Source organism: Zhongshania antarctica (assembly GCF_014202945.1).
Classification (GTDB): Bacteria; Pseudomonadota; Gammaproteobacteria; order Pseudomonadales; family Spongiibacteraceae; genus Spongiibacter; species Spongiibacter antarcticus.
In genome coordinates this window covers 1-115343 of sequence record NZ_JACHHW010000008.1, presented here as the reverse complement: position 1 = coordinate 115343, position 115343 = coordinate 1, and the positions used below count along the sequence as shown (strand labels likewise).

At 51.4% G+C, this 115343-nt stretch carries 103 protein-coding genes, 1 tRNA gene and 1 pseudogene (1 of these 105 running past the window's edge); 43 read left to right on the top strand and 62 right to left on the bottom strand.

All coding sequences use genetic code 11. The annotated features are described in order from the left end of the window. Positions 1-569, bottom strand: the 5' portion of a protein-coding gene (locus HNQ57_RS14440) for a PAS domain-containing sensor histidine kinase (protein ID WP_184464152.1). It extends 958 nt beyond the left edge of the window; only the first 569 of its 1527 coding nucleotides appear in the window; its start codon is at positions 567-569; its stop codon lies beyond the left edge, outside the window. Positions 570-885: 316 nt separating this feature from the next. On the opposite strand from HNQ57_RS14440, the gene HNQ57_RS14435 reads away from it, so the two are divergent. Then, positions 886-2130 (top strand): cytochrome P450, encoded by a 1245-nt coding sequence (locus tag HNQ57_RS14435; RefSeq protein ID WP_184464150.1) that lies wholly within the window; start codon positions 886-888, stop codon positions 2128-2130. Positions 2131-2194: 64 nt separating this feature from the next. On the opposite strand, the gene HNQ57_RS14430 is transcribed toward HNQ57_RS14435, so the two are convergent. Further along, on the bottom strand, positions 2195-2746 hold the full coding sequence (locus HNQ57_RS14430) for an outer membrane beta-barrel protein (RefSeq protein ID WP_184464148.1): 552 nt from the start codon (positions 2744-2746) through the stop codon (positions 2195-2197). A gap of 276 nt (positions 2747-3022) precedes the next feature. Here HNQ57_RS14430 and HNQ57_RS14425 point away from each other — a divergent pair, with 276 nt between their 5' ends. Next, a complete protein-coding gene (locus tag HNQ57_RS14425) occupies positions 3023-3706 on the top strand; it encodes a pseudouridine synthase (protein WP_184464146.1) in 684 nt (227 codons plus the stop codon). A gap of 383 nt (positions 3707-4089) precedes the next feature. Here HNQ57_RS14425 and HNQ57_RS14420 read toward each other — a convergent pair whose 3' ends face one another. From HNQ57_RS14420 to HNQ57_RS14410, 3 genes are all read right to left on the bottom strand, one after another. Further along, positions 4090-5049, bottom strand: coding sequence for a diguanylate cyclase (locus tag HNQ57_RS14420; RefSeq protein WP_184464144.1), 960 nt, complete (start codon positions 5047-5049; stop codon positions 4090-4092). Between the two features lie 54 nt (positions 5050-5103). Further along, a complete protein-coding gene (locus tag HNQ57_RS14415; RefSeq protein WP_184464142.1) occupies positions 5104-9264 on the bottom strand; it encodes a response regulator in 4161 nt (1386 codons plus the stop codon). Positions 9265-10033: 769 nt separating this feature from the next. Beyond that, a complete protein-coding gene (locus HNQ57_RS14410; RefSeq protein WP_184464139.1) occupies positions 10034-10324 on the bottom strand; it encodes a DUF6482 family protein in 291 nt (96 codons plus the stop codon). Between the two features lie 286 nt (positions 10325-10610). Between HNQ57_RS14410 and HNQ57_RS14405 the strand changes: the two genes are divergently transcribed. Continuing rightward, complete coding sequence (locus tag HNQ57_RS14405; RefSeq protein WP_184464136.1) at positions 10611-11426, top strand: enoyl-CoA hydratase-related protein; 816 nt, start codon at positions 10611-10613, stop codon at positions 11424-11426. A gap of 32 nt (positions 11427-11458) precedes the next feature. Here HNQ57_RS14405 and HNQ57_RS14400 read toward each other — a convergent pair whose 3' ends face one another. The 11 genes from HNQ57_RS14400 to HNQ57_RS14350 form a co-directional block, all read right to left on the bottom strand. After that, positions 11459-12970, bottom strand: coding sequence for a SpoVR family protein (locus tag HNQ57_RS14400; RefSeq protein ID WP_184464134.1), 1512 nt, complete (start codon positions 12968-12970; stop codon positions 11459-11461). Further along, on the bottom strand, positions 12967-14187 hold the full coding sequence (locus HNQ57_RS14395) for a YeaH/YhbH family protein (RefSeq protein ID WP_184464133.1): 1221 nt from the start codon (positions 14185-14187) through the stop codon (positions 12967-12969). Before HNQ57_RS14395 ends, HNQ57_RS14400 begins: the two co-directional genes overlap by 4 nt. 26 nt (positions 14188-14213) lie before the next feature. Next, positions 14214-16136 (bottom strand): PrkA family serine protein kinase, encoded by a 1923-nt coding sequence (locus tag HNQ57_RS14390; RefSeq protein ID WP_184464131.1) that lies wholly within the window; start codon positions 16134-16136, stop codon positions 14214-14216. A gap of 589 nt (positions 16137-16725) precedes the next feature. Then, positions 16726-17430 carry an SDR family NAD(P)-dependent oxidoreductase gene (locus HNQ57_RS14385; protein WP_184464129.1) on the bottom strand — a complete coding sequence of 235 codons (705 nt, stop codon included), beginning with the start codon at positions 17428-17430 and terminating at the stop codon, positions 16726-16728. A gap of 91 nt (positions 17431-17521) precedes the next feature. Continuing rightward, positions 17522-18019: a 6-pyruvoyl trahydropterin synthase family protein gene (locus HNQ57_RS14380; protein ID WP_008246296.1), complete on the bottom strand. Its 498-nt coding sequence runs from the start codon at positions 18017-18019 to the stop codon at positions 17522-17524. Positions 18020-18127: 108 nt separating this feature from the next. Beyond that, the gene (locus tag HNQ57_RS14375; RefSeq protein WP_184464127.1) at positions 18128-18643 is read right to left on the bottom strand and encodes a shikimate kinase; all 516 of its coding nucleotides are present in this window, start codon (positions 18641-18643) and stop codon (positions 18128-18130) included. A gap of 139 nt (positions 18644-18782) precedes the next feature. Beyond that, a complete protein-coding gene (gene mmsB, locus HNQ57_RS14370) occupies positions 18783-19670 on the bottom strand; it encodes a 3-hydroxyisobutyrate dehydrogenase (protein ID WP_184464125.1) in 888 nt (295 codons plus the stop codon). A gap of 126 nt (positions 19671-19796) precedes the next feature. Continuing rightward, on the bottom strand, positions 19797-20933 hold the full coding sequence (locus HNQ57_RS14365) for an enoyl-CoA hydratase/isomerase family protein (protein WP_226968245.1): 1137 nt from the start codon (positions 20931-20933) through the stop codon (positions 19797-19799). Continuing rightward, positions 20918-21709 carry an enoyl-CoA hydratase gene (locus HNQ57_RS14360; RefSeq protein WP_184464123.1) on the bottom strand — a complete coding sequence of 264 codons (792 nt, stop codon included), beginning with the start codon at positions 21707-21709 and terminating at the stop codon, positions 20918-20920. The genes HNQ57_RS14365 and HNQ57_RS14360 overlap by 16 nt, the downstream gene beginning before the upstream one ends. Continuing rightward, positions 21706-22866, bottom strand: a complete 1161-nt coding sequence (locus tag HNQ57_RS14355) for an acyl-CoA dehydrogenase family protein (protein WP_184464121.1) — start codon at positions 22864-22866, stop codon at positions 21706-21708. The genes HNQ57_RS14360 and HNQ57_RS14355 overlap by 4 nt, the downstream gene beginning before the upstream one ends. A 67-nt stretch (positions 22867-22933) precedes the next feature. Next, entirely contained in the window at positions 22934-24352 is a 1419-nt protein-coding gene (locus tag HNQ57_RS14350; RefSeq protein ID WP_184464119.1) for an aldehyde dehydrogenase family protein, read from the bottom strand. Between the two features lie 205 nt (positions 24353-24557). On the opposite strand from HNQ57_RS14350, the gene HNQ57_RS14345 reads away from it, so the two are divergent. Next, a complete protein-coding gene (locus HNQ57_RS14345; RefSeq protein ID WP_184464117.1) occupies positions 24558-25433 on the top strand; it encodes an AraC family transcriptional regulator in 876 nt (291 codons plus the stop codon). A gap of 4 nt (positions 25434-25437) precedes the next feature. Here HNQ57_RS14345 and HNQ57_RS14340 read toward each other — a convergent pair whose 3' ends face one another. Further along, positions 25438-26220 carry a PhzF family phenazine biosynthesis protein gene (locus HNQ57_RS14340; RefSeq protein ID WP_184464115.1) on the bottom strand — a complete coding sequence of 261 codons (783 nt, stop codon included), beginning with the start codon at positions 26218-26220 and terminating at the stop codon, positions 25438-25440. 10 nt (positions 26221-26230) lie between these two features. Further along, complete coding sequence (locus HNQ57_RS14335) at positions 26231-26398, bottom strand: hypothetical protein (protein ID WP_184464113.1); 168 nt, start codon at positions 26396-26398, stop codon at positions 26231-26233. A gap of 158 nt (positions 26399-26556) precedes the next feature. Here HNQ57_RS14335 and HNQ57_RS14330 point away from each other — a divergent pair, with 158 nt between their 5' ends. Beyond that, positions 26557-27975 (top strand): aminotransferase-like domain-containing protein, encoded by a 1419-nt coding sequence (locus HNQ57_RS14330; protein WP_184464112.1) that lies wholly within the window; start codon positions 26557-26559, stop codon positions 27973-27975. Here HNQ57_RS14330 and cobB read toward each other — a convergent pair. From cobB to HNQ57_RS14305, 5 genes are all read right to left on the bottom strand, one after another. Continuing rightward, the gene (gene cobB, locus HNQ57_RS14325) at positions 27972-28688 is read right to left on the bottom strand and encodes a Sir2 family NAD+-dependent deacetylase (protein ID WP_184464110.1); all 717 of its coding nucleotides are present in this window, start codon (positions 28686-28688) and stop codon (positions 27972-27974) included. The genes HNQ57_RS14330 and cobB overlap by 4 nt on opposite strands. A gap of 8 nt (positions 28689-28696) precedes the next feature. Next, positions 28697-29140 carry an NINE protein gene (locus HNQ57_RS14320; protein WP_184464108.1) on the bottom strand — a complete coding sequence of 148 codons (444 nt, stop codon included), beginning with the start codon at positions 29138-29140 and terminating at the stop codon, positions 28697-28699. 63 nt (positions 29141-29203) lie between these two features. Further along, positions 29204-29698, bottom strand: coding sequence for a GNAT family N-acetyltransferase (locus HNQ57_RS14315; RefSeq protein ID WP_184464106.1), 495 nt, complete (start codon positions 29696-29698; stop codon positions 29204-29206). Continuing rightward, a complete protein-coding gene (locus tag HNQ57_RS14310) occupies positions 29691-30104 on the bottom strand; it encodes a VOC family protein (protein ID WP_184464103.1) in 414 nt (137 codons plus the stop codon). Before HNQ57_RS14310 ends, HNQ57_RS14315 begins: the two co-directional genes overlap by 8 nt. A 92-nt stretch (positions 30105-30196) precedes the next feature. Then, positions 30197-31111, bottom strand: a complete 915-nt coding sequence (locus HNQ57_RS14305) for a LysR substrate-binding domain-containing protein (protein WP_184464102.1) — start codon at positions 31109-31111, stop codon at positions 30197-30199. A gap of 114 nt (positions 31112-31225) precedes the next feature. On the opposite strand from HNQ57_RS14305, the gene HNQ57_RS14300 reads away from it, so the two are divergent. Continuing rightward, on the top strand, positions 31226-32086 hold the full coding sequence (locus HNQ57_RS14300; RefSeq protein ID WP_184464100.1) for a sterol desaturase family protein: 861 nt from the start codon (positions 31226-31228) through the stop codon (positions 32084-32086). A 12-nt stretch (positions 32087-32098) separates the two neighbouring features. On the opposite strand, the gene HNQ57_RS14295 is transcribed toward HNQ57_RS14300, so the two are convergent. The 9 genes from HNQ57_RS14295 to bioB form a co-directional block, all read right to left on the bottom strand. Then, positions 32099-32287 carry a DUF3094 family protein gene (locus tag HNQ57_RS14295; RefSeq protein ID WP_184464098.1) on the bottom strand — a complete coding sequence of 63 codons (189 nt, stop codon included), beginning with the start codon at positions 32285-32287 and terminating at the stop codon, positions 32099-32101. Positions 32288-32410: 123 nt separating this feature from the next. Beyond that, positions 32411-34201, bottom strand: coding sequence for an acyl-CoA dehydrogenase C-terminal domain-containing protein (locus tag HNQ57_RS14290; RefSeq protein WP_184464096.1), 1791 nt, complete (start codon positions 34199-34201; stop codon positions 32411-32413). A gap of 64 nt (positions 34202-34265) precedes the next feature. Beyond that, positions 34266-36053, bottom strand: coding sequence for an acyl-CoA dehydrogenase C-terminal domain-containing protein (locus HNQ57_RS14285; protein ID WP_184464094.1), 1788 nt, complete (start codon positions 36051-36053; stop codon positions 34266-34268). 304 nt (positions 36054-36357) lie between these two features. After that, complete coding sequence (gene bioD / locus HNQ57_RS14280; RefSeq protein WP_184464092.1) at positions 36358-37041, bottom strand: dethiobiotin synthase; 684 nt, start codon at positions 37039-37041, stop codon at positions 36358-36360. Positions 37042-37068: 27 nt separating this feature from the next. Continuing rightward, positions 37069-39117: a YjbH domain-containing protein gene (locus HNQ57_RS14275; protein WP_184464090.1), complete on the bottom strand. Its 2049-nt coding sequence runs from the start codon at positions 39115-39117 to the stop codon at positions 37069-37071. 165 nt (positions 39118-39282) lie between these two features. Continuing rightward, positions 39283-40215: a hypothetical protein gene (locus HNQ57_RS14270; RefSeq protein ID WP_184464088.1), complete on the bottom strand. Its 933-nt coding sequence runs from the start codon at positions 40213-40215 to the stop codon at positions 39283-39285. A 575-nt stretch (positions 40216-40790) separates the two neighbouring features. Continuing rightward, positions 40791-42371 (bottom strand): malonyl-ACP O-methyltransferase BioC, encoded by a 1581-nt coding sequence (gene bioC / locus HNQ57_RS14265; RefSeq protein ID WP_184464086.1) that lies wholly within the window; start codon positions 42369-42371, stop codon positions 40791-40793. Next, the gene (bioF, locus tag HNQ57_RS14260; RefSeq protein WP_184464085.1) at positions 42371-43531 is read right to left on the bottom strand and encodes an 8-amino-7-oxononanoate synthase; all 1161 of its coding nucleotides are present in this window, start codon (positions 43529-43531) and stop codon (positions 42371-42373) included. The genes bioC and bioF overlap by 1 nt, the downstream gene beginning before the upstream one ends. 24 nt (positions 43532-43555) lie before the next feature. Continuing rightward, the gene (bioB, locus tag HNQ57_RS14255) at positions 43556-44614 is read right to left on the bottom strand and encodes a biotin synthase BioB (RefSeq protein WP_184464083.1); all 1059 of its coding nucleotides are present in this window, start codon (positions 44612-44614) and stop codon (positions 43556-43558) included. Between the two features lie 80 nt (positions 44615-44694). Here bioB and HNQ57_RS14250 point away from each other — a divergent pair, with 80 nt between their 5' ends. The 7 genes from HNQ57_RS14250 (at position 44695) to HNQ57_RS14220 (ending at position 51771) form a co-directional block, all read left to right on the top strand. Continuing rightward, on the top strand, positions 44695-45402 hold the full coding sequence (locus HNQ57_RS14250; protein WP_184464081.1) for a ComF family protein: 708 nt from the start codon (positions 44695-44697) through the stop codon (positions 45400-45402). Between the two features lie 88 nt (positions 45403-45490). Beyond that, the gene (gene modB / locus HNQ57_RS14245; RefSeq protein ID WP_184464079.1) at positions 45491-46195 is read left to right on the top strand and encodes a molybdate ABC transporter permease subunit; all 705 of its coding nucleotides are present in this window, start codon (positions 45491-45493) and stop codon (positions 46193-46195) included. Then, positions 46192-47295: a molybdenum ABC transporter ATP-binding protein gene (modC, locus tag HNQ57_RS14240; protein ID WP_184464077.1), complete on the top strand. Its 1104-nt coding sequence runs from the start codon at positions 46192-46194 to the stop codon at positions 47293-47295. Before modB ends, modC begins: the two co-directional genes overlap by 4 nt. Continuing rightward, positions 47292-48281, top strand: coding sequence for a serine/threonine protein kinase (locus HNQ57_RS14235; RefSeq protein ID WP_184464075.1), 990 nt, complete (start codon positions 47292-47294; stop codon positions 48279-48281). Before modC ends, HNQ57_RS14235 begins: the two co-directional genes overlap by 4 nt. A gap of 242 nt (positions 48282-48523) precedes the next feature. After that, positions 48524-48982 carry a (2Fe-2S)-binding protein gene (locus tag HNQ57_RS14230; protein WP_008246233.1) on the top strand — a complete coding sequence of 153 codons (459 nt, stop codon included), beginning with the start codon at positions 48524-48526 and terminating at the stop codon, positions 48980-48982. 9 nt (positions 48983-48991) lie between these two features. Further along, entirely contained in the window at positions 48992-51205 is a 2214-nt protein-coding gene (locus HNQ57_RS14225) for a xanthine dehydrogenase family protein molybdopterin-binding subunit (RefSeq protein ID WP_184464068.1), read from the top strand. A 14-nt stretch (positions 51206-51219) separates the two neighbouring features. Then, positions 51220-51771: a hypothetical protein gene (locus HNQ57_RS14220; RefSeq protein WP_184464067.1), complete on the top strand. Its 552-nt coding sequence runs from the start codon at positions 51220-51222 to the stop codon at positions 51769-51771. 29 nt (positions 51772-51800) lie between these two features. On the opposite strand, the gene HNQ57_RS14215 is transcribed toward HNQ57_RS14220, so the two are convergent. From HNQ57_RS14215 to HNQ57_RS14200, 4 genes are all read right to left on the bottom strand, one after another. After that, positions 51801-52214, bottom strand: a complete 414-nt coding sequence (locus HNQ57_RS14215) for a GreA/GreB family elongation factor (protein ID WP_184464065.1) — start codon at positions 52212-52214, stop codon at positions 51801-51803. Between the two features lie 337 nt (positions 52215-52551). Continuing rightward, positions 52552-53313 carry an ABC transporter permease gene (locus tag HNQ57_RS14210; RefSeq protein ID WP_184464063.1) on the bottom strand — a complete coding sequence of 254 codons (762 nt, stop codon included), beginning with the start codon at positions 53311-53313 and terminating at the stop codon, positions 52552-52554. After that, positions 53310-54272, bottom strand: a complete 963-nt coding sequence (locus tag HNQ57_RS14205; RefSeq protein WP_184464061.1) for an ABC transporter ATP-binding protein — start codon at positions 54270-54272, stop codon at positions 53310-53312. Before HNQ57_RS14205 ends, HNQ57_RS14210 begins: the two co-directional genes overlap by 4 nt. An 89-nt stretch (positions 54273-54361) precedes the next feature. Then, positions 54362-55006: a TetR/AcrR family transcriptional regulator gene (locus HNQ57_RS14200; RefSeq protein ID WP_184464059.1), complete on the bottom strand. Its 645-nt coding sequence runs from the start codon at positions 55004-55006 to the stop codon at positions 54362-54364. A 197-nt stretch (positions 55007-55203) separates the two neighbouring features. On the opposite strand from HNQ57_RS14200, the gene HNQ57_RS14195 reads away from it, so the two are divergent. Further along, positions 55204-56130, top strand: a complete 927-nt coding sequence (locus HNQ57_RS14195; RefSeq protein WP_184464057.1) for an SdiA-regulated/phytase-like domain-containing protein — start codon at positions 55204-55206, stop codon at positions 56128-56130. Positions 56131-56164: 34 nt separating this feature from the next. Here HNQ57_RS14195 and HNQ57_RS14190 read toward each other — a convergent pair whose 3' ends face one another. Next, entirely contained in the window at positions 56165-56887 is a 723-nt protein-coding gene (locus tag HNQ57_RS14190; protein ID WP_184464302.1) for an acyltransferase, read from the bottom strand. A 165-nt stretch (positions 56888-57052) separates the two neighbouring features. On the opposite strand from HNQ57_RS14190, the gene cysE reads away from it, so the two are divergent. Then, the gene (cysE, locus tag HNQ57_RS14185; RefSeq protein ID WP_040802499.1) at positions 57053-57865 is read left to right on the top strand and encodes a serine O-acetyltransferase; all 813 of its coding nucleotides are present in this window, start codon (positions 57053-57055) and stop codon (positions 57863-57865) included. A gap of 54 nt (positions 57866-57919) precedes the next feature. On the opposite strand, the gene HNQ57_RS14180 is transcribed toward cysE, so the two are convergent. Beyond that, positions 57920-58708, bottom strand: coding sequence for a M48 family metallopeptidase (locus tag HNQ57_RS14180; RefSeq protein ID WP_184464056.1), 789 nt, complete (start codon positions 58706-58708; stop codon positions 57920-57922). Positions 58709-58824: 116 nt separating this feature from the next. Here HNQ57_RS14180 and HNQ57_RS14175 point away from each other — a divergent pair, with 116 nt between their 5' ends. Together HNQ57_RS14175 and HNQ57_RS14170 are read left to right on the top strand one after the other, a co-directional pair. After that, positions 58825-59421: a DNA-3-methyladenine glycosylase I gene (locus tag HNQ57_RS14175; protein WP_184464054.1), complete on the top strand. Its 597-nt coding sequence runs from the start codon at positions 58825-58827 to the stop codon at positions 59419-59421. An 11-nt stretch (positions 59422-59432) separates the two neighbouring features. After that, the gene (locus HNQ57_RS14170; RefSeq protein WP_184464052.1) at positions 59433-59987 is read left to right on the top strand and encodes a DUF4136 domain-containing protein; all 555 of its coding nucleotides are present in this window, start codon (positions 59433-59435) and stop codon (positions 59985-59987) included. A gap of 6 nt (positions 59988-59993) precedes the next feature. Here HNQ57_RS14170 and HNQ57_RS14165 read toward each other — a convergent pair whose 3' ends face one another. Further along, positions 59994-60557, bottom strand: coding sequence for a DUF1415 domain-containing protein (locus HNQ57_RS14165; RefSeq protein ID WP_226968244.1), 564 nt, complete (start codon positions 60555-60557; stop codon positions 59994-59996). Positions 60558-60770: 213 nt separating this feature from the next. Between HNQ57_RS14165 and HNQ57_RS14160 the strand changes: the two genes are divergently transcribed. Further along, complete coding sequence (locus tag HNQ57_RS14160; RefSeq protein ID WP_184464048.1) at positions 60771-61328, top strand: NAD/FAD-utilizing enzyme; 558 nt, start codon at positions 60771-60773, stop codon at positions 61326-61328. Positions 61329-61403: 75 nt separating this feature from the next. Here HNQ57_RS14160 and hemE read toward each other — a convergent pair whose 3' ends face one another. The 10 genes from hemE to HNQ57_RS14110 form a co-directional block, all read right to left on the bottom strand. Continuing rightward, positions 61404-62468, bottom strand: a complete 1065-nt coding sequence (gene hemE, locus HNQ57_RS14155) for a uroporphyrinogen decarboxylase (protein WP_184464046.1) — start codon at positions 62466-62468, stop codon at positions 61404-61406. A gap of 93 nt (positions 62469-62561) precedes the next feature. Continuing rightward, a complete protein-coding gene (locus tag HNQ57_RS14150; RefSeq protein WP_184464044.1) occupies positions 62562-63980 on the bottom strand; it encodes an FAD-dependent oxidoreductase in 1419 nt (472 codons plus the stop codon). Between the two features lie 31 nt (positions 63981-64011). Continuing rightward, positions 64012-68460: a glutamate synthase large subunit gene (gene gltB, locus HNQ57_RS14145; RefSeq protein WP_184464042.1), complete on the bottom strand. Its 4449-nt coding sequence runs from the start codon at positions 68458-68460 to the stop codon at positions 64012-64014. A gap of 174 nt (positions 68461-68634) precedes the next feature. After that, positions 68635-69720 (bottom strand): 3-dehydroquinate synthase, encoded by a 1086-nt coding sequence (gene aroB, locus HNQ57_RS14140; RefSeq protein WP_184464040.1) that lies wholly within the window; start codon positions 69718-69720, stop codon positions 68635-68637. Positions 69721-69775: 55 nt separating this feature from the next. Continuing rightward, on the bottom strand, positions 69776-70312 hold the full coding sequence (gene aroK, locus HNQ57_RS14135) for a shikimate kinase AroK (RefSeq protein ID WP_184464038.1): 537 nt from the start codon (positions 70310-70312) through the stop codon (positions 69776-69778). A gap of 6 nt (positions 70313-70318) precedes the next feature. Further along, positions 70319-72520 carry a type IV pilus secretin PilQ gene (locus HNQ57_RS14130; RefSeq protein ID WP_276509434.1) on the bottom strand — a complete coding sequence of 734 codons (2202 nt, stop codon included), beginning with the start codon at positions 72518-72520 and terminating at the stop codon, positions 70319-70321. 23 nt (positions 72521-72543) lie between these two features. Continuing rightward, positions 72544-73071: a pilus assembly protein PilP gene (locus HNQ57_RS14125; RefSeq protein WP_184464036.1), complete on the bottom strand. Its 528-nt coding sequence runs from the start codon at positions 73069-73071 to the stop codon at positions 72544-72546. Further along, the gene (locus HNQ57_RS14120) at positions 73068-73688 is read right to left on the bottom strand and encodes a type IV pilus inner membrane component PilO (RefSeq protein ID WP_226968243.1); all 621 of its coding nucleotides are present in this window, start codon (positions 73686-73688) and stop codon (positions 73068-73070) included. The genes HNQ57_RS14125 and HNQ57_RS14120 overlap by 4 nt, the downstream gene beginning before the upstream one ends. Before the next feature lie 12 nt (positions 73689-73700). Beyond that, positions 73701-74261: a PilN domain-containing protein gene (locus tag HNQ57_RS14115; protein ID WP_184464034.1), complete on the bottom strand. Its 561-nt coding sequence runs from the start codon at positions 74259-74261 to the stop codon at positions 73701-73703. Next, on the bottom strand, positions 74261-75328 hold the full coding sequence (locus HNQ57_RS14110; protein WP_226968242.1) for a pilus assembly protein PilM: 1068 nt from the start codon (positions 75326-75328) through the stop codon (positions 74261-74263). The genes HNQ57_RS14115 and HNQ57_RS14110 overlap by 1 nt, the downstream gene beginning before the upstream one ends. Before the next feature lie 170 nt (positions 75329-75498). On the opposite strand from HNQ57_RS14110, the gene HNQ57_RS14105 reads away from it, so the two are divergent. Next, the gene (locus HNQ57_RS14105; RefSeq protein ID WP_184464032.1) at positions 75499-77967 is read left to right on the top strand and encodes a penicillin-binding protein 1A; all 2469 of its coding nucleotides are present in this window, start codon (positions 75499-75501) and stop codon (positions 77965-77967) included. Between the two features lie 29 nt (positions 77968-77996). Here the strand turns inward: HNQ57_RS14105 and radA are convergent, their stop codons facing one another. Continuing rightward, positions 77997-79364, bottom strand: coding sequence for a DNA repair protein RadA (gene radA, locus HNQ57_RS14100; RefSeq protein WP_184464031.1), 1368 nt, complete (start codon positions 79362-79364; stop codon positions 77997-77999). 132 nt (positions 79365-79496) lie between these two features. On the opposite strand from radA, the gene HNQ57_RS14095 reads away from it, so the two are divergent. The 10 genes from HNQ57_RS14095 (at position 79497) to tatC (ending at position 86658) form a co-directional block, all read left to right on the top strand. Further along, on the top strand, positions 79497-80711 hold the full coding sequence (locus HNQ57_RS14095; protein WP_184464029.1) for a DnaT-like ssDNA-binding domain-containing protein: 1215 nt from the start codon (positions 79497-79499) through the stop codon (positions 80709-80711). Beyond that, positions 80620-81288, top strand: coding sequence for a replication protein P (locus HNQ57_RS14090; RefSeq protein ID WP_226968241.1), 669 nt, complete (start codon positions 80620-80622; stop codon positions 81286-81288). Before HNQ57_RS14095 ends, HNQ57_RS14090 begins: the two co-directional genes overlap by 92 nt. Before the next feature lie 104 nt (positions 81289-81392). Continuing rightward, on the top strand, positions 81393-82142 hold the full coding sequence (gene ubiE, locus HNQ57_RS14085) for a bifunctional demethylmenaquinone methyltransferase/2-methoxy-6-polyprenyl-1,4-benzoquinol methylase UbiE (protein WP_184464027.1): 750 nt from the start codon (positions 81393-81395) through the stop codon (positions 82140-82142). Continuing rightward, positions 82139-82777 (top strand): ubiquinone biosynthesis accessory factor UbiJ, encoded by a 639-nt coding sequence (locus tag HNQ57_RS14080; protein WP_184464026.1) that lies wholly within the window; start codon positions 82139-82141, stop codon positions 82775-82777. Before ubiE ends, HNQ57_RS14080 begins: the two co-directional genes overlap by 4 nt. 9 nt (positions 82778-82786) lie before the next feature. After that, positions 82787-84427, top strand: coding sequence for a ubiquinone biosynthesis regulatory protein kinase UbiB (ubiB, locus tag HNQ57_RS14075; protein WP_184464024.1), 1641 nt, complete (start codon positions 82787-82789; stop codon positions 84425-84427). A 57-nt stretch (positions 84428-84484) separates the two neighbouring features. Next, a complete protein-coding gene (hisI, locus tag HNQ57_RS14070; RefSeq protein ID WP_008246184.1) occupies positions 84485-84898 on the top strand; it encodes a phosphoribosyl-AMP cyclohydrolase in 414 nt (137 codons plus the stop codon). Position 84899: 1 nt separating this feature from the next. After that, positions 84900-85232: a phosphoribosyl-ATP diphosphatase gene (locus tag HNQ57_RS14065; protein ID WP_184464022.1), complete on the top strand. Its 333-nt coding sequence runs from the start codon at positions 84900-84902 to the stop codon at positions 85230-85232. 32 nt (positions 85233-85264) lie between these two features. Next, positions 85265-85498 (top strand): Sec-independent protein translocase subunit TatA, encoded by a 234-nt coding sequence (gene tatA, locus HNQ57_RS14060; protein ID WP_184464020.1) that lies wholly within the window; start codon positions 85265-85267, stop codon positions 85496-85498. Next, a complete protein-coding gene (gene tatB, locus HNQ57_RS14055; protein WP_184464018.1) occupies positions 85499-85915 on the top strand; it encodes a Sec-independent protein translocase protein TatB in 417 nt (138 codons plus the stop codon). Then, positions 85912-86658, top strand: a complete 747-nt coding sequence (gene tatC, locus HNQ57_RS14050) for a twin-arginine translocase subunit TatC (protein ID WP_184464016.1) — start codon at positions 85912-85914, stop codon at positions 86656-86658. The genes tatB and tatC overlap by 4 nt, the downstream gene beginning before the upstream one ends. A gap of 186 nt (positions 86659-86844) precedes the next feature. On the opposite strand, the gene dnaB is transcribed toward tatC, so the two are convergent. From dnaB to rnr, 7 genes are all read right to left on the bottom strand, one after another. Then, entirely contained in the window at positions 86845-88287 is a 1443-nt protein-coding gene (gene dnaB, locus HNQ57_RS14045) for a replicative DNA helicase (protein ID WP_008246171.1), read from the bottom strand. Positions 88288-88435: 148 nt separating this feature from the next. After that, positions 88436-88882 (bottom strand): 50S ribosomal protein L9, encoded by a 447-nt coding sequence (rplI, locus tag HNQ57_RS14040; RefSeq protein WP_008246170.1) that lies wholly within the window; start codon positions 88880-88882, stop codon positions 88436-88438. A 39-nt stretch (positions 88883-88921) separates the two neighbouring features. Further along, positions 88922-89770: a YybS family protein gene (locus HNQ57_RS14035; protein WP_184464014.1), complete on the bottom strand. Its 849-nt coding sequence runs from the start codon at positions 89768-89770 to the stop codon at positions 88922-88924. Between the two features lie 17 nt (positions 89771-89787). Further along, complete coding sequence (gene rpsR / locus HNQ57_RS14030; protein ID WP_008246166.1) at positions 89788-90015, bottom strand: 30S ribosomal protein S18; 228 nt, start codon at positions 90013-90015, stop codon at positions 89788-89790. 22 nt (positions 90016-90037) lie between these two features. Continuing rightward, positions 90038-90481, bottom strand: coding sequence for a 30S ribosomal protein S6 (rpsF, locus tag HNQ57_RS14025; RefSeq protein ID WP_008246165.1), 444 nt, complete (start codon positions 90479-90481; stop codon positions 90038-90040). A gap of 151 nt (positions 90482-90632) precedes the next feature. Beyond that, positions 90633-91370 (bottom strand): 23S rRNA (guanosine(2251)-2'-O)-methyltransferase RlmB, encoded by a 738-nt coding sequence (gene rlmB, locus HNQ57_RS14020; RefSeq protein ID WP_184464012.1) that lies wholly within the window; start codon positions 91368-91370, stop codon positions 90633-90635. Between the two features lie 12 nt (positions 91371-91382). After that, positions 91383-94118 carry a ribonuclease R gene (gene rnr / locus HNQ57_RS14015; protein ID WP_184464010.1) on the bottom strand — a complete coding sequence of 912 codons (2736 nt, stop codon included), beginning with the start codon at positions 94116-94118 and terminating at the stop codon, positions 91383-91385. A gap of 122 nt (positions 94119-94240) precedes the next feature. Between rnr and HNQ57_RS14010 the strand changes: the two genes are divergently transcribed. From HNQ57_RS14010 to HNQ57_RS13960, 11 genes are all read left to right on the top strand, one after another. Continuing rightward, a tRNA-Leu gene (locus tag HNQ57_RS14010) sits at positions 94241-94327 on the top strand. Positions 94328-94503: 176 nt separating this feature from the next. Continuing rightward, positions 94504-95724: a tyrosine-type recombinase/integrase gene (locus HNQ57_RS14005; protein ID WP_184464009.1), complete on the top strand. Its 1221-nt coding sequence runs from the start codon at positions 94504-94506 to the stop codon at positions 95722-95724. Between the two features lie 263 nt (positions 95725-95987). Beyond that, entirely contained in the window at positions 95988-97001 is a 1014-nt protein-coding gene (locus HNQ57_RS14000; protein WP_184464007.1) for a hypothetical protein, read from the top strand. A 113-nt stretch (positions 97002-97114) separates the two neighbouring features. Next, a complete protein-coding gene (locus tag HNQ57_RS13995; protein ID WP_184464005.1) occupies positions 97115-97390 on the top strand; it encodes a helix-turn-helix transcriptional regulator in 276 nt (91 codons plus the stop codon). A gap of 6 nt (positions 97391-97396) precedes the next feature. Further along, a complete protein-coding gene (locus tag HNQ57_RS13990; RefSeq protein WP_184464003.1) occupies positions 97397-97594 on the top strand; it encodes a hypothetical protein in 198 nt (65 codons plus the stop codon). Beyond that, the gene (locus HNQ57_RS13985) at positions 97591-97926 is read left to right on the top strand and encodes a hypothetical protein (protein ID WP_184464001.1); all 336 of its coding nucleotides are present in this window, start codon (positions 97591-97593) and stop codon (positions 97924-97926) included. The genes HNQ57_RS13990 and HNQ57_RS13985 overlap by 4 nt, the downstream gene beginning before the upstream one ends. Further along, on the top strand, positions 97919-98308 hold the full coding sequence (locus HNQ57_RS13980; RefSeq protein ID WP_184463999.1) for a hypothetical protein: 390 nt from the start codon (positions 97919-97921) through the stop codon (positions 98306-98308). Before HNQ57_RS13985 ends, HNQ57_RS13980 begins: the two co-directional genes overlap by 8 nt. Then, entirely contained in the window at positions 98305-101250 is a 2946-nt protein-coding gene (locus HNQ57_RS13975) for a DUF927 domain-containing protein (RefSeq protein ID WP_184463997.1), read from the top strand. The genes HNQ57_RS13980 and HNQ57_RS13975 overlap by 4 nt, the downstream gene beginning before the upstream one ends. Positions 101251-101627: 377 nt before the next feature. Next, the gene (locus HNQ57_RS13970) at positions 101628-101975 is read left to right on the top strand and encodes a hypothetical protein (protein WP_184463995.1); all 348 of its coding nucleotides are present in this window, start codon (positions 101628-101630) and stop codon (positions 101973-101975) included. Then, complete coding sequence (locus HNQ57_RS13965; RefSeq protein ID WP_184463993.1) at positions 101968-102234, top strand: hypothetical protein; 267 nt, start codon at positions 101968-101970, stop codon at positions 102232-102234. The genes HNQ57_RS13970 and HNQ57_RS13965 overlap by 8 nt, the downstream gene beginning before the upstream one ends. Positions 102235-102252: 18 nt before the next feature. Next, a complete protein-coding gene (locus HNQ57_RS13960) occupies positions 102253-102498 on the top strand; it encodes a hypothetical protein (protein WP_184463991.1) in 246 nt (81 codons plus the stop codon). A 2429-nt stretch (positions 102499-104927) separates the two neighbouring features. Here HNQ57_RS13960 and dsbG read toward each other — a convergent pair. From dsbG to dsbD, 3 genes are all read right to left on the bottom strand, one after another. Further along, complete coding sequence (gene dsbG / locus HNQ57_RS13955; RefSeq protein ID WP_184463989.1) at positions 104928-105716, bottom strand: thiol:disulfide interchange protein DsbG; 789 nt, start codon at positions 105714-105716, stop codon at positions 104928-104930. A gap of 75 nt (positions 105717-105791) precedes the next feature. Further along, complete coding sequence (locus tag HNQ57_RS13950) at positions 105792-106610, bottom strand: TlpA disulfide reductase family protein (RefSeq protein ID WP_184463987.1); 819 nt, start codon at positions 106608-106610, stop codon at positions 105792-105794. Continuing rightward, on the bottom strand, positions 106607-108517 hold the full coding sequence (dsbD, locus tag HNQ57_RS13945; RefSeq protein ID WP_184463985.1) for a protein-disulfide reductase DsbD: 1911 nt from the start codon (positions 108515-108517) through the stop codon (positions 106607-106609). The genes HNQ57_RS13950 and dsbD overlap by 4 nt, the downstream gene beginning before the upstream one ends. 163 nt (positions 108518-108680) lie before the next feature. On the opposite strand from dsbD, the gene HNQ57_RS13940 reads away from it, so the two are divergent. Together HNQ57_RS13940 and HNQ57_RS13935 are read left to right on the top strand one after the other, a co-directional pair. Then, entirely contained in the window at positions 108681-109349 is a 669-nt protein-coding gene (locus HNQ57_RS13940; protein WP_184463983.1) for a response regulator, read from the top strand. Continuing rightward, positions 109346-110674, top strand: coding sequence for an ATP-binding protein (locus HNQ57_RS13935; protein WP_184463981.1), 1329 nt, complete (start codon positions 109346-109348; stop codon positions 110672-110674). Before HNQ57_RS13940 ends, HNQ57_RS13935 begins: the two co-directional genes overlap by 4 nt. Before the next feature lie 4 nt (positions 110675-110678). Here the strand turns inward: HNQ57_RS13935 and HNQ57_RS13930 are convergent, their stop codons facing one another. Continuing rightward, positions 110679-113813 (bottom strand): efflux RND transporter permease subunit, encoded by a 3135-nt coding sequence (locus tag HNQ57_RS13930; RefSeq protein ID WP_184463979.1) that lies wholly within the window; start codon positions 113811-113813, stop codon positions 110679-110681. After that, complete coding sequence (locus tag HNQ57_RS13925; RefSeq protein ID WP_221301731.1) at positions 113813-114814, bottom strand: efflux RND transporter periplasmic adaptor subunit; 1002 nt, start codon at positions 114812-114814, stop codon at positions 113813-113815. Before HNQ57_RS13925 ends, HNQ57_RS13930 begins: the two co-directional genes overlap by 1 nt. Positions 114815-115238: 424 nt before the next feature. Between HNQ57_RS13925 and HNQ57_RS13920 the strand changes: the two are divergent. Next, positions 115239-115343: pseudogene (locus HNQ57_RS13920) on the top strand (transposase); the annotation flags it as partial.

The window sequence follows — 115343 nt, the reverse complement described above, 5'->3', positions numbered from 1 at the left end:
GGCATGAGCATCGAAACATTATTGCCGCTAAGTTCGTCTAAGCGATAACCAAATATTTTTTCAGCAGCAGGGTTAACCGTTTCAATGCAACCACGGTCACTAATTGTAATAACGCCATCAACAATAGTGTCGAGAATTGCCTTGGTGCGGGCTAGAAATTCACGGAGCTTCTCTTCGGTAGCCTTGCGCCGCGATATATCCCGAACGATGCCAGTAAACATACGCTGGCCATTCACTTCCATCTCGCTAATAGCCAGCTCGAGCGGGAATGTACTGCCGTCTTTACGCCGGCCAGTGACCTCGCGACCAATACCAATAATTTTCTTTTCGCCGGTACTAAGATAATTACTAAGGTAGCTGTCGTGCTCTCGTTGATAGGGGTTAGGCATCAACATAGAGACATTTTGGCCACTGAGTTCGTCTAGCCGATAGCCAAAGATTTTTTCAACCGCAGGATTAACGGTTTCAATTAGACCACGATCACTAATCGTAATCACGCCATCTACGATCGTCTCTACAATCGCCTTTGTACGTGACAGTAAATCATTGACTGCGTCCTGCCCCTTCATGCATTCCCCTGAATTTTCAACAAACAGCCTACTACTGCGAAGAGTGTAGCTGTGTGAACCATCTCAGTAACTCGGGAATATACTTACGAGGCCTAGCGCACGCTAAAAACCCTCCGCAAAAATAATACAAGCTATTGATATATAAGATTAAAAATTAATTTTTACATACCACCACAGGTAAGCTATGCCCCACGACGACAAATTAACTTGTGTGTATAAATACACTGTAGTATATTTTTTAGAACAAAAAACATCGCGAATTCCGTTCGCGCACAAGCTCGCTAGGACCAACAAATATAATACGAGGATAGCCAGTATGCCCCAATCGCTGCCAGAATTAGCCCCGATCGAAACCCTATTCGACCCTACATCCAAGGCGTACAGCGAGAATCCCGGCCCTCAATGCCTTGCAATAGCCGAACGCGGGCCACTGGTATGGTATGCGCCGTGGCAGGCGTGGATCATGACCCAAATGCCTGACATCATGGATTGCTGGAAGCGAGAATACCTCTCCTCAGACTTCTATGACTGGGAGTTTGCACCACCGCGTCCCACTGAAGAAAACTGGAATAATTTCGAAAAAGCCCTGGTCGGCCACAGCCTGCTAGCCGATCAAGGCCATCATCGTTTGGTTCGTCGCATCACCGCACCAGCATTTTCGCGTAATGTCGTTGAGAATATTCAGCGCCGCCTTGAACCTCATGTTAAAAAGCTATTTGATGAGATTGGCCAGCCTGAGAGTTTTGACTATATCGAGGAAGTCGCAAGGCATATTCCTTTTATCTCGATTACCGCCATGATCGGCGTACCAGAAAAATATTGGCCTGCCATGAAGCGGGTAACCATGACGTTTACCGAAACCTGGAACCCAACCATTTCTGAAGAGCGCAGGCTACGCGCGCAAGACGACAGCAATAAAGCCATCGATATTCTGCAAGAGGTCATTGCCGAGCGCCGCAAGGACCCAGTCGACGGTGACTTTCTCAGCACCCTTCTTAAAATTGAAGCTGAGAATGAGAAATTTAATGAGTGGGATATTATCACGTTAATTTTGGCGTTAATTGGCGCCGGCGCAGACACCACACTCGTGGCCCAGCAGTGGTCGGTTTATACCCTGCTAAAAAACCCCGATCAAATCCCCTTAGCACTAGAGTCGGCAGATGCCTTTTCGAATGCCTTTAGCGAAATAATGCGTTGGTCAGGCAACTCTAAAATGGGCTTTGCTCGCTATGCCCCAGCAGATATGGCGCTTCTTGGCCAAGAAGTGAAAAAGGGGCAGATGGTTTTAATGATGCCCCACCTCAAAGATCACAACCCCGAGTACTATGACAACCCAGAAAAACTGGATGTTCGCCGCGTATTCGAACCCGATGTGCTCTTTGGCTACGGGCCACGGTTTTGCATTGGCGCAGCACTTGCTAAACGCCAATTGTACTTAACACTAAGTGAGCTATTTAAGCGTTTTCCTAAGCTCAGCCTTGCTGAGGAGCCAGAAAAAAGTTTAGAAGATCATAATTCCGTGGTGTTTAAGACATTAAAACTCAACACCAACTGCAATTAAGTATTCACTATCTGAGCACCTACTACCGGCACCAAAGTGCCTGTAGTAGGTTTAAGTTCAAGTCTTACATTGCGAAGTAAAACTTTGCCCCCAATGACAGCATGTCGACATCTGTGTCGTCGATATCATAACGATCAAAGCCAACGGTAAGGTGGAGTTCGCGACTCACCTGAAATGCAGCGCCAATACCAAAATAGATATCCGTGCCATCGTCACTTTCAGTAGATCTCAAGCCGCCCAAAGTAATAGCAGCATCGGTATCCCATGCAATTAGGCCCGCCCGTCCGGTTAGTTCAAATCCAGGCTGCAGGGGGATGAATAAACCTAAGCCAGCGAACGCGCCAGTAGTTTCTGCCGTAAAAGAATCTGTACCGCTACTCCCAGACACCTCTCCTAGATCAACATAGCCACCCTCAATCGCGACATTCGGACCCATACGCACACCAATGCCCATGGTATAGCCGTTGTCTTCGTCATCAACGTTAGAACCGCTGTCCAAATCGTAGCTGGTTTTACCAAACTGACCAGTAACATACATTGTCGCCGTCTGAGCCAGTGTAGTCGCCGGTAAGACTGCTGCCATCAATACCGCTGCCAAACCCAAGTTCTTATTCATAACGCTTTCCCCGCATAAATAATAGTAAAGACCAGCAAAAATACTGGTACTTCAACGCGCGAATCACCCTGAGTGATTTATAACAACCCCCAATACATGCCCGAGCGCCGCGTCGATCATAGCAAGAGCGCCTCTACTTCCGCTAGATGCATTCATGTAAAAGCCCTAAGTAACAAGCAGCTTCAGCCTGCAAAGTATTAGCCGAGTGAATCCCGTATACTGGCCAATCAATTTGGCTAGCGATGGCCAACCATTCAGCCAAGTCGCGACGGGTTTATGCCTATCTCAACGCCCACTTTAGCAGATAACTTCGTTGCCCCGCCCTGCGCGGAGAAGATCAGCATTCTGATCCAAGATGAACACATCTTAGTCATTAATAAGCCCAGCGGTCTGCTGAGCCTTTCAGGCAAAAATCCGCTCAACAAAGACTCGGTTCACTACCGATTAGTTCAACAATTTCCCACTGCCACACTGGCCCACCGCCTCGATTTAGGCACCTCAGGCCTTATGATTATTGCCTTGAATAAACCCGCAAACGCGCAGCTCACCGCGCAATTTCAGCAGCGTAGTATTGGAAAAACCTATATCAGTGTAGTAGCCGGTCACGTACAACGTGACACTGGCTATATAGAGGAGCCGATTGCCAAAGATCTGGCAAACTTCCCTCAGCAAAAGATTTGCCATACCACAGGCAAGCAGGCACAAAGTCATTATCAGGTGTTAGAGCGTCTGGATAACCCACCTCGCAGCCGTATTAGGTTTACCCCGCAAACCGGTCGAACCCACCAACTTCGCATCCACAGCCAAGCGCTAGGTCACCCCATTTTAGGCTGCGACCTTTATGGTACACCTCAGACGCGGGGCATGGCCGCGCGCTTACTGCTCCACGCAGACAGTATTGCGTTTTGCCACCCCATAAGCGCCGAGCCGATTACCGTGCACTGCCCCTGCCCATTTTAACGGCTCCGATAGCCGTGCTGGACACGACCTGGACTGCCGCGTCGATTATATTTATGGCGATTTGGGGGCGTCCGCCGACAAACTACTTGCGGGCAAAAATAGACTACTGGGCCAAAACACTGATTTAAATTTAATTTTTGAAGTTCAATACGCCGCAATAACCGAACTAGACATTATGCGGCGTATTCGCGCTGGCTGAATGGGCTTGGCGATCCGCGTGGCCTACGATAATTTTGGCGCTGGCGATCAGCACTTAATATATTACAGGCTACTGTCACCCCTTAATGCGACGGTGCAGCATATCGGCATCCATTATTTTCAAGGCGACTTCTTTGGCCGCCCAACAGAAATGGCGCCATACGCTACCGCTGCACATCTAATTTTTAGTTAAGCGCGACGCCTACCACTCGGTTCCGTCCGGTTTGCTTTGCCTTGTACAACTGCTCATCCGCCGCACCCAGCAAGACTTCCTCTGACTTCCCCTCGCTCGGCACAGTAGTCGCCACACCCACACTAATGGTGACGTAATCTGCATTGGCAGATTGTGCATGCGGCATCGCTAAGTTTTCTATCTGCAAACGCAGGCTTTCTGCCTTGCTCATCGCACCGGCCAGATCGGTTTCTGGCATCAAGCAAACAAATTCTTCACCGCCATACCGAGCAGCCAAATCTCGGCCTCGCCAATTGCTTTCCGCGAGCGAGCTCGCGACTCGCTTCAGGCAATTGTCTCCGTCCAAGTGGCCATAATGGTCGTTGTATTTTTTAAAGTGATCGACATCAACCATAATAAGTGACAGGGAACTCCCCGCTCGACGACACGCGCGCCACTCCGCATCTAAGCGTTCATCAAAAAAACGACGATTAGGAATGCGAGTCAGGCCGTCAATCGACGCCAATGCCCGCAAAGCATCTGATTGCATTTTTAAGGTCAAATGGGTTTTTACTCGGGCTCGCACTACTGCAGGGTTCACTGGCTTGGTAATAAAATCAACCGCACCCACTTCCAAACCACGGGTCTCTTCTTCAGGACTATCTTGCGAAGTAACGAAGATTATCGGTATATTCTGAGTCTCAACATCGGCCTTGAGTATTTTACACACCTCTATACCGTCCATATCCGGCATCAGCACGTCGAGCAGAATTAAATCTGGCCGCTTTTGACGACACACTTCAATAGCTTGCTGACCGCTCGTCGCCATAAACACTTCGCTATCCTTAGCAAAAACCTGATATAGCGCCTGAATATTAACGGGCTGATCATCAACCACTAATAGCCGAGGTCGCTCTAATACTACCGCGGCGGGGATCAACCCCGATGTTAGTGTGGACTTCAGTTCACTCATAACCGTAACCCAATATTGCACATAGCATAGCGATCACATAAATTTTTGTACAAATCAGTTTTCCCTCATCACATTTAATGCCTCGAGCGCTGCCGCAAAATCAAGCGCCGCCATCGCTTCTCGCACCTTGATTGCCGGTTCACTATCGACCATAAATATAGCACGTAAATTTTCAAAGCTATCCAGTGCGCTCATATTGCTATCTTTAAGAAATAGCGCGAACTCGTCTAGCTTAGCGTTGGTACCCTCATCGATAAACGGTGGAGGCGTCATTTCCCGCTCGGGCGACGCCAGCGCGTCCGCAAGTTTAAGCATAACGTCGCAAGCTTCTTCGAGATAAACCTCGGTAGCGTTTAGCAAAGTCTCGATAACTGGCACTTCAACTAGGCCTTTCGCCGCCATCTCAAGTTCGGAGAGTCGGCTGGCTAGGGCTTGCGCACCCAAGGTTCCCGCCACACCACGCAAAGTATGCAGCTCCCTAACCGCATTCGGTCTACTCCCCTTTTGAATGAGTACAAGTACTTTGCGAAGGTCATCACGGTGACGGCTAGCAAACATCCTTGCCTGACTAGCATATAGCTCTCGATTATTTCCCAGCCGCAGCAAAGCCTCTTTAAAGGCAAAACCGTTGGGGGCCTCCGGTAGAACCGCGCGCTCTTCATTCTTGTTTTCCGCATCAAGCGGCGAATTTGACTTCGTGCGCCCGCAAACGGTTTGTAAAACCGCGACCAGTTCGGCTAAATCAAAGGGCTTACCGATATGATCGTTCATTCCCGCCGCTAAGCAGGCAGCGCGATCCGCAGGCATCGCATTTGCAGTCATGGCGACAATGGGTAAATAATTTAATTTTAAGGTTTCACGAATTTCTCTGGTCGCGGTATAACCATCCATCACTGGCATTTGAATATCCATTAATACCGCATCAAAAGGCAAATCCGCATGACGAATACTGTCTAAGGCTATTTGACCATTATCAGCCACGACGATTTCAGCGCCCTCAATAGCGAGCAGCTCCCGCGCAACCTGTTGGTTAGTGATATTATCTTCCACCAAGAGTATGCGCATGCCAACAAGTCCGTCATTAGCAGTTTTCGACTGCTGTATACCTGTATTAAGCTCAGCAGATTTTCCGGCTAAGGCCTCTATAATTGTATTGTAAATATCTGAGGCGGTAACCGGCTTCATCAAAAAGCCATCAAGCGATGTATTGATGGTCTCTTCTTGTTGCTCAAACACTTCTTTAGCGTGACCAGTTACCATCACTAACCGAGGGGTTTGGGTATCTGCGCAAAGCGCTTGAATCGCATTTGCGGTCTGCCAACCATCTAAGCCCGGCATCATCCAATCGATAAATACAATATCATAGGGCTTAGCTTCACTAAGGCTCTGCTTAATTAGCGCTAGGCCAGTATCGCCACTTTCGGCCTCTTCTACATCCCAGCCGAGGTTTTTACAAATTCCTGAAATAATCTCACGCGCATGAGCGTTATCATCTAATACGAGTAGCCGGAGATTCTCATACTCCACGGGTAGTACACGCTGCGCAGGCTCGCACTGCGCTTTGTTTGCAACCGCCTCAACAATAAGAGAAAAGGAAAAGGTACTGCCTTTGCCCTCTTCGCTCTCGACTTCCAACTCACCACCCATCATCCGAATTAGTCGCTGGCATATCACCAAGCCAAGACCTGTTCCACCAAATCGTCGGGTAGTCGCTGCTTCTGCCTGGGTAAAAGATTCAAAAACACGTTTTTGCTGATCTGCCGACATGCCTATGCCGGTGTCACTGACCTTAAACCCCAGCACCATGCGATTTTTGCGTTCATGTTGTACAAAAACCGACAGCATCACCTCGCCGTACTCGGTAAATTTAATCGCATTCCCTGCCAGGTTAATGAGAATTTGTTTTATCCTCAAGGAATCACCCAGCACTGTTTTTGGCACAGCAGGGTCAATATTGAAAAGTATTTCAACATTCTTATCGCTAATATTCATACTCAAAATAACAGCGATATCTTTCAATATCTCGTCTATGGAAAATGGTCTATTTTCTAAAAGTAGCTTGCCAGCTTCAATTTTAGAAAAGTCGAGAATATCATTAATAATTCCCAATAACGCTTCGGCAGCACCGCTGGCTTTTACAACGTAATCTAACTGCCGACTTGTCATATCGGTGTACTTCAATAAATTCAGCATACCCAACACGGCGTTCATTGGCGTGCGAATTTCATGACTCATATTCGCTAAAAACTCGCCTTTCGTCTTACTCGCCTCTTCGGCCAATGCTTTAGCCTTCAACAACTCAGCTTGCTGCTGCTTCTGCAAGGTCAGGTCTCGCGCAATACCAATATAGCCGCTTACCTTACCTTTCTTATCGTACAATGTATTACTTTTGAGCAAAACGGGAATTTGCGTCCCGTCCTTGCGAACAAACGTCCACTCTTTTTCAAAATTCACATCTTGAGTAATAATCTTGCCATTACTGTCTATCAGCGTTTTATGATCTAATTGCGCCAAGCGTTTTAATTCAGCCTCTATTTCTTCTTTTATAAACATCACCTGCATGGTCTTTTTATTCACCATCTCACTGGCGCTATAACCGAGCATAGCTTCTGCTGCTGGATTAAAGAGCGTTATGGTGCCGTCAGGTTTGTTTGCAAAAATAGCGTAGCCAGCATTGGCTAAAATAGCGTCTTGCAAAACGCCAGACGCTTCTAGCTCACTGGTGCGCGCGGCAACTTGCTCTTCTAAGCGGTGATTCAACTCCACTAGCTGCGCCTGAGCCGCCTTCATATCGCTAATATCCCGAATAATATTAGCAGCGGCAAATATTCTTCCGTTAGCACCCTTAACGGGAGAGACTGTTATTGACACAAAAATGACCTGACCATTCTGATCACGACGATGCGTCTCAAAATTTGGGATCGTTTCACCATTAAAAACCCGCTTCCGAAGCATAATCGCTTCGTCTTCCAAGTCTCTAGGTACAACTAAGTTGTTCATGGTCTGGCCGACAACTTGCTCTGCAGGATAACCAAACATTCGCTGTGCGGCATCGTTCCAGCTATGAATAACGCCATCAATGGTTTCACTGATAATGGCGTCATTAGACCCCTCCACAATCGCAGCCATTGACGAATTCTGTCGTGCAGACTGCTCTCGGCGTCGAATATTTATTGCCACGAGGTACAAAAAAACCAAGGTAATAAAGAACAAGCTAAGCAGTATGATAAGATTATATGTTCGCGCCGCGCTCACCGCTTGATCAACTACATTATCGGACGCTAAAACCGCTACGCCCAAATAGTGATCGTCATCATAATAGTTTTCGCGAGCCGCAATATAAAATAGACCGCCATCACTTATTCGATTTATTTTATTTTCGTTGCCACTAAATTTTTTATTAAACTCATCTTGCCAACGAAACGATTCGCCCAATTCAAAGCCAAAAGCTCGACCAGACTCTGGGTGCATAAGAAAATCGCCTTCGGAATTCACCAGATAGACATACTCATCGGCCGAAAAGTCAGCGCCTATCGTAGAAAAAATTTCAAGCAAATTTACATTTATAACGATTACACCAAACGCATTTCCAGCCTTATCGAAAACCACAGTAGCGAGTCTTAAGGTTGGGATATGAGGAACTTCTATTTCGCCAAATTCACGATTAAGGTCAATTTTCGACACATATACTTCGCCAACATCTCTATTCAATGTTTCGAGAAAATAATCTCGGTCAGCTTTTTGTTGTAATTTCTCAGCGCCAACCACCGTGATTTTATTTTCTTTTCTATCAACACGAACCAACTCACGACCTTGATCGGCAACGCCGATATAGCGAACTTGCTGAACGCCTGACTGGATTTCTAAGTACGCGGAGAAAATTTCCTGTAGCCGTTGCTCCCATACCTCAGTAGCGTTATTAACCTGAGGATCGACTCCGCCATTATTTCTAGCCCTGATAATACCTTGTATCGGCGGAGTGCCGGCAAGGAATAGAGTATCCCTTTTTAAACGCTCGATGCTCGCCATAAACGCTTTGCTTCGTTCATCGACTGCATTGCGCAAATGATTTTCTAATTGGCGCTCTTCTTTTAGACGAACATTATGATCAGATACCGGAATCATTAACACGGTAACAACAACAATGAGCAACAAGGCAAGAGACAGAAATCTCATCTTGAATGTGGTGATAATTACTTTTAACGCTTTAATCACTCAATTGCCTCTTTACACTTTAGAAAACCAACGCAGAGTATATTGCACGAAACCTATACACCGCTTGCGGTCGGAGAGAAACCAGCCTTACCAATAGGCATAAAGACTGGTCATAGCAATTTTAGTTGCCTAAAAACACCATTACGGAAAGTCGCACGTGCAAATAGCACCAAAAAAGATTCGACAAAATAAAACAAAAACAGTGACTTATCATAGCATATACGATTTATAGCACGTAGCATTCGCAATGCCGGTAATTGCTATTATTGTGAATTAATCAACATTCTTAACGGCCAGCAAGGGATGACCACTATGAATAGCAAGATGATTCATACACCTACAACACTAGCGACTGCCGTTTATGCAATAGCCTTTTTTCGGTCAGATTTTCGAGAGCATGCCAGTAGATGGACCTGGAGGGATTGAGCTAGCAAGGCCAGCAACTCATTCTTATTATGCAAAGCAATCGGTCAGAACAGCTAATATTAGGGGGTATGGTAACGCCCTTCAACTTACCGCTGACACCCCGTAAGTACTGGACATACAAATGAAAAAAGTTGGTCATTGTAATGTGGCATTGCAACCTCGAAGAACACAGTTAGGCACGCTTGAGGCCAGATCAGTGTATGGCTGCGCACCTTTTCCACAGTTATAATTTAGTCTTCAAATAGGCTCGCCCCAAGGGCTGCGATAAACGCTTGCGCCAGTACAGCGCAGGGCAGTCCAAATTAGAACGAATTCAATAGCCGCGCGAATATGTCACCAATGTTCACATCGCAGCAGTCAAAAGTCGCGGCTCAGTCACCGCCGCTCTAGTCAGGGATTCGATTTCGCCACCTACATCGCCGACAAAGGATTTGCGAGGACAGCCGCAAGCCACTAAATATTGTAAAATTTCATTTAAAGAGCGCCTTTTCAGCGGCATATCTTCATTTTCATAGATATTTAACACCCTTCCCTCTAGCGCAATTGCTGCGACATAAGCCCCGCTCGGTAATAGATGAATAAATACCTCGGACAATGGCAAGGCTGCAAGCTGATCAGTAAATACTTTGGTCATAAATCACCTTTTATTCTTAACAACACACAAGATACTTTTGGTAACACCCGATGTTATCCTACGTAAAAACCTAAGAAATCGATGCACGAAAAATAGCCACTAAGCACTCACCATCGAGCTTTACAGCTTAGCTATACGGGTTGTAGCAAAAACAAGGCCAAGAACAATTCCCAGGTACTCAAGATGCCGATACAGACACTAACAACGACCTAAGCTTTGATATACTGGGTAGCAAACGAACTTAAACACTATAATTCCCCAAAAACTGCCAAATTTGGAAGCCAATATGAATCCAGTACCGACACTCGTCGACGCGTCACTCACAGTCAACGCCGGCTATGCCACACTCCGCTTTGAGCGCGACGACCTCCGTAACGCCCTTACTGGCACAAACCTGATCAATGATTTGTGTGACACTATCGCCTGGGCGAATGCCAACAAAGCGATCTCCACCCTAATTATTACGGGCGCAGGCAAGGCTTTCAGCTCCGGCGGCAATGTGAAAGAAATGCGCGACAAACAGGGTATGTTCGGCGGCAGCCAAGCGGAAATCAGCGCCAGCTACCGCAATGGCATTCAGCGCATATCTCGAGCTATGCACAACGCGGACATAGTGACCATTGCCGCAGTCAATGGCGCGGCGGTTGGCGCGGGCTTTGACTTATGCAGCATGGCCGATTTGCGCATAGGCTGTGAACACACTCGGTTTGGCGAGACTTTTATTAATCTAGGGATAATTCCCGGCGACGGTGGCGCATGGTTTTTGCAACGTTTAGTAGGCTACCAACGCGCCGCAGAATTGAGCTTTAGCGGCCGAATTATCGATAGCAAAGAAGCCTTAGAAATGGGGATATTACTCGAATGTGTCGCTACCGAGGATTTAATGGCCACGGCAGAGCGTTATGCTCAAGATTACGCCGCTAAGCCACCTCTGGCACTGCGGCAGACCAAACGACTAATGAAACTGGCCCAACGCCAAGAGTTAGGTGACTTTTTGGACGTCTGCGCCGATGTTCAAGCACAATGCCACCACACCAAGGACCATCACCGCGCCGTTGACGCATTTGTGAATAAAACGACCGCCCGATTTGAAGGAAACTAATACCAAACTAAGGCTAGCCATATAGCTAGCCTTTAAGCTGGGGAGACCTCGGTTTTATCAACGACGCCTTTGCCTTCTTCGAATACTTCCATGGTGACCTTAAAACCCCACAAGCGACTAAGATGCTTAAGAACTTCAGTGGCATCGTCGGTAAGCGGCCGCTCCCGCAAGCGGTTATAACGCAGCACCAAGGACCGGTCGCCCATGTGCTCGTAACGAACAATCTGAATATCAGGCACTAATACATCGCGATTGTATTGTTTGGAGAGTAAACGGCGCACCTCACGGTAGCCTTCTTCATTGTGAATAGCCTCAACCCGCAAGTGATCTGCCTTGTGTGCATCGGCGATGGCGAACAAATGAAATTCGCGGATCAACTTCGGGGATAAATACTGGGCAATAAAAGACTCATCTTTGTAATTGCGCATGGCAAAGTCCAGCACATCGCGCCAGTCTTTATCGACGATATCGGGGAACCATTCTCGGTCCTCGTCATCCGGCTCTTCACAGATCCGTCGAATATCGCGCATCATCGCAAAGCCCAAAGCATAGGGATTTATGCCTGAATAGCCGGGGTGGTCAAAACCAGGCTGCATCACCACATTGGTGTGGGACTGCAAAATTTCAAACATAAAACCGTCATCAACCAAGCCGCGGTCGTACATGCTATTTAACAAGGTATAGTGCCAAAAGGTGGCCCAGCCTTCGTTCATCACCTTGGTTAAACCCTGAGGATAAAAATACTGGGCCAGTTTGCGCACAATCCGCACAATCTCACGCTGCCAGGGTTCAAGGGTGGGCGAGTACTTTTCAATAAAGTACAGCAGATTTTCTTGAGGCTCAGGGGGAAATATTCGCTTTTTCTTTTTAACATTGGCGCCATCATCACGCTTGTGGGGCAATGTTCGCCATATATCGTCGTATTGCTTCCAGGCATGTTCTTCACGTTCATGCTGACGCTGAAGTTCGTCCTCTGCCGACAGTGGTGAGGGACGATGAAAGCGATCTACGCCGTGATCCATCAAGGCGTGACAGGCATCCAAGGTCTCCTCTACGCGATCTTCGCCATAACGTTGCTCACACTCAAAAATATACTTTCGAGCAAACACCATGTAATCGACGATGGCGTCAGCACTGGTCCACTGCCTAAATAAATAATTGCCTTTAAAAAAGGAGTTGTGTCCATAACAGGCATGGGCAATAACCAATGCCTGCATGGGCATGCTATTGTCTTCCATTAAATAGGCAATACAGGGGTCGGAGTTAATCACCAGCTCATAGGCCAGCCCCCGCTGACCGCGCCGGTAGGCCTCCTCGTTTTGGATAAATTCCTTACCGTAACTCCAGTGCGCATAGCTTATTGGCAAGCCGACAGACGCGTAGGCGTCGAGCATTTGCTCGGAGGCAATGACCTCGATCTGATTGGGATAGGTATCAAGACCAAACTCTTTGGCGATAATGCCTATTTCTTTGTCGTAGCGCTGCAACAGCTCAAAGTCCCAATCGCCACCCCGCGATAACACGCTGTCTTTCAAAGACCTCATGCCGTCTCCTTCTGAAATAGCTCACGTAAAACGGGGTAAACATCACCGCGATCCATCACGGTGCTCATGGCAAACGCCGTATCCCGGATTTGACTATACGCGGCGGCCAAGGGAGTAATACTACTGGTGCTATCGGGAATTTCGACGTAAGCAAAATACCTACACTGGGGCAATATGTCTTTACTGAGACGCATCGCGCTGCGCTGGGGGTCACTGCCAAAGGCATCGCCGTCAGACACCTGAGCGCCGTATATATTCCACTGGCTAGGCGAGTAACGATCTTCAAGAATTTCGATCATTAAATTAAGCGCCGACATCACCACCGTACCGCCGGTTTGGGGGTCGTGGAAAAACGCGTGCTCATCCACTTCCTCAGCGTTTGAAGTATGGCGAATAAAGACCAACTCTACGTGTTCGTATTTGCGGCTAAGAAAAAGGTAAAGCAAGGTAAAAAAGCGCTTGGCCAGATCCTTTTTCTGCTCCGACATCGACGCCGACACATCCATTAAGCAAAACATCACAGCGCGACTAATGGGCTTGGGTTCTTTTACGCGATGACGGAAACGCAGATCGTATTCGTCTAAAAATGGAATACGTTCAATCCGTTTTTCCAGTGCGGCAATATCCTCGGCCGAGCCAGCACCCGCTTTCAATTCGGCTAATTCACGATTCAACGGTGCGCGCAGGGCGATGCGTCGCGCCATGGCATTTTGCAGCGAGCGCGGCACCGACAAATTTGCCGGCACCCCACTTGGCGTGTAACCCGCGCGGCGATAGGTAAACTGCTTTGAATCACCCAGCACATTCCGCGCCAAACGGGGCAGTTCAAGATCGTCAAAAAATAGGTTCATAAACTCTTCTTTGGAGAGTGTGAACATAAAGTTATCTTGACCTTCCTCCCCCTGACCTTCGCCACTGCCAGAGCCGCCGCCCCCACCAGAAGGAGGCTTAGCAATACGGTCACCGGTGGTGAACTCCTTATTGCCAGGATGCACCATTTCGCGGTCGCCACCGCGACCAACGCGAAACTTTGGTTCGGAAATATCTTTTACCGGAATACCGACCTCGCCACCCCGCGACATGTCGGTAATCGAGCGGTCGGCGACAATATCGGCGACCGATCTGCGCAGCTGCGCCTTGTAACGCCTGATAAAACGCTGGCGATTGCTGGCGTTTTTATTGCGATCATTCAGGCGGCGGTCAATGATCATTGACATATTACGCCCCTTTCATTGACTGAGTATTAACCCGATTTTCTAACCCGCAAATACCACTCGGACAACAGTCTGACCTGTTTCGGGGTATAACCCTTCTCAACCATACGCGTCACAAAGTTCTCGTGCTTCTGCTTATCTTCCACAGAGGCTTTGGCGTTGAAGGAAATAACGGGCAACAGCTCCTCGGTACTTGAGAACATTTTCTTCTCAATGACCTCGCGCAATTTTTCGTAGCTCGTCCAGCTGGGGTTGCGGCCCTCGTTCTGCGCCCTCGCCCGCAACACAAAATTAACAATTTCGTTGCGGAAGTCTTTGGGGTTGGCAATGCCCGCAGGTTTCTCAATTTTTTCCAGTTCACTGTTTAAAGTGCCGCGATCAAAAATTGCGCCGGTTTCTGGATCCCGATAATCTTCATCTTGAATCCAGTAATCGGCAAAGGTCACGTAGCGATCAAAAATATTCTGACCGTACTCAGAGTAAGACTCCAAATACGCGGTTTGAATTTCTTTGCCCACATACTCGGCGTAGCGCACCGCCAACCAGCCCTTAATAAATTCAAGGTAGACGCGCTGAGTGTCCTCCGGCAATTGCTCCCGAAGAATCCGCTGTTCCAGCACATACATTAAATGCACAGGGTTGGCTGCAATCTCGGCGTTGTCGTAATTAAATACCGCCGACAATACCTTAAAAGCGAATCGGGTCGACATGCCGGTCATGCCCTCGTCGATACCGGCGTAATCGCGGTACTCCTGAAAGGACTTGGCAGCCGGATCAGTGTCTTTTAAGGACTCGCCGTCGTAGACCCGCATTTTTGAGTAAATACTGGAATTCTCTGGCTCTTTGAGGCGCGACAAAACCGTAAACTGGGCCAGCATTTCAAGCGTTCCGGGTGCGCAGGGCGCCTTAGACAAGGAACTGTGGCGCATTAATTTCTCGTAGATTTTTACTTCTTCCGACACTTGTAAACAGTAGGGAACCTTGACGATATACACCCGATCAAGGAATGCCTCATTGTGTTTGTCGTTTCTAAAGGTCAACCATTCCGACTCATTGGAGTGAGCCAAGATGACCCCTTGAAATGGGATCGCAGAGAACCCTTCGGTGCCTTTGTAATTGCCCTCTTGGGTGGCCGTTAACAGCGGGTGCAGCATTTTAATTGGGGCTTTGAACATCTCCACAAATTCAAGCAGGCCTTGGTTGGCCAAACACAGGCCACCGGAGTAGGAGTATGCATCGGGATCGTCTTGGGCGTAGGCTTCAAGTTTGCGAATATCCACCTTACCAACCAAGGTCGATATATCTTGGTTGTTCTCGTCACCAGGCTCGGTTTTTGTGACGGCAATCTGCTTCAAGACCGAGGGTTGAATTCGTACCACGCTGAATTTTGTTAAATCACCTTCGTACTCATCAAGGCGTTTAATCGCCCAAGGTGACGACAAGCCAGTGAGATAGCGAGCAGGAATACCGTATTCTTTTTCAAGTTGCTCACCGTCGCGCAGGGGGTCAAACAAACCCAGTGGCGACTCGTTAATCGGCGAACCTTTCAGCGCATAAATTGGCGCCGCTTCCATTAATTTTTTTAATCTTTCTGCAATAGAGGATTTACCACCACCAACCGGGCCCAGTAAATACAAGACCTGTTTGCGCTCTTCCAAGCCTTGGGCGGCGTGTTTAAAAAACGCCACAATTTGCGCAATAACATCTTCAAGCCCGTAAAATTCTTCAAAGGCGGGATAACGTGGAATAAGACGATTTGAAAAAATACGGGACAAGCGCGGGTCTTTGCGGGTATCGATTAGCTCTGGCTCACCAATGGCGGCCAGCATACGCTCCGCAGGGGTTGCGTAAGCAAGGGGATCCTGACGACAGAGGTCTAAGTAGGCCTCAAGAGACATTTCTTCTTCACGCCCCTTCAGGTATTGCTCACGAACATTGTCTAATATGCCCATCTTTGCAATCTCCTTCTGTGCTGTGCTGCGGCGTTTAAAACCCCCACGATAAAGAAATTTTAAACGCCCTTTATGTGTGCAAGCATCTTTACTGTACTCCGTTACGAGATGACCATCCAGTTGGATTATCAATAATTTACGGAATAAAACTAAAAAATATTTGCGCGTACACGAAACTTTTAACCATTTAAGTAACAGCAAAATCATGGTGCGATTTAGCGCACACCACCATCTTGGATACTACCTATCTATAGCGGGTTTATGCCTAATGCGCCTCGACAATATTTACGCAGGCACGCACCTGAGCTCAACGTAAACTGGTCGTAAAAGCTTAAGCAAGATTGCGGCCATCACAAAAATAGGTGAGTAATTAGCGTGAAGTTGGCGCATTTTAACCGGCGTGGCGATACGTCAACAATCGCGGCGAGGCTAAGCGACAGATGCTATTCAAGCCGAATGAGCGCGCTTAGCTGGGGGCTTGGTAACGGAACAGCAATGAGAACACACCAAGCGGGCGCGACACTGAAAACAGCAATGTCGGCCATTATAAGACAGAAAATAAAAAGCGAAAAATTGGCACAAAAGCCGATTAGCGCTCAATTTGCCCGAGATTAGCGTGAATAACGCTACCATTAATAACCGGACTGTTTGCACAGAACCAAATTGTTGCGGCAATTTCGGCAGGGTCAATCAAACGCCCAAAACTGACCATGCCAGTGATACCCGCTAACACCGCCGGATCATCACCTAGCATCCCTCTTAACATGCCGGTATCAGTGAAACCTGGACAAATACACGCGCTATGAATTCCGGACCCGATCAAATCCTGAGTCGTTGCCCGCATTAAACCAATAACCCCGTGCTTACTGGCAATATAGGAGGCACAGCCCGCCACGGCTTTCTCACTTAGCGTTGAGCCCATATAAAGAATTGCGGAGCCCGGCTTCATTAGTGGTATCAGTAGCGCGTTTAACTGCTGCGGCGCCACCAGATTGACCTGCAATACCTGCCTAAAGTTTTCTGCTGCCAAATTACCCACGCTATCGCCGTCATGGCGGGCGGCATTGTGCAGCAACACCAACTGGTCAGCACTCTCGGCAACGGCTGCCAGCTCTGCGCCACAACTCTGCAACCAATCTGCCTGCTGCATATCGACACAGATCTGTTCCGCACCCTCTAAGGCGATACCTCTGCGCGATAGATTAACAATTCGGTAGCCCTCAGCCTGGAATCGCTGCGCCGTAGCGAAGCCAATGCCCTGACTGCCGCCACTGACAATCAATACTTTCTTCATTTTTTATTCCCAGTTGCCAAACTTAGTGTTCTGCACTGCCCTTAGCCTTGGCTTGCGCTAAAACGGCTATGCCGCTACGGCATCGTCGCCGCTAATCTCGACTCCAGCTCGCCGAGCCCCATTGACCGGGGCCTGAAGAGACCTTCATGATTAATTCACGAATTTCATTGCCTTCAATAAACGGCGCGTCACGCAGTAAAAGCTCTAATAAATAGCGGGCGAATTCCTCAACGGTGGTATTGCGCACGGGCAGCACCAAGGTATCTGAGATTAGGAAGGGAATTTCCTCGCCATTGAACTCAGCAATGTATTGCGCACCCTCGGTGCGAATCTGCATAAACGGTGACGCTGCGGGCAGCAAGGTGTACTCATCAAGCTGGGCACAGAGCTTACGCAAACGCGTTTTAATCTCCACATAGCTAAAACACATGCCATTGTCACCCACATCGGCGGTTAACAATAAGCTGACTTTGAAATTATGGCCGTGCAGACGCTCCCGCTCGGTGGCAGAAAAAATGGTGAAATGCGCACCGGAAAACTTCAAGTCTTCTTTGCTGATCTCAATACAGGTATAGGCTTTTACAGGCATTAGGGAGGGGGGTCCTTCTCGTTATTTTGGCAGTTCTGTGCCTTAAATCTATTTCTCTAGCTTAACGCACTCGCAACGCTCTTTGCACTCTCAGTGACCTGCATATTCTTATAAGGTCTTTAACGCCGACTCAACCTCAGCCAGCAGGGCCAATTCATCTAAGTTGGCGCCATCGATGATAATATCGGCATATTGCCTATAAAGCGGCAGACGCTCGGCGTAGACCTCAGCCAAACCTAAGCCTGGCGGCCCGGCAATACCTCGGCTATCAAGGTTTCGCACCCGGTTAAGAATCTCGTCTAGGGGAATATCCAAAAACACACAGGGGCCAAAGCGCTTTAAATGCGCCATGGCCTCGGCGCTGTATACAGCGCTACCACCGGTGGCGACAATCTGGCCGGTGAAGCGATGATTAATCAAAACCTGTGCTTCGATCTGACGCAGCGCTAAATAGCCGCGTTCATCAAGTATAGTCTGCAATGTTAAGCCTTCACGCTGCTCAATAAGACGATCGGTATCAATCAGAGGCATGCTGCGCTGCGTTGCTAAACGAACACCAATAGTCGATTTACCCGCCCCCGGCATGCCGATGAGAATAATTGCCGTTCCAGCATCAAAAGCCATAATTCACTCTACCCAAAATAAGCGCTAGCCCCTACCTTGCCACAAAGTCGGGGGCAATGGCGCAGCGCGCTAACAAAAAAGGCAGCTAACGCCTACGCGCTAGCTGCCTAAACTTATTTAGCCAAGCGCGCTTAGCGCACTATTCAGACTGAAACATTTCCAGAATGGCGGAGAAGTCGCGCTGGGCGTTACCCTTTTGGGAGAACGAGGAGTACAGGCTGCGCGCCAGCGAACCCATTGGCACCGCGCTTTGCGTAACCAGGCTATTTTCCATAGCCAGGCCCAAATCCTTAAGCATGAGCTGCACCATAAAGCCTGGTTTATAGTCATTTGACGCCGGCGCTGTAGGCATAACCTCTGGATAGGGATTGTAATTTTCTAGAGACCAGTTCTTACCAGAGCTATTGAGCATGATCTCTGACAATACCTTGGGATCTAAGCCATTGTTTGCACCCAATTGCAGCGCTTCTGCGGTGCCAATCATGTGTACTGCAAGGAGCATATTGTTGCAGATTTTAGCGATCTGACCAGCGCCGTGATCACCAGCAAGAAAAATGTTTTTCCCCATGCCTTCGAGTACTTTTTTACCCCGTTCAAAGGCCACGGTATCGCCACCACACATAAAGGCCAGCGTGCCCGCTTGGGCCGCCTTCACGCCGCCAGATACCGGCGCATCCAGCATTTGCAAACCCTGAGCAGTTGCTGCCTCACCAACCTTGCGCGCGGTTTCAGCATCGATGGTGCTGCAATCCATAAACAAAGTACCGGTGCTCGCCTTGGCGATCAAACCCTCGTCACCGAGATAGAGGCCAGCAACATGTTTGCCCGCAGGTAACATGGTAATCACCGTATCGGCGCCAGCGAGGGCATCCAACGCCGTGGCCGCCTTACTTGCACCTTGGGCAACAACTGCATCCATCGCGGCGTCTACCAAATCAAAAACCGTGACCTGATGACCAGCTTTAACAAGGTTCACAGCCATTGGCCCGCCCATATTCCCTAAACCAATAAACGCTACATTCGCCATGACACTTACCTATTTATTAGATTACTGACGGCCCAGCGGCCACCCCAATATTAAAAAATGGAACGGCCTACGCCGCCCCAAAACCTTTCCCTAGCGATTCAATTTGCTACTTACAACCGATGTCACTTATAAATCGCGCAGCGGGTTCTCTGCCCATGGCGCGGTAAAATGATGATCAATTAAAGACTGCGGTACCTCGGTCGGCGACGCGTGCTGCCACGCGGGGTTCTTGTCTTTGTCGATTAACAAAGCGCGAACACCTTCGGCGAACTCGGGCTGACGAATAATCGTGGTCGACAGCAAGGCCTCAGCCTGAAACGCCGCTTTCAAATTCAAACCCTTGCAGCGGCGAATTTGCTCGGCAATCAAGCGCGCACTCAGCGGTGAGCCTGACGCCAAGGTCGCCGCGGCTTTCTGCACCCAGGGGTTTTCAGACTGCGCAGCGATAATGCTTTTTATCACCGCAAGATCGTCGTCACCAGCGCACAGCTGCTCAATTTCTAGCGCTGCAGCCTCTACATTTCCTGCCGGTAGCGCTGCTTTCGAGCGAGTAGCAAAGCCAGCCATCAAGTCAAAAACACGCTCTTGGTTGTCCGCGACACCGGTAGACCACGCCACGTCAGTTAAGGCGTTCAACACCTCACCAGCGTACTCGTGTTCAATAAAGCCTTCGGCCAAACCAAGGTACAGGGCATCTGCCGCGTTAAACGAGGCGCCGGTTAAGGCTAGGAACAAGCCGGTTTTACCGGGCATGCGATTTAGGAAATAGCTACCACCAACATCGGGGTATAAGCCGATGGTGATTTCAGGCATGGCAAGACGGGTTTTTTCGGTGACAACCCGATAGCTGCCCGCCGCAAACACGCCCATACCGCCGCCCATAACAATACCGTGGCCCCAAACAATGACCGGCTTGTCGAATTGGTGCAGCAAATAGTCAACGCGGTATTCCTGCTCAAAAAACGCTTCTGCGTATTCACAGGGGCCACCGGGCTGCTCGACGGATGACTTATATAAAGCTTGAACATCGCCACCGGCACACAGGGCTTTTTGCCCAGCGCCATGAATAAACACACAGGCAATATCACTGCGCTCGCGCCATTCCCTGAGCTTGACCAACATCAGCTCAACCATGTTCAGGGTGAGTGAATTCAAGGTCTTTTCGACATTCAGTGTAATAACACCAACTGCAGGGCCACTCGCCGATTTACGCTCTTCAAATAAAACTTCTTCTACATGCGCCTCCATTACGCGTTCTTCCATTCTGGGCTACGCTTCTCAAGAAAGGCATTCACACCTTCTTTTTGATCTAAAGTGTCAAACAACTGAATGAAACGCTCGCGTTCCAACAGCAAGCCCTGGGGCATAACCGCTTCGCGGGGTTTGTGGATCAATTCCTTACAGAAGGTCACAGAAACGGGACTCTGCTGGGCAACCTGTGCCGCCAAGGCCAGTGCCGCTGTTTTAGCCGTACCGGATTCAACAACTTCCTCAACCAAACCAAGGCTCAGTGCTTTATCTGCCTTAATACGCTCGCCGCATAAAATAATGCGTTTCGCCCAGCCCGGACCAACCAAGGCGGTCAAACGCTGCGTACCACCAGCGCAGGGCAGCAAGCCCACTTTCGCTTCTGGCAAGGCCATTTGGGCGTGGCTTTCAGCAATGCGGATGTCACAGGCCAAGGCGCATTCCAAACCACCACCCATGGCAAAGCCATTGATCGCCGCAATTGAAACACCGCGAAAATCGGCTAAGGCTTCAAAAGCTTGGCCAAATTTCAAACCAATGTCTTGAGCAACCGCTTTGTCGCCGCTGGCAAACATTTTTAAATCTGCACCGGCTGAAAAGAATTTCTCGCCAGCGCCAGTAATCACTAGGCTGTAAATATTTTTGTCGGCATTTAAATTGGCGATCAGCTCGCGCATACCACTTAAAGATTCAGCATCCCACGTATTTGCACCGGGGTTGTCGATGGTAATCAAAGCTGTATGGTCAATGATCTCTACTTTTAGTTTTTCTGTGGGACTGTAGTTGCTCACTTAATCACCTCCAAGGCGCCATCTATTAATAAACGTCGGCCAATAATGACCCGCATAATTTCATTGGTCCCTTCCAGAATTTGATGCACGCGGCTGTCGCGAACATGGCGTTCTAGTGGGTACTCCTTAATGTAACCGTAACCGCCGTGCAATTGCAGGGCGTCATTGCAGATGGTGAAACAGGCATCGGTGGCAAAGCGTTTTGCCATGGCGCAATAGGTGCTCGCTTCTGGATCGCCGCTGTCGAGTTTAAACGCCGCCAAGCGCACCATCTGCCGCGCTGCCACCAGATCAGTGGTCATGTCCGCCAATTTAAACTGGGTGTTTTGGAAGTCGGCAATCGCCTGCCCAAACTGTTTACGCTCTTTCACGTATTCAATCGTCGCTTCCAGCGCAGCCTGAGCAGTGCCAATCGAACAGGTGGCGATATTGATACGACCGCCATCTAAACCTTTCATGGCAATTTTAAAGCCTTGGCCTTCACTGCCCAGCATATTCGCTGCCGGAACCACCACGTCTTCAAAGCTCACCGTGCGCGTTGGCTGGCTATTCCAACCCATTTTCTCTTCTTTCTTGCCGTAGCTTACACCTGGGGCGTCAGCCGGAATCGCAAAGGCACTAATGCCTTTTGGACCGTCACCACCGGTGCGCAGCATCACCACCAGCAAGTCGGTTGAGCCGGCGCCGGAGATAAACATTTTGCTGCCGTTAACAATATACTTGTCGCCATCGGCGCGGGCCGTGCTGCGCAGACTGCCCGCATCGGAACCGGCGCTGGGCTCGGTTAAGCAATAAGACGCAAGCTTTTCTCCCATCACCAACTCGCCACACCACTCCTCGATTAAGGCCGGCTTGCCGTAGGTGCCGACCATGCTGGTCGCCATATTGTGAATGGTCAAAAACGCCGCTGTAGAGGTACACCCCCGCGCCAATTCTTCAACAATCACACTGGTATCCAAGCGACTCATACCCAAACCGCCCGCGTCTTCAGGGGTATACATACCCATAAAACCGAGTTCACCGGCCTGCTTTAGCGCATCTTTCGGAAAAATATGTTCTGCGTCCCACTGGGCCGCATTTGGCTTAAATATGCCGTCGGCAAATGACCGCGCACTTTCGGCGAACGCTTTTTGATCGTCGGAAAGGTTAAAGTCCATAGGGTTCTCTTTGTTATTTAATCATCAATAAAAACGCCGCGGAGACCGCGGCGTTTAAAAGCAAAACTTACTGAAACTTATCCATTACTTTACCGAACAGTTCTTCGTCAGATGGAATCACTTTGGTCACCGCCAGCGGTTTAGACACCCAAGTTTCGTTAATCAGGTCGCGCCAAGTGATGTTGTTATTGGTGCTGTTATTGCCCCACGAGCCACAACCTAGTGAGAAGGTTTGACGCATGCCGTTCCATAAGTTACCGCTGTTAGAAGGCGCTTGTGGCTGATTTACCATCACCCGTGAGGTTTTAGTGGCATAGGCAAACTTCATGATGTTCTCATCGCTGTAGGAATAAATACCGCATGAGTGGCCTTGGCCCTGATAGGCCTGAATTTCGTTAGTCATGGCAATGGCGCCATCAATGTCTTTCACCGTGTAGAACGCCATCACCACCGACATTTTCTCACCAGAGAATGGGTAGTCTGGGCCAGCGCCGGTTTCGGGCACGATTAAAAAGGTCTTGCCTTCGGGTAGGTCAATGCCCGACATTTCAGCCAGTACGCTCGCAGGCTGGGCAACAATACGCGCCGCAATGTGACCGTCTTCCCAGATAATACTCTGCAACTTAGCTTTCTCTTCAGCGTTGCAGATATAACCGCCCTGGGCTTGCAGTTTTTCAAGCAGCGCGTCTACGTTTGATTCAAAGGCGATAACCGCATTGTCTGAAGAGCACGATGCCGCTAGATCTAAAGTTTTAGAAATACGGATTTTTTCAGCAGCTTCGTCCAAGTCTGCGGTGTCATCAACAGTAATAACCGCATTACCGGCGCCCACACCGAGTGCTGGCGTACCGCTTGAGTATGCCGATTTCACCATTGGCGCGCCACCGGTTGCCAGAATACGGTCGCATTGCTTCATCAGTTCAGCGGTACCTTCCATCGACGGGCTGTCCATAGAAATAACCAAATCCTCAGGCGCACCACAGGCCTTGAGGGCGCCGCGCATCAAGTCGCAGATCATTTTATTGGTTAGCTTAGAGCGCGGGTGCGGCGCAACAATAATAGAGTTACGACCTTTGATAGCAGAGATCGCTTTAATAACGGGCGTCGCCTCTGGGTTGGTGCAAGGCGTTAATGCACCAATAACACCTACTGGCTTGGCGATTTTGACGATATTGCGTTCTTTGTCGTCTTCTAAAATACCTACCGACTTGTCATTGATAATATCGAACAATGCGGCGCGGGTTTTCTTAAATATTTTCAGGAACTTGCCGTCATAATTACCAAGCTGGGTCTCTTCTACGGTGAATTTGGCAATTTTCTCGGCAACATCTTGACGGGCCACTGACCACACCATGGCGGTAATTAATTCGTCGACTTGCTCTTGGCTATAATTGGCAATCTGCGCCTGCGCGGCCCGTGAGCGGGCAATTAAAGATTGCACTAATAGTGCCTCTTCGGTGGTTGCAACGGCGGTTTCAGCAGCCATGGTATCTCTCCGGGTTATTTTTGTGGTTTACATTAGCACAGCTGGATCAGGCCCAGTTGCGCATAAATAGGGCAACCATATAAACACACATAAGAATCCGGTAGGATTGATTATATTGCCGACTTGATGGACTATATTGCGCATAGACCTTGGTCTACACATTCGACATTAATTAGAAAAAACCTTATAAATACAAAGGCTTAACATGGCAATTACCTCAGACTGGCCGCTTCCACCCCAAGGTATTCGCTTTTTAACGCCGCAATTTGTACAAACCCAGCTGGCCGCCCACCCACTCACTGAAGGCTTGTACCCCCTCGCCATGGGTTACTACCCCGTCGCCTTTGACCATCGCATGCAGCGCCAGCAACACGATAGCCATTTGCTTATTTACTGTATTGCCGGCAAAGGCACCTTGTTGTGCGACGACAAACACTATCAAGTGACCAGCGGCGACATGTTTTTGTTGGCCCCTGATCGCGCCCACGCCTACCACGCCGATCGAGATGACCCCTGGACTATTTACTGGTTGCACTTTAAGGGCCGGCTCGCCAATGACTTTTACCAGCACATTGATCTCAGCAGTCCCTGCTTTAATATTGGCGTGCAACCGCGGGTAGTTCGGATTTTTGACGGTCTGTCGGAGTTGCGCCGCAGTGCCTATCAATTTTCGGAATTCGTGCAGGGCGGCCATCAATTGCAGGCGCTGCTCAGCTATATCGCACTCTTGGTTCGTCAGCAGCGCCCCCAAAGTGGTAAGGCATTAAATTGGGAACGGCTGCGTGCCACCATGCAGGAACATATTCACGGCCAACTCAACCTCGACGAATTAGCGGCAGGGGTAAAATTATCGAAATATCATTTCACTAAGAAATTTAAAGCCCATACCGGCCAATCGCCTATTCAGTATTTCATAAATATGAAAATTCAGCGGGCCTGCTATTTGCTCGACAGCACCAGCCAGTCAGTAAAACAGGTCGCCGCCGCCGTGGGCTACGACGACGCCTATTATTTCTCTCGACTATTTAAAAAGACCATTGGCTTGGCACCAAGTGAATACCGCCAGCACCGCCGCAGCTAAAACATTAAAACACTTCACCGCCCATCACCGTCACGGCCCGCCCAGAGAGCACGACCTTATCGCCTTGTATGGCAATACCTACCTCACCACCCCTCGCTGACAGCTGCCTACCCAGCAAAAACTCACGCCCTAATTTTTGCGACCAATAATGGGCCAACGCACAATGCGCGGAACCGGTCACGGGGTCTTCATCAATCCCCGCAGCAGGGGCAAAGAAGCGCGACACAAAATCAACGTCACTCGCTTCGTTAGCGGGCGCAGTAATAATTAAGCCCCGTGCTGATAAGGCCGCAATAGCAGCGAGATTGGGCACAAAACACTGGATCGCAGCCGCACTAGCCAACTCAATGAGCAAATCTTCGCCCGCTGTGCTCGCCGCCACAAGGTTATCTGCAACGCTAGCAAATTGACTAGTATCGGCCAGCACCTTGGTTTCAACCAGAGGAAAGGTAAGCGCAATGCCGTCGCCAAGCAAACTGGCCGACAACTCACCGCTGCGGGTTTCGAAGCGCAGCTGCGTCGCACTAATAGCGCACTGATTCCATAACACATGGGCTGCCGCCAAGGTCGCATGGCCGCAGAGATTCACCTCAGTCAGCGGCGTGAACCAGCGCAAGCGATAGCGACCGTCGGCGAGTAATTGCACGTACGCGGTTTCAGACAAATTAAACTCTGCCGCTAATAACTGCATATCTGCGTCAGACATGTCCTCATCTTGCAAGCACACTGCCGCCGGATTACCGCGATACTTCTGCCGACTAAAGGCATCCACTACAAAATATTTCATACACCTATTCCTAATGAATATTCCACCACCACTCCCGCTCCTGGCTGCTTTCGCCACCCTCGCCAGCAAGCAGTATCAGTATCACCGCAAGCACTGCTGCGATGAAAAGTGTGTTTGCAAAATACGAGAATAGCGGTATTTTTTTTAAACGATAAAAAAGTGGTTTCAACGCATCCATTACAGACTCCTTTCCGCCCTTCTGAGCAATGACCAACACACGCTCAGATTAACGCGACAAGAAAAACCACAACAGATACACTATTTATATCTTGATACAGTACAGTTTAATATTTTTCGCATCTGTACTGCATAACAGTTCTAACCTAGGACGCCACAATGCCGCCCCGCTACCGCCAAATTGCCAGCCAGATTGCCGAGCATATCGAGCAAGGTCAGCTCAATATTGGCGACAAACTCCCCGGCGTGCGCCAAGCCAGTGAAGCCCACCGTGTCAGCCTATCTACCGCACTGGCTGCCTACCGCTATTTAGAGCAAGAGCAATATATCGAGGCGCGACCGCGCTCCGGCTTTTATATTAAAGCCCGTTTTGAAAACGCCGTGCGTCGCCCTAGCGAATCCCGACCCGATACCAAGCCCACACTCATCAATAGCCAGCAACGGGTCATGCAGGTCATCTCTGCTGCCAACCGGCCCGGCATACTGCGATTGGGGGCGACTGTTCCCGATGCCAGCTTTTTACCCGTAGCGGCGCTAGAGCGGGCCCTAGCGAGTGCCGCCCGGCACCCTCACGCTCGCAGCAATGGCTATGAATTCCCACCGGGCTATCTGGGTCTGCGCCAGCAGCTCGCCAAACGCATGAACAACCTAGGCTGCCAACTTCATGCCGACGACATTACGATTACGCAGGGCTGCCAAGAAGCCCTGTACTTGGCCCTTAAAGTAAGCTGCCAAGCAGGCGATATTGTCGCTTTAGAGTCGCCACTTTTTTATGGCTTGCTGCAAATAATTGATTCACTAGGCCTGCAAGCCCTAGAAATACCCACGGATCCTCAGCACGGTATTTCTTTGGAAGCCTTGCAATTAGCGATTGAGAAATGGCCGGTCAAAGCGTGTATTGTGGTCAGCAATTTCAGCAATCCCATTGGCGCTACATTAAGCGATACCCGCAAACGAGATTTGGTCGCCATGCTCAGCGCAGCGCACATCCCACTGATTGAAGATGATATTTACGGCGAATTAAGTTTTGAGCAACTGCGGCCAAGCATCGCCAAGCGCTACGACACGGGCAGCGATGTGCTGTATTGCTCTTCGCTGTCTAAGTCGCTGTCACCAGCGCTGCGCATCGGCTGGATTGCCGGTGGCAAATACAGCGAAGAGCTGAACTACCAGAAATTTACCTTAAATGGGGCCAGCGCCACGATTCCCCAGTTGGCCGCCGACCGCCTGCTGCACAGCGGCGAATACGACCGTCATCTGCACCGCATGCGGGCAGCACTTACCACCTCAACGGCACGCATCCGGGAAGCCTTAGCGCGGCATATGCCCAGCGGTACCCAAATCACCCAACCTCGTGGTGGCTATGCCCTGTGGTTAGAACTACCTAAGCAGGTCGACGCTCTGTTATTGGCGGAACAAGCCTTGGCGAAGAACATCAGTATCGCCGCCGGACCGCTGTTTACCGCCAGCGAAAAATACCGGCACTGCCTGCGCATTTCCTGCGCCTGCCCTTGGAGTACTCAACTAGAAGAGGGCTTAGCCACGCTAGGTATCTTGGCGAATGCCCAGTGCGTTTAACAAGTGGTAACAGTCAACAATTCATTGAGCAAACGCGGCAATTCAACGCTGGCCAGCCCGTAGCGGGTTTCCGAAAACGCGGACTGCACTGCCGATGGCTCTAAATTCACTTCGATAGTATGGGCGCCGACACTTCCTGCCGCTTGCACAAAACCCGCCGCCGGATAGACATTGCCTGAGGTGCCCACTGCAATAAACAAGTCACATTGCTCCAGCCCAGTGTAAATCTCATCCATTCCCAAGGGCATCTCGCCAAACCATACGATGTTCGGGCGCAGACCGCCGCGCAGCCCGCAACAGGCGCAGCGAGCGTCGGTACTAATATCGGTGGCGATTGGATAGACCACCCCACTATAGCTGCACTGCATTTTGAGTAGTTCGCCGTGCATATGAATAAGTTTTTGCGAGCCCGCGCGCTCATGAAGATCGTCAATATTTTGGGTGACGAGTAAAAACTCACCGGTAAATTTTTTCTCAAATTTAGCAAGCGCTATATGCGCGGGATTTACCGTTACCTCTGTGCTTAATAATTGACGGCGGCGCTCATTGTAAAAGCGCTGCACTAGCGTGGGATTCGCCGCAAAACCCTCAGGGGTCGCCACGTCTTCAACCCGGTGTTCCTCCCAAAGGCCGTCTGCCGCACGAAACGTCTTAATGCCAGACTCTGCGGAGATCCCCGCGCCAGTCAATACCACTACCCGCTGATACGCCATACTCACTCTTAAAACCACGGCCGCTGATTGCGCACATAGCTCTGCTCAAATTCCGCGTCGGATTTAGTGATGTAAATAATAAACTCAATAAAGGCAATAATCGCAACGACAAGGGAAGGCAGGCCCAGAAGAATAAAACCAAACACAAAGGCCAGCACCATGATCACGCCCTGCTTGGTATAGCCCAAGTAAAATTTATGTACGCCAAACACCCCAAAGAAAAATGCGAACAGTGCCGCAGCCACTTTTTTAGACGAGCCAGAAACCAACGCGGTATCTACATAAATGGCTTCGGCCTGCGCACCCGCTGCCACAAAATCCACGGCAACACCGGCCCGGATATCAGTGTCGGCTTGCCACTGCGCGGCGGTGAACGAATAACGCTGACCGTCTTCGGCGCTAATCACACCGGCGCCAGTGTCGGCTTTAAAATCGAGTATTTTGCCTTTCATTGATCAACGCCCTTTCTCGGTAGTTTCATATCATTAGTGCAATTAGCTCGTTCTACGCACAGACTAAATTAGCTGCTTTTGCCAAAAGGTAGCTGCGCCTTGTTCGGGGTCGAGTTCGTAGGGCGCGAAGCCGCAACGCTGATACACCCGCTGTGCGCTGAGGTTATTCGCCAGCACCTCTAAGGTTAGTTTGCAGTAGTCATGACAGCGAGCAAACTCTTCAAGCACCGCAATCATACGATCACTCAGGCCCTGACCCCGGTATTGCGACAAAACCATCACATCATGGATATTCAGCAGCGGCTTACATTTAAAGGTAGAAAATCCGCGCAGGGCGGTGAGCAGCGCCACGGCATTTTCACCATCAAAGGCCAATAAGGTAATAGCCCCAACTTCACCGGCTAAGGCATCACACAGATTCATTAACACCTCGTGCGGCAATACCTCGCCGCCACCCATAGGGTCTAAGGCATAAGCTGACATTAAGGTGATAATTCCGGCGCGATGAGCGGCGTTGTGATAATCAGCGATTTCGATTTTCAAGCTTGCATTATCCATTGGCGCCTGGCCCCAGCGGCTGGCCATAACTAAATTCAACAAAATTGCCATCGGGGTCACGTAACCCGCAGTAATAACCGACGGGATAGGGTTCTTCGCGCGTCGCCCAAGCGAGTATGCCATCTTGTTTACCGCGCGCCGCAATAACATCTACCGCCGCGCGGCTGGGTAGCGCAAAACCCAGGTGCGAAAAATCGCTATCAAGCTGATTACGCCCGGGACCGCCCGGCAGTAACACTAGAATAAACTCCTGTTCGCGACCCGCTTCCGCAAGCCAAACCACCTCGCCACCGGCCTTATTATCGCGCTGATGGATTAATTTCAGGCCCGCATACTCTTGGTAAAAAGCTATACAAGATTCAATATCACGAACGTGAAGTGCCAGATGAGTCAAAACCGCAGACATTGTGAATCCCCTGCTAAGCGAAGCGTGTGTATAAAACAGACTAGCAAATGACCCAGCCTAAAGTCTAAGCACTTAGCCACCAACCCAAGCCCTTACAGCGTACCCACCAAATGACGCAATTGCGCTCGAAACCACTGCTGAGCGGTATCGCCTTCTAACGCCGTGGGCCACATCATCCAAATCGGGATTGGATCAGTTGGCAAGGGAAAGTCAAAACTCTGTATATCAAAGGCGCCAGCGAAAACCTGCTGCATTCGCGAGGGCATCACCGCGAGATAATCTGTTGCCGCGACCACCGGCAACATGCTCGAGAAATTCTGTACTTGCGCCGCTTTTTTACGCGACAGTGATTTGCCACCCAAGGCCTGTTCTAGCTGGCTGCGCTCGCGGCTGCGCTGCGGTAAAAAGACATGCTCTTCGGCGAGGTATTGCTCAAGGGATAGCGCGCCGTTAATCCGTGGGTGAGCGCCTCTGGCGATGACAACCAAGCGCTCTTGGGCGAGCTGCTCGGTACAAATATAGTCCTGTGTCAGCGGCACATAGTCTATTAATACATCAACATCTAGCCGCCGTAAACTAAGGGCTAAATCTTGTTCTTGGCCAGCAAATGCCAGAGTTTCTACCGTAAGTGCTGAGCCGCCCCGCTGCAACAGCGCCATGAGTGGACCAAGCGCCACCGCCTCAAAATAGTTGTCACCAAGCAGACGAAAGCAACGCTGATCGCGACTCGGGTCAAAATACTGCTCTTTAGCTAGCGCACCGCGCACCAAGGCCAGCGCCTCGCGGATTTGCGGGTATATCAACTGAGCCCGCGGTGTGGGCGTCATCCCCAAGCGGCTGCGGACAAACAGTTCGTCTTTAAATGTCAGCCGCAGGCGCTGCAAGGCTGCGCTCATGGCCGGCTGACTCATCCCTAGCCGATCTGCGGCACGAGTCATATTCTCTTCAAGCATCAATGCATCAAAGATCGACAGCAAATTGAGATCCACGCCGCGCAGATTAAGCATAGGATGCGCCTAAATTATAAGAAATATGGATAATATTTATATATAACATCAAATTTACAAATAATAATAGAGCCGTATGCTGTTATGACAATAAAGCATATTAGGAAAACAGCCATGGACAACATCGTCAGCCTCTCCGTTATTTTGTTTATTATTTTGGCCTCCATATGGGAATGGCAGGCTGGGCGTAACAGCAATGGTAAAAAGTCCCGTGAAGATTGGGGCATGGCAGTCATCGCTGCATTTGGTCTGGGCGCGGTGCAGCGACCAGCCCTAATATTTAGCATTGCATGGCTCGGCACCCAGCTGGCACCGCATTATCAAGGTAGCCTCGGCTGGCTGCAGGAGGCCTATTTTTGGCCGGTGCTCATTGCCTATATTTTTATCGAGGAGTTATTACACAGCGGTGCCCATTTCTTTTCCCATGCGCGACGGCCCCGCTGGAAGCCCCTGCTTGTAGTTCAGCAACTGTTCAAAATGGGCCACCGGCCTCACCATTTTTCGGGGGGCAACGACGGCCGAGGCGAGTTAAGTGTGACCCAAACCTTTGTTGAACACTGGTTGTTCTGGTTTATCATGCCCAACTTCTGGTTTCAGTTTTTGTGCCTTTATTTAGGACTGACTGAGGTATTTTTAATTGGCACGGTGTTCAAAGGCCTGTGGGCAGCCCATAACCACGTTAATTGGAATTACGATTTATATTTCTTGAATCACCCTTGGCCGTGGGTCCGCAAAACCATGCGCGGCCTCTGCCATATTATTACTTTCCCTACACAGCACCACCACCATCATGCGCGGGGCAAAAACTCTGCAAAGAATATGTGCAATTTATTAGCACTGTATGACTGGCTGCTGTTCGGCACGCTCGAAATAGAAACGGAGAAGCCAAGCCAGTATGGGTGGAAGCAGTCACCGAAAGAAGAGCACAGTATTTGGTACCGCTACTTTGCAATCGATCTAAAGAAATTGGGTTAGCTGGGCGAGGGCTTAATGAACCCCGCTCATGCGGGCAAGCATTAGGCTGCCAACGGTAATAAAGGACACAATCACAAGTAAGATGCCCAATAATTTAAGCGGTCGATAAGGCTTGCGGTCAGTCTCGTTGTAACCTTGTTTTAAGAAGGCGTCGACCTTGGCTTGATCTTCAGGGTTAAGCTTATTGTGTTCGTTTTCCATTGAGTCACCAGGGGTTAGGCATCACCAACCTTCTGTTATTAACAAAAGCACAGGCAATAAAAAAGGCGGCATCATTATCGCAAGATGCCGCCCTCTTCTCCAGCTTTACCGTTTACCCATACTTTAGATAAACGCCTCTTCTGGAATATCCATAAGACTGGCGCTGCCGTTGCGAACCGACTCGCTCAAACCTTTAGCCTGGGGCAATAGGCGCTGAACGAAGAAGCGCGCGGTGTGCAGTTTGGCTTGCGCGAAGGCATCCCCCTGCGCACAGTCACCGCTTAATACCGCTTTACACATCATCGCCCACATATAGGTGTACAGCGTGAAGCCCATAACGTGGAGGAATTCAACCGAAGCCGCGCCAATCGCGTTAGCATCGCCATTTTTAGTCTGCTCAAGCACGTAAGCCGCGAGTGATTCGAGGTTATCAACCGCCTCATTCAATGGGTTTACAAACTCGTCCATGCCCTTCACCGCCGCAGCTGAAGCGCCGAACTCGCGCATTTCGGCAACTAACAACGCCAAGGTTTGACCGCCGTTAGCAGCAATCTTGCGACCCATTAAATCCAGCGCCTGAATGCCATTGGTGCCTTCATAAATTTGGCTAATACGCACATCACGCACCAGCTGCTCCATGCCCCATTCGCGCACATAGCCATGGCCACCAAAAATCTGTTGGCCGTGCACAGTGCCTTCAAGGCCTTTATCGGTAAGGAAAGCTTTTGCTACTGGGGTCAGCAATTCAACCATGGCCGCACCACGCTCTTGGGCGTCGCCACTGGCAAATTTAGACAAGTCCAATTGCTTACCAACGTATACCGCAAAAGCGCGCCCTGCTTCGACATAGGCTTTTTGGGTAAGCAGCATGCGGCGTACATCGGGGTGCACAATGATCGGATCGGCGGCGCCATCTTTATTCACCGGACCTGATGGTGCGCGGCTTTGAGTGCGCTCGCGGGCGTAAAGAGAAGACCACTGATACGCCGCCTCGGCCGCGCTCAAGCCTTGTATACCCACAGACAAACGCTCGTAGTTCATCATGGTGAACATGCCTTGCAGGCCGCGATTGATTTCACCAACCAAATAGCCTTCAGCGCCGTCGAAGTTCATTACGCAGGTCGCTGACGCATTAATCCCCATTTTGTGTTCAATGCTGCCGCAGCTCACGCCATTGGCTTCGCCCAGGCTGCCATCATCGTTAACTTTAAACTTTGGCACCAAGAAAAGAGAAATACCTTTGGATCCCGCTGGAGCGTCTGGCAGTTTCGCCAACACCAAATGGATAACGTTCTCAGTCAGGTCGTGATCGCCGCCGGTAATAAATATCTTGGTACCGCTAACACTGTAGCTACCGTCAGTCTGCGGCACAGCCTTGGTCCGAATCATGCCGAGGTCGGTACCGGCGTGGCTTTCGGTCAAGCACATCGCGCCAGCCCATTTGGCCGAATACATATTGGGTAGGAATTTGGTTTTAAGCTCTTCGGATGCGTGACTGGCAATCGCCAATGCTGCGCCCGAGGTTAGCGTTAAATAGAGACCCATGGCGATGTTGGAGGAGTAAAGCATCTCTTCAAACAATAGCACCAACATTTTGGGCATCGTTTGGCCGCCGTATTCTGGCGCACCAGACAGACCGCCCCAACCACCGTCAGCCAATTGTTTAAAGGCCTCAGGGTAACCTTTGGGCGTAGTCACTACGCCATCTGCCCAGGTCACGCCTTCTTCATGACCAGGCTGGCTCAAAGGCGCAATCAGACTCTCGTTAATTTTGGCACTTTCTTCCAGAATTGCGTCGGCCAATTCACGGTTGACGTCTTCCATAGCAGGCATGGTTTCCCACAGCTGCTCCGCGTGAAAAACATCGTGTAATACAAACTGCATATCGCGCAGGGGGGCTTTATATTCAGGCATTTAGAGATCCTCTAGACAAGCGGCGACACAAGGTCGCCGCAATCAAAATGGGTTTTAGTGCCAATTAAAATGCAAAGGCATCTTCAGGCATTGCCATCAGGCTATCTGCACCATTCAACATCGCGATCTTATGAGCTTCGGTACGCGGCAATAAGCGCTGATAATAAAAATTAGCCGTTTGCACCTTAGCTTTAAGGAACGCATCGTCAGCATCACCGTCGAGGGCAACCGACGCCATACGCGCCCACATATAAGCCAGCGACACATAGCCAGCATACATCAAGTAATCGACTGAGGCGGCACCAACTTCGTCGGCATTAGCCATGGCTTTTTCACCCAGCTTACCGGTGATTTCACCCCACTCTTTATTCAATTCAGCAAGCTTGGAGACAAAGGGCGCCATGCCCGGCTTGTCTTGCTGCTCTTTGCAGAAGCTGTGAATGATTTTGGTGAACACCATTAACTGCTTGCCGCCGCTGCCCATCACTTTACGACCCAACAAATCGAGGGCTTGGATACCAGTAGTGCCTTCATACAAAGTAGAGATGCGCAAATCGCGAACAATCTGCTCCATGCCCCACTCAGAAATAAAGCCGTGACCACCAAAAACCTGCATACCGTAGTTAGCAGATTCTAGGCCGGTTTCGGTTACAAAGGCCTTAGCGATTGGCGTCAGCAATTCAGACAGTTCTTCTGCATCTTTGCGCGCCTGTTCATCGCCAGAGAAGTAGAAGGTATCAACCAATTGCGCAACCCAATAGATAAAGGCGCGACTGCCTTCAGCAAAGGCCTTTTGCGTTAACAGCATACGGCGCACATCGGCGTGCACGATCAATGGATCAGCTGGGCCATTGGGATTTTTCGGGCCGCTCAATGAGCGCATTTGCAGGCGGTCTTTAGCGTACGCCAGTGCACCTTGGAATGATGCTTCACCCGCTGACAAACCTTGCAAAGCTGTACCCAAACGCGCTGAGTTCATCATATGGAACATGGCATTCAAGCCGCGATTTTCTTCGCCGACCAAAAAGCCTTTAGCGCTGTCGAAATTCATTACACAGGTAGCAGACGCTTTAATACCCATTTTGTGTTCGATGCTGCCACAGTGCACGCCATTGCGCTCACCAACTTCACCATTTTCATCAGGCAGGAACTTAGGCACAACAAACAGTGAAATACCCTTAGTGCCTTCTGGCGCGCCTTCAACCCGGGCCAGCACCAAATGGATAATATTTTCCATCATGTCGTGCTCGCCACCCGAGATGAAAATCTTGGTGCCGGTAACATTGTAACTACCGTCGGCATTGGCCTCGGCTTTAGTGCGCAACAGACCAAGGTCTGAACCGCAGTGGGACTCGGTTAAACACATAGTGCCGCCCCAAGTACCTTCAGTCATTTTACCTAAATACGTCTGCTGCAACTCGTCGCTGGCATAGACTTCAAGCAAACGCGCGGCAGACTGCGACAAACCAGTGTACATACCCCAAGACCAGCAGGCAGAGCTGACCATTTCGGTGACAACTAAGCCCAAAGAATTCGGCAAGCCTTGACCGCCAAACTCAGGGTTCGCAGTCATTGACGGCCAACCACCTTCAGCATATTGCTGATAGGCCTCTTTAAAACCCTTAGGGGTTTTGACACCGTCTTCAGACCAAGTACAACCTTCTTGGTCACCAGGCTGGTTCAGCGGAGAAAGAACATTTTCAGAAAACTTGGCGCCTTCACTAATAATGGCGTCCATTAAGTCTTCACTGACCTCTTCACGAGTAGCGAGACTGGCGAAATGTTTATCGCTCTTAAGTACATCTTTTAACACGAAATTAATATCGCGGAGCGGAGCTGTGTATTGCGGCATGGTAATGACCTCATGTGCATGGTGGCCGCGGCAGTGCCTGCCGGGCAATGTTGACAGTGACAACTATAGCGCTTTTATTACGTCTTGCAAGTGTTTTTGGATGTACAGAAAAGTCATTTAGGTCAATGACATTGAATATTAGGTCGATTAATGCAGAATTTTCACGGTACGTTTAATGAACACCCCAGAAGTATTTCCAGCGCAAATCGTTAAGCATAGGCATCAGCATAGCTGACATTTCATCATGACACAGGGAGAAGACGAAAATTGTGTAGCGCTTATAACAGGCCGTCAGGGCCGGTCGCTAGGCGAGAAGAGAGAGATCGAGACATTCGGCTACCAGCGCGGGGGCTGGCCGAGCTAAATTAGGCACCACACCCAGACAGGGGGCGGGTAACAGCTGGCGAAGTGTCGCCAAGTTTTCATCAAAACACGCCATTTCAGCGTCAAGTTTATTTGCAACCCAGCCAGCAATAACCAGACCGTCGGCTTGGATTGCTTCAGCGGTAAGTACAGCATGACTAATACAGCCCAGCTTCATACCAACCACCAAGATCACCGGTGTTTGCAATTCGATCGCTAGGCCAGACAGCATTTCCCGCTGATTTAAAGGGACGCGCCAACCGCCTGCACCCTCGATCAATACCATATCTGCCTTGCGCATCATCACGCCACGACAAAACCCTGCCAACTGCGACACACTAAGACGCCGACCAGCTTGCTCAGCGGCAATATGCGGTGCAATCGGCGGTTTCAGGAGAACCGGATTAACCTGCTCATAAGGCAATGACTCGGTCATTGCCGCCATCAACATTAGCGCATCGCTATTACGCAAGCCGTCAGCGGTTTGCTCAGCACCTGCGGCAACCGGCTTTACGGCCAGCGTTTTTAAACCCAGCTTAGCTGCGGCACCTAAAATGCCGCAGGCTATTAGCGTTTTGCCCACATCCGTGTCAGTGCCAGCAATAAAGTAGTGCTTAGATTTCAAACTCAGCACCCTTAATAAGGAAAGCCATTACTTGCTCTCACCATAGCGCTGCCATGCGTCAACCAAGCGTTCCTGGTTAGCGCGGATATAGGCAGCATTTAGGCGATCGCCACTGAAATAGGTGTTACGCAAATCATTATAAACGGTAGGAATAATATTCGGCCCAAACACTAAGCGATTGCCCTGCTCGCCAAGAATGGTGGTAATACCATAGGCCCAGTTAGCCTGACCTTCAACATGCACACCAGCAACCCGGGTCATACCCTTGCGCGGCGTTAAGGGAATCGTAAAACCCAAGGTTGCAAAGGCGTTATCTTCAGACTTTTTGTACAAAAGATGCAACCTGACATCACCAACATGCTGAGTAAACTCCAGTCGGTAGCCCGAATCCTCGTTATAAAAATCGCCACCCGTAATATCAACTGAAGTATTAATACTTTGCGCAAAATAACGATAAGACCACAAGCGCGCGTTATGGGTATTTTCTGGGCGCTGCTTCTCTTCAAAATCAGTGGCTATAATCTTAAAACGGTGACGACCATCGCCGGGTTCCCAGCGACTTTCAAGCGATGCGCCGTCGACTGAACCATAGAAACGACCATAAGAAATCATGCTGGTAAAGCCTTGCCCGTGACGGAAAGTCTGACTAAAGATACGGTCTTTAACACCTTCCGTTACCCGCTGATTGTAAAAAACACCGCCGTAAATACCTTCGCGAGTGAAGTCTTTCGTATCGTTAACATTCCAGTCACGACTGACATTAAAGGCAGCACCTCGCCACAGCGGCAAAACCACATCCGCTCGTGCGGCTAAGGAGTAATCAAAAACTCCGTACTCCGTTCCCACGGTTGACGACAAAATCGGGCGAATACGCACATCAGGTCTGAAAGCTAAATAATCGATGCTGTTTTTTATACTTGCAGCAAAAATCCCGCCGTCTGTGCTGCGGCGCCGAAGTCTATTTGCTGGGGCGGTCACCATCTCTGAATCGGGAATAGCGCCATTACCCCTTAAAAAGGCCTTCCATGCGACAACTTCGCCACCTAAACCAAAGGTAGCAACGCCGTATTTTTCTAGCTGCAAATAAAAGCGGTCACCATCGGGAAGCGACATGGCCGCAACACCCGCGGCAACACCTAGAGCGTCAATGTCATTAGCATTGTATTGCACATTTTCAAAAGCGATGACCCATTCACGACCATATTTTTGTACCCGCACTTGCTCAAAATTAGCCGCAACAAAACGATCAAGCAGTGCTTTCTCTCCATTCACCGCGTCTAAACGTGACATCGCTTCCGCTGGCGAGGCCGTGGGTGGCGCAAGCAAGGGGTTATTGGCTAATAATTCATCATTACCATAGCTCTCAGTAATAACGTAAGAGGAATTAAGTACTGCCTCAGAGCGCGGCCGATCTTTCGGTAAAACCCGCGCATATTCTGCCGCTAAAGGTATTTTGACATTAAAGCCATACCAATCTTGGCGATCATCTACGCCTTCTTCTGCGGAATACATCCACAGCATCGACGCTTGCCAGCCACCTGGCAACCAATGTTCTGGCGTTGACACACGAATACCGGTATTCATTGAGTAGGCGTCATCTTCCAGTATTACGCTCAACCAATCTGTAGCAGCAAACTCGACGCCGCCATAGATTCCGTCTAATCGACCGGTGCCTTCGACTCGACCGTCGTAAGTACCCGCACCCAAGGTCGTGCGGATGGGCCCGTATTGCCAAGTTGCTACCGCATACTTGGTATCGTATTCGTTAACCGAACCACCAAAATCCATTTCACCAATGGCGAAATTCAACCCCGGCAGCAACTCCCAAGGTAGCTGTAACTTAATGTTAAATGATAAATCTGAACCTGCCGAGGTAGTCTCCGGCGCCACATTGCGCCCAACCATCTCAAAATGGGGAAAGGCACCAGCGGCAAAATTGATATCATTGCCCGCGTCATTCAATGTTCGCGGCCGGGCAAAACGCCCATCAACTTGATTATCCCACGCAATTGTCGCCGTGCCGTATTCCAATACCGAGGCGTCTGGCACATTTAATAGGCCACTCACACCCTGCATATTCATATTCCCTTGCGCAAATGCAAGCGATGGCACAACTAATAACAGCCCAGCCCCAATATTCCTTTTCAAGGGAAACCTCTCTTCTAATTTTAATCGGTTATTATTTTAACGTAAAAAAAAGGGCAGCTGAAAGCCGCCCTTTTCTGTAACTAACCTTAAATATTAAGGCTGGCCACCGCTGCCACCTGTACCGCCGGTACCGCCGGTACCGCCGGTACCGCCGGTAGTCCCACCGCTAGAAGGTTTATCAACAGTACCACCGCCTGACGAATCATTCGCGGTATCATCCTTAACACCCTGATCACCATTTGTCTGAGCATATGCTTTTGTCTGAGCGACAATGTTATTAGTGACCGCGGCGTCTAATGATCCACCAACAGCCTGAGTACCCAACAATGAAGCAAGCTCAGCCGCCGTTTTAGACGGGGTATAATTGTCTTTAGCAACTTTTGCCAATCCAGCTAAGACTGCAGCGTATTGACCCGCTTTACCTGAAAGTACAGCGGAACTATCCACAACAGTCGTTGGTGCCTGTAACAAATTCGCGTAACCACCATTATCAAGCAGACTGGGGTAAAGCGCCTTGGCAACATTTTCAAGTGAGCCAATTGCAGAAGTTGAATTCCTCTCATTCGCCGGCAAAGACTCATATAATGCTGCAGCCATAGATGTCAGGGTCGTAACAGCAACATCATTACCAACTTGCGGCAGGCTCGCAGCATTAGGAATAATTGATTTCAAAACCGTGGTGCCAAGATTTAAATCTGCGTCTGCGCCTTCATCATAGTATGTCGCACTATTCGCCGAATTGTTCGCACAGCTTATAATTAATGGGTATGTGGCATTTGCAGCAACATTAAGCGCAACGTCTGATTTACCAGTTTGAGTCGTATTGTATGTTTGCAGAGTAGCACCGACATTATCTTTAACAGTACATACAGCACCGAAAAGCGCACCCAACGAAGCTGTAGAACTAAAACTTGTTGCCGCCGGTGATGGGTCTGAACTTTTATCGTTAAAGCACCCAGTTAACGCTCCAGCTGCAACCATGCTGGCAGCAAACATCGTTAGCCGCATTTTTTTCGAGTTGATCATAGTAAAACTCCGTTTCTTCATTTTAGAACTAAATATTGCCAGCATCGACGCAAATCGCGCCAGACCCCCACCAAGATAACAGCCGGCAAACCGGCGTTACATATTTATTTTTACTGCGCCACAAGCATTAAGACACTTAAGTTAGGAGTGCACAGTATAGTAAACCATCCGCACTAAAGAAGCCCTTAGCGCCGCAAAAGTTAATATTGCCAACTCCAACTGTAAGTACTTATAGCAACATCACTTTATCCTAGCAATTAATTCATCAGAATTTAAATGCATTTTTGTTAAAGAATTACTATTTACGACCTAAAAACGGTCACAAATCAGCTATCTAAGACATGCAAGCCCTAGGCCACGGACAATATGGACTAGTTTTATTTAGGGCTAAATCACCGAAAAAAGCGTTAAACTCGGAAAAGCATCCGCCCTTTGTCTGTATATGAGCGTTTTATAAACTCGAACTAAACACTTCTCCTTTACAATGCTTAACATAGCTCAAGGCTGCGTTTTTTGCACTGTAGTGAGGCTTTCGCCCCAAAATATGCCAAAAAACTCACCATAATACGGCAGTTTTACCGGCTTTTACTAAGTTTTAAATACCAAATCTGGTAGCTCGCTGGCAACTTTAGCTCGGCACCGCGATAAACTTCGTACTGCTGCGTGAGCGCTTGCAAGCGCTGCCGCCCCGTCAAGCCACTCGGCCGCCCGCCGTTGACATTATGGGCACCAATACTCTTTAGTTCCCGGGTCAGTTCAGACAAGCGGTCGTAGTACATGACCTCAACGACCTCTTCCCAAGCTTCAATGGCTAGGCTTGAGCCCGATATCGCCGCCGCTAAATCGTCCCGCTCAGCGAATTGATTGACATGTACAAAGCCATCAACTCGGCGCCAAGCACTACGCAGCTCATGAAGCGTATTGGGCCCCAGTGTCGCAATTACCGCAGATCCACCCGGCTGTAAAACCCGCTCTATCTCAAACATCAGTCCTGCTAAATTCTCGCACCACTGTAGGGCAAGACTTGAAAAAATGGTCGCCACGCTGTTATCTGCTAAGGGCAAGTCTTCAGCATCGCCACACACAAAATAATTTGCAATATTTGGGTATTGCTCGGCAGCATGACTGACCATGCCCGCCGCCAAATCTAAGGCTAACAGCGGTTCTGCACCTATACGAGCCTGCAATGCGGGCAGGCTGTATCCGGTACCGCAGCCAAGATCGAGCGCTGGCCCGACGATCTCTTGCGGCAAATACGCGATCAAACGATCTGCAACTCGACGCTGCAGTAGCGCGGCGCCATCATAGCTATGGGCGGCGCGACTAAACGAGCGACCAATATCCGATTTATTCAGCTGCGCAGGCTTATCCGTCGCGACAAAGCCCCAATTACGGCAATAAGACAGCAACAAAGAACTAAGTTCCCCTGCGTCAGCTAAAAATAAAATATGCCCGCGACCCGCAAACAGTTGGCTGCTGTGCTGAGGATAGCGGTTCGCAAAAAAGGCGGCTGCAGCGCCAGGCACTAGCGCGTCTTCTTCCCCGAAGAGGTAAAGACAAGGGCAGGCCAAATCAGTCAGTGTTTGCCGATTATCCAGTGATTGCAAGCAAGCCAATCCCCGAAACAAATTTTCTTGTGAAGGCGCTATCGCAAGACCCTGAAGCTCCGCACGAACTTCTTTTGCATGACAATCGCCACGTAACTGCAATAGCTCAAAGCGACGTAAGCTGGCACGAGGATTAGCGGCAACCAGGGCAGAAAAGGCGTCAAAGTCTTGCCTCGCCATGGCCGCTGGCCAATCCGCATCAGCGACAAACACCACATTACTTGCCACACAGATCAGCGCTTGCACCCGGTCGGGGAAACGCGCCGCCAATCGCGTTGCCAGCATGCCACCCAAAGACCAACCACAATAAATAGCCTTTGCTGGGACTAACGGCAAAATCGCGTCAACATAATGATCTGGATCGCCGCTCCCCATCACCCTAGCGCTACGTCCGCAGCCGGGCAAATCAATGAGGGTAATGTGGAAATCGCGGCGCAGCGCAGCCAATAAGGGCCGCCAAATAGATGAATCGCTAGCCCAGCCATGCAGTAAAACCAGTTCCGCCGCATCCTTTCGGTAGGCCGCCAAATGCTCGCGATAAATAGCCATTAAGCGGCAAGCGCCTCGACAAGCGCCGCTAACAAGCAATCAATATCCGCCTTGCTATGCCCTGCCGACAGGGTAATTCGCAACCGCGAACTGCCTACCGGCACCGTAGGTGGGCGTATCGCGGAAACCAGTATACCGCGCTGTTCTAATGCACTGCTGAGCGCCATCGCGGCGAGTTCGTCGCCTATCAGCAGGGGCTGAATTGCGGTATTTGATGCCATCACCGGCAGCGCCAGCGCGATGGCCTTATCACGAAAATAGCGAATCAACTCTTGTAAATGACTGCGCCGCCACGGCTCATCAACCAGCAAGTCCAAAGCTGCAATAGTGGCCGCAGCGACCGCCGGTGGCATCGCAGTAGTGTAAATATAGGGCCGCGCAAATTGGATAAGCGCTTCTATTAGCTCATCACTTCCCGCCACAAAGGCGCCAAAACTACCAAGCCCCTTGCCCAAGGTGCCCATAAGTACCGGCAATTGCTGCTGACCAAGATCAAAAAATTCAGCGCTGCCTGCGCCATTTTCACCCAGCACACCAAAACCATGGGCATCGTCGGCCATTAACCAAGCATTGTATTTTTGCGCCAGTGCGGCCAGCGCTGGCAGCGGCGCCATGTCGCCGTCCATGCTGAATACCGCATCGACCACAATCAAGCGGTTGCCATCCGCAGGCAATTTTTGCAGTCGGCGCTCAAGGTCAGCCATATCGTTGTGCTGAAAGCGCTGAAAACGCGCGCCGCTCAGCAAACCAGCATCTAGGAGCGAGGCGTGATTGAGGCGATCTTCAAGGATATGATCGCCCTTTCCCATTAAGGCCGTAACCGTGCCGAGATTCGCCATGTAACCCGTGGAGAATAATAACGCGCGCTCACGCCCCGTGATTTTAGCCAAGCGCTCTTCAAGCTGATGGTGCAGCTCGGAATGGCCACATACCAAATGCGAGGCGCCACCACCCACGCCAAACTGAGCGGCGGTTCCCTGCATTGCGGCAATTAACTTAGGATGGTTTGCTAGGCCCAGGTAGTCGTTACTGCAAAATTGCAGCAAATCACGACCATCAACTTGCAGTCGTGGCCCTTGGGCAGACTCCAGCACTCGACGGCGTCGGTAGCGGGATTGGAGTCGGCGCTCGGCGAGACGGCGCTGCAAGACCTCATTCATCACAATGAATTACAGCGCCGACAATTAAGCGGTAGCGTCGTAGAAAAATCGATCATTCTCGACTTGTTGCACGGCACCCAGCAAGGCCTCGCTTTGCGCATCATCGTCGTGTTCAACATGGCGCTCTTCAGGCTTAATGCCAAGACGGTCGAATAACTCTAGGTCTTTATTTGCTTTGGGATTGGGCGTGGTGAGTAGTTTTTCGCCATAGAATATCGAGTTAGCACCGGCAAAATACGCCAGGGCATGCATTTCCTCATTCATGGATTCGCGACCAGCAGACAGACGGACATGAGATTTTGGCATCATAATCCGCGCCACCGCGATAGTGCGGATAAAATCGAAGGGATCGAGATCGGCCACCTCAGCCATTGGCGTGCCTTCTACTTTCACTAGCATGTTAATGGGCACACTTTCTGGCTGCACCGGCAAATTAGCTAATTGCAGCAGTAAGCCCGCGCGGTCTTTTATCGACTCGCCCATACCAACAATGCCGCCACTACATACTTTAATGCCGGCATCACGGACATTAGACAAGGTGCCGAGGCGATCTTGGTAGGTGCGCGTAGTAATAATCTCACCGTAGAATTCGGGCGAGGTATCCAAATTGTGGTTGTAATAATCTAAGCCCGCATCAGCCAACTCTGCGGCCTGATCGCCGGTCAGCATGCCCAAGGTCATGCAGGTTTCTAAGCCCATTTCCTTTACGCCCTTCACCATCGCGGTGACGTAAGGCATGTCTTTCTTCTTGGGCGAACGCCACGCGGCACCCATGCAAAAACGGGTTGTGCCCGAAGCCTTGGCAGCCCGAGCCTCAGCCAAAACTTTTTCAACCTCCATCAGCTTTTCAGCTTCAAGACCGGTGTCGTAGCGATTACTTTGCGGGCAATATTTACAATCTTCTGGACAGGCGCCCGTTTTAATCGACAATAAAGTACTGACCTGCACTGCATTGGGATCAAAGTTAGCGCGGTGCACGGTTTGCGCCTGAAACAGCAGGTCATTAAAAGGCTGGGCAAATAAGGCCTGGACTTCTTGGCTAGTCCAGTCTGTGCGAATTACCGTGGGCGCGAATGCTGTCATCTTAATGTCCAGTTTAGGCAAGATCATAAAGCCTGCTATGATAAAGGCTTAGCGCAAGCTGTCAACCTGCAAGGATGCACATGGTTAACAGATTTTATAACAAACTGATTTATAAGGTCTTTAATGGCCGCTGCTGGCTTTGTGGCAGCGCTAGCTTTATGCCAATCGACCTCTGTCAAGACTGTGAAGCCGACCTCCCCTGGCTAGAAAGCCACTGCGCCCGCTGTGCCCTACCGCTCGCAAGCCATGAGAAGTACAGCGAATGTGGTCGCTGCATCAGCAAACCACCGGTCTTTTCCCAGTGCCTAACCGCGCTGCGTTATGATTTCCCGGTAGATCGCCTGATTGCAGGATTCAAGCACCGCGGCAAGCTTGGCTATGGCTTAGTGCTAGCCCAGCTATGGCTCAACACAGTCGGCGGTGACATCGACACAGCGCCCGATCTTCTCGTCCCCGTTCCCATCCATTGGCGGCGACGCTGGCAGCGCGGTTTCAATCAAGCTACGGTGCTCGCCAACCATTGGAGTAAAGCTTTAGAAATTCCAGTTTGTCACGCGCTCACCCACCCCCGTGCCACCGCGCCCCAACAAGAACTCAGCGCAGCTATGCGCCAAAAAAATATCAAACACGCCTTCGCATTTATTCCAGGAAGCCCGATCCGAGGCAAGCATGTCGCGGTGGTCGACGACGTAGTGACGACAACCGCGACAGCTAATACCGTGGCCGCTATACTGGCGCGCAATGGCGCACGGCAGATTGATATCTGGTGTCTAGCCAGAACACCCTGACCCATTAATTTAAAAACAGGAGGCGACAAATGCACCACGAACAGCACCGCCGCCTTTTAGCTCGGTATTACCCCACAGGCTGGCCAGCATGAGCGACCACGATTGGCTGGCTATTTTCCTGACGCTAAGGCTGGCGGGGCTCACCACCCTAATCCTGCTGGTCATCGCCACGCCTCTGGCCTGGTGGATGGCGAATACGCCATGGCGCGGCAAGCCCGTTATTGAAGCCCTTGTTGCACTGCCGCTGGTATTACCGCCAACGGTTTTAGGCTTTTATTTACTCATCGCTTTTGCGCCCAGCTCGCCGCTTGCCCAGTTTTGGCTGAGCCTAACCGGCGAAAATCTCGCGTTTAGCTTCAGCGCCCTGGTCATTGCTTCAGTACTGTATTCGCTACCCTTTGTGGTGCAACCGCTGCAAAGTGGTTTTCAGCAAGTCCCCAAAGCCCTGCTAGAAACTGCCGCGAGCTTGGGCGCCGGCCGCTTAGACCGTTTTATCAGCATTGTCGTGCCACTGTGCCGCAGCAACTTCTTGGTCGCTATTACCTTGGGCTTTGCCCATACGGTGGGCGAATTTGGCGTGGTGCTAATGATTGGTGGCAATATCCCCGGTCGCACCCAAGTGCTGTCTATCGCACTCTACGACCGCGTTGAATCCCTGCAATACAGCGCCGCCCACTGGCTAGCCGGTGGCCTCATCGCCTTCTCCTTTATTGTCCTTTGCTGGGTATACCGTTTAAACCGCTATCGCGGCCTTGAGCTGGGCAACAGCCATTTGCCCAAGGCACAGGCATGAGCTTACTGCTATCACTACATTTGCAGCGCGGCGACTTTCGGCTGGATATTGACACTGCCTTGCCAAGCACCGGCATTACCGCTATTTGCGGCCCCAGCGGCAGCGGCAAAACGAGCTTGCTACGCTGCATCGCCGGCTTGGATCGCGCGCCCGACGGCATGGTGCAATTTTTAGGCAGTGATTGGCAAAGCCAGGCGCTATTCCTGCAATGTGAAAAGCGCGGAGTGGGGCTGGTTTTCCAAGATGCCCAATTATTCCCACATCTCAGCGTTGCGGCGAATCTAGGTTACGCCGAAAAGCGACAGTTTCGCTCAATCGGACCAAATGTTGAGGAAGTCTGCAACTGGCTGCAAATTACTGCGCTGCTAAATCGCGATGTCAACAAGCTCTCGGGCGGCGAGCGCAAGCGAGTCGCTATTGCCCGCGCCCTTTTGCGTCACCCGCAATTACTGCTAATGGATGAACCCTTGTCTGGACTGCACGACGCGGCCAGAGACGAGATGATGGATGTATTACAGAGCCTACCCCAGCACTTAAGCTTGCCGATTATCTATGTTAGCCATAGTTTCCATGAAGTCAGCCGCCTCGCCGACCACGTGGTATTACTGGACAACGGGCAGCTCATTGCCGAAGGTGACCTGGTCGAGCTCAGCAGCCGCCTCGACCTACCGCTTAGCCGTCAGCAAGATGCGGGCGCCGTACTTAACGCCACGCTTCTTGGCCATGACCATGAATACCAGTTAAGCACCTTGCAACTCAACACCGACCAGCAGCTCAGCATTAATCAAATATCCGCTGCGCTTGGCCAGCAGCTCAGGCTTTTTGTCGCAGCCAGAGATATCAGTATCAGCCTTGAAGCGCCGACCCAAAGCAGCATTTTAAATAGCTTGAAATGCACCATAGACACCATTGACGGCGATATCGCCCGGAATAAAGCCATGAACCCCCAAGTCACTGTACGCCTAAGTGTCGGCGATCAGTATTTACTGGCTCGCATCACCCGCAAATCTCGCGACCGCCTAAATTTACACGCAGGCCAGCAGGTATTTGCGCAAATCAAAACTGTCGCCCTCGTCAATGAAACTGGAGTCGCATCATGAGCGAGACCGAACAGCAAGATTTTGCAGAACTTAACCCCGACCGCGTTATCGACGCCGTTGAAAGCCTTGGGTTTATCAGCGACCTGCGGGTATTTGCTTTAAACAGCTACGAAAATCGCGTATATCAATTTGGGCTGGAGGACAAAGAGCCCCTCGTCGTGAAGTTTTACCGCCCAGAGCGCTGGAGCGACGAACAAATTCTAGAGGAACACCAATTTACACAACAACTTTTTGATACTGACATTCCGGTCATTGCCCCTTGGCGCGACGAAATGGGCACCAGCTTATTCAGTTTTGAGGGTTACCGCTTCGCGCTCTACCCCCGTCGCGGCGGCCACGCCCCAGCCCTCGACGATATGGACAACCTCTTCCAGCTTGGCCGCTTGATAGGCCGTCTTCATCTCGTTGGTGCCAGCACGCCTTTTCAGTACCGACCAACCTTGGACACCGCAAGCTTCGGTGACGATAGCCGCAGTTTTATTCTCGATGGAGTGATTCCATCCAGCCTAGGCGACGCCTATGCCAGCCTCAGCGCCGACCTCCTCAAACTCGTTCACCAGCGCTTTGCCGAGATTAAACCCAACTATATCCGCACCCACGGCGACGGTCATGTCGGCAACATCTTGTCCCGCAACGGCGAAACCTGGCTGGTCGATTTTGACGACAGCCGCATGGCTCCGGCAATACAGGATTTGTGGATGTTCCTCTCCGGCGAGCCCGACGCCCAGCAGCGCGCTATTATGGAGTTGGTAGAAGGCTACAACGAATTTTACGATTTCAACCCCAAAGAGCTTGGTCTCATCGAGGCCCTGCGCAGTCTGCGCATTATGCATCACGCGGCGTGGCTCGCGCGGCGGTGGCAAGATCCAGCCTTTCCAAAAGCCTTTCCCTGGTTTAATACTGAACGGTACTGGGGCGAGCATATCCTGCAATTACGGGAGCAATTAGCTTTGATGCAAGAAGCACCTCTACGTTTGCCCTACTAGGCGATCATCGCCAATAAAAATAAACAGCCATCACAATGATCCACCCCCAGTGTTTACACGTACTAGTTTCACTGCTACTTTCGGCACCACTACTAGGTGCTGCCGTTAGACCAAAGCAAAATAAAATTAAGTGCCGCCCAAACAGCTTTTCGATGCTACTCGACAAGGCAGTCCGTTATTTCGGCGGTTTGAGCTCGTGGTGAGCTCAAACCGGCTTAGCAGACAAGTGCAGGAGTTAACGCATGCTAACAATTCAAGTGAACGGTGTTTCCCACACCGTCGACGCCCCCGAAGACAAACCCTTACTATGGGTATTGCGCGAAAATCTTAAGTTGACTGGCAGCAAGTACGGCTGTGGCCAAGCCCTATGCGGCGCCTGCACTGTGCATATCGACGGCCAGCCCACCCGCGCCTGCGTCATGCCCGTTGGCGCGGTCGGCAATAAAGCGGTACGCACCGTTGAAGACATTCGCAACGAACATATCGGCAGTCTCGTGCAAGACGCCTGGCGGGAATTGAACGTACCCCAATGCGGCTACTGCCAATCGGGCCAAATTATGGCCGCAACGGCGCTACTGAAAAGTAATTCAGCGCCGAGCGACCAAGATATAGACCGCGCCATGTCAGGCAACATCTGCCGCTGCGGCACCTATCCACGCATTCGCAAGGCGATTCACAAAATCGCCAGCGAACAACTGTAGGAGCAGCCCATGACGCACTCTGGCTTTAGTCGACGAGACTTTATTCGTGTCAGTGTTATGGCCGGCGGCGGCTTGCTGGTTGCCTGCGGAGGCGGCTCGTCTAGCAGTCGCCCAGCTACACCGCCCAGCAACAATAGCGGCGGGCCACCAACCACCCCCGCTGAAGAGTTTACTCTGGGCGAATTTATGCGCATCGGCACCGATAACCGCATAACGGTGCTAGTCGGCGCAACCGAAATCGGTCAGGGTGCCCTCACCGCGATCCCGATGATTGTCGCCGAAGAATTGGATGCCGACTGGAGCCTGGTCAGCGCCGAGCAATCACCCGTCGCGGCCAATTTTAACAATCCCTACTTTCAAAACTTACTGCAATTTACTGTGGCCAGCTCAGCAATCCGCGGTTATTTCGATGCTCAGCGCAGTGTTGGCGCCGCAATTCGGCAAATGCTGATTAACGCTGCCGCTAAACAGTGGGGCGTGAATGCCAGCAGCCTGCGCACCGAGGCCAGCTACGTCATCGACGATATTGGCGGCCGCAGCGCGAGCTACGGCGAGCTGTCCAGCGCCGCAGCCAACGAGAGTGTGCCAAGCAATCCACCGCTTAAAGACCCCGCCAGCTATCGAATTATTGGCACCTCACCGCAACGCACCGACGCCAGTGCCAAAACTGACGGCAGTTTTAAATACGGCATGGATGTCGACATTCCGGGCATGCTTACGGCCCTAATTGCCCGGCCGCCCCGTTTTAACGGCCAAGCCCTGAGTGTCGATGACAACGCCGCGCTCGCGGTGCCTGGCGTGCGCAGCGTGCAGACCATACCTGGCGGTGTCGCGGTAGTCGCCGACGATTTTTGGGCCGCGCAACAAGGACGTAAAGCCTTGCAAGTCAGCTGGAATGAGTTACTCGCGGGTCGTACCGACTCCGCCAGTCAGCGCAACGATTACAATCTACGCCTTAATTTGCCGGGCCTACCCATTCGCAGCGACGGCTCAACACTGCTGGCGCAACTCCAAGCCAGCGAGACCCTAAGTGCCGACTACTACTTTCCTTTTATGGCCCACGCGGCCATGGAGCCACTAAATGTGGTGGTAGACTACGACGGCAGTAGCGCAGAAATATGGACCGGAACCCAGTCCGCCACCCTTGACAAAATTTTTGCAGGCGTCGTCCTAGGCCTCCTGCCCGATCAAATAAATTTCCATATGATGCCCGCTGGCGGCGGCTTTGGTCGACGCGGCAACCCGCTAGCCGATTTTGTCCGCGACGCTTGCTTTGTCGCCAAAGCACTACAACAACCGGTGAAAGTCATCTGGACTCGAGAAGACGACATGAAAGGCGGCTATTACCGCCCAGCGGCATCAGTTAGGGTGTCAGCGTCATTAAACAGTGGCGATGAAATAACCGCATGGACCCACCGCGTGGTAACCCAAGATGTCACAGCATCCCTGTATGTCGAAAATGCGCTCGATGCACTGCATGACATGGAGCTACCGCCGCTGGCCGAGCTGACCGATTTCGAAACCGGTATGCCGTATAAAATCGACAATGTGCTGATGGATGCACACCTGACGATACTCCCCACAATGCCCTCGCTGTGGATGCGTTCAGTAAATAAGTTCTCCGACGTTTTTGCCCAAGAGACGTTTATTGACGAACTCGCCCTGCGGGTCAGGCAGAACCCGTATGCATTCCGGCGTCAATTACTCAGCGAAAAGCCCCGCCACCGCGCCGTGCTCGACGCGGTAAGCCAAGCTGCAAACTGGGGGCAAAGCGCCTCCGGCGTGAGCCAAGGCATTGCGGTGATGGGCCATTGGAATAGCTTTATTGCCCAAGTTGTCGAGGTGTCGGTGTCGGCTAACCGCGAACTGACCGTACACAGAGTGGTCAGCGCCGTCGATTGCGGCACGGCAATCAACCCCAACCTTGTTATCGCCCAGGTAGAGTCTGCGGTCATTTTCGCCCTATCTAGCGTGCTTTTTGGTGAGATTTTACTTGAAGACGGCGTGGTGCAGCAGAGCAACTTCGATGACTACCCAGTATTGCGCATGCACCAAACGCCGATCATTGAAACGGTGATTGTAAATAGCGGTAATTCCGTTGGCGGTGTGGGTGAAATTGGTGTGCCCTGTGTTGGTCCGGCCCTTGCCAATGCCATTTTCGCCGCCACCGGTGAACGCATTCGCGAATTACCGCTAAGCCGCCTCAATTTTATTATCGCGTGATATCGGAGCCGACAATGACATCGTATTTTGCAAAAATCCGCAGCCGCCTGCCAATGATATGGCTAACGATCGTTGCCAGCCTACTCAGCACAGCAGCTATTGCGCAATCGCCCCTGTTCCAGCCGCTATTTGAGGTACTCACCCACCCGCGCTGCTTAAACTGTCACACCAAAACCGAATTTCCTCGCCAAGGTGACGAAAGACGCCGCCACGACCAACTCGTCGTTCGCGGCGAAGACAACCACGGCGCGCCAACACTGCAATGCTCAGCCTGCCACCAAGATAGCAATGTTGCCGACGACGAGGTGCCGGGCGCACCGCACTGGGGTCTGGCACCACTAAGCATGGCATGGGAAGACTTAAGTCCTAGCCAGCTCTGTGCCGCACTGAAAGACACGGGTAAAAACGGCAATCGCAGCCTAGAGGATTTATTCCGACACATGACCGAAGATGAATTGGTGTTATGGGGTTGGAATCCCGGCGCGAATCGCAGCACCCCGCCACTGAGTCAAAGTGAATTTGCCGACGCTTTGCGGCTGTGGGTAAATGCGGGAGGACCTTGCTAGCCCCCGTCCACGGGGGTTTTGTACAGTACTTACGCGCGAGACCGTATTTTGCGCTTTTGCATCTGACTCACACCGACAATATCTAAGGTGCGAGTTTTACCGTTTAACAACGGCCAATTAATTCGTCTGCCCGTTCGCAAACCAATTAAGGCACAACCGACTGGCGAGAGAATAGACACTTTTCTCTTGGTCAAGTCGGCTTGCCACGGCAGCACCAAAGTGACTTTACTTTCCTTGCTAAGCTCGGGGTCAAAAAAATCGACTGTGGCATTTAATGACACCACATTGTCAGGAAAACCCTCGTCAGCCAGCACCTTCGCCTTGCGCATTTCCTCTGCAAGGGCCACTGTCGCCTCAGACCGATTACACTTTATAAACTCGGTTAAGGACAGGTAATCCGACTCTTTTATCAATAAGTACTCATCATCCAAATTAGTCAACACTCGTCTCTCCAAGCATAGTACCGACAATATGCAGCACGTTATTGCACCGCATACTTTCAGTTCTAAATTTATTAGCGTGGTTAATCAAGCGACCGAGCTAGCTCCATCGCCTTGAAAGAGAAAGGCCGGCACCGAAAACTCGGGCAGCCCGTCCACTTTTAAAATAATTGAAATTAAATTTAAGATTTCGTTTTTATTATTCATGGCGGCCACATTAGCATGTCTTCATACAAAAACAAGTTTTGAAACTTGCGCTTGTTCAAACATTTACTAAAAGTAGCCTGTAGTGCAAGGCCTCGATCTGAAGTCGCTGTCAGCCCCGCAACAAATGAGGGGGTCAACTTTTTAGTCGATAGCCGGTGCGAAAAATCCACGCAATCAAGGCCAAGCAAATCACCATAAACAGCAAAATCATTGCCACGCTGACACCAACATTGACGTCAGCAACATCGTAAAAACTCCAACGAAAAGCACTGATCAAATACACAACGGGATTTGCGAGGGTAATGGTCTGCCACAGGGGCGGTAACATAGTGATGGAATAGAAACTGCCACCGAGAAAAGTCAGTGGTGTCACAATGAGCATGGGTATAATTTGCAGCTTTTCAAAACCATCGGCCCAAATACCAATAATAAAACCAAACAAGCTAAAGGTGACCGCCGTTAACACCAGAAATGTGACCATCCACACCGGATGGGCAATATGATAGTCAACGAATAAGCGCGCAGTAATAAGGATAATCCCACCCAGTATCACTGATTTACTGGCCGCCGCGCCCACATAGCCAAGCAGAATCTCCGGCATGGAAATTGGCGCCGATAAAATTTCGTAGATGGTGCCGTTGTATTTGGGAAAATATATCCCGAACGAAGCATTGGAAATGCTCTCGGTTAATAAGGCCAGCATGATTAAACCTGGAATAATAAACGCGCCGTAGCTCACCCCGTCAATTTCTACCATGCGCGAACCAATCGCCGAACCAAACACCACAAAATACAGTGAGGTCGATATGACTGGCGAGGCAATACTCTGCATCAATGTGCGCCAGGTGCGACCTAACTCAAACAGATAAATAGCCCGAATAGCGTGAATATTCATGACCTCACCTCCGTGGCCTGCTGCGCACCGGCAGGTGGTTGAGCTGAAACCAAGCTAACAAAAATATCCTCCAGGGAACGTTGCCGCGATTGTAAGTCTTTATAGTCAATGCCGTGCTCATCGAGGCGGCGAAAAAGATCTGCAATGCCGGTGTGTTCACTCTGGGTATCAAAATGGTAAATCAATTCCATTCCCTCATTGCCCAGGCTTAAAGGGTAAGCTTGCAGCTCCTGCGGCAGCACGGCCAAAGGCTTTTGCAACTGCAGGCGCAGTTGTTTTTGCCCAAGTTTATCCATTAACACACGTTTGTCTTCTACCAGAACTATTTCACCCTTGTTAATCACACCAATTCGGTCAGCCATTTCTTCGGCCTCTTCGATGTAGTGGGTGGTCAGAATAATTGTCACGCCCCGCTGCCGCAGCCCCCGCACCATATCCCACATATCCCGACGCAGCTCCACATCCACCCCCGCGGTCGGCTCATCTAAAAACAGGATTTCCGGCTCATGCGATAGCGCCTTCGCAATCATCACCCGGCGCTTCATGCCACCCGACAAAGACATGATCCGCGAATCCTTTTTATCCCATAGCGACAGTTGACGCAGAATTTGTTCGATATACGCAGGATTTGGGGGCTTACCGAACAAGCCCCGGCTAAACTTCACGGTTGCCATGACGCTTTCAAAACCATCTGTGCAGAGCTCTTGGGGCACCAAGCCTATCTTGCTGCGGGCCGCGCGATAATCCCGCACAATATCGTGGCCATCAGCGCTAATTGTCCCGCTACTGGGATTGACAATGCCGCAAATAATACTAATTAAGGTGGTTTTGCCAGCGCCGTTGGGGCCAAGCAGCGCAAAAATTTCACCTCGGCGAATATCGAGGCTAATATTATTCAGGGCCCGAAAGCCCCCAGCATAGATTTTATTCAGATTGGATACGCTGATAATGGCCGACACACAGACTCCTAGCTCATAACACCAAAACAAAGGCTAAGAAGTGTCAACCATGTCCGTGCTTGAGGCAAGACCTGCTAAGTAATAGTGGCTTAAGCAGCCTGTAGTTGCTGCCAGAACATATTGGCGGCGGCGTCGCTCATGGCAGCTACGGCTTCTGAGTCTAAGTAAATACCGTCAATCAGCAATCGACTCATGCCGTGTAAGGTCGACCAACTTACCTGGGCATAGCGCAGCGGATCAACCGTGGATGACACCAATCTTGCTTTTTGCCAACAGCGAATCTGGTCAACATAGACCTTAAATGAGGTGTAGGCTTCCCCCTTCAAAGACGCCGTCAATTGCTCAGACTTCCACAAATGACCGCCAAACATTAAGTCGTAATACTCGGCGTTATTCACCGCAAAATCGATATAGCGACGTATAAATAAACGGATCGCCGCCTCGTCAATCACGACAGCGGGTTCAGCAGTGTCAAGGCGCGTCGTAACAATACGTCGAAAGCGCCGAAAGCCCTCTTCAGCAACGGCACACAGAAGAGCCTGCTTATCGCTAAAATGATGGTATGGTGCAGTGCGCGACACGCCAACCGCGAGGGCAAGCTTTCGCATTGATAAAGCGGCCTCACCCTCTTCGCGGATCAAATTAGCGGCAGCATCTAGCAGCTGCCGTCGCAGATCACCATGATGGTAAGGCTTAACTTCTGTAGTACAGGCGCTAATTTCAGATTTTGACATCCGGCCAATCTACCAAGGCATCTTGACGCTGTCTATATTTGCATTTTCTTGAAGCCGGCAGCATTGAGAGCTTGGCAAAACACCAGTGTCTTAAATCCATTACATTACGAGTGTAAAATAGCTCAGCGGTGAGGGAACAAGCACCTAACCTACGCACTCCATAGTAAACAGCTACTTGCCACCCCGACAGGATCCACATGAGCATACTCAGAATTCGCACGTTCATCGGCATGCTGTGCGCTTGTATTGCCGTGGCCGCCCAGCTTACTTTTGCCACAACTGCAGGCGCTGCTCCAGCCCGCCATATCGAAATAAACAGCACCTTACTCACCGAGATGAGCGGCATCACCGCCAGCGCTCACCACAATAATCGTTACTGGGCACACAACGACAGTGGTGACAGCCCCCGCCTATTTGCCTTTAATGAACAGGGACAACTCCTCACTGAGCTACGCGTCAAAGGCGCTAGCGCCTTTGACTGGGAAGATATGGACAGCTTTAGCGACGCCAGTGGCAGTTATTTGCTCCTTGCTGATATTGGCGACAATATGGCGTTTCGGCCCTACACAGACGTGTACTTAATAGCCGAGCCTGAACTGCTGAAATCGCCGGTGATGGAAGCCAGCGTGCAACGCCATTTCATGTTAATTAACGAAGACGGTCCCCGAGACGCCGAAGCCCTCGCGGTAGATAGCCGTGAGCGCTTTATCTATTTGCTGAGTAAGCGTGACACCCACCCTCGCCTCTACCGATTTTCCCTAGACGCGCTGGCTGGACAGCCGGTGCCATTGAATTATTTAGGGGAGATCCGCAGTATCCCAAGTATCGACAAACACCAAGCTCAAGGCGCTGGGCGCATAACCCGTTTTTCCCCAACAGCGATGGCATTTAGCCCTACCGGTGATGCCGCCATTATTGTCACCCTCGGCAAAGCCTACTATTTCCCGCGCAAACAAAATCAAAGCTGGCTGCACGCCTTAAACGCGACGCCCGTCGTGGTGAATGTAAAACCGCTGCCTCAGATTGAGGCCGGAACCTTTAGCCTAGACGGTAAACGCCTCCTGATTGGCTCAGAAGGCGTTCCCGCGAAAATGGAAATATTAGACAGGCCCGCAGCAAAATAAACTGAACACTTTTTTGAAAATTAGCGGCGCGACCCTAATCCTTAGTACTCGGCTTTAACAATATTCGCAACCAGCGCAAGAAGCCGTTTTTTTGTAGCACCATCTTATCAACACCGTCAAAAAATTTAGCTTGTCCCTCGGGGTCAGCAAAATAGTCTGCGCGGGTTTTCATTGGCCGAGTCACATCCAACTCTTTCACTACGACGGCCGGATTACCGGCTACCACAACATTCGCAGGCACATCCCGACTCACTACCGCGCAGGCCGCAACCACGCTGTTCTCGCCAATTGTGACGCCCTTAAGCACGGTACTGCGGTCACCCAGCCACACATTATTACCAATATGAACCGGGGCAAAATCGGTGCTGCGACTAGCTCGGTCGTACATCTGATGCCAATCGCTGTCAGTGATATATACGCCATTGGCGATCATGACGCTGTCACCAATAATGATTTCATTGGCTGCTGAAATCCGAGTACCCGGACTAATCAGCACATAGTCACCGATTTTAATTCGACCACTGTGCTCATCATTGCCCCAAACGCCAATTTTGACTCGATTTTCTGGTTCACCGATTACCGTGGCACAGCGGCCAATCTCAATATTCGGGCCGGAAATTGAGATATACCAAGGCTTCATAAAGGTCGGGTAATCGCCCAGAAAATCACAGGCGGGCTTTAGAAAATGCTGGGTATACCAACTTCGAAAACGCAAATAGTTCTTTTTAACCCAGTAGGGTCGCTGATCTTGCCGCATAATGAGTCCATCGGAAAACGTCATTCTAGTGTCGCAAGCCCATTGCTCGGGGGCAATGGCTGTAAGATTACCAAAGCATGAAGATCGTGTTTCAATGGGAATCTCAGGTTACACGAGCAGAACGCAGCGCTATACTTTGTCGACATTTTCGATACACTATTCATCATGACTATTCACGCCGCAAAGAAAACCGACAAGCTCGATCCTGTATGGCAAACCATCCGCAAGGAAACCGCCTGCGAGGTTGAGCGCGAGCCAGTGCTAGCCAGTTTTCTACATGCAACCATTCTCAATCACGACACCCTGGAAACAGCGCTCAGCTTTCACTTGGCACACAGTCTCGACAGTCCAGCAGCATCGGCTCTGCTGGTAAGAGAAGTCATTGAAGAAGCGTTTATTAGCGATCCCAGTATTGGCGGCGCCATACGCGCCGATATCTGCGCGGTATTTGAGCGCGATTCGGCATGTGGCAGTCTGTCGATACCCTTTTTGTATTTCAAAGGCTTTCATGCCCTGCAGTCCTACCGCATCGCCCACGCGCTGTGGTTACAGGGCAGGACATCGCTAGCCCTATATTTCCAGAACCGAATTTCCTGCGAGTTTGGCGTCGACATTCACCCCGCCGCAAGAATCGGTCAAGGTATTCTAATGGACCACGCGACGGGTATTGTGATCGGCGAAACCGCCGTCGTGGGCAATAATGTCTCTATTATGCAATCGGTCACCCTTGGCGGCACCGGCAAAGAAGAAGGTGATCGCCACCCCAAGGTCGCTGATGGCGTATTACTCAGCGCTGGCGCAAAAATACTGGGCAATATACATATTGGTGAGGGTGCGCAGGTAATGGCCGGTAGCGTGGTATTACGCGATGTACCGCCCCATACCGTGGTAGCAGGCGTGCCCGCCAAGGTTATTGGCAAGCCCGACTGCCAGGCGCCTGCGCTGTCAATGAATCACCGCGCCTGTTGTGATGAATAAGCGCGACGAGAATGCTATTGCCGTCGCGTTTACCTTTTCCTCTTACCTCTCTGTTTAGCGCTTGCACACCGGCTTAATACCTCTCGCCTGCGCCTGCTGGTAGAGCGGGGTTGCTGTCGCTAACTGCCTTTGCAAATCTTTAATCCGCGACGCGTGGGAGGGGTGGGTCGACATAAACTCCGGCGGCTGACCACCACTGGCTGCACTCATGTTTTGCCATAGACTAACACTCGCCTCGGGGTTAAAGCCGGACTTCGCCATTAAATCCAAACCGACTAAATCGGCTTCTGACTCTTGGGCCCGACCGTAAGGTAGCACAACCCCATATTGCGTACCCAAGCCGAGCAAGCCCATCACGGTCTCTTTACCTGCACCCTCACCCAACAATACTCCCACTAACTGGGTGCCCGTACCGGCAACACTTTGCACCGACATCCGCTCCGCACTGTGATGGGCCAAGACATGGCCCACTTCATGACCAATTACCGTCGCGAGCTGATCGGCATTTTTCGCCACAGAGAATATACCGGTATGAACACCAATTTTTTTACCCGGTAGTGCAAAGGCGTTAGCGGAGGCTTCCTGAAATACCACAACCTCCCAACTGCCCCGCCACTGCGGGGGTAAGCTAGCCGTGATCGCATCAGCAACACAACTAACATAACGATTCGTCGCACCGTCCTTATTGATGGTCATTTTCTTTTTCATTTCTTCAAACGCCGTGCCACCCATCTGCGACATTTCGCCATCTGAAAACAAAAGCATTTGACGGCGTCCAGTAGGTGACTCCGCACAAGCCACGACAGTTGCCGCCAATAACAAGGCCAAAACTGGCTTAATCATCTTCATAAAACTCCCTGTTGAATAAGCGTATTAGGTAAGAATGCCCGTCATTATGGCATAGCCGCCAGCGCTGTGAATGGTGTAATCTGCAAGAATAAAGAAAAGGAGTATGCCTCGTGTCTGAGCTTTGCGGCTGGTGCCTTAGTGACCCGCAATATATTCGCTACCATAATACGGAGTGGGGCGTACCCAGTGACGACGACGCCAAACATTTTGAGTTTCTTATTTTGGAATCTGCACAAGCGGGTCTCAGTTGGCTCACCATACTGCGCAAGCGCGAAGGCTATCGAAAAGCATTTGCCAATTTCAATCCCCGTAAAGTCGCCAAATTTGACGCCGACATGGTCGAGGTTTTAAAGACCAACTCGGCAATTGTGCGCAATCGTTTAAAAATAGAAAGCGCCATTAGCAACGCCCGCCTGTTTTTAGACATTCAAAAGGAATACGGCAGCTTTGCTCGCTATATGTGGTCCTACTTCGATGACACACCACTGCAAAATCACTGGCACAGCTTGTCCGAAGTACCCGCTACCAGTGTCCAATCAGATCACATTAGTAAAGATCTAAAAAAGCGTGGATTTCGTTTTTTTGGCAGCACCATTTGTTATGCCAATTTACAGGCCTTGGGTTTTGTTAATGATCACCTGCTAAGCTGCCCAAGGCACGCCGCGTGTGCTGAAGTAGGCAACAGTTTCCGACCACACTGGTTATAAGGAAGGCTTATATGAAAACCAGCAAACTATTTATTCTCTTCGTTGCAACGCTCCTGAGCGCGTGTAGCACGACCAACGTCGTAAGCGATTACAATCCCAACATCGATTTCAGTCGCTATCAACACTACCTCTGGTCAGAGAGCAGCGGCGCAGATAAAAACATCTCTCCCTTTATTATCGACAATGTTAAAGCAGCACTGCAAACCCAGCTAAACCATCGCGCATATCTCAACGCTCCGGCGCCGCAGGCGGCCGACTTTATTGTTAAGTACTATTTGGCAGAAGCCGCCGACACCATCGACCGCAGCCCGCGCCTAGGCTTAGGGATCGGCAGCTTTGGCGGCAATTTCGGTATGAGCAGCTCGGTGGGTGTGCCCCTGGGCAAGGACACCGTCAACCGCAATGTACAAATCATAATTGACTTTATAAACCGTGCTGACATGAAGTTAAGCTGGCGAGGATCGCTGGTTGTGGAGCTTCATAATAGCGATCCCAAAGCCAATACTACAATGATAGAAGAAGCCGTTGCCGAGATCCTAAATCAATTCCCGCCGGGCAAGCTATAATAAGCATTAGCGAAAGCAGTAAGGAAACAATGTTTTTATAGCGGCTTTATCCATACCCTGAAATAGCTCAATATTTCGCTCAGGAATAGCATCTGGATCGGGGTGCGCTGCCAACACTGCTTCTAAACTGGCCTCGCGCAGTAAATGAAATATGGGGTACGGGGCCCGATTGGTGAAGTTTTCAGCGTCGTTTTTATTCGTTCCAGCAAACTGGTACTGGGGATGGAAACTCGCTATTTGAATTTCACCCTCCCAATCGCCTTCCAATAAGATGGCATCGGCAATATCCAGGAAGTCGTTGTAGTCGTAGAAATCGCCCAACATATTGGGCACCACCAAAAGACTCGTTTCCAAGGTCGCCACTGGAGTCTCTTCTAACCGACACAGCGCGAGGTGCAGGTCAGAGGCTAAATCTTCAGGGTTTTGTGCCAAACTAACGTCGATGCTAACCCGCTCCTCCTGAAGAGGCTTAGCGGCAAAGGGACAAAGCCCCAAATCAACAACCACTTGCTCAAGCCAACGGCGAATTTCAGCTTCCACCACTTTTTTATCGTCATTTACCAAACTCATCACGCCCATCTCACTCCCAAAACCGCCCCAGCAATAGATTTATAGGAAATCACAGCGCCTCGGCTTAGACAAAAATACAATAATAAAGCGCTATTTAGCGCGGGGCAGGCCGCCCTGACACTGCTAGACTAAAGCAGACGATTGTAGCAGCAATGGCCGCATTCTCTTAAGACCAGCGCTACTGCATACGCTAGCTACGGTTAGGAGCATAATATGAAACGCTATTTTTTTCTGGCTGATAATCTCGACAAACTCGAAACGGTTGAACACGACCTCGAGGCAAACGGAATCTCCACCCCGCAAATTCATATTTTAAGTAATGACGATCGCGGCGTGACGCTAAGAAAACTCAATGATGTTGAAGCAGTATTGCGCAAAGATGTCGTTCACTCAATGGAACGTAGCGCCTTGATGGGTGCAGCGGCCGCGGCAGTTGTACTTGCGGTCGGCTATTACTCCGGTGCAACCGAAACGGCTGCCGGCTGGACGCCCTTTGTGTTTCTCGCCATTGTTGTCTTGGGCTTTTTCACCTGGGAAGGCGGTCTGTTCGGCATTCAAGAACCCCACCACGAATTTAAGCGCTTCCAAAAAGATTTAGACAGTGGCCGCCACTTATTAATTATCGATATTAATGAGAAGGATCACGGAATCCTCAATCGGGTAACCGCCCACTACCCAAAGCTTGAGTTCTCTGGCACGTGCAATGGTGCGCCGCAGTGGTATATCACTATGCAAAACAAATGGAGAAATTTTGTTGAGGTTATGCCCTAGCGCGTAAGCGAATAGCTTTACGATGAAAAAAGGCGGGATATCCCGCCTTTTTTCATCTCTAGAGTGCACAAATAATTATTTGTGATACGGCGCCGACAATTCCCGCACGCATTCGATGAACGCGCCAGCATGGGCGGGATCAACCTCTGGGGTAATACCGTGACCCAAATTAAATATATGACCTGGACCTGTGCCGTAGCGGGCTAAAATTATTGCAACTTCTTCACGAATCCGCGCTGGTGACGCCCGCAACATCGACGGGTCCATATTGCCCTGTAGCGCAACTTTATCGCCAACTCTAGCTCTTGCCGCGCCAATATCTGTAGTCCAGTCCAAGCCCAGTGCCGAGGCACCCGTGGCCGCCATTAGCTCTAACCACTGGCCACCATTTTTGGTAAACAAAATAACCGGTACTTTGCGACCGTCATTTTCTTTAATCAGGCCGTCGACGATACGCTGCATATAACGCAGGCTAAATTCCTGATACGCGTTATGGCTCAGTGCCCCGCCCCAAGTATCAAAAATTTGTACCGCTTGGGCGCCCGCGCGAATTTGATCATTCAAATACGCAGTGACACTTTTGGCCAATTTATCGAGTAGCGCGTGCATAAGCTCAGGCTGGTCAAAAGCCAAGGCCTTGCAGCGGGCATGGTCTTTTGAGCCACCGCCCTCAACCATATAAGTAGCCAAGGTCCACGGGCTGCCAGAAAAACCAATCAGGGGTACTCTGCCATTGAGTTCGCGACGGATAGTGCGCACAGCATCGCAAACGTAAGTAAGGTCATTCTCGCCATCGACAACCGGGAGAGCGTCAACATCTGCCATCGTCCGCACGGTTTTCTTAAAGCGCGGGCCTTCGCCGGTTTCAAAATACAGACCCAGTCCCATGGCGTCGGGAATAGTCAAAATATCTGAAAACAGAATCGCAGCATCTAAGGGATAGCGTTCCAGTGGCTGCAAAGTCACTTCGCAGGCCAACTCGGGGTTCATGCACAGCGACATAAAATCGCCGGCCTTACCACGAGTAGCGCGGTATTCAGGGAGGTAGCGGCCAGCTTGGCGCATCATCCACACTGGCGTGTAGTCTACTGGCTCGCGCTGGAGGGCGCGGAGGAAGGTATCGTTTTTCAGTTCAGTCATAAGTCGCTCAATGCTCGACGGTAAACGGGAGACGCTAGGATGAAACGCCACACAGCTTTCGCGTTTTCCGTCTCCCGTCTAGCGTCCTGCGATTTAAACTTTTAAGTAATCCAATATGCCTTCAGCGGCTTGGCGGCCTTCCCACACAGCGGTGACCACCAAGTCTGAACCGCGCACCATATCACCACCAGCAAATATTTTAGGATTGCTGGTTTGGAATTTATAGGTTTGCTGCTCGGCGGCGTCGATACCGCCCCAGCTATTTACGGTAACACCAGCGTCGGGTATCCACGATGGTGGATCTGGCTGGAAACCAAAGGCAACCAAGACCACGTCTGCGGGAATCACTTCTTCGCTGCCTGGAATCACTTCGGGACGACGACGGCCATTCTCGTCAGCTTCACCAAGCTGAGTACTGACAACCTTGATACCTTCGACATGGGCATCGCCAACAATGGCGATAGGCTGGCGATTAAAGAAGAACTGCACGCCTTCTTCACCGGCGTTTTGTACTTCTTTACGCGAGCCTGGCATATTTTCTTCATCGCGGCGGTAAGCGCAAACCACGCTTTCAGCGCCCTGACGAATCGAGGTGCGGTTGCAGTCCATCGCAGTGTCACCACCGCCTAAAACCACTACTCGCTTGCCTTTCACGTCGATAAAGTCGGCTGGATTTTTTTCCCAGCCCATATTGCGATTTACATTCGACACCAAGAACGGCAGCGCATCATAAACACCCGGTAGATCTTCACCGGGGAAGCCACCCTTCATGTACTTGTAAGTACCCATACCAAGGAACACGGCATCGTATTCTTCGAGCAAGGACTCTAGTGTGATATCAACGCCAACATCGACGTTAACTCGGAACTCGACACCCATGTCTTCCAGCACTTTGCGGCGACGCTGAATAACAGACTTTTCAAGCTTGAACTCGGGAATACCAAAGGTCAGCAGGCCACCAATTTCTGGGTAGCGATCAAAGACGACGGGCTTGACACCCGCGCGTACCAAGACATCGGCGCAGCCGATACCCGCAGGGCCAGAGCCAATGACCGCAACTTTTTTATCAGTCCACACCCGCTTCGACATGTCTGGGCGCCAGCCCATGGCCAGTGCAGTATCAGTTATGTACTTTTCAGTAGACCCGATTGTCACCGCGCCGAAACCGTCATTCAGGGTGCATGCACCCTCGCACAGGCGATCCTGCGGGCAAACTCGACCACAGACTTCCGGCAAACTATTGGTCTGGTGGCTTAGCTCCGCCGCCTCAAACAAATTGCCTTCTGTAACCAGCTTCAACCAGTTAGGGATGTAGTTGTGAACTGGGCATTTCCACTCACAATAGGGATTGCCACAACTCAGGCAACGGTGCGACTGCTGCTTTACGTCCTCTTCTTTATAAGGCTCGTAAATTTCAACAAACGCAGTTTTACGCTGCACCATGTCTTTTTTACCGGGATCCTGACGACCAACATCAAGAAACTGGAATGTATTTTGTAAACGTTCTGCCATTTTCGATTTACCTCATCGCTACTCGGCTAGCTTATTCCGGACGTCTTCTGGTGGAGTCAAGCAAACGGCTGAGGCTCGCCGCCTTGGGCTTAATCATCCAGAACTTACCGATGTAGTCGTCAAAATTATCAAGTATATGCTGTCCCCACGCCGATCCGGTTTCAGTCACAAACTCTTGAATATTGCCGCGCAGGTGCGCCCGATAGGCCTCCATAGACTCAGAGGTAATCCGACACATTTCAACCAACTCACTGTTATAGCGGTCAACGAAGCGGTTGGCTTCATCGAGCACATAGGCGAAACCGCCCGTCATGCCTGCACCAAAATTGACGCCGGTTGGCCCCAATACGGTCACATTACCGCCAGTCATATACTCACAGCAGTGATCGCCGGCGCCCTCAACCACCGCATGGGCGCCAGAGTTACGTACGCCAAAGCGCTCACCAGCGGTCCCCGCTGCAAACAATTTACCGCCAGTAGCACCGTACAAACAGGTATTACCAACAATAGACGTATCTTGACTCGCAAACACACTGCCCTTGGGCGGGTAAATAACCAATTTACCGCCAGCCATGCCTTTACCGACATAGTCGTTGGCATCGCCTTCCAAATACATATTCAAACCACCGGCATTCCACACGCCGAAGCTCTGGCCCGCAGTACCTTTCAAATTCAAGGTCACCGGCGCGGCATCCATGCCGAGATTGCCGTAACGCTTGGCAATTTCACCAGACAGGCGTGCACCAATAGAGCGGTCACAGTTGGTAACGGTAAAATCCAAGGTGATGCCGGTCTTGGCTTCAATCGCAGGCAGGGCCGCAGCAACCATAACCTCAGCCTTTTCGCCCTTATCGAAGGGGGCGTTCAAGTCCACTTCGCAAAACTCAGGCTGACCTGCCATCGCAGGATCTTTGTACAAGATCGGTGCCAAATCGAGCAAACCGTGATTCTCGGTCTGTCCCTGCTTTTGCTCCATTAAATCGGTACGACCAATCAATTCAGCCATGGTGCGAATGCCCATGCTGGCCATCCACTCTCGGGTTTCCATGGCAATAAAGGTGAAGAAATTCATCACCATTTCCACAGTACCAATAAAGTGCTCGTCGCGCAGACGCTCATCCTGGGTTGCTACACCGGTCGCGCAGTTATTTAAGTGACAAATACGCAGGTACTTGCAGCCCAGTGCCACCATCGGAGTGGTACCAAAACCGAAACTCTCGGCGCCAAGCATGGCCGCTTTCACTACGTCGAGGCCGGTTTTTAAGCCGCCGTCAGTCTGTACCCGCACCTTGCCACGCAAGCCATTGCCACGCAGAGTTTGTTGAGCCTCAGATAAACCGAGCTCCCAAGGCGAACCTGCATAGCGAATCGAGGTGATCGGGCTCGCCGCCGTACCACCATCGTAGCCGGAGATGGTAATCAAATCGGCATAGGCTTTCGCCACACCCGCGGCAATAGTGCCAACACCGGGCTCAGATACCAATTTAACCGACACTAGCGCACTTGGATTGACCTGTTTGAGGTCAAAAATAAGCTGCGCCAAATCTTCAATGGAGTAAATATCGTGATGAGGTGGCGGCGAAATCAAGGTAACACCCGGCACCGCATAACGCAGACGCGCGATTAAAGCATTGACCTTACCACCGGGGAGCTGACCGCCCTCACCAGGCTTAGCACCCTGAGCCACCTTTATCTGAAGAACTTCGGCGTTCACCAAGTAGTGCGGGGTAACACCAAAGCGGCCAGACGCCACCTGCTTAATTTTAGATACCCGCTCGGTACCGTAGCGCGCGGGATCTTCACCGCCCTCACCAGAGTTAGAGCGGCCGCCCAAGCGGTTCATTGCAGTTGCTAATGCTTCATGTGCTTCAGGGCTTAATGCACCTAAAGACATACCCGCCGAGTCGAAACGACGCAGCACGCTTTCAATAGGCTCCACTTCATCTAGCGGAATAGCTTTAACATCCGCCTTAATGCCGAGCAAATCGCGCAATGTCGCAATTGGCCGATTATTGACGAGATTGGAATACTTCTTCCACACCGCGTAATCGCCGCTTTTTACTGCGTCTTGCAAGGTCATTACCACGTCGGGATTAAACGCGTGATATTCCTTGCCGTGCACATACTTCAGCAAACCACCTTGATCCAGCGGCTTGCGTGGCAACCACGCAATGGTCGCCAAGGCTTCTTGATCGCGTTGCAACTGCTCAAATCCGGCGCCAGCGATACGGCTGGCAACGCCTTTAAAGCAGGTATCGACAATTTCATCTGCCAAACCAATAGCTTCAAACAGCTGGGCACCGCGGTAAGACGCGATAGTTGAAATGCCCATTTTGGACATAATCTTGAGCAGGCCCTTATTAATGCCCTTGCAGTAATTGGTGTGAGCAGTCTGCTCGTCGCCAAGAATTTCGCCACTGTCCAGCATATCGCTGATCACAGCGAAGGCCATATAGGGGTAAACAGCTGTTGCACCAAAACCAAACAAGCAGGCCATTTGATGAGAATCACGGCCGCTGCCGGTCTCAACCACAATATTGGCATCGCAGCGCAAACCTTGCTTAATCAGGTGGTGATGTACCGCCCCCGTTGCCAACAAGCTGTGAACTACCAGCATACCTGGCTCTACCGCACGATCACTGAGCAGCAAAATAACTTTACCGCTGCGCACGGCCGCCTCTGCAGCCTCGGCAACGGCAGTTACCGCGCTTTGCAAAGAGGTCAACGCTGGGTCATAAGCCAATTCAATCCGCGCCAAGGGATAGCGCGGTGAATCGACATGCATCAAGCGGTCGAATTTATCTGGCGACAACACGGGACTAGTCAGAATCAAACGATCGGCGTGATCGGCCGTTTGCTCAAACACATTCTGCTCGGCGCCGAGCAGCGTCTCCAAGCTCATAACAATCGATTCCCGCAAGGGGTCGATTGGCGGATTGGTAACCTGCGCAAACTTTTGACGGAAGTAGTCATATAGCGAGCGCTGCTGAGAACTCAACACCGCCATAGGAGTATCGTCGCCCATCGAGCCTACGGCTTCATTACCGCTGTCGGCTAAGGCAGACAATACCTGCTCACGCTCTTCAAAGCTGACTTGGAAATACTTTTGCAAGGCGACAAGCGTATCGCCCTCGGGCAGTGCCGGACGATTGCCTTGGCCCAGCTGATCCTGGAGGCGATTGCCGTTTTCCCGCAACCACTGTTTATAGGGGTGCGCCGATTTTAGGCGGTTGTCGACTTCTTCGGTATGAAGAAGTTCGCCAGTTTCGGTGTCAACAACCAAAATTTGGCCGGGGCCAACGCGACCCTTGGCAACAACGTCGTCAGGCTGATAACCGTAAGTACCTATTTCCGAGGCGACGGTAATAAAACCATCTTTGGTAATGACCCAACGTGACGGACGCAAGCCGTTGCGGTCCAGCATACACACGGCGTAGCGGCCGTCAGTAAGTACCAAACCGGCAGGACCGTCCCACGGCTCCATGTGCATGGAGTTGTATTCGTAGAATGCCTTTAAATCAGCATCCATATGTTCGATATTTTGCCAAGCTGGTGGTACTAGCATACGTACCGCACGGAACAAATCCATGCCGCCAGCAACCAGCAGTTCAAGCATATTATCAAGACTTGAAGAGTCGGAGCCGGTGCGATTAACCAAGGGCATTAGCTCAGACACATCAGGCAGCAATGGGCTACTGAAATTACCTGTGCGCGCTTCAGCCCAATTGCGGTTGCCTTCAATGGTGTTGATCTCACCGTTGTGAGCCAGCATGCGGAACGGCTGCGCCAAGGGCCAGCGCGGGCTGGTATTGGTTGAAAAGCGCTGATGGAATACGCAAATTGCCGTTTCTAGCTCAGGGTTGGCCAGGTCGAGATAAAACCTCGGCAAATCCACTGGCATTACCAGACCTTTATAGGAGATAACATCGCTGGATAAACTACTGATATAAAAATCAGGGTCATCAGCAGTAGCTATCTCGGCTTGACGACGCACCACAAACAAACACGTGCGCAGCTGCTGAGTGTCCATACCCTCAACATTAATAAACACTTGTTCAATACGGGGCAGGCTCGCGAGTGCGATTTCACCGCAAACCGATGAATCAACCGGCACTTCACGCCAACCAGCCGGCGTCAAACCATTATTGACTAGCACCGTTTCAAACGCAGCGCGGGCGGCTTGCGCCAGCAAAGGATCACGGCTCAAGAAAATTTGGCCAACCCCGTAAGTAGTGGTTAGCTCGGTACCGCAATCTTTACGAGCTACGGAGCGCAAAAAACCATCAGGTTTTTTAAGCAGCAGGCCGCAGCCATCACCGGTTTTGCCATCCGCAGCAATACCGCCGCGATGGGTCATACACGTCAGTGATTCGATGGCTGTCTGCAATAATTTGTGACTAGCGGTGCCCTGCATATGGGCAATCAGGCCAAAGCCACAGTTATCGCGCACATCATCAGGTCTGTACAGGCCTGTACTCATAAAACGACTCTCGCAAAATTACTAAGAAAAACAAAAAGATAGTCGGAAAGAATGTTTCGGAATTTTACACATACCCGAAAAAAGGAGTGACATTCTACACGGACGAGGCACCAGCGACAAACTTCGCCCGCTCCAGTGATCAATTTTTAATCAACCACCTGCAAATTATACCCACTAAGCACCTACGCCAGCGGCGAGTAAAACCTGACTTATGATTTCAACGCTAGCCTCTGAACTCACCACCGCCTCTCCCAAACCCGTCAGCAAGATCAGGCGTAACTGACCATCCAACACCTTCTTGTCACGCCCCATGAGCTGCAAAAATTGATCCACATTCATATTTGGCGGCGGCGCAATGGGTAAATCTGCCTGCACAAGAAGCGCTAACCCTCGCTTTTCGACCTCAGGCGGCAACCATCCCATTTTAACCGATAGCGCCAACGCCAGCGCAGTACCCGCGGCGACAGCCTCACCGTGCAACCAATTGCCGTACCCTTCCGCAGTTTCAATAGCATGACCGAAGGTATGCCCGAGATTTAATATGGCGCGCCGCCCTCCCTCACGCTCGTCATCGGCAACGACATTCGCTTTATTCACACAGCAGCGGTACACCGCCTCACTCAATAATTCGGTATCACGCCCCATTAAAGCGCTCATATTTTGCTCTAACCAAACAAAAAAGTCGGCATCACAGATCAAACCGTACTTAATCACCTCAGCCATACCCGCCGAAAACTCGCGATCTGGCAGGGTATTCAATAAATTTAAGTCCGCCAATACACAATTGGGCTGATGAAAAGCCCCAATCATATTTTTGCCCAGAGGGTGGTTTACGCCAGTTTTTCCACCGACCGAAGAATCCACCATCGCCAACAGCGTCGTCGGGATCTGAATAAACTGAACACCACGCTGATAACAGGCCGCGGCAAAACCACACATATCACCGACGACGCCGCCACCTAGGGCAATCAGCGTAGTGCTGCGATTGTGATTCGCCTGCAATAGAGTGTCGAAAATATTTTCCAGCACCGCCAAGGTCTTATGGGACTCACCGTCCGGCAAAATCACTTCACAGACCGACTTGTCCGCCAGCTGCTGCTTCAAACTCGCCAGATAAAGCGGCGCAATCGTGTCATTGCTAACAATACAAACCTGCTGGCCGCGAATATATTTCAGCCACAGCGCACCATCACCAAGGATACCGGGCGCGATAAAAATGGGATAGCTACGCGCTCCCAAATCGAGTTCGAGGTGTTTCATTAATAATATATCCGGGAAAAGATTAAAGTGCCCCTAGACCGGGACACCTAGTATATCAATATTGCGCGCTGAGGTCGCTGGCGCCAAGCTGCTCGCACAATTCCTGAACAACTGACTTCGGAGTGCGATTATCCGTTAATACAGTGTAATCGGCAATTTCTTCGTAGAGAGGTTCACGCAGGGCCATTAAGTTGCGCAACGTGGTACCGGGATCACCATTTTGCAGCAGTGGACGCTTGCGATCCCGAGCGGTACGTCGCACCTGCTCTTCCACCGAGGTTTTAAGATAAATCACCGTGCCTCTAGCGACCATCAACTTACGACTAACACTGCGTAATACTGCGCCGCCGCCAGTAGATATAACCACCTGAGAGCCATCACTCAATTCAGACAGCATACTCTCTTCGCGATCACGAAAACCCTCTTCACCTTCCATATCGAAGATCCAAGGAATATCAACGCCACTACGCTCCTCTATCTCACGATCGACATCGCAGAATTCAAAACGCAAGGCCTCTGCCAGCAAGCGGCCAATAGTGCTCTTTCCCGCCCCCATTGGCCCAACTAAAAATACCGCACCCGACTTCATCATCTGCAATCAATCTACCAAACTGTCGGCAAGAATGCGCGGCGTAATAAAAATTAACGTCTCCTGCTTCTCACGAGTCACTGTGGTGGTCTTAAACAAATGACCAAAAAAGGGAATATCGCCTAACAATGGCACCTTGGTTTCTGATTGCACGTCAATCTGGTCATAAACCCCACCAAGCACAACAGTCTCGCCATTACTCACCAATACCCTGGTTTTCAGCTCCGTGGTGTCGATGGTCGGCACCTGACCACCCAGTCCGGTAGAAATGACCAGCGAGCCAATGGTGTCCTGATTGATCGTCAGATCCATAATAATTCGGTCATCTGGCGTGATAATCGGCGTTACATCCAGCTTCAATACGGCTTCTTTAAAAGCGATGGTAGTTTCACCGCTGGCTGACGATTCTGGGTAGGGTATCTCTGTACCCGATTTAATGATTGCCGGCTCTTTATCACCCGTCACCACACGAGGTTGCGATACGATCTCGCCGCGGCCCTTAGACTCAAGCGCAGACAACTCCAAGTTCAACAAAACATCGGGGCTAATAAAGCCCAGTGCAAACGAGCCCGCCGCGCCAGAAACGCCAAGGTCAGTAACCAAACCCGGTACTGCAGTATACGTTGGCGAGCCGGCAGCCAAGGCACTCAGGTAATTATTCTGAGTTGCCTGGTCACTCGCCATATCACCATTGGCCGAATACACCTTATCGCCGTCTTGCTTAATATAAGCCCCGCCCCACTTAACCCCTAATGAGCGGTCAAAGTCTGAGCTGGCGCGAACAATACGCGCTTCAATTTGCACTTGGCGTACCGGGACATCTATAAGGGCTATCAGGCGACGGAACTCGTCCAAACGCTCGGCCGTTTCAGTAATCAGCAGTGAATTCGTGCGTTCGTCGACAATGACTGAACCGCGAGGCGATAGAATGCTGCCTGTCGATGGTCCATCGCTGCCGCCACTATTGTTATTACCGTTGTCATTGCCATTGCGCGCAAACAACTTAAATAATTCTGCTGCATCGGCATAGCGCACGCGAATAAATTCACTTTGCAGCGGCGCGAGCTCCTCAACTTGCTTCTGAGCCTCAATTTCTTGCCGCTCACGCTCAGATATTTCTGCGGCGGGCGCAACCATCAGAACATTACCCACCTGACGCTTATCTAAGCCCTTAGTCTTTAGCACTAATTCAAGCGCTTGATCCCAAGGTACATTTTGCAGACGCAGCGTGATGTTGCCCTTAACCGTATCACTGGCAACCAAGTTCAGCTCAGTAAAGTCAGCAATCAACTGCAGTACGGAGCGGACTTCAATATCTTGAAAGTTCAGCGACAGCTTCTCGCCAACATACGCGAACTCACGACGGCGATCAGCCACTTCTTTCTTTGTTAATGGCTTAACGCTTACGACGTATTCAGTATCAGTTTGATAAGCAAGGTAGTCGTATTCACCCTGAGCTTCAATGGCCAATTTCGCACCCTTCTCGCCCATGCGCGCTTCAATCGATTTCACCGGGGTTGCAAAATCAACGACATCAAAGCGGCGCTGTAAGCTGGCGGGCAAGTTAACACCACCAAAATCCACTTTGATTTTAGATCCTTCAACATAGACATTGATATCAGCCTTGGCATCAGCCAACTGAATCACCAAGCGGCCCTCACCCTTATCGCCACGACGGAAATCAAGATCGGTTATATTATTTGCCGCCGGCGCCACCACTTTGGCCGACGAGACTAACGGGCTATTGTACTTCTCTTTCAGGTAGGCCTGACCGCCACCGCTACCAACCTCAACGATGAGCACATTGCCTTCCGCTCGCGTCTGATACGACGCCAGCTTCACCAAATTCAACACGACCCGAGTTCTGCCCCGGCCCTCTAACACCACGGCACTGCTGGCATTGTCGTAGGCCAAGGGGAACTTCTTCTGAGACAATTTATTACCCGTCGCAACTAAATCCAGCGCAATTCGGGCGGGCTTCTCAATGGTATAGCCCTTTACTTCTGGCGCGGGGCCATCAAAGGTAAAGCGCGCCTCAAAGCTACCGCCCTGAAGCGAATTAAACTGCACATCCGTCAAGTTGGCTGCTGAAGCGGCTATCGACGCCAACAACAAACACACCCCACCTAGGATCTGTCGCCCCATATTTGTGGTCGCGCCACCAGCGCGCTTGCTCTGCACTGCGCATTGCATTTGCTTTCGGGTATTCATCTACTTCTCCGCCAATCGAATTCTTAGTTACGGACTTTCAGTTCAAGGGAGCGCGGCCGTTCAACCCAGCCATCCCCGCCGGTGGAGACAATCTCAATAACCGTCAGGTAGTTCTCTGCAACCTCAATAATTTTGCCGTAATTCCGGCCTAGGTAATTGCTTTCTTTAACACGATGCACACCGCCATCGGCGTCTTTTACTAACGCCCACAACTTCCCGCTCAAGCGCACCGTCCCCACCACTGTCAAGGAGTCTAGTGAGTACTGTTCTAAATATTCTTTCTCGCGCTTGGTGTCGGGTTTAACACTGCTAGCCGCTTCAAGTCGTGCAATTTCTTTAACATCGACCGGGCGATTAAAAGGGCCCCGCAGACCAGACGCCGAATAGCTAAACGCGCGGTAAGCTTTGAGAGCAGGAATCGGTGGAATTTGTCCGGATGGCGCCGCCCGCTTCGCGGCGACAAAGGCGTCAAGATCGGCAAACTCAGCGCCACCACCGCAAGCGGTCAACACCAGCGCAAAACTGGCGATAAGGGAAACGCGTTTCATCATGAACCCGCCTCCGTGTCTTTATAACGATAAGTCTTAGCCGTAATCGACATCGCTTGCTGACTTTGCTCTTTATTAGAGCTAATCGTATAGTCGTGCAAGGTGACTATTCGCGGCAGACCGGCGATACCGCTCACAAAAGCCGCCAAATCGTGGTAACTGCCACTAACCTTGATTGCAATTGGCAGCTCCACATAGAATTCCTGAACCCGCTCAGCCTGAAGCTGAATACTGCTGATTTCCAAACCATTAGAAACCGCTTTCTCGGTCATGTCTTCTAAGAGGCCTGGCACTTCGGTGTCGACTGGCAACTGGCTAAGTAAAATACCAAAAGACTCCTCCATCTCCTCCATCTGCTTTTTCAGCGGGATCAGTTTCGCTGCTTTGAATGCCTTTTTCTCAAAGTCTTGCTTTAACTGAATTTCCTTGGCTTCAACGCCCGACAGCTTGACGCGCAAATCTGCAATCACATAAAAATAGCCACCCGCCAAGCACAACACAAAAACCCCAAGCCATACCGCTGCCCTCACCAATAATGGCCAGGCACCAATATTCTCAACATTTAGATCACCGAGGTCGAAGCTTTTTACTTCTTCGACTAACTCTTGCCACTCCGCCACAGCTATCGCTCCCTACTTCTCATCATCAGGCGCAGGCGCACTGATCTGGAAAGACAATTTGAAACTACTGGATTGATCGCCGTAGGCTGAAGCCGCACTCACCGCGGTCAAATTCGGATCGGCAAACCAAGGTGAGCCGTCTAATTTACGCATTAAGCTGGATACTCTATTATTCGACTCGGCGATGCCTTCCACATTTACCTGCTTGTCACGCCGAACCACCGAGGTGTAAAACAAGCCATCGGGCAGGGTTCTCACCATTTCATCAAAGACCCGCACGATTAACGGCCTAGTGCCCTGTAAATCTTGGATAATCGTCATTCGGTCGAGTAATTGCTGGCGGCGCTTTTCAAGTTCGCTAATCTCGGCCACTTCCTTATTAATTTTAGTTATCTGGGCCTGCATATAATTATTGCGCGCTTCCTGACCACTGATTGCACCATTCACAATCGACATGGCAAGCAAAATCAACAGCGCCCCCAACACGGCCACACCCCCGAGTACCACGAGGAACTGCTGTTTAATCAGCTCGCGACGCTCCTCGCGCCAAGGCAATAAGTTAATCGTTGCCATTAATCAAAACTCCTCAGTGCCAAACCGCAAGCGATGAGCATGGCAGGGGCATCGCTGGTCAATTTAGTGGCGTCTACACCCGGTGCAACCGACATCGCCGCAAACGGATTCGCAATAACAGTATCTATGCCCAAGCGCTCTTGGACCAACTCGACCAAGCCCTGCATGGCGGCAACACCACCAGCTAATACAATAATATCAACACCGCTGTACTGACTCGCCGAATAAAAGAATTGCAGTGACCGCGACACTTGCTGAATAACCGCTTCTCGGAACGGAGCCAAGACCTCACTGTCATAGTCATCGGATAGTCCGCCTTGCTTTTTGGCCAACCCAGCCTCTTCCACCGTCAAGCCATAGCGACGTTGGATCTCTTCGGTTAGCTGCCGACCGCCAAACAACTGATCGCGGGTATAAACCGTTTCACCGTTCACGATCACACTGAGGGAGGTCATGCTGGCGCCAACATCGACAATGGCCACCACCGTATTCTCATCACAACCCAGCTGCTGGGCTATAAGATCAAAACTCCGCTCAATAGCGTAGGCCTCGACATCCACCACTTTGGGGGTGATCCCCGCAATTTCTAATGATTCAACCCGCGTATCGACATTGTCGCGACGGCAGGCGACCAGCATCACATCCACCAACTCCGGGTTGGCTTCCGATTCGCCCAAGACTTCAAAATCCAGGGAAACCTCATCTAATGGATAGGGGATATACTGATCAGCTTCCAAGGAAATCTGTGTTTCCATGGCATTTTCATGCAGCCCTGCAGGCATATGCAGAACCTTGGTAATAATTGCCGAGCCCGGCACAGCCACCGCCGCGCGCTTAAGCTTGGTGCGAGATCGGGAGTGAACTGCACGCACAACGTCGCCCACCTGCTCGACATCAGCAATATTTTTTTCGACCACCGCCTGCGATGGCAGAGACATAACCGCGTAGCTTTCTACGCGATATTTCTCGCCACTCCGGCTCAACTCCAGTAACTTAACCGCACTGGAACTGATGTCGATACCGAGCAGACTCCGGGAACCCTGACCGCCAAACAAGCCATCTAGCACTGTAGTTTTCCTATTTACATCGTGGACTTAGAGCGCACTTTTATATACAAGATTAAATACCAGTGTATACCAATGCGCAAATAGTTATGAAAAAAAGACGCCGATAATGTCACAGTTTTAGTTATCCTAGTCTTCGATTTTCTACCGACATCTCAATTTACAGGACAAATATGCCAAGCAAGACCCGAGTTCTCCGCCTTTTCATCGGCCTAGGCATTCTCGCCAGCTGCGGCGCCGTGATGATTTTCGCCGCTGCATTCCTTTATATTAGTCCTAAATTGCCATCCGTCGAGGCGTTAAAAGACATACAACTGCAAACGCCACTACGGATATACAGCTCTGACGGCAAGTTGCTGGGAGAATTTGGTGAGAAACGCCGCTCCCCCATCAGCTTCCAAGAAGTTCCAGAGCTCTTTATCAAAGCCTTTCTCGCCGCCGAAGACGACCGTTTCTATCTCCACCACGGTGTCGACATCACTAGCTTGCTGCGTGCGGCATCGCAATTAATCACCAGTGGCAGCATTCAATCGGGCGGCTCGACCATCACCATGCAGGTGGCCAAAAACTACTTCCTCAGCCAAGAGCGCACTTTTACACGGAAATTCACCGAAATTTTCCTGGCCATCGAAATAGAGCGTGCACTCAGCAAGGGCGACATTCTCGAGCTTTACCTAAACAAGATTTTCCTCGGTAACCACGCCTATGGTATCGAAGCTGCTGGCCAAGTCTATTACGGAAAACCCATAAAAGAGCTCAATCTCGCGCAAATGGCCATGATCGCTGGGCTCCCCAAAGCACCGTCAGCCTACAACCCCGTCGCCAACCCCAATCGCGCCAAAATACGCCGCAACTGGATATTGGGCCGCATGCTTAGCCTTGGCTATATTACCCAAGCGGATTACGAAACAGCCATTACCGAACCCATCAGCGCCAAGGCCTACGGCACCCAGCTCGATGTCGATGCCCCTTACGTTTCAGAGATGGTGCGCCTGCACATGCTCGAGCGCTACGGCCGAACCGCCTATGAAGATGGCTTCACGGTCATTACCACCGTCGATAGCCGACTACAAAACTCGGCAAATAACGCCCTCCTCGACGGCGTGATCGAATATGACACCCGCCATGGCTACCGTGGCGCAGAGCGACACTGGAATCTCAGCAAAGGCATCGATGATGAGCAGCGCCAGCGTCTAATCCAAAAATTAGAGGAAATTGGCAGTATTGGGCCCTGGCATCCGGCACTGGTTTTAAGCGTGGCCGAGAAAAGCGCCACCTTACTGCTCTCCACTGGCGACCAAACGACCCTGGATTGGGCCCATGGCCTAGAGGGTACAATTCGCTATATTAGTGAAGACAGGGTCAGCTACGCCCCAGAAACGGCGAGTGACTTGCTCGCGGCCGGCGATGTTATTCGCGTGCGCATGAGCCAGGACGAACCGCGCCATTGGGAGCTATCCCAGCTACCGAAAATCCAGGGCGCACTGGTGTCTCTAAATGCCGATAGCGGCGCCATACTTAGCTTAGTGGGCGGCTACAACTATCAAAAAAGCGCGTTTAACCGCGTCACCCAAGCAGAGCGCCAACCGGGCTCCAATTTCAAACCGTTTATCTACACCGCCGCCCTCGATAACGGCTTCACCCCAGCCACCATTATTAATGACGCACCCATCGTCTTTGAGGACAGCGGGCTCGGCGACACTTGGCGCCCCAGCAATGACAACGGCACGTTCAATGGCCCTATGCGCCTGCGTAAAGCACTGTATATGTCCCGTAACTTGGTATCTATCAGGGTACTCAGAGACCTCGGCATCGGCAAAGCCATCGACTATATAGCCCGCTTCGGCTTTGACCCCAGCAAGCTACCAAGAGACCTTTCACTCGCTCTGGGCAGCCATTCGCTAACGCCACTGGATATTGTTAGCGGCTACGCGGTGTTTGCCAACGGCGGTTACAAAGTAAAACCCTATATTATCGATCGCATTATTGACCGCGACGGCAACACCCTCTATCGCGCCGAACCCGATATCGTCTGCCGCAACTGCAGCACCGACGAAGATGGCGACCTGCTAAATCCTCACCACCCAATGGAAGCCGATACCCTCGACGACATCATCAATGACAGTAGCGAGGCACCTAAAGTCAACTACGCCAAGCGCGTACTCAGCGAAGACGTCGCCTATCTGATCGACAGTATTTTACAAGACGTCATCACGCGAGGAACCGGCCGCAAAGCACTAGTGCTAAAGCGCAGCGACGCAGCGGGTAAAACCGGCACCACCAACGGCCCTACCGATGCGTGGTTCTCGGGCTACAGCGGCGGGATTGTGACATCAACTTGGGTAGGCTTTGACCAAAACAACAATCTTGGCCGCCGCGAGTACGGTGGCTCAGTCGCCCTGCCAATCTGGATTGATTACATGAAAGAAGCGCTCAAGAACAAACCCGAGCGCCACTTAAAGCAACCGGACAACGTCATCTCGGTAAGAATTGACCCAGATACCGGCAACCTCGCCCAGCCCGGCCAGAGCAATGCCATATTTGAATACTTCCGCAGCGACAATGCGCCCAGTGAGGGATTCAACCAACCCCAAAGCCCCTACGGCAGCAATGCTGGCGACGATCCCATAGAAATATTCTAAGCATAATACATTGACCAAAGCCTGGCGGCCTAAATGGCCTCCAGCGCTTCAGCGAGAGTTTTCACCCCCACTACTTCCATGCCGACCGAGTCACCCCGCGGCGCATTACCGTGAGGCACAATAGCCCGGCGAAAGCCGTGCTTGCGGGCCTCTTGGAGTCGTTCCTGGCCGCTGGGCACCGGACGAATCTCCCCCGACAGACCAACTTCACCAAAGACCACCAGGTCTTCAGGCAAAGGGCGATCCCGAAAGCTCGACACAATGGCAAACAACAAGGCCAAGTCCGAACCGGTTTCCAGCACTTTAACGCCACCCACCACATTCACAAACACGTCCTGATCGCCTACCTGTAAGCCGCCGTGACGATGCAACACCGCCAACAACATCGCCAAACGGTTTTGCTCTAAACCCACCGCCACCCGTCGCGGATTCCCAAATCCAGAGCTATCGACCAGCGCCTGAATCTCAACTAAGAGCGGCCGCGTACCCTCCCACACCACCATCACGGTACTGCCCGACGACACCACATCACCGCGATTAAGAAAGATCGCAGACGGGTTCTTAACTTCTTTAAGACCCAACTCCGTCATGGCAAACACGCCCAGCTCATTCACCGCGCCAAAGCGGTTTTTACTGCCGCGCAAGGTGCGATAGCGACTATCACTGCTGCCCTCAAGCATGATCGAGCAATCAATAATATGCTCAAGTACCTTGGGGCCAGCCAAACCGCCATCCTTGGTCACATGACCAACCATCAACAGTACCGTGCCAGTCTGCTTGGCGAAGCGGGTGAGCGCCGCAGCGCACTCTCGCACCTGTGAAACACTGCCGGGCGCCGAACTAACCTGCTCGCTGTGTAAAACCTGGATGGAATCCACCACCAGAATTGCAGGCTTATTTGCCATCGCCTGGGCCAAAATCAACTCGAGACTGGTTTCCGAACACAACTTTAGGGTGTCGGCACTTAAATTCAGACGCTGAGCCCGCATCGCAATCTGCGGCAGCGACTCTTCGCCAGTCACATAAAGGCATTCGCATTGATTCGCCAAACGACACAGAACTTGCAAGAGCAGCGTACTTTTGCCCGCCCCCGGATGCCCACCGATCAATACCGCAGAGCCCGGCACTAGCCCGCCGCCCAAGACCCGATCAAATTCATCAAAACCAGTGGAGCGCCTTGGCAAAGCCTCAATACTGACATTGGCGAGCATTTGCACCTCACCGCCAACTTCACCCGCATAACCTTGCCGCACTGGCGCTGCTTTGGCACTCGTCGCCGGCCCTAAACGCAGCTCCGACAAGGTATTCCAAGCGCCGCAATCCTGACACTGGCCCTGCCATTTATTGTGGTCAGAACCACAGTCCACACACACATACGCGGTTTTTTGTTTTGCCATAATACTGAAGCAATCGCTCCCTCTTACTGATAAAGATCAGACGATAAACGTCCAGAATTTGCTGGTGACAACAGGGCTGACAGCAGCCCATACAAGGCCGTACAATGGCCCGCTATCCACAGAGTAAATAGCATGTCGGCCGCTTTTGTAGAACGCCAACTATTGGTATCCCCCTCCCTCGCCACAACACTCGGCTTAGAGGCAGCGCTGCTGTATCAATTGCTAGCGGAATGGCTACCCCTGCTCGATAGCCGGGAAAGCCAAGGAATTCAATGGTATATCATTGACAAACAGCGCCTGAATAAACAACTCCCGTTTTGGGACATGGATAAAATTGAAGAAGTGCTACGCACCCTGAATGACCAGGGACTCATTATTATCGGCGCAGCCCTAATGAGCAATGCACAAAATATTCGTCTGGCATTTACCCAAGCCAAATCCGCAGCGCCAGCAGTGCAAGCAAGCCCCGCCGCGGCCCGAACTGAGCACGCGACACCACAGGCAACAATACAACAACCCGTACGCAAGGGCTCGCTGGTCGCCAACACCACAAGAGTGAACCAACACACCAATACTGCCAATCCTCGCCACCCAGTGCCCGGCAACAATATAATTGCAGCTGACTGGCTCCCCGACCAAGCGGGCATCGACTACCTGACCCGCTTTAATCAGGTCGACCCCGCGTTTATCAACGCCGTGTTGCCCGAGTTTATCGCCCATTACCGCGACACTGGCGAAACTCGCAGCTCATGGAACAGTGCATTTAGCCAGTATGTCAGTCGCCGCTGGAAAAAAGAGCAGTACCAAAAAATTGAATTGTCGCGCAATCAACCCATTGGCGACAGTTGGAAGCCCAGCCTCGATGCCCTTGAAATTCTCGAGCGCGACGGTATTAGCCGCAATTTTATTGAAGACGCCATTCCTGAGTTTACCCTGTTCTGGCGAGAGCGCGGCACCGCCGACAGCAATTGGAATTCGCGCTTTATACAGCATATTCGCCTGCAATGGGCGCGCTATACCAATGCCGTCAGCAATGAAAACGTCATCGCGCCAATTCCCGGCAACTGGCAGCCCAATGATTCAGTCTTCGATATTTTGCGCATGGCCCGTATCGACCCCGAATTTGCCAAAGCACAAATCGCCGAATTTATATTATTCTGGCAAGACAGCGGCCAAGCACACCGCTCATGGAACACAAAATTTCTCCAACATGTAAAATACCGTTGGGCAAACAATCATCAACTGGGACAGAGCGATGCAAGACAGCAACAAGCTTCTGGAGCAAGCAAACCGGCAACTGGCTTCATCGCCAAACACACCGACCGCAGCTGGGCAGACGAACTCTGAACCCCTACCAGACAGAGACGCAGTAATCGACGCGCTTAATCAGATGTTTGCGGAGTTTGAACTGGTCTACCACAACCAATATAACAAGGCCTTTTCAAATCCTGAAAAGCTCTCCTATGCCAAGAAAATTTGGTTTAGCAATCTGCGCCACATCAGCCCAGAGCGAATTATTGCCGCGACCCACCGCGCCATTCGCGAATCTGAGTTTTTGCCGACGGTTAAAGGTATTTTAAAATACTGCGAGCCCGACCTGCGCGAACTCGGTTTGCCCGACAGCCACAGTGCCTATATGGAAGCTTGCCGCGCGCCGCAACCCAAAGCCGAATACACCTGGTCTCACCCAGCGGTTTACCATGCCGGCCGCGCTTGCGACTGGTTTTTCCTTGCCGGCAGTACCGAGCACACCGCCTACCCTGTGTTTAAACGGCACTACGAGGATATCTGCCAGCGCGTCATTAACGGCGAAACCCTGAGTTTGCCTGCACAAATTGCGCTTCCAGAGACCATTAGCAAGCCACTGAGCCCAGACGAGCAGCGTCAGCGCATGCAGCAGCTCAGAGACGAGCTCGACATATAATCCTTAAGTCAAATCCAATCGTGCAGGGCGCCCACGCAAACGCTACAATAGCGACCTAATTAAGCGGGCCGCCCCGCCAAGACCATACCAAGCAGGCAGAATTTATGGCAGACGACAAAACCACCCACTTCGGCTACAAAACCGTCGACAGCAAAGACAAGGTCAAAATGGTCGCTGGGGTCTTTCACTCGGTTGCAGCCAAATACGACATCATGAACGACCTCATGTCCGGTGGCGTCCATCGCCTGTGGAAGCGCTTTACTATTGAACTGTCTGGCGTGCGCCCCGGTAATAAAGTACTGGACATTGCTGGCGGCACCGGCGACCTCGCCGCAAAATTCAGCCGCCTAGTCGGCAGCAACGGCAGTGTCGTACTGGCCGACATCAATGACTCAATGCTCACCGTTGGCCGGGAAAAACTGACTAATAAGGGAATAGTCGGCAATATTGAATACGTGCAAGCCAATGCCGAGTGCCTGCCCTTCCCCGACAACTATTTTGATTGTATTACCATTGCTTTTGGCCTGCGTAATGTCACCGACAAAGACGCCGCACTGCGCTCAATGAATAGAGTACTCAAGCCCGGCGGCCGCCTGCTGGTATTGGAATTTTCCAAGCCGGTTAATCCAGTCATCGCCAAACTTTACGACCGCTACTCCTTCGACATTCTGCCCAAAATGGGCCAGCTAGTAACCAATGACGAGGACAGCTACCGCTATCTGGCCGAGAGCATCCGCATGCACCCCGATCAAGACACCCTCAAAGGCATGATGAACGACGCGGGCTTTGTCGATGTGCGCTATCACAATATGACGGCGGGCGTCGTTGCCGTGCACCGGGGCATAAAGCCGTGATTCCACCGGTACTCCAAGGCGCGGCGATTTCCGGCCTTGAAAACCTGATTAATAAAGCACTTCATCTCGACCCCAGTGCCCGTGCGAAACTATTAAGCTTAGACGGCCAACGTTTTGCCCTTGAGTTAAAGGAGCCCGATCTCAATGTCGGCATCGGCATTAGTGGTAGCCGCCTGCGTATACTCGGCAGCCTAAACGAAGGCATTAGCACCCGGCTCAGCGGTCGCTGGAGTGAATTTGCTGCGGTGGCAACTTCCGCCGACCCCGCTGCGGCACTGATCAATGGCGATATTCGAATCAGTGGCGATACCGCACCGCTATTAACATTACGTAAAATTCTTGCCGACCTCGACATTGACTGGGAGCAACCACTCGCGGATTCCTTTGGCGACGTCGCCGCCCACCAAATTGGCACTGGCCTGCGGGCAAGCCACCGCTGGCTAAACGCAACTCGCCAAAACTTACACCGCCAGTTTGAAGAGTTTTTGGTCGAAGAGAGCAATCTCGTTCCCCACCCCTGTCAGGCCGACGACTTCTATCAACAAATTGATGATGTTAAAGCCCGCAGTGAACGCCTTGAGGCCAAGTTACGCCGCCTGCAAGCGCGGCTAACACCCCAAACCAATAAAAATTAAGGAAACTCTATGGGGCTGCGTCGCCTGCTCGCTATTTGCTGGATTATTTGTGTCTACCGACTGGACACCCTCATCCCCACTGAGCACCTACCACTGCGCGCTCGCATATTATTGCGCTGCGGCCCGTGGCGTCTATTTTCCAAAGGTAAACACAGTCGCGGCGAACGCCTGCGTTTGGGCCTGGAGAATCTAGGGCCAATATTTATTAAATTCGGCCAAATTCTTTCAACCCGCCGCGACCTTCTCGCCGACGACGTGGCCATGGAACTCGCTAAACTCCAAGATCAGGTCCCCCCCTTTGGCAGCCAGCAAGCCGTCGCGGTAATTGAGGCCGCGCTGGGCAAACCCATTGAGCAACTCTTTCTTAAGTTTGATCGCCAGCCCCTCGCGTCCGCGTCCATCGCACAAGTTCATACCGCCACCATCGACAACAACATCGATGTGGTTGTTAAAGTGGTGCGCCCGGGCATCGAGCACATCATTAGTGCCGACCTAAAACTGCTACAAACCATTGCGGTACTCATTGCCCGCTATATTCCCGACGGCCGTCGTCTTCGGCCCGTTGAGGTAGTAGAAGATTACCGCCATACCATTCTTGACGAACTGGATCTACAACGCGAGGGCGCCAATACCTCCCAGCTACGTCGTAACTTCAAGGACTCAGAGGTACTGTATGTACCTGAGGTGTACTGGGATTACACCCGTCGCAATATATTAGTTATGGAGCGCATTTACGGTATTCCCGTTACCAATGTTGAAACCTTAAAAGAACAAGGCACCGACATGAAAAAGCTCGCTGAGCGTGGCGTAGAAATTTTCTTTACCCAGGTGTTTCGCGACAGCTTCTTTCATGCCGACATGCACCCTGGCAATATTTTTATTGCCCATAATCGCCCCAACTCCCCTCAGTACATCGCGATAGACTGCGCCATTATCGGCAGCCTCAGCGATTTCGATCAATATTATTTGGCTCGCAATTTACTGGCGATATTTCAGCGCAATTACCGGGAGGTCGCCGAACTCCATATTGAGTGTGGCTGGGTGCCGCCAGAAACCCGCGTGCATGAGTTTGAAGCTGCCATCCGCACGGTCAGTGAGCCTATCTTTGAAAAGCCACTGGCGGAGATCTCCTTTGGTCTCTTACTCTTGCAGCTCTTCCAAACTGCCCGCCGCTTTGACATGGAAGTGCAGCCCTCACTGGTGCTACTGCAAAAAACCCTGTTGAATATTGAAGGCCTGGGCCGCCAGCTCTACCCTCAGCTGGATTTATGGTCTACCGCCATGCCATTTTTGGAGCGCTGGGTGCGCGATCGCTACTCGCCGCAAAGTGTCTTGAAAAAAGTCAGCCACCGCATTCCCGGCTGGTTAGAACAGTTACCTAATTTACCTGAGGCGCTACTGGAACGCGGCGGCGCAGGCAAAGAGCAGATTTCTGCAAACACCAAGGCAGAGCGCCTACTTCAACAAGATTTCGCTGGAATGATTAAGCAACAGGCGCAGCGCGGCCGCAATCAACGTCTTGCCATAGTTGCCGCGCTGGCGGCCGCCTTAGTCAGCGACCCCGGAATCCGAGCGGGCTTACAAGAACTACCCAGTATGAGTATTGGCCTATTTGCTGTCGCTTTGTATTTCTTTATCCGCAGCCGCTGAGGTAAAGTATGGCCCTGATCAATATCGACACGAACACCCAAGCCTCTTGGAAACAGTATGAGCAGTAAACCCAATACCAGCCCGTGGCTAGAGCAAGTAAAGTGGAACGCCGACGGACTCGTCGCCGCTATTGCCCAAGACGCCAAAAGTGGCCGCGTGCTTATGATGGCATGGATGAACAGTGAATCTTTGCAACTCACGATTAGCAGCGGCGACGCCGTTTACTGGTCGCGCTCACGCAATAAATTATGGCGCAAAGGTGAAAGCTCCGGTCACGTACAAAAAATTCACTCCATTGCCCTAGATTGCGACGGTGACGCCCTGCTTATGCAGGTTGAGCAAATTGGCGGTATCGCCTGTCACACAGGGCGAGAAAGCTGTTTTTATCGCCAGCTTAAAGGCGACAATTGGCAAAGTATGGAAGCGGTATTAAAAGATCCCGCAACAATGTATAAAAGCGTGGACCAGTAATATGCCAGAATCGATTCTAAGTCAGCTCGACCAAGTACTGGCGGCCCGCAAAAGCGCCAGCCCAGACAGCTCCTATGTCGCCAGCCTTCACCACAAAGGCCTAAATAAAATACTGGAAAAAGTTGGCGAAGAGGCCTTTGAAACCGTCATCGCCGCCAAAGACGCACAAGTCAGTGGCGACAATAGTAAAGTAATCTACGAAACCGCTGATTTGTGGTTTCACAGTTTGGTGATGCTGTCGGAACTTGGCGAAAGCCACCAACCGATTCTTGACGAACTTGCCCGCCGTTTTGGCCTTTCAGGTCTGGACGAAAAAGCGGCGCGGGACAAATAATTAATTTTCATTTTTAGTAAAAGGACATAATCATGGGTTTAGGCGGCATTAGCATTTGGCAACTCCTCATCATCCTTGCCATCGTGGTTTTATTATTTGGCACCAAAAAACTCAAGGGTATGGGCACCGACCTCGGCGGTGCCCTTAAAGGCTTTAAAGACAGCATGAAAGGTGACGAAGACGAGGAAGCTAAAAACCTCGAAAGCAAAGCCGAGCAAGACGCCGGCACGGCAAAAACCGAGAGCAAAGAAGAGTCTAAGCACTAAATGTTCGATATTGGTTTTGCAGAGCTATTAGTGATCGGTGTACTCGGCCTATTGGTCATTGGCCCCGAACGCTTGCCTGGCACAGTGCGCACCGTCGCACTCTGGATAGGTCGCCTACGCCGCAGTTTTAGTGATATTCGCAGCGAAATTGAACGGGAAGTCGGCGCCGATGAAATTCGCCGCCAACTCCACAACGAATCAATTCTGGCATCGCTAAAAGAAAGCAAAGACCAATTAAATAAAGAAATGAGCAAGGCTGGCGAGGGGCTGCGCGACATTGAAAACAGTATTGCCCCACAGCAAAATACGACAGCCGACGAAAAACTCGACAGTAAAAACACGCCGGATAAGGAAGAACAAGTCCTGCCGCCAATCGCTACTGAACAAGCACCCAATAAACAAGATCCCACATCATGACTGACGCCGACCACGATCAAGGTCAGCCGCTGGTTGCCCACCTAACAGAATTACGCGACCGTCTTCTGCGTGTGGTACTCGCCGTGCTGGTCTGCGCCGTTGGCCTAATGCCCTTCGCCAACACTATTTACAGCTTTGTCGCCGAACCACTGCGCCGCTACCTGCCGGAAGGCACTAGCATGATCGCCACGGAAATTGCGTCGCCTTTCCTTACACCATTTAAACTGGTGCTGGTTTCCGCATTTTGTATGGCGATGCCGGTAATACTCCACCAGATTTGGCAGTTTGTTGCACCCGGTATGTACCGCCACGAAAAGCGCATCGCCGCGCCGCTACTCGCCTCAAGCGTTATCTTGTTTTACGCGGGGCTAGCCTTTGCTTACTACGTGGTATTCCCGCTCGTATTCGGCTTTTTCAGTGGTATCACTCCCGAAGGTGTCAACTACACTCCAGACATCGCCCGATTCCTAGACACCGCCCTAAAGCTGTTCCTCGCCTTTGGCATCGCCTTTGAAATCCCCATCGCCACCGTACTCCTCATCGCCTCAGGTGTGACCACCGCCGACGACTTAGCCGCCAAACGCCCCTATGTCATCATCGGCTGCTTTGTATTCGGCATGCTGCTCACCCCACCGGACGTTATCTCACAAGCGCTGCTCGCGGTGCCGATGTGGTTTTTGTTTGAAGTGGGGATTGTGTTTGGGCGCTTGGTGAAGAAGAAGCAAGCGGAGTCTGACGTCTGAGGTCGGGTGTCGGACGTGGACCCCTGATCAATTCGCTGAAAGCTTGACGGGAGATGGGAGACGCTAAAATTAAAAGCGAGCATTTAATGAGCGCAGCGAATGCCTTTAAGCGTGAGACATCCGACGTCTGACTCCCAACTAAATACTGCCTCTTCGTCAGACGCCCGACCTCAGACGTCCGACCAATTAGTATTCATCTGCCTGCTCATAGCCAAAGGCCAAATTCTCAAAGCGCGTATGCTTGCCCACAAAGCTTAACCTAGCAGTACCAATCGGGCCGTTACGCTGCTTGCCGATGATAATCTCTGCCATGCCTTTATCTGCCGACTCCTCGTTATACACTTCGTCACGGTAAATAAACATAATAACGTCGGCGTCCTGCTCGATGGCGCCCGATTCCCGCAAATCCGAGTTAATCGGTCGTTTGTTAGGCCGCTGCTCCAAGGCGCGGTTAAGCTGCGACAGCGCTACGACCGGACATTCAAATTCTTTGGCGATGCCTTTTAAAGAGCGCGAGATTTCAGAAATCTCAGCGGTTCGCCCTTCACTCGCCGTACCCGCGACTTTCATCAACTGAAGGTAATCGAGCATGATCATGCCGACGCTGCCGTGCTCGCGCACTATCTTACGCGCCCGAGAACGCACTTCGGTGGGGGTTAGCGCCGGCGTGTCGTCAATAAATAGCAGCTTGTCTTTGAGCTTGGTCACCGCCGAACTCAGCTTAGGCCAATCCTCTTCTTCCAAACGGCCTGTTCTTATTCGAGTCTGATCAATACGGCCAACAGAGGACAGCATCCGCATCATCAGCTGATTGGCGGGCATCTCCATACTGAACACGAGAATCGGCTGCTCGCTTTTCATCAGCGCATTTTCGACGAGGTTCATCGCAAAAGTGGTTTTACCCATCGAGGGTCTCGCGGCGACGATGATCAGGTCAGAGTTTTGCAGGCCCGAGGTCATTTCGTCGAGCTTTTCAAAGCCAGTGGTTAAGCCCGTTACCGCGTCTTCGTTGCTAAACAGCTCATCAATCTTATCAACCGCCGACTTCAACAGGGGGTTAATGGGGGTGAGGCCGCCCGTTTTAGGGCGCTCCTCAGAAATCTGCATGATGGCACGTTCGGCCTCATCCAGTATTTCATCACTGTTGCGCCCTTCAGGGTTAAAACTACTATCGGCAATAGCATTCGCCGCACTGATTAGCGAGCGGAAGGTCGCGCGCTCGCGCACCGCTTGGGCGTAGGCCCGAATATTTACGACTGAAGGGGTGTTATTGGCGATTTCAGCCAAATACGCCGCGCCACCGACCTGCTCTAGCTGCCCCGCCTTAGCCAGCTCCTCTGCCAGTGTTACCACGTCTATTGGCAACTCGAGGGTGACCAGGCGGGTCATTTGCGCGAATATTTTGCGATGTTCAGGGCGAAAGAAATCACCTTCGCCAACCACATCGGCCACCGAGTCCCAGCTTTCGTTGGCGATCATTAGGCCGCCAAGCACCGACTGCTCTGCCTCTACCGAATGGGGGGGCATTTTCAGTTGCGCAAAATCGCTCTCTTCTTCAAAGGGCGGCGGAGATTCAGAATAAGCTTCGGGGTACACGGAACCATCACTAGGAATAAACAGATCGGGCATTGTGGCAAAAAAAAAGCACCGCCGCTACAAAGAACGGCAGTGCTTTTTTATACCTGACTAGCAGCCGCGACAAACCACAGCCTTAAGCGCAAAGATCGTATTAACAACCCTGCACTTTCTAGATCAGATCAAAGACAGATCAGCAAAATTACTCGGCAACAACCGCAATGCTAACAGTCTGTACTACATCACTGTGCAATTGAATTGCCACGTCGTAGGTACCCAGATCGCGAATTGGACCTTCTGGCATACGTACTTCGCTTTTATTCAATTCAACGCCAGCTGCCGTTACTGCATCAGCAATATCGCGAGTACCGATAGAGCCGAACAGCTTGCCGCCGTCGCCAGAATTCGCTTCAATAGTGACTGTCAACGCCGCCAGCTTTTCAGCACGGGCATCAGCAACACTGCGCTTTTCAGCAGCAGTCGCTTCTAAATCAGCGCGACGCGCTTCAAATTCAGCAACATTTGTTTTTGTGGCAGGTACTGCTTTGCCAAATGGAATCAGGAAATTACGGCCATAGCCGCCTTTAACATTAACCTGATCACCTAAATTGCCAAGCTTGCCAATTTTCTCCAGCAGAATCACTTGCATGGTTCTCACCCTCTTAAATTCGTCTGCGTTTGCGCCGCTCTATGGTTGAGAGCGATTCGGCAAACGCCGCCTAATATCAATCCAACTATCTACAATCGCCATCAAAATCAAGCCCGCCCAGAGCGGCCCCAATAACAACAGCGCTACGTAAAAAACTATTAACCATGCGCGACCTAAACCCAAGCGTCCTGCGGCACCGTGTACCAAGGCAATACCGGAAATCACAATGGGCAGCATACACATCACCCCCCAAAACCGATAATCCCCACCAACATTGCTTAATAGCAACATCAGCGCAACCAAGGCCACTGTTATGGCTGGCGGCAATCGAAACTGCCACATTTCCTGGCGAAACCCGCCGGGATTGTACAGTATGGACTGCCACCACCGCGCTAGCATCACTGCCAGCGTACTCCACAACACCGTGCTAACACCGATCACCGCGGCGATATCGCCGTTGCCAATCTCTGGCAAACGCCCAGACGCAGAAACCTGCATCCGCTCTAGCATGGGTTGGACCATTGCCAGAATCGAGGCCAGATAATCGCTGGCCATGTGCATCAATATCAATGCTGTTAGCAAACCGGCGCCAACTGCAGCCAGCATTGCGTAGGCCCATTGCTGGGTGCTGCGCAATACCGCTGCACTTGCTGCGGCGCCAAGCAGCATGGTCAAGGGACCAACATCTGCTCCAATAGCGGCCACCGCAATTGCCGGTAACAGTGCCCAAAATACAACGTAGGCACCTTCGCTCAAGCCTTTGCGCAACATCACCAATGCTGCGGCTGCAACGCCAACCCAAGCAAACATGAGCGTACCAACACCCAAGCCTGCAACGGCTACCGCCTGCAAGCGCCCTTTCATAATGAATTCAGCTAAGGCGCGCATAATTTTACGTCGTTTGATTACTTATGGCTGTCTGTGTAAGGCAGCAAAGCAAGGAAACGCGCGCGCTTAATTGCGGTAGACAATTGGCGCTGGTATCTAGCATTTGTACCTGTGATACGGCTAGGTACAATTTTACCTGTTTCTGAAACATAGGCTTTCAGGGTTTCCAGATCTTTATAATCGATCTGGCTGACGCCTTCCGCGGTGAAGCGGCAAAATTTACGACGACGGAAAAAACGTGCCATAACTATTCTCCTAACTCAGCAATTATTCAGCGTCGTCTTCAGCCGTATCGGCTTCAGAGTCACTATTGTCATCAGTCGTCGACTCAGAGTCGTCACGGCTGCGCTCAACACGCTGTTCGCTGCGGCTACGACGCTCGCGGCTCTCGTTCTCTGCCTTCATGATCGGCGACTCTTCAGTCACAGCTTCATCGCAGCGAATAATAAGATTACGCAGAACGGCATCGTTATAACGGAAGTTAGTAGTCAACTCTTCCACAGCTTCAGCAGACGCTTCAGCATTGATCAGCACGTAGTGTGCCTTGTGGATTTTGTTGATAGGGTAAGCCAGTTGACGACGGCCCCAATCTTCTAGGCGGTGAACTTTACCGCCGTCTTTTTCGATGGCTTGCGTATAACGCTCAACCATACCTGGTACTTGCTCGCTCTGGTCTGGATGGACCAAGAACACTATCTCGTAGTGACGCATTTTACAGCTCCTTACGGGTTAAGCCACCCTTTACGGTGTGACAAGGAGGACAGCTCCGACCAAAATAGTCGGAACTACCAATAAATCAAGAGCGCGGATTTTAGGTATATCGGGGATGATATGCAAGTGATTCGTACAGTTATTAGCCAATTCAGGCTTTTATACGCTGACGCACCGCTTCAAAAAGACAAATACCCGTCGCCACCGACACATTCAAACTACTAACCGAGCCCGCCATAGGCAGTTTCGCTAAGTAATCACAGTTCTCGCGAGTAAGGCGTCGCATACCACTGCCCTCGGCGCCGAGGACCAAGGCACGCGGCCCAGTCAAATCTTGCTCGTAAAGCGACAGCTCTGCTTCGCCAGCCATGCCCACCACCCACACCCCTGCTTGCTGCATTTGCTGCAGACTGCGGGCGAGATTGGTAACCTGCACAAAGGGCACAACCTCGGCTGCACCACAGGCAACTTTCAGCACTGTAGCGCTAAGCCCCACGGAATTATCGCGAGGCGCGACGACGACAGTCACCCCAGCGGCATCGGCGCTGCGCAAGCACGCACCTAGATTATGAGGATCGGTAACGCCATCGAGCACCAGCACCAATGCCGAGCTTCCCGCCGCCACCACCAAATCCAGAAGATCTTTTTCCTGAAACTGAGCAGCCGCCTCGACCAGCGCGACAAGCCCCTGGTGACGCCCTTCAACCATCGCGTCTAATTCAGGACGCGCTCGCTGAACAACATTGACCTTAGCCGCCTTAGCAAGATCCAACACTTCTTGCACACGCTTATCGAGCCGCCCCGCTTGCACATACAACTCTTGAACTCGCTCAGGACTGCGGGCCAGCACGCTCTGCACGGCATGTATACCAAAAATCTTTTCTGCCACTGAATAAAATCTCTATCGACTACGACGCGTTCGTGGTGCGCCCGACTTAGGTTTGCCACCCGATTTTTTGGGGGTATCACTTGGCGCGACAGACTTAGCACCCGATCGACTGCGACGTGGCTGTGATTTAGGTTTAGCCTCTGCAGCAGCTTTTGCTTCTGCCGCTTGCGCACCCACAGACTTAAATGCCGCCTTGGGCTTAGCCGAGGCCTTGGCCTTAGTTGGCATCAAGCCTTTTAACCCCTTCGCCAGCGCCTCGCGAACCGAGGTCTTTTTCGGCACGGCAACCGGCACATCAGCGACAACAGGCGCAATGACTTGGCGCTTTTTGCGCGGTGCAGACTTTGCTGCAGGTGCGCTAGCGTCGGGTTTGCGACGACGAGGTGAGTCGGTAGCGGCTTTAGGCTCAGTATTCCGACCGCGACTTTGGCCTGGTTTGCGACGCTGGCGCTTAGGCCCATCACTAGCGGGCTTAGCCGTGTCAAAAGCGGCTTTTTTACCGACGTCATCGCCCGCCACCACACCAAGATCGATTTTGCGCTGATCGAGATTAACGGCCAACACTTGCACCTTCAAGGCGTCACCAAGCTGGAAAACGCGACGCGTCCGCTCGCCAATCAAACGCTGATGAGCTTGGTCAAACTGATAGAAATCTTGGGGCAAAGCGGTGATGTGCACCAAACCTTCTATATAGAGATCTTGCAACTCGACAAACATGCCGAAACCCGTCACGGCAGTAATAATACCTTCGTGCTCACTGCCGACATGGTCTTGTAAGAATTCGCATTTCAAAAAGGCCATTACATCGCGACTGGCCTCATCTGCTCGGCGCTCAGCTACCGACGAATTCCCGCCCTGGGCAATAAGTGCTTCCAAATCATAGGGATAGATTTTTTTACGATCAATGTTTGGTGCATCGCCTACTTTATGGAAGCACGCTGGCGCCTCACCACCACCACTGCGCACCAAATAGCGCAATGCGCGATGCACTAGCAAATCTGGGTAGCGTCGAATCGGCGAGGTGAAGTGGGTATAGCCAGCGTAGTGCAGACCAAAATGACCTTCGTTCTCTGGGTGGTAAACCGCCTGACTTAAAGAACGCAGCATCATGGTTTGAATTACCGCAGCATCTGGACGCTCACCCAGATTCGACAACAGCATTTGATAATCTTTAGGGCTAGGCTCGTCGCCACCCTGCAAACTCAAACCGATCTCGCCGAGGAATTCCCGCAAATTAGTTAACTTCTGTTCTGACGGACCGCTGTGCACACGATACAAGGCTTCCAGTCCAGAGCGATCTAGCGCCCTGGCGGTCGCGACATTCGCACACAACATGCACTCTTCAATCAGCTTATGAGCATCGTGACGACGAATCGGCACAATCGCCTCAATGCGTTTCTCATCGTCAAACACGATCCGTGTTTCCACAGTTTCAAAGTCGATGGCACCGCGCTCAGACCGCGCCTTGCGCAGCACTTTGTAAAGGTCGTGCAAATAACGCAGCTGGGGCAGTAAATGCGCATTGCGCCCCGTGTTGTGCTTAGGGTCAACACCCTCAAGCTCCAACAGTGCACCCACCTCGTTATAGGTTAAACGGGCATGGGAGCGAATTAAACCTTCATAAAACACATAGCCACTCAGCTTGCCGCTGGCGCTAATGGTCATTTCACAAACCATCGTCAGACGGTCTACATCGGGCTTTAGCGAGCAAAGGCCATTGGACAAGGCCTCGGGCAACATCGGCACCACGCGGTCGGGAAAATACACCGAGGTAGCGCGCTTATGCGCCTCTTGATCAAGGGCTGAACCCACTTGCACATAATGAGAAACATCGGCAATAGCCACCCACAGACGGTAGCCGCCAGTTTTCTTGGGCTCGCAGTACACCGCGTCATCAAAATCCCGCGCATCTTCGCCGTCGATAGTGACCAGCGGCAATTGGCGCAAATCGACTCGATGTGCCTTGTCCGCCTCGGCGGGTTCAGAACCAAAGCGCCGCGCCTCTTCTTCAACGGCTTCCGGCCACTCAAAGGGAATATCATGGCTGCGGATCGCCAACTCAGTGGCCACACCAACCGTACGGCGATCACCTAGCACCTCAGTAATGCGGCCCCGCGCCTGTTGACGCTGACCGGGTTGCTGAGTCAACTCAACCATCACGTAATCGCCTTCTTTGGCGGTCGCGACGTCGTTATCCTCAAGTGCCAACCAATTCTGGATGCGCGTATTCTCGGGAACTACCTGAGGCAGGCCACGGTGCATCATCAACTTACCCACAAGCTGCTGGGTATTATGCTCAACCACTTCAACAATCACGCCTTCACGGCGGCCGCGCTGATCGACACCAGTCACTTCAACCTTGACAGTATCACCATCAAAAACCTGCTGCATCTGGCGATTAGCCAGATACACGTCTTCAGACTCACCATCAATACTAACAAAACCGAAGCCGTCACGATGGCCGATAACCTTGCCGACCATGCTGTCGCCGCCACTTATAGCGCGCAACTGGCCGCGACGACCTTCTATAATTTGGCCATCACGCAACATCGCCTTAATTCGGCGGCGCAGACCTTCTTCCTGCTCCTCACCGTCAATCTCAAGCTGGCGGCGCAGCTGCGCCTGGCTAATGCCCTTTTCGCTTTCTTTCAACTGTTCGAGGATATATTCACGGCTGGGAACCGGGTTTTCGTAGTTCGAGGCCTCACGTTCAGCGTGGGGATCGGGGATATTTCGGCGTTTAGCCATTCAGTCAGACTTCCTTTATACAATGAAAATTTAAAAATATAGGTGTAGTGTAACTCAACCGTTGACAAAAATACTTTCTATCAGTAAATTGCGCGCCTCAGCATAAACGCTGATCATCCCCTGCCCAGGTGGTGAAATTGGTAGACACGCTAGCTTCAGGTGCTAGTCCTCGCAAGGGGGTGGAGGTTCAAGTCCTCTCCTGGGCACCAAAACACCGTACAACCCCATCCAACCAAATACACAAAACCCAATGATTACGGGCGCTTACGCTTAACTATTATCCATACCCGTGCAATACTGTCCATTCAAATCTAGGACAACTAGGGGGTACTTTTGGGGGTATTCCTGACATACCCCAAAACCATGTACCCCCAAAATAAAAACGATGCCACTCACTGACGCTAAGATCAAGACAGCAAAGCCACTGGATAAGGACTACAAACTCAGCGACGAAAAAGGCCTGTTCCTACTCGTCAAAAAGTCCGGCGGAAAGTACTGGCGAATGAAGTACCGCTATAGCGGAAAAGAGAAGCTTCTCTCCATTGGCGTATACCCCGAGGTCTCATTAGCTCAAGCCAGAAACGAGCGGGACAACGCACGCTCCTTGCTTGCCCAAGACACCGACCCAATGAACCACCGCAAAGCTCAAAAGGCCGCAAAGCTGCTAGCCAATGCCAATAGCTTTGAAGCGGTATCTCTGGAATGGATGGATAAGCGAGGCGCTAAGTCAGTATCAGGGGACGCAAGAATAAAGCGAATACTTGAAAAAGACTTATTCCCCTCCATTGGCAGCCAGCCCATTAGCGATATCACCCCACCAGTACTATTAAACGCACTCAGAAAAATAGAAGCCCGAGGGGCATACGAAACAACTAAGAAAGCCAAACAAACAGCCGGGCAAATATTCCGTTTCGCCGTAGCCGCTGGGCTGGCTGAACGAGATCCTTCCGCCGATCTAAAAGGGGCATTAAAACAAGGCAAGGTAAAACACTACTCAGCCCTTACCGAACCTAAAGAAGTCGGGCGCTTAATGGCCGCTATTCACGCCTACCAAGCCACCCCCGCCGTGTCGTCTGCCATTAAATTAGCACCCCTGTTTTTCTGCCGCCCTGGGGAGCTTCGCCAATTAGAGTGGAGTGAAGTTAATTTTGAAGATCGGCGGATCGATATACCCGCCGAAAAGATGAAGCTAGCAGAACCCCACATCATTCCACTGGCTGACCAAGCCTTAGCAATACTCAAAGAACAGTATAAAGTTTCTAACAATAGCCGCTACGTGTTCCCTAATGCCCGAGCACTATCACGCCCCCTTTCTGACAACGGAATGCGCATAGCCTTACGGACGATGGGTTACACCAATGAGCAAATGACACCCCACGGATTCCGAGCAATGGCCCGAACCTTACTGGATGAGGTTTTGGGCTTTTCTGTTGACTGGATAGAACACCAATTAGCCCACGCAGTAAGAGACACCAACGGCAGAGCCTACAACCGAACTAAACATTTAGAAGGCCGTCAACAGATGATGCAAAGCTGGGCCGATTATCTGGATACCTTACGCCTAGAGATAGATAACGTGATACCCATTACCGCAGCGAAAAAATAAGGGCTATATTTAAAAGACTAGACCCACCCTATATGTAGTGGGAACACTGGGAAACTGGGAACATTCATTATAACTACCTGTTTTATTTATAAATAATTGTTCCCAGTAGTGTTCCCACTTGATAAGCAGCAAGCGGGAACTGGGAACAATATTTTTAGACCGCGACACTCACAATAAGTCGTTAAAACACGGGACTGTACAAATAACCAGTTAACGGTTACTTTTCAGTTAAACCTAAACGATCATCTTTTGGCATGTACTTTATGAGCGGGGAAAAAGTCCTTAAAGCGTGGAATAGACTACGTCAACGAGCAGCTACCGAAGAATCTCAATTTAGCCAGTGGCTGACCGAAATCAGCCCAGATTTACCAATGTATTTTCGTTACGCACTTGCTGAATATTATGGGTGGTGTGGCCAACAACAACTTGGCCCTTACAACCACTTTGGGCACGCGATAAAAAGGCTAAACAGAGCAGCCGTTGAGCTTGATAGCGTATGGCGGGATCTATTCCCTGAAAGCTACAACGAATTAGAGGCTCGCTACGCCTGGGCCTTCCTAACCCCACTAGACTCAACCGACAAACTAGCGCAACAACAAAAGCGGCGAGAAGAAGTCGAACTCCAATACTCAAGCATTGCTATGACTGCGCTCAATCTTTACGAGCAAATCGAATGGGCTGATGAAGATGCCGCAATTAATGGCGGTTACGGCTATGAAAGCAACCTGCTCAAATTAACCGAACATGGGGAGCCAGGGCCTAAATTCCTTCTTTCACTTGCGGCATCAATATCGCCCTGCGAATTTTTAAAGCATGAACCATGGACAGAAAATCACCGTCAAACCAAAGAGCGCGAAACGGTCATTGTAGTTAGACCAACTAAAAGTAATGAAGCGCTACCTATATGGAGTGCAGATGGGAAAAATTACAGCGAAATTGGCGAGATATACCGATTGGAAAACTGGCAACATCCAAAACTAAAGTATTCAGATGGGCCGCCACCAAAACAGCGATTGTTAATCATCGGGAAAAATGACCAACGTCCTCCAACTTACCAAGTAGCTGACATCCCTAAGCGAGGGTACGAGATTAACTACACCAAAGGCCGTTCCCCCGCCCTTAACTATATCAGGCAGCTTCGCTGCGAACTTGGGCCCAATATTGAGTTAAAAGAATGGCATTGTGAAAAAATTATTCTAGGTGTTTTTGAGCAAGACCCTATCGACATGAAAATCAAGGAATTACTACAAGAACCCATAACACATAGTGAAGATTAAAGTCAAAAATTAACAAGGGGATGCTATCCCCTCGCTATTTTTAACGCTTACGGATACATCACAGATAGTCTCACCTGTACTGCGACTAACCGCAATCAACAGGGATAGAGACTATGCAAAAAGTAAACGCCACCCCCGCAACTTCAAAAATACAAACACCCGACCACCGCTATACAACACTGCCTGAAACGGGATTCTTAAGACTTAAGTCGATTATCGGCGACCGTAACGCTAAGCCACCGATACCAGCCTTGATACCCGTATCATCTGCGACCTGGTGGAAGGGTGTTAAAGAATTACGCTACCCCCAGCCTGTAAAGCTCGCCCCAAATGTCACCGCGTGGCGAGTAGAAGACATCCGCGAACTTATCCAGCGGCAAGGGGGATAAGCCGTCATGAAGAAACTCGCCTACATCTCACCAGCACACCCCCGCAAGTCTTGGACAAATCACGTCAGAGCACTTCCGGTGTACCTGATTACCGCCCTATTCCTGTATGCCACTCCCTTAAGCCTTGAGGATCTTCATTTAATTGAGCACTTCCACCGCGAGAATACCCCACACAGCGCGTTTAAGGTGGAGGGCATACTTTGACCACCCGCCAAGATATTCGCACGCTGATACCACCCTCGCGCCCCCGCAAAATAGCCCGCGTGCTGAACTACCTAGCGTGCGGCAACAGCATAAATTCAATTGAAGCCGAAACGCTGCTTAATGAACACAGCCTACCCAGCACTATAAGCACGCTTAAAAAGAAATATCGCTTTGAAATTATTCGGGTGGACGATCAAGAAAACGAGCGTTTTATGCGTTATAGCCTCGATACTTCACCGGACACTACCCAGCAAGCCTTTACGCAACTAATCGAATGGGGCTACAGAGATCCACAATTACAGCTATTTGCAGGGAAGGACACACATGAGTAACGACACTGGCGACGCCACCCCCGGCATTTTAAAAGGCCTGGAGTCTTTAATATTGGAAGCTGTGGAAATATACCGCGCTGACGACATTGAAAAAGTCCGCGAACAATTCCCATCTCAACGGCTAGCCAAGTTTAGAAATCACATAGCAAGCAAGCCTGATGAACGGGGTGCGCCATTGATGCTCTATTGGCCACACGGCGTATTTCGGCTTGGCCGTGAAGCCGACATCATCAATCCGCAAACTTTGTCACTGGCATGGATTGGGGCCGCAAGCGGAATGCCTGATTATTATTGCCGATGCCGCGCACTTTGGATGCTGCCTATATCGGGGCGGGGTTTTGATAACGTAGTGCCAATGCCCAGAAGCAAGGGGCCAAAATGAGCACAGGAAAACTTAATTTTAAATTGATTAATGACCGCGCTTTGCAGTCGATAGACTCCGTTCTTTCACGATGGCTACCGAACGGAAAACGACAAGGCAATGAATACGTAATAGCCAACCCAACGCGGCCAGATAGTAGTGCTGGCTCCTTCTCAGTAAATCTAACCAATGGCGTATGGTGCGACTTTGCAACCGATGACAAGGGTGGCGACTTAATCGCCTTAGTGGCCTACTTAGACCGCACCAAAAACGGTGAAGCCTGTAAAGCACTAGGCCAATTCCTAGGTATTGATCCAGCTATGGGGCACCAAGGCAATAACATCCAACAGAGCGCTACGCCACCACCAAAACAAAAGCCACCCTCGCCAGACTTTGAGCCGATACGCCCTATACCTGATGGCGCTCTTAAATCATGCCCTACAAGTATTCGCAACCTGGGGAAGCCTTCTCAATATTGGGATTATTTAGCCAGTGACGGAAAACAAATTCTATTACGAGTAATGCGATTTGATAACACCGCCACTAATGGCCGCGCGAAGGGTTACCGCCCGTTCTGTTACGGAAGAAACAATACAGGCCGTGTGGCGTGGCACTCCAAAGCACCTACAGCAAACCGGCCCCTATATGGCTTATATAAACTGGCGACCACCCCCGCCACTACCAACATACTACTATGCGAGGGTGAGAAGGCCGCTGACGCCGCACAGGTGCTATTCCCTGACACTGTAGCTATGACGTGGCCAAGTGGCTCCAAGGCAATCAGTAAAGCCGATTTTACGCCGCTTAGATCGCGTACAGTGTGGTACTGGCCAGACAATGACAAAGCGGGAGCCGACAGCATAGCGCCTTTACGCGCTGTACTTGGCGTGGCGGGGGTGGCCGACTTTATACCCCTTGATATAAAGCTATTTTCACAATATCGACCTGATGCCAACCCCAACACGGGAGAGGCAAAACTCAACACAGTAACCAATGACAACCAATGGCCTGACAAGGCTGATGCAGCCGACGCACTAGCCCTAGGGTGGAAAGCCGAACACATAGAATTACTGCTTAAAAACGGCCCTACCGGATCTCCAAAGCAAAATGCAAAACCAACCGAGCAAAGTAACAACAACGACATTACCAGCCGCTACCAATCAAGACCGGAAGGGCTGTATTCGTTTAATTCTAAGCTTGAAAAATACCAGTGTGTAGGTGGCCCATTACAAGTTACCGCGAGATCACGCGATAAACACAGCGAGGGCTGGGGCCTACTTGTGAGCTTTCAAGATTTCGACGGCTTAGAAAAGGAATGGAATATTCCCGGTTGCTTCTTAGTTACCGAGGGTGGCAATAAAGCCGTTGAGGGCTTAATACATAGAGGGTATAGGCTAGCCTCACACCGAGACGCGAAAAACCAGCTACGTGAATTCCTGATGGGGTACGACACACCCCAGCGAGTGCGCCTAGTAAACAGAATGGGCTGGCATGGCCACAATGCCTTTATGCTGCCCGATAGAGTAGTAGGCGAACCAGCCGAACCATTGCACTACTACAACGACGCGCCGTCACTCTGCAAAATCACAGTCGCTGGTGAGCTAAGCGACTGGCGAGACAATATAGCCAAATACTGCGAACGGAATTCGCTACTTACTTTCGCTGTTTGCACAGCCTTTGCGGGGCCGTTCCTTGATATACAGGGTACGGAATCGTGTGGCTTTCATTTCTTTGGCGATAGCTCACTAGGTAAATCTACCCTACTTAAAATCGCCGCTAGTGTTTACGGCAACCCCAACACAGGGGAATATACCAAAACATGGCGCACCACTGATAACGCGCTGGAAGGCATGGCCGCTGCGCATTCTGACTGCTTGCTAGTACTTGATGAGATCGGACAAATAGAGCCGCGCATTGTAGGGGAAACGGTTTATTCACTTGGTAGCGGTGTGGGCAAATCACGCGCCACTGAATCGGGAAATAACCGAGGCAACCAACACAGATGGCGAATAGTATTTATATCGAGTGGTGAAAAAACGCTAACCGATCACATGGCAGAAGCCAACCGTAAACCGCAAGCGGGTATGGAAATGCGGCTACTCACCATTCCAGCCAATCCACACACCGACAGCGAAGCAAGGCGCAATCTGGGCAACTTTGAACACGATCACGGCCTAGGGGGTGGCGCTGCCCTATCCACCCTCCTGACAGACAATGCGAGCCGCTATCATGGCTCCCCCATTATTCGACTTATTGAAGCAATGGTAGCGACTGACCGAGACAATCTAGCCGCACACTTAAACGCCACACGCGAGAATTTTAAATTTGAAATACTCGGCGGTAGCGCCAGTGGCCAAGCTCACCGCGCCGCTGATAAATTCGCCTTAGTGGCCGCCGCTGGCGAATACGCCTCACAGATAGGGGTTACAGGGTGGAAACAGGGATGGGCGACCTATGCCGCCAGCCGTGCCTTTCGATCTTGGGTGGCAATGCGTGGCGGGGATGGCAACATTGAAGACACCAAGGCGATAAACCACGTTCGAGAGATGCTTACCAAATACGGAGAATCTCGTTTTTCTCGCTGGGAAAACGAGGACGCACGCATCGACGAACACGCGCCACGAACTATGGAGCGCTGGGGCTTTCGTAAAACAGTAACCGAGCAAGACTCAATGCTTGGCGGCACTAGCGAAAACACCTACTACTTAACGCGAGACGGCCTAAAAGATATGTGCAAGGGCTTTGATATTGTCCATGTGGCACGATTACTAAAAGAACATGAAGCACTGGAAACCGATAAAGAAGAGGGGCGGCTCACTAAGAAAGTACGCCTTCCTGGCAGTGGGAAAAAGGCCGTTAACTGTTACGTCATTAACCTGTCTGCGTTACTTTTCGAAGATGATTCGCTAACTGGCGAGGGTGGCTCAGAAACTGGTGATCACTGGGATATTCCGAGCCTATAAAAACTAATATTTTTAGCAAGAATTATGCCACAAAGGTAATTTCCCCCACTTGGAATAGGGCAAAGAATCCAGAAGCGAGCGACCTAGCTTAATAGACATAAAATATTTAATGCAAATTAATGATTGACAGCCAACTACCGAGGGATTAAATTTTGAGACACTGGAAAACACAAAGCGGCCAACCGCATCCGACAGCCTCGCGGTTTTTTTTCGCCTGTAAAAAGGTATCTCGGTTTTTTATAGCCGGGTGGAGAGGCGGTAATACAATACCCGCAAGGGGAATAAGCCCGGAGCTACTTTGTGTGCTCCAGTTGACACCTGGCTACCAGCTACTAACCGGAAGCCCTACTAACTAAAAACACAAAGGATATACCACTATGGCAACGCCAGAAGACTCCCCCCAAGTTACCGCGCAAGTAGATTCAACCCGCGAGCTTTGCAACACCATTCAGTTCATGGACGCGCTTTCCCAAGAAGGCTTTGGACAAATTGCCTCTATAGCTGAGCTGCTTAAATCAGCCATAGAGAAAGGCATCGAAGATAATAATTTACGCCCAGAAGATTTATATATGAGCGTTTGCGCTATCCGTGGTAAAGCACAAGACATCGAGAACTGCATTAATAGCGAAGCGGAAAGCGTTGGCTGCAACTATGTTGGCAAGCTTAGCGACATTAAAAGAAAAAAAGCATTCGGATTAACGGCGGGGGTGGCTAGCAATGCTTAGTCGTAACTATTCTGGAACCCCTGAAGACTATATGGCCACCCCCGGAGTCAAGGATTACGGCGATATAGACATTGATGCCTTAACTAAAGCACTTAATCGAGCGGAATCTTTGTGTTTACTGCTAGAAGCCGAATTCGATGGGCCTCCTGATCGCTTGAACAATAGCGTTTTACTTAGTGCTGTTGGCGCCCTTGAAGCAATAATAGGACAAGCACAAATGCTAGTAAGTGCAACCCCGCACACGCCACCCATGCGATAGGCTTATTAGGAATTCATCATGTCAAATATCACACTCCAAGAAGCCCTTTTGATGGCCGCTGATGCTGCTAACCTTGGTCACTCATGTATCAATGATCTAGGTAGCTTATTCCAAGCTATCATAAAAATCGCTGACGCCAGCCCTAGCACCAGTAATCACCTCACAGTTGAGATGGCTAAAATTGGACAATACCTTGCCGACGACTGGGCCTACAAGATCAACCGCGAGCGCGAGGAAATTGAAGCATTACGAGGCCCACACTAGGCGAAGGGCAAGCAATCCAAACTAAGGTCACCCGCTAACCAACGACGACCATCCACGCTTAACACCGCCTAATATAGTCACCTAAAAATGTTCCCAGTCACTGGGAACTGGGAACAACTACCGAAAGCACTGGGAACAATTAATCCATTAATATTCAATTAGTTACAAAGGAATTCCCAGTTTCCCAGTGTTCCCACCACTTTCACCTCTACCCTAGGCATCAACCCCCGCGCCCCGTACTGGATTAATAAAGATTGCGGCCAATGGTAAGGAATCAAAACCGACAACCATCACCACAAAGCCAGCCGACCTGGCATAGGGGGCCGTTCAAAGCTTAGGGAGTCGATCATCGACACCGCCTCCCTAAGAGACTGTTCGCGAGAGTCATTTTTTATAGGGGGGGGGTTAAACATAGGGTGGTATTTACAGCACACTCCTTGGGGGTATCTAACCTAGCGAGGCCAATCCTAAAGTAAAAGGTACTCCTGAGGGGTGGTACACACGGGTAATTCGTGCCCCGTTCTATTTACAGATAGCCGATTTCACTAAGGGGGGTTGTATTCCAAAGTAATGAAATAGGTGGAGGGTAAAATGGCTCGCCAGCTAAACCCAAGTAACCACCTAAACTTATAGACACACATATTCAAGTGGAGCGATTAAGGATAGCGGCATAATTCTTGCATATTTATTATCTTTAGCATTAGTGATCGGGATCACCAAGACACGGTATAGATTAGCGACACCATCGACACAACCAACAACCCATTGAGAGCCACGCAATCTCACGCCTTGATTCCAAGTAGTCAGATAATAAGCACCCAAAAATGGTAAAAATACACAAAACAAATGAGGCACCTTGCAAGCTTGGGGGTACTTATGGGGGTACTTATTGAATTTCAATTAATTTAACTAATATATATCAATTACTTAGTGAAGTTATTCAACGCCTCTCCTGGCACCATTTACATTTAACCCTTTAAGATTTGTCGATTCACCCATAAAATGACCGCTTTGGCCAACTTATGGTAAAAACTCGCTACGGCCAAATTATGGTCAAAAAATTCTATCATTAAACACTAATTACCAGTATTTAGCCGACTCAATGATCGCGGGCCCACTCGTCTCTTGAAAGCATAAGCTGTCCTGCGATCTGGAGCGCTTGGTCTACTTATGGTGAAAACTGAGGCTGGCCACTTTTGAATAGCAGTGTTTCGAGCGCTTAACCCCAGACCAGTATTGGTAATCAGCGGTCAATTAGCAGGCTATTTACCTTACGGCTCACTGCATGGCAGATCAGCTAGTATTTTTAATAGTTGCCGCTTATCAACTATAATTTGACAAATTTTACGATCATTCTCGTCAGCCCCCTTCGTCATAATGTCGAGGACTAAAGGCTCGATGCTCTTCAGCTTTATAGATTCTGATGGAAATTGAATCCATCGCTCCGAAACTTCGCATCGCAACTTACCAGTCTGAGATTCTAGTCGGGCACGATCAGCAAAGCGGTTTGGGAACTTAATTATATCATTGCTCATGTATTCTCCATTTAGCCGTCCAGAACCGGTCACTGACCTCAAATATGACTTAGCGGATAAACCCCAACTTCCTTAGCATAAGCACCCGGTTATCCACCATCTAAAGAAAGGGGCTTTGCGTTGCAAGGCATTAAACAAAAGTGGGGAATCAGATTTGAAATCTTGAGAACCGTTCTGTAATGAGAGCTTGAAAGCATTGTAGAACTTTTCTATAGCTACCCAGAAATCTGGAGAGATCGCATGCGCTGAGTCGCTTTCTGGTAAATAGCGGACATTCAGATCAGAGAAAACTACGGGACTGCCTGTTGAGAAAGCGGCCCCAGCTCCGACAAAAGCCCCGAAGTAATAACTGAAGCGCAAGCAGAAGCTGTTGAAACACCCTATGCAGCTGGCAGCCCTTCAGGGCGCCGCCGAAGAAGCCCCCGCTCCGATTACTCCGGAAAAGATGTTGAGCCCACCTCAACGTTCTACACCGTCAAGAGTGGCGACAGTCTTTCGAAGATATACATGCGCTTTGCGTGGACAGAGCACAATTTGGTTGAACATGAGGCACTGCACAGCAGAATGACTCAAAACATCCGGTCACTCATCCACTGCGGATGACCCCAGCAAGACTACTGGCGATGAGGCCGCTTGGCGGCCATGGAATGAGGGGCAGCAAACAAGAATATGCGGCGGCAATTAAGCCGCGCACTTCACAGAATAACAGTCAGTGTTACTATTTCTAGTCAATTTCGTATAACAGCAAACCAGCAATATTCAAAGTGTATAGTGCTCACACCTCCACGTAAAAGCGACCTGAATGCTGGACACCAAACAAACACGAAATACCAGCAGCAATTCCCTCGTCTATTCGTTCCAGAAAGATCTTGCTGCGGGGCTTACTCAGCTTACTCAGAGTTCCCCCAACACCTCGACCAATTGCTCCTGTCGTGGCATACCGTTGAATTTATTGACCTGTCCGTCGCTCTCCCGAACGACGATGCCCGGCGTACCTCGAAACCCGGTGGCGCCCATGAGCACCTGGTTATCGTCGAGGGCCTTTTGCACCTCGGCCGGAATACTCTTTGCTGGAGTGATGCCCCCTTGAGCAAACTTTCTTTCGTTTTCCAATAACGCTGCTGATGGGTCAGGTGCTTGTAGGATCGCGGCGGCCTTGGCGGAGCTGTCCGCTTTGATAACACCTACGAATACATGACGCAGCTGCACCTTGCCCGCATCAACCCACGGGCGAGCTGCTTGCCAAAAGCGATTACAGTACGGACAGTTCGCGTCACTGAATGTATAAACAATACGTGGTGCATCGGCGTTCCCATCTAACACCCAAGTGGCAGCTTCCAGTTGTGCCCAGGTTTTATCGCTCATTGGCGTGGCAACCAGGTTCTGAAGCATCTCTGCATCTACCGGCTCACCACTGGCATCCAACCGCGTGCCTACGATTGCGCTCCCATCACTGGTGACGTAGACCGCAACGGGCTGATAACCGGCGACACCGGCAAAGGCGCGCAAATCGCCACTGATATCAAATTCCTGCACGACGTGAAGACCTTGAGTTTCCAGTGCCTGCAGGACCTTTGGCCTTTCTGCGTTTTCCGCCTGGCTGCAGCTGGCCATTAGCATAAGGCTAACAACCACGCTGAGCGAAGCATATAGGTGCCTGTGAAGTATAAGTTTTGAAAACATGACTATTCCTTGATTAAATGGTTCTTGCTTGAATTGGGTTTATCTCAAGTGGGCTTACTCGAATTGGTCTTGTCTCTATTGGGCTGAGGAAGGCGCAAAATGACGCGACATTGTGCTCCTGAAGCTGGCTTGGGTGCTTTCACCCATATGCGAGTGCACCATGCGCCCCTGCGCATCGAAAAATAATGTTGTAGGTAAAGCTCCGGCACCCATGGCATGCATAGTTTTGGAGAATGGATCAAGCAATACATCGGTCAGGGCCAGGCCTTCACTCTTAAGAAATTCCTGCACGTCCTGAGCGCTTTCTCCTTGGTTGACCATGACAATGGCCACCTGCGGAAACTCTGCTTGAGCCCATTCGAACACTGGCATCTCACGGCGACAAGGGGGACACCAAGTTGCCCATAGATTAACCACCGCTGGACGACCTTTATAGGACATCAGCGAAATAGGCTGGTCATCAAGTGTTGTCAGCTGAACGTCTGGCATAAGCGGTTTCTGAAGCAACGCACCCACCATTGCACCTACAGCGAGCCAGGCTGTAACACTGATTAATACTCCTGTCACAACGGGACGACGCAGCGCCGTTAGTGTGCGTGTCCGCCACCAGACAAACGCGAGCGCTGCCAGCACACCTACCCACCAGGAGAATCCACCATCGCTGATGGAGATCATCGACATCGGTGCTGCCAGGTAATCCTCCCACCATCGAGCGATATATCCCAGCCTGGCCGCAATTACCCCCCAGAATACGGCATCAAGGAGCACCCCCCCGGCTAGTTTGTGGGAGGTCTCTGGCAGGCGCTTGGCAACAGTACGCGTCACCAGCCAGGCCAGTAGTATGGCAGCGAGTACGCTGACGGTCTGAATCGAGAATGGGCCAATACTTGTCATGGTGTACCTGCTTTATTTAAATGGCTTAGAAAGTCATTTGCACTGATCTCACCCACGACACGCAGGTCTCGGCGCTCGGTGCCATCCGGCCCCACCAGAATAAGCGTGGGCGGCCCCATTACGCCCCAATGTTTGAGCAAGGCCTGGTCAGTCGCGTCGTTGAGCGTCACGTCTGGACGCACGATTTGCATGTTTGCCAGACGTTTCGCTATTACCGGGTCACCGAATACATTGCGCTCGATCACATGGCAGCTGATACACCAGTCAGCGTAGAAGTCGATCAGAGTCCACTGGCCCCGAGTCGCCGCTTCTGCCAAACGGGCATCCACGTCCGCCACCGACTTGGCCTGCACATAGGTCGGTGCAACTACCGTAGAAGCTACCGCCGTACCGCCATGTAAATGGATCAATGGCTGCAATGCTGAATCACCCCCCGACGCCGCGCCTATAAGCATCAGCACCGACCACAGTCCGGCAAAAGCTGCTCCGTTACGTAAGCTCCATACCAGACGCGGCTTAGCTGGCACAGCGTGCGCCCACGCAATCAAGCCGACGGTGACAGACAATAACCAGAGACCCCAGAGAACCAGACTCACAGTGCCGGGCAGGAAACGGTTCAGCATCATCACCGCAAGACCGACCATGACATAGCCAAAAGCAATATTCACCCTGTCCATCCATGCGCCTGGCTTAGGCAGGATGCGGGCCCCGAACGTCGCGATTGCCAACAGCGGCAACCCCATGCCCAAACCCAGTGCAAACAGGGCCAAACCCCCATAGAGCGCACTACCGGTTTGCCCGATGTACAGCAGCGCTCCCGCTAGTGGCGCGGTCATGCACGGACCGACCAACAGTGCAGACAAAAAGCCCAGTGCTGCAGCGCCGACCAGATTACCCCCTGATTGACCGCGTCCTGCCGACTCGACCCGATTTATCAGCGCGGACGGCAAGCGCAAGGTGAACAGACCAAACAGAGAGCCGGCCAGGATAAGAAACAACGCCGCGAATGAGCCCAAAAACCATGGCGACTGTAGCGTCGCCTGAAGATTGGCTCCAGCAAGCCCGGCTGCTACCCCCAACGCCGCATAGGTACCCGCCATCGCCAGCACGTAAGACAGGGAGAGCGCGAAGGCTCGCCGCGGCTTAGCCTGACAGCCGACCACTATGCTGGAGACGATGGGGATCATCGGTAGTGTGCAAGGTGTGAATGCCAACAGCAGGCCAAAGCCGAAGAATAGCAGCGTGCCCGACACCGGCCCGAGGGCCGCGAGTCGCTGAGCAGCCGCTTGGTCTTCGCCCATCTCGACACTCAGGCCTGTGCTGTCTGGGCGCGCCGCGCTAGAACTTGCTTCCGGCGCCATAGAGTACCGCTCTGCCAGCTGATCATTGACGCTGCCGCCCTCAAGCTCTGCCAGCGTACCGCGTGGTGGCTGTGTCGGTGAGTTTTGTACAAAGGAAGCGTTTTGCTCACTCCTTGGCAAATTAACCTGTAGAGTCTGCGGCGGATAGCAGATGCCGGCTGCGGCACATCCTTGCCAATGCAGCGTTAGCGAGCCTGATATATCTAAGGGAAAATGCAGGCGCAGCATGTCGCCAGTATAGATTTCTATGTCGCCAAAAAAATCATCATTAGTGGCTATGCCTGTTGAAAGCTCCAACTCGATCGAATCTCCTTGCCCGTCAACAAGTTTTAATGAATGGCGGTAAACATAGTAATCATCGGCAATGTTTCCATTGACCACGAAATAATCATCTTGCTGGCGAACATCCTCCAGTTTGAGGACCTCCACAGCGTCCAGAAATTCGGCGTCCTTGCCCCAAGAGAACAGGCCTCCACCAGCCCATGCGCTGCCATTGGCACAAAAGAAAAGAAAAACAATCACTAGCGCATGTTGGTACAGAGGCAATGTTGGCTCCTCCAAGAAGCAGGGTATTTAAAGAATGATGTACCCTCTTTGTTAAGTGAAACTAAGTTTGGCGCGGGACCCATATCGGTATATACAATCGGGGCTTACATCCCACGGGTTTCATACCTAAGATGGGCGTTAATTGAAGCTGAATGGAACGCAAATGCGGGTATTACTGGTAGAGGACGACGAGCTAATCGGCAGAGCGATTGTCGCTGGACTGAATAAGCATGCCATTGCGGTACATCACGTTTGTACAGCCTTCGAGGCCGAAGCTGCGCAAATAAATGACACCTTTCATGCTCTGGTGCTCGACCTCGGCCTTCCCGACCGCGACGGTATGGAGCTGCTGGCAACCATGCGAGCGTTCGAGCCCTGTTTACCTGTGCTCATTCTCTCGGCGCGCGATGCCATTGAGCATAGACTCACGGGACTAGAGGGTGGAGCAGACGATTATATGGTCAAACCATTCGACTTGCGCGAGTTGGCAGCGAGATTACATGCGCTGGTAAGGCGCACCCAAGGTCGAGCTACCCAGACTATTGAAGCAGGACCTTTGCGCTTAGAACCCAGCAGTGGTCTGGCCTGGTTTCACAACGACCCCTTGACTCTGTCACGGCGAGAAGTCGACCTGCTGGCTCACCTTGCCACTTCTGATGGTCGCTGGATGACTCCTGACACCCTTAACGAACGCCTGTATGGGCTGAATGAGAAAGTCGGCAGCAACGCACTCAACGTGCATATTCACAATATTCGGCGGAAGTTGGGCGCTGAGTCAATCGAGACCGCACGCGGGCTAGGCTACCGCTTGGGTTGGAGGCTTATAGTATGAGCTTGCGACTTCGCGCCGTACTGATAACAGGGATTGCCTTAATGGTGCTTTGGGCTGCCGCGGCTGCATGGATGATGCAAGGAATGCGTGCCAATCTGGATAGCGCACTCGACGGTCGTCTGGCCATGTCGGCGCGGATGGTGTCGGGGTTACTGAAAGGCGCAATACTGGACGTCAACTCCTCGCCTGCTAACGTCACCGATGCCATTCGTGTCAGTGGTAACGACGGGATCGGCTGTGAGATTCGGGCGCTGCGTGGCGAAGTGATAGCGCGCACCGGCAGCAGCCCCGCTTCGGATTTCGACACGCTGCCTGTTGGTTACAGCACCCGAGAAATTCAGGGAAGCCAGTGGCGAATTTACGTGTTGCGTGACAAGGGTTACCAGATCACCACCACCGACCGTATTGATGAGCGGGGCATCCTGATCAATGAGCTGCTGCGTGCGGCCGGCGTGCCGTTCCTGATTGCATTCTTTGGCGGCTTGGGCGCGCTCTGGATTGGCATCGGGCGTGGCCTGGCTCCGCTGAAAACTCTGAGCGAACAATTGCGTGCTAAAGAGACTGACGACACCACCCCGATCGCTGTCGACCATTCACCTACAGAACTACGCCCGGTGCTAGGCGCGATGAATGGACTGCTCGGGCGATTGGCACAAGCACTGTCCAGTCAACGCGCATTCACTGACGCGGCTGCACACGAATTGCGTACACCGCTAACGGTGATCGACACCCACCTGCAAGTCGTGCGGATAAGCGAAGGAGAAGAAGCGCAAGCCTCGCTTGCTGATGCTGAAGAAGGCGTGCGGCGACTGCGACGCACGCTTGATCAAATGATGACGCTGGCTCGCACTGAGGCCACTGTCGACAAAGCCGACGGCTGTACCTCAGTGCTCACCGTCATCCACAGTGTGCTCGACAAGGTTGGCGCAGACCAACGAAGCCGTTTGACCCTGACCGTCGATGGCGCCGATGCTGGAACGCCGATTCCGAAGTCCATGCTGGAAGCCGCTGTTCGCAATTTGGTGGATAACGCCATTCGCTACTCATTTGAAGACACAGCCATTGAACTGAGCGCAGCATTCAACCTCGCCAGTCAGCGTTGCGTCGTTGCAGTAGCAGACCGCGGCCCCGGCCTAAGCGCGGAACAGGCCGCTCAAATTGGCAGGCGCTTCTGGCGTGGAGATCAGGGACGGCAGCGTAAGGATGGCTCGGGTCTTGGCATCTCGATTGTGCGCGCCATCGCAGACCGATTCGACGGTGCGCTGACGTTAACCCCCCGCGATGGAGGAGGCCTGATAGCAGAAATCCAGATTCCGCTTGCCTAAGTGTTCAATGAGTTAGCGCCTTTTCAGTCGATCTGGTCGATAGGTCTTCTAAAACTTTATAAACCAGAGGCACAAAAAGCAGGGCAAGCGTGCTCGCTGCCAGCATGCCGCCGACTACCACCGTGCCGATTTCCTGCCGGCTTGCCGCCCCGGCGCCAGTGGCAAAAATTAAGGGAATAGAGCTGATGATGAAGGTGCTTGCCGTCATCAGAATAGCTCGGAAGCGCTGAGCGGTGGCATCAAGGGCGGCCGAGGTGGAGTCCATGCCTTGGCGACGATTTTGGGCGGCGAACTCGACAATCAAAATGGCATTCTTGGCCGCCAAGCCTATCAGTACAAGCAACCCTACCTGAAAATAAAGATCATTTGGAAAACCTCGCAGATGGGTGGCGATCGCTCCGCCCAGCACCGCGAAGGGGACGCCGGTGGCAACCGCCAGCGGCAGCGTGAGTCGTTCGTATTGCGCCGCTAAAATAAGGAATACCATCAGCAAGCCCATCAAAAATATCCCCACACTGCTGCCAGATGTTTGATCCAGCTGATAGGCCTCGCCTACCCAACCCATCTGTGTGTCGGCAGCAGCGGTCAGGTTTTTGACGACTTCCTCCAATGCTAGCTTGGCTTGCGCACTGGTGTACCCAGCAGCTGGGTTAGCCATCACCCGTACGGACGGGTAGCCGTTGAAGCGCGTCACCAAGTCGGCACCGCGGCGGCGCTCAAGGGAGACCAGACTGCTCAGAGGCACTAGGCTACCGTTATCGCTACGCACAGAAATATGCCGCAGATCTTCTGGCTGGCGACGGTATTCGCTGTCGGCCTGCACATAGACGCGCCAGAGCCGCCCAAGATGGGGGAAGTCGTTGACGTACATCGCGCCTAAGGTACTTTGCAGTGTGCTGTAGATGCGTGAGACGGGAATGCCCATAGCTTTGGCTTTCTCCCTATCCACCTGCGAATGGTATTGGGGTACGCGGGACTCGAACATTACGTTCAGGGCCGCCAGTTCAGGACGTTGCGCTCCCGCCGTACGAAGCTCACCAGCTACTTGTTCTAGCAGTGCTGTGTCGGCACTACCACGCACTTGCAGGTAGCCTTCCACACCGCCGGTGAGTGATAGACCCGCGATGGGGGGTGGCGTAAAAGACCGCAGGTTGGCTTCAAGCACGTTTGCGTTGAGATGACGCACTCGCTGAGCAATGCTGAAGGCATCCTGGCCAGCAGCGGATCGCTCACTCCAGTCTGCCAAATTTACGAAGCCACCCAAGGCATGGGTGCGCATTACGCCATTCACTAGATCGAAACCAGCAAATGAAATAAAACCTTCCACTTCGGGCATCGCTGTAATTTCATCGGAAATACTTGCGCGGGCGGCTTCTGTGCGTGCCAGCGAAGCGCCAGACGGAAGCTGTCCCAGCACACGCACTACGCCCTGGTCTTCGGCTGGCAGCAGGCCTGACGGCAGATAACTAACAGCCAAACCGGCTGCGCCCACAAAAGCCACTAATAAGACCAAAGCGACGCGGGAGTGCCGGAGTAGCCAACTTACAAGCGCGGTGACGGCGGCGGTCATTGCTGCCAGGCCCGTATTGAATGCGTTGAAAAATCGGCCCTTGGTAGCGTTATCGCGTGTCAGTGCAACATCTTTGAGCAAGAGCGCACACAGTGTTGGGGTCAGGGTCAAGGCTACCAACCCGGAAATCACGATAGCAATAGCAATAGTAACCGCGAACTGCTGGTACAGAACGCCGCTTAGGCCTTCGATGAATACCACTGGGGAGAACACGGCTACTAACACCAACGTTGACGAGATAACCGCGCCACTTATTTTCCTGACAGTTTCTAGCGCGGCATTTCTCGCAGTCATACGCTGTTCGCTCATCAGCCGCTCCACCGACTCCATAACGATGATGGAGTTGTCCACCACAATACCGATCGCCAGCACCAAGCCGAAGAGGGTGAGCATATTGAGTGAAAAACCCAGCAGCAACATGCCGGCAAAGGTACCGATCAGCGAAACGGGGATGGCTGCCAAGGTAATCAGTGTTGTGCGAAAATTTTGCAAGAACAGATAGCTGACCAGCACCACAAGAACGACGGCGATGAACAGAGTGATCACCACCTCGCGGATGGACGTTCGCACGAAATCCGTGGTGTCGTAGGCGATTATGTATTCGAGCCCGTCGGGAAAGCTCGTCTTCATGTCATCCAGTGCCTGGCGAACCAGGTCCGCAGTATCAAGGGCGTTCGCGCCCGGTTTCAAATAAATTTGAAACGGAACGGCGGGCGCGCCATTGTAAATCCCGGAAAAACTGTAATCTTGCGAACCCAGCTCAATGCGCGCCACATCGCGCAGCCGCAGACTGGCACCATCGGCATCTGTGCGCAGTAAAATGGCTTCAAACTGTTCCGGCGTGGCGAGTTGCCCTTCACTGGTGATGGTGAGGGTGAAGTCTTGCTGTTCGGGATCGGGCGCGGCGCCCAATCGGCCAGTGGCGAATTCTGAGTTTTGGTCCCGCAGAGCAGACGCGATATCCTCGGCAGTAAGCTGGTAATCGGCGAGCTTGATCGGATCAATCCAGATACGCATGGCGTAGTCTTGCGAACTGAAAAGGCGGGCTTCACCGACCCCGTCAATACGCCCGAGTTCATCGAGCATATTCAGCAAGGCATAATTGCTGATGTCTATCATTTTCAGGCTGTCATCCGGTGAGGTAAGCACACCCAGCAGGAGAATATCGGTGGGGCGGGCTTCGACTCGCAAGCCCATGTCACGGACGACTTGTGGCAACCGTGGCGCTGCGGCTTGCACCCGGTTGTTGACATTGATCGTGGCCTGGTCTGGGTCGGTGCCAATCTTGAACGTCACTGTGAGCTTCAGTTTGCCGGTATCAGTTGTGGTGGCATCCATGTAGATCATGTCGTCCACGCCGTTGATTTCCGCTTCCAGTGGAATCGCTACAGAGTTTGCTACTACGGTCGCGCTGGCACCCGGGTAGGTGGCGGTGACGACCACTTGCGGTGGTACCACCTGCGGGTACTGTTCGAGTGGTAACTGACGCAAAGCCGCTAAGCCCGCAAGCGTGATGACAATAGAAATAACGCCGGCAAAAATTGGCCGATCTATAAAGAAACTAAGCATTAAGGCTGTCCTTCTCGGCCGGCGATTATGGCCGCCGAAGAATCGTCCCGCAGCGCGACCTGGCCGTTTACTACCATCTGATCACCCGCTTGTAAACCGGAGAGCACCACCTGACTGCCATTGAGTATAGGGCCAAGCTCAAGGGGCCGAGCGATCGCTTTATTCTCGCCGTTTATCGTGAACACCTGGGGCCCGTTCGAACCTTCGCTTACCGCTTTGGGGTCGATGAGAAATACATCGTGGAATGTCCGCAGCGGTATTCGTACACGCGCGAACTGGCCCGGCAGTAACTCTCCGCTCGGGTTTGGAAAAATGGCGCGTAGCCCAATGGTGTCGGTTGCGGGGTTGATGTGGCTGGCGGTGAAATCAAGTTGCCCCTTTTGTTCGTAAATGTGACCACTCTCGAGAATCAGGCTAACGGTTTTGGGGGCCGAGTCAGCGTTGCGTCGAAGGCGCGCATCCTTGGCGGGCAGGGTGAAATGGAGTTCGATGGGATCGAGCGGAACTAAGGTGGTGAGCAAGGTGCCAGGTTGCACCAGATTACCTTCGGCGACTGCTTCAAGGCGGCTTATCCCCGTTACCGGCGCCTCGACTCGGCTGTAGCCCAGTATGCGTCCCGCGTCGTCCGCGGCGGATTGTGCCCGTTTGAGTTGAGCCTCGGTGACCTGCATCGCACTGTCCGCCGTGTCCATGTCGTCTTCGCTTACAATTTTGCGTGCGAACAGTGCTTTTATTCGATGCAAGTCTCTCTCGGCTTGAATCCGGTTGGCTTTCGCCTCGTCAAGCTCCGCTTTGGCGCGGCGCAGCGCCAGCCTATAAGCCTCAGGATCAATCTGAAATAGCGTATCACCTTTCTCGACTAGCGCTCCCTCGGTATATAAACGCTGCTCCAGTATGCCCCCCACCTGTGCGCGTACTTCGACTTCGCCCGTACTTCGCAGTCGGGCGGCGTAGGTTCCGACCTGCACGGTATCAGTGAGCTCTACAATGGCCACACTCACTTTGGCTGCAGGTCTCTCGCTTTGTGGTTGTGGGGATTCGCTGCCGCATGCTGATAGCACAATCGTCAAAAGGGCAAGCAAGAGGCAGTGGCAAGGACGTGTAGCAAGGAATGATAATAGCTGCGTAGTGCGTGGCATCGAGTGAGTTCCGGAAGTAATGAGGGGCAATTGACTATCGCGCCATTGAACCAGAGTATTATTAAGTGACAATAAAGATTTAGTCCGGCCTGCTTGACGAGACCCCTCGACGCTATGGTCTGAGGGCGGCCCAAGGCAATTTGTATCTCGCGCGGTACCGTGCCCTTGGCGAAGCGCTATGCCGCAATGGCAGGGGCAGAAATTCTTGCTGATCTGATTAAATGCATTAAGTAGGCTCGCCAAGGCCTTAGTGGAAATGACTCTTCTGCTCAAGTGCCTTGACGATATAAATCAACGCCTCATATCCAAGGTCACCGATGCCGTCATTGATGAAGTGATTGAATGGCAGTCGCGGCCGCTGGATGCGGTGTATCCCATTGTTTATCTGGAT

What these genes read in the sequence shown, in the direction of transcription:
- HNQ57_RS13950 (WP_184463987.1), bottom strand. Translation starts at nt 106,610, where the DNA reads ATGACAAGTATTGGCCCATTCTCGATTCAGACCGTCAGCGTACTCGCT.
- tatC (WP_184464016.1), top strand. Translation starts at nt 85,912, where the DNA reads ATGACTGACGCCGACCACGATCAAGGTCAGCCGCTGGTTGCCCACCTA.
- HNQ57_RS13970 (WP_184463995.1), top strand. Translation starts at nt 101,628, where the DNA reads ATGGCAACGCCAGAAGACTCCCCCCAAGTTACCGCGCAAGTAGATTCA.
- HNQ57_RS13980 (WP_184463999.1), top strand. Translation starts at nt 97,919, where the DNA reads ATGAGTAACGACACTGGCGACGCCACCCCCGGCATTTTAAAAGGCCTG.
- HNQ57_RS14295 (WP_184464098.1), bottom strand. Translation starts at nt 32,287, where the DNA reads ATGGAAAACGAACACAATAAGCTTAACCCTGAAGATCAAGCCAAGGTC.
- HNQ57_RS14310 (WP_184464103.1), bottom strand. Translation starts at nt 30,104, where the DNA reads ATGTCTGCGGTTTTGACTCATCTGGCACTTCACGTTCGTGATATTGAA.
- HNQ57_RS14290 (WP_184464096.1), bottom strand. Translation starts at nt 34,201, where the DNA reads ATGCCTGAATATAAAGCCCCCCTGCGCGATATGCAGTTTGTATTACAC.
- rnr (WP_184464010.1), bottom strand. Translation starts at nt 94,118, where the DNA reads ATGGCTAAACGCCGAAATATCCCCGATCCCCACGCTGAACGTGAGGCC.
- aroK (WP_184464038.1), bottom strand. Translation starts at nt 70,312, where the DNA reads ATGATGAAGTCGGGTGCGGTATTTTTAGTTGGGCCAATGGGGGCGGGA.
- HNQ57_RS13975 (WP_184463997.1), top strand. Translation starts at nt 98,305, where the DNA reads ATGAGCACAGGAAAACTTAATTTTAAATTGATTAATGACCGCGCTTTG.
- bioF (WP_184464085.1), bottom strand. Translation starts at nt 43,531, where the DNA reads ATGAATGAGGTCTTGCAGCGCCGTCTCGCCGAGCGCCGACTCCAATCC.
- HNQ57_RS14160 (WP_184464048.1), top strand. Translation starts at nt 60,771, where the DNA reads ATGAAACGCTATTTTTTTCTGGCTGATAATCTCGACAAACTCGAAACG.
- HNQ57_RS14220 (WP_184464067.1), top strand. Translation starts at nt 51,220, where the DNA reads ATGACATCGTATTTTGCAAAAATCCGCAGCCGCCTGCCAATGATATGG.
- HNQ57_RS14105 (WP_184464032.1), top strand. Translation starts at nt 75,499, where the DNA reads ATGCCAAGCAAGACCCGAGTTCTCCGCCTTTTCATCGGCCTAGGCATT.
- HNQ57_RS14200 (WP_184464059.1), bottom strand. Translation starts at nt 55,006, where the DNA reads ATGTCAAAATCTGAAATTAGCGCCTGTACTACAGAAGTTAAGCCTTAC.
- HNQ57_RS14090 (WP_226968241.1), top strand. Translation starts at nt 80,620, where the DNA reads ATGCAAGACAGCAACAAGCTTCTGGAGCAAGCAAACCGGCAACTGGCT.
- HNQ57_RS14385 (WP_184464129.1), bottom strand. Translation starts at nt 17,430, where the DNA reads ATGAAGAAAGTATTGATTGTCAGTGGCGGCAGTCAGGGCATTGGCTTC.
- aroB (WP_184464040.1), bottom strand. Translation starts at nt 69,720, where the DNA reads ATGAAACACCTCGAACTCGATTTGGGAGCGCGTAGCTATCCCATTTTT.
- HNQ57_RS14125 (WP_184464036.1), bottom strand. Translation starts at nt 73,071, where the DNA reads ATGATGAAACGCGTTTCCCTTATCGCCAGTTTTGCGCTGGTGTTGACC.
- HNQ57_RS14195 (WP_184464057.1), top strand. Translation starts at nt 55,204, where the DNA reads ATGAGCATACTCAGAATTCGCACGTTCATCGGCATGCTGTGCGCTTGT.
- rpsR (WP_008246166.1), bottom strand. Translation starts at nt 90,015, where the DNA reads ATGGCACGTTTTTTCCGTCGTCGTAAATTTTGCCGCTTCACCGCGGAA.
- HNQ57_RS14210 (WP_184464063.1), bottom strand. Translation starts at nt 53,313, where the DNA reads ATGAATATTCACGCTATTCGGGCTATTTATCTGTTTGAGTTAGGTCGC.
- HNQ57_RS13990 (WP_184464003.1), top strand. Translation starts at nt 97,397, where the DNA reads ATGAAGAAACTCGCCTACATCTCACCAGCACACCCCCGCAAGTCTTGG.
- HNQ57_RS14355 (WP_184464121.1), bottom strand. Translation starts at nt 22,866, where the DNA reads ATGGACTTTAACCTTTCCGACGATCAAAAAGCGTTCGCCGAAAGTGCG.
- HNQ57_RS14300 (WP_184464100.1), top strand. Translation starts at nt 31,226, where the DNA reads ATGGACAACATCGTCAGCCTCTCCGTTATTTTGTTTATTATTTTGGCC.
- radA (WP_184464031.1), bottom strand. Translation starts at nt 79,364, where the DNA reads ATGGCAAAACAAAAAACCGCGTATGTGTGTGTGGACTGTGGTTCTGAC.
- hisI (WP_008246184.1), top strand. Translation starts at nt 84,485, where the DNA reads ATGAGCAGTAAACCCAATACCAGCCCGTGGCTAGAGCAAGTAAAGTGG.
- HNQ57_RS14285 (WP_184464094.1), bottom strand. Translation starts at nt 36,053, where the DNA reads ATGCCGCAATACACAGCTCCGCTCCGCGATATTAATTTCGTGTTAAAA.
- modB (WP_184464079.1), top strand. Translation starts at nt 45,491, where the DNA reads ATGAGCGACCACGATTGGCTGGCTATTTTCCTGACGCTAAGGCTGGCG.
- ubiE (WP_184464027.1), top strand. Translation starts at nt 81,393, where the DNA reads ATGGCAGACGACAAAACCACCCACTTCGGCTACAAAACCGTCGACAGC.
- gltB (WP_184464042.1), bottom strand. Translation starts at nt 68,460, where the DNA reads ATGAGTACAGGCCTGTACAGACCTGATGATGTGCGCGATAACTGTGGC.
- HNQ57_RS14235 (WP_184464075.1), top strand. Translation starts at nt 47,292, where the DNA reads ATGAGCGAGACCGAACAGCAAGATTTTGCAGAACTTAACCCCGACCGC.
- HNQ57_RS13960 (WP_184463991.1), top strand. Translation starts at nt 102,253, where the DNA reads ATGTCAAATATCACACTCCAAGAAGCCCTTTTGATGGCCGCTGATGCT.
- HNQ57_RS13930 (WP_184463979.1), bottom strand. Translation starts at nt 113,813, where the DNA reads ATGCTTAGTTTCTTTATAGATCGGCCAATTTTTGCCGGCGTTATTTCT.
- bioB (WP_184464083.1), bottom strand. Translation starts at nt 44,614, where the DNA reads ATGACAGCATTCGCGCCCACGGTAATTCGCACAGACTGGACTAGCCAA.
- HNQ57_RS14400 (WP_184464134.1), bottom strand. Translation starts at nt 12,970, where the DNA reads ATGAGGTCTTTGAAAGACAGCGTGTTATCGCGGGGTGGCGATTGGGAC.
- HNQ57_RS14425 (WP_184464146.1), top strand. Translation starts at nt 3,023, where the DNA reads ATGCCTATCTCAACGCCCACTTTAGCAGATAACTTCGTTGCCCCGCCC.
- HNQ57_RS14435 (WP_184464150.1), top strand. Translation starts at nt 886, where the DNA reads ATGCCCCAATCGCTGCCAGAATTAGCCCCGATCGAAACCCTATTCGAC.
- HNQ57_RS14000 (WP_184464007.1), top strand. Translation starts at nt 95,988, where the DNA reads ATGAGCGGGGAAAAAGTCCTTAAAGCGTGGAATAGACTACGTCAACGA.
- HNQ57_RS14225 (WP_184464068.1), top strand. Translation starts at nt 48,992, where the DNA reads ATGACGCACTCTGGCTTTAGTCGACGAGACTTTATTCGTGTCAGTGTT.
- dnaB (WP_008246171.1), bottom strand. Translation starts at nt 88,287, where the DNA reads ATGCCCGATCTGTTTATTCCTAGTGATGGTTCCGTGTACCCCGAAGCT.
- bioC (WP_184464086.1), bottom strand. Translation starts at nt 42,371, where the DNA reads ATGGCTATTTATCGCGAGCATTTGGCGGCCTACCGAAAGGATGCGGCG.
- HNQ57_RS14190 (WP_184464302.1), bottom strand. Translation starts at nt 56,887, where the DNA reads ATGCGGCAAGATCAGCGACCCTACTGGGTTAAAAAGAACTATTTGCGT.
- HNQ57_RS13965 (WP_184463993.1), top strand. Translation starts at nt 101,968, where the DNA reads ATGCTTAGTCGTAACTATTCTGGAACCCCTGAAGACTATATGGCCACC.
- HNQ57_RS14095 (WP_184464029.1), top strand. Translation starts at nt 79,497, where the DNA reads ATGTCGGCCGCTTTTGTAGAACGCCAACTATTGGTATCCCCCTCCCTC.
- rpsF (WP_008246165.1), bottom strand. Translation starts at nt 90,481, where the DNA reads ATGCGTCACTACGAGATAGTGTTCTTGGTCCATCCAGACCAGAGCGAG.
- HNQ57_RS14390 (WP_184464131.1), bottom strand. Translation starts at nt 16,136, where the DNA reads ATGGGCATATTAGACAATGTTCGTGAGCAATACCTGAAGGGGCGTGAA.
- HNQ57_RS14335 (WP_184464113.1), bottom strand. Translation starts at nt 26,398, where the DNA reads ATGGATGCGTTGAAACCACTTTTTTATCGTTTAAAAAAAATACCGCTA.
- HNQ57_RS13940 (WP_184463983.1), top strand. Translation starts at nt 108,681, where the DNA reads ATGCGGGTATTACTGGTAGAGGACGACGAGCTAATCGGCAGAGCGATT.
- HNQ57_RS14365 (WP_226968245.1), bottom strand. Translation starts at nt 20,933, where the DNA reads ATGGAAGAACGCGTAATGGAGGCGCATGTAGAAGAAGTTTTATTTGAA.
- dsbG (WP_184463989.1), bottom strand. Translation starts at nt 105,716, where the DNA reads ATGTTTTCAAAACTTATACTTCACAGGCACCTATATGCTTCGCTCAGC.
- modC (WP_184464077.1), top strand. Translation starts at nt 46,192, where the DNA reads ATGAGCTTACTGCTATCACTACATTTGCAGCGCGGCGACTTTCGGCTG.
- HNQ57_RS14180 (WP_184464056.1), bottom strand. Translation starts at nt 58,708, where the DNA reads ATGATTAAGCCAGTTTTGGCCTTGTTATTGGCGGCAACTGTCGTGGCT.
- HNQ57_RS14130 (WP_276509434.1), bottom strand. Translation starts at nt 72,520, where the DNA reads ATGAATACCCGAAAGCAAATGCAATGCGCAGTGCAGAGCAAGCGCGCT.
- ubiB (WP_184464024.1), top strand. Translation starts at nt 82,787, where the DNA reads ATGGGGCTGCGTCGCCTGCTCGCTATTTGCTGGATTATTTGTGTCTAC.
- HNQ57_RS14345 (WP_184464117.1), top strand. Translation starts at nt 24,558, where the DNA reads ATGGCAATTACCTCAGACTGGCCGCTTCCACCCCAAGGTATTCGCTTT.
- mmsB (WP_184464125.1), bottom strand. Translation starts at nt 19,670, where the DNA reads ATGGCGAATGTAGCGTTTATTGGTTTAGGGAATATGGGCGGGCCAATG.
- HNQ57_RS14165 (WP_226968244.1), bottom strand. Translation starts at nt 60,557, where the DNA reads ATGAGTTTGGTAAATGACGATAAAAAAGTGGTGGAAGCTGAAATTCGC.
- HNQ57_RS14150 (WP_184464044.1), bottom strand. Translation starts at nt 63,980, where the DNA reads ATGGCAGAACGTTTACAAAATACATTCCAGTTTCTTGATGTTGGTCGT.
- cobB (WP_184464110.1), bottom strand. Translation starts at nt 28,688, where the DNA reads ATGGCGTATCAGCGGGTAGTGGTATTGACTGGCGCGGGGATCTCCGCA.
- HNQ57_RS14350 (WP_184464119.1), bottom strand. Translation starts at nt 24,352, where the DNA reads ATGGCTGCTGAAACCGCCGTTGCAACCACCGAAGAGGCACTATTAGTG.
- tatB (WP_184464018.1), top strand. Translation starts at nt 85,499, where the DNA reads ATGTTCGATATTGGTTTTGCAGAGCTATTAGTGATCGGTGTACTCGGC.
- rplI (WP_008246170.1), bottom strand. Translation starts at nt 88,882, where the DNA reads ATGCAAGTGATTCTGCTGGAGAAAATTGGCAAGCTTGGCAATTTAGGT.
- HNQ57_RS14395 (WP_184464133.1), bottom strand. Translation starts at nt 14,187, where the DNA reads ATGTCAATGATCATTGACCGCCGCCTGAATGATCGCAATAAAAACGCC.
- HNQ57_RS14330 (WP_184464112.1), top strand. Translation starts at nt 26,557, where the DNA reads ATGCCGCCCCGCTACCGCCAAATTGCCAGCCAGATTGCCGAGCATATC.
- HNQ57_RS14375 (WP_184464127.1), bottom strand. Translation starts at nt 18,643, where the DNA reads ATGGCTTTTGATGCTGGAACGGCAATTATTCTCATCGGCATGCCGGGG.
- hemE (WP_184464046.1), bottom strand. Translation starts at nt 62,468, where the DNA reads ATGACTGAACTGAAAAACGATACCTTCCTCCGCGCCCTCCAGCGCGAG.
- HNQ57_RS14340 (WP_184464115.1), bottom strand. Translation starts at nt 26,220, where the DNA reads ATGAAATATTTTGTAGTGGATGCCTTTAGTCGGCAGAAGTATCGCGGT.
- HNQ57_RS14230 (WP_008246233.1), top strand. Translation starts at nt 48,524, where the DNA reads ATGCTAACAATTCAAGTGAACGGTGTTTCCCACACCGTCGACGCCCCC.
- HNQ57_RS14380 (WP_008246296.1), bottom strand. Translation starts at nt 18,019, where the DNA reads ATGCCTGTAAAAGCCTATACCTGTATTGAGATCAGCAAAGAAGACTTG.
- HNQ57_RS14420 (WP_184464144.1), bottom strand. Translation starts at nt 5,049, where the DNA reads ATGAGTGAACTGAAGTCCACACTAACATCGGGGTTGATCCCCGCCGCG.
- HNQ57_RS14170 (WP_184464052.1), top strand. Translation starts at nt 59,433, where the DNA reads ATGAAAACCAGCAAACTATTTATTCTCTTCGTTGCAACGCTCCTGAGC.
- HNQ57_RS14305 (WP_184464102.1), bottom strand. Translation starts at nt 31,111, where the DNA reads ATGCTTAATCTGCGCGGCGTGGATCTCAATTTGCTGTCGATCTTTGAT.
- HNQ57_RS14405 (WP_184464136.1), top strand. Translation starts at nt 10,611, where the DNA reads ATGAATCCAGTACCGACACTCGTCGACGCGTCACTCACAGTCAACGCC.
- HNQ57_RS13995 (WP_184464005.1), top strand. Translation starts at nt 97,115, where the DNA reads ATGCAAAAAGTAAACGCCACCCCCGCAACTTCAAAAATACAAACACCC.
- HNQ57_RS14430 (WP_184464148.1), bottom strand. Translation starts at nt 2,746, where the DNA reads ATGAATAAGAACTTGGGTTTGGCAGCGGTATTGATGGCAGCAGTCTTA.
- cysE (WP_040802499.1), top strand. Translation starts at nt 57,053, where the DNA reads ATGACTATTCACGCCGCAAAGAAAACCGACAAGCTCGATCCTGTATGG.
- HNQ57_RS14250 (WP_184464081.1), top strand. Translation starts at nt 44,695, where the DNA reads ATGGTTAACAGATTTTATAACAAACTGATTTATAAGGTCTTTAATGGC.
- HNQ57_RS14115 (WP_184464034.1), bottom strand. Translation starts at nt 74,261, where the DNA reads ATGGCAACGATTAACTTATTGCCTTGGCGCGAGGAGCGTCGCGAGCTG.
- HNQ57_RS14005 (WP_184464009.1), top strand. Translation starts at nt 94,504, where the DNA reads ATGCCACTCACTGACGCTAAGATCAAGACAGCAAAGCCACTGGATAAG.
- HNQ57_RS14320 (WP_184464108.1), bottom strand. Translation starts at nt 29,140, where the DNA reads ATGAAAGGCAAAATACTCGATTTTAAAGCCGACACTGGCGCCGGTGTG.
- HNQ57_RS14065 (WP_184464022.1), top strand. Translation starts at nt 84,900, where the DNA reads ATGCCAGAATCGATTCTAAGTCAGCTCGACCAAGTACTGGCGGCCCGC.
- HNQ57_RS14315 (WP_184464106.1), bottom strand. Translation starts at nt 29,698, where the DNA reads ATGGATAATGCAAGCTTGAAAATCGAAATCGCTGATTATCACAACGCC.
- HNQ57_RS14275 (WP_184464090.1), bottom strand. Translation starts at nt 39,117, where the DNA reads ATGCAGGGTGTGAGTGGCCTATTAAATGTGCCAGACGCCTCGGTATTG.
- HNQ57_RS14410 (WP_184464139.1), bottom strand. Translation starts at nt 10,324, where the DNA reads ATGACCAAAGTATTTACTGATCAGCTTGCAGCCTTGCCATTGTCCGAG.
- HNQ57_RS14035 (WP_184464014.1), bottom strand. Translation starts at nt 89,770, where the DNA reads ATGCGCGCCTTAGCTGAATTCATTATGAAAGGGCGCTTGCAGGCGGTA.
- tatA (WP_184464020.1), top strand. Translation starts at nt 85,265, where the DNA reads ATGGGTTTAGGCGGCATTAGCATTTGGCAACTCCTCATCATCCTTGCC.
- HNQ57_RS14270 (WP_184464088.1), bottom strand. Translation starts at nt 40,215, where the DNA reads ATGATCAACTCGAAAAAAATGCGGCTAACGATGTTTGCTGCCAGCATG.
- HNQ57_RS13935 (WP_184463981.1), top strand. Translation starts at nt 109,346, where the DNA reads ATGAGCTTGCGACTTCGCGCCGTACTGATAACAGGGATTGCCTTAATG.